The organism is Chryseobacterium sp. MHB01 (genome assembly GCF_034651565.1).
GTDB classification, from domain to species: domain Bacteria; phylum Bacteroidota; class Bacteroidia; order Flavobacteriales; family Weeksellaceae; genus Chryseobacterium; species Chryseobacterium nepalense.
Window position 1 is genome coordinate 115343 of record NZ_JAYEDA010000002.1, and the last position, 115343, is coordinate 230685.

99 protein-coding genes and 2 pseudogenes (1 of these 101 cut by a window edge) are annotated in these 115343 nt (G+C 35.6%); 26 read left to right on the forward strand and 75 right to left on the reverse strand.

All coding sequences use genetic code 11. From position 1 onward, the window contains the following. Window positions 1-65 precede the first annotated feature (65 nt). From U9K52_RS04140 to U9K52_RS04190, 11 genes are all read right to left on the reverse strand, one after another. Entirely contained in the window at window positions 66-1508 is a 1443-nt protein-coding gene (locus U9K52_RS04140) for an alpha-L-fucosidase (RefSeq protein WP_322925516.1), read from the reverse strand. A gap of 375 nt (window positions 1509-1883) precedes the next feature. Then, window positions 1884-2780: a TIGR01777 family oxidoreductase gene (locus U9K52_RS04145; RefSeq protein ID WP_248394114.1), complete on the reverse strand. Its 897-nt coding sequence runs from the start codon at window positions 2778-2780 to the stop codon at window positions 1884-1886. 416 nt (window positions 2781-3196) lie between these two features. Continuing rightward, a complete protein-coding gene (locus U9K52_RS04150) occupies window positions 3197-3682 on the reverse strand; it encodes an SRPBCC family protein (RefSeq protein ID WP_322925517.1) in 486 nt (161 codons plus the stop codon). Further along, complete coding sequence (locus U9K52_RS04155) at window positions 3675-4082, reverse strand: hypothetical protein (protein WP_322925518.1); 408 nt, start codon at window positions 4080-4082, stop codon at window positions 3675-3677. The genes U9K52_RS04150 and U9K52_RS04155 overlap by 8 nt, the downstream gene beginning before the upstream one ends. Before the next feature lie 78 nt (window positions 4083-4160). Next, window positions 4161-4565, reverse strand: a complete 405-nt coding sequence (locus tag U9K52_RS04160; RefSeq protein ID WP_263602628.1) for a hypothetical protein — start codon at window positions 4563-4565, stop codon at window positions 4161-4163. Window positions 4566-4571: 6 nt separating this feature from the next. Continuing rightward, window positions 4572-4916, reverse strand: coding sequence for a hypothetical protein (locus U9K52_RS04165; RefSeq protein ID WP_263602627.1), 345 nt, complete (start codon window positions 4914-4916; stop codon window positions 4572-4574). Window positions 4917-5038: 122 nt separating this feature from the next. Further along, window positions 5039-5542, reverse strand: coding sequence for a GbsR/MarR family transcriptional regulator (locus U9K52_RS04170; protein ID WP_066439641.1), 504 nt, complete (start codon window positions 5540-5542; stop codon window positions 5039-5041). A 153-nt stretch (window positions 5543-5695) separates the two neighbouring features. Continuing rightward, the gene (locus U9K52_RS04175) at window positions 5696-7309 is read right to left on the reverse strand and encodes a DUF4139 domain-containing protein (protein ID WP_322925519.1); all 1614 of its coding nucleotides are present in this window, start codon (window positions 7307-7309) and stop codon (window positions 5696-5698) included. Between the two features lie 6 nt (window positions 7310-7315). Next, on the reverse strand, window positions 7316-9304 hold the full coding sequence (locus U9K52_RS04180) for a VWA domain-containing protein (RefSeq protein ID WP_322925520.1): 1989 nt from the start codon (window positions 9302-9304) through the stop codon (window positions 7316-7318). Window positions 9305-9465: 161 nt separating this feature from the next. Further along, complete coding sequence (locus U9K52_RS04185) at window positions 9466-10572, reverse strand: hypothetical protein (protein ID WP_322925521.1); 1107 nt, start codon at window positions 10570-10572, stop codon at window positions 9466-9468. An 11-nt stretch (window positions 10573-10583) separates the two neighbouring features. Continuing rightward, the gene (locus tag U9K52_RS04190) at window positions 10584-11102 is read right to left on the reverse strand and encodes an RNA polymerase sigma factor (RefSeq protein WP_263602624.1); all 519 of its coding nucleotides are present in this window, start codon (window positions 11100-11102) and stop codon (window positions 10584-10586) included. Window positions 11103-11645: 543 nt separating this feature from the next. On the opposite strand from U9K52_RS04190, the gene U9K52_RS04195 reads away from it, so the two are divergent. Then, window positions 11646-12848: an aminopeptidase C gene (locus U9K52_RS04195; RefSeq protein ID WP_322925522.1), complete on the forward strand. Its 1203-nt coding sequence runs from the start codon at window positions 11646-11648 to the stop codon at window positions 12846-12848. Window positions 12849-13119: 271 nt separating this feature from the next. Here U9K52_RS04195 and U9K52_RS04200 read toward each other — a convergent pair whose 3' ends face one another. Then, window positions 13120-14181: an NADH:flavin oxidoreductase gene (locus U9K52_RS04200; protein ID WP_322925523.1), complete on the reverse strand. Its 1062-nt coding sequence runs from the start codon at window positions 14179-14181 to the stop codon at window positions 13120-13122. A gap of 338 nt (window positions 14182-14519) precedes the next feature. On the opposite strand from U9K52_RS04200, the gene U9K52_RS04205 reads away from it, so the two are divergent. Then, window positions 14520-14909: a helix-turn-helix domain-containing protein gene (locus U9K52_RS04205; RefSeq protein WP_322925524.1), complete on the forward strand. Its 390-nt coding sequence runs from the start codon at window positions 14520-14522 to the stop codon at window positions 14907-14909. Window positions 14910-14923: 14 nt separating this feature from the next. On the opposite strand, the gene U9K52_RS04210 is transcribed toward U9K52_RS04205, so the two are convergent. Both U9K52_RS04210 and U9K52_RS04215 read right to left on the reverse strand, forming a co-directional pair. Next, a complete protein-coding gene (locus tag U9K52_RS04210; protein ID WP_322925525.1) occupies window positions 14924-15853 on the reverse strand; it encodes an Mrr restriction system protein in 930 nt (309 codons plus the stop codon). 14 nt (window positions 15854-15867) lie between these two features. Beyond that, the gene (locus tag U9K52_RS04215; protein ID WP_322925526.1) at window positions 15868-18300 is read right to left on the reverse strand and encodes an alpha-ketoacid dehydrogenase subunit alpha/beta; all 2433 of its coding nucleotides are present in this window, start codon (window positions 18298-18300) and stop codon (window positions 15868-15870) included. Between the two features lie 137 nt (window positions 18301-18437). Here U9K52_RS04215 and U9K52_RS04220 point away from each other — a divergent pair, with 137 nt between their 5' ends. Continuing rightward, a complete protein-coding gene (locus U9K52_RS04220) occupies window positions 18438-18731 on the forward strand; it encodes a hypothetical protein (protein WP_248394144.1) in 294 nt (97 codons plus the stop codon). Between the two features lies 1 nt (window position 18732). Here U9K52_RS04220 and U9K52_RS04225 read toward each other — a convergent pair whose 3' ends face one another. The 5 genes from U9K52_RS04225 to queA all read right to left on the reverse strand — a co-directional run bounded on the left by U9K52_RS04225 (window position 18733) and on the right by queA (window position 24240). Beyond that, window positions 18733-19710, reverse strand: coding sequence for a polyprenyl synthetase family protein (locus U9K52_RS04225; RefSeq protein ID WP_263602618.1), 978 nt, complete (start codon window positions 19708-19710; stop codon window positions 18733-18735). A gap of 188 nt (window positions 19711-19898) precedes the next feature. Next, the gene (locus U9K52_RS04230; protein WP_322925527.1) at window positions 19899-20777 is read right to left on the reverse strand and encodes a hypothetical protein; all 879 of its coding nucleotides are present in this window, start codon (window positions 20775-20777) and stop codon (window positions 19899-19901) included. Window positions 20778-21052: 275 nt separating this feature from the next. Then, window positions 21053-21991, reverse strand: coding sequence for a sterol desaturase family protein (locus U9K52_RS04235; RefSeq protein WP_322925528.1), 939 nt, complete (start codon window positions 21989-21991; stop codon window positions 21053-21055). 75 nt (window positions 21992-22066) lie between these two features. Beyond that, entirely contained in the window at window positions 22067-23101 is a 1035-nt protein-coding gene (gene rlmN / locus U9K52_RS04240) for a 23S rRNA (adenine(2503)-C(2))-methyltransferase RlmN (protein ID WP_322925529.1), read from the reverse strand. Window positions 23102-23190: 89 nt separating this feature from the next. Further along, window positions 23191-24240, reverse strand: a complete 1050-nt coding sequence (gene queA / locus U9K52_RS04245) for a tRNA preQ1(34) S-adenosylmethionine ribosyltransferase-isomerase QueA (RefSeq protein WP_248394157.1) — start codon at window positions 24238-24240, stop codon at window positions 23191-23193. 173 nt (window positions 24241-24413) lie between these two features. Here queA and U9K52_RS04250 point away from each other — a divergent pair, with 173 nt between their 5' ends. After that, window positions 24414-25106 carry an AIM24 family protein gene (locus U9K52_RS04250; protein WP_322925530.1) on the forward strand — a complete coding sequence of 231 codons (693 nt, stop codon included), beginning with the start codon at window positions 24414-24416 and terminating at the stop codon, window positions 25104-25106. 50 nt (window positions 25107-25156) lie between these two features. On the opposite strand, the gene U9K52_RS04255 is transcribed toward U9K52_RS04250, so the two are convergent. The 16 genes from U9K52_RS04255 to U9K52_RS04330 all read right to left on the reverse strand — a co-directional run bounded on the left by U9K52_RS04255 (window position 25157) and on the right by U9K52_RS04330 (window position 41464). Then, window positions 25157-25843, reverse strand: a complete 687-nt coding sequence (locus U9K52_RS04255) for a hypothetical protein (RefSeq protein ID WP_322925531.1) — start codon at window positions 25841-25843, stop codon at window positions 25157-25159. Beyond that, window positions 25840-26328 carry a DNA-deoxyinosine glycosylase gene (locus U9K52_RS04260; protein WP_322925532.1) on the reverse strand — a complete coding sequence of 163 codons (489 nt, stop codon included), beginning with the start codon at window positions 26326-26328 and terminating at the stop codon, window positions 25840-25842. The genes U9K52_RS04255 and U9K52_RS04260 overlap by 4 nt, the downstream gene beginning before the upstream one ends. A gap of 80 nt (window positions 26329-26408) precedes the next feature. Next, entirely contained in the window at window positions 26409-28403 is a 1995-nt protein-coding gene (locus U9K52_RS04265) for a S9 family peptidase (protein ID WP_322925533.1), read from the reverse strand. Window positions 28404-28595: 192 nt separating this feature from the next. Beyond that, on the reverse strand, window positions 28596-28940 hold the full coding sequence (locus U9K52_RS04270) for a phage holin family protein (RefSeq protein WP_248394166.1): 345 nt from the start codon (window positions 28938-28940) through the stop codon (window positions 28596-28598). 74 nt (window positions 28941-29014) lie between these two features. Continuing rightward, entirely contained in the window at window positions 29015-29437 is a 423-nt protein-coding gene (locus tag U9K52_RS04275; RefSeq protein ID WP_322925534.1) for a PaaI family thioesterase, read from the reverse strand. Between the two features lie 286 nt (window positions 29438-29723). Beyond that, window positions 29724-31841 carry a DNA topoisomerase 3 gene (locus U9K52_RS04280; RefSeq protein ID WP_322925535.1) on the reverse strand — a complete coding sequence of 706 codons (2118 nt, stop codon included), beginning with the start codon at window positions 31839-31841 and terminating at the stop codon, window positions 29724-29726. A gap of 223 nt (window positions 31842-32064) precedes the next feature. Beyond that, complete coding sequence (locus U9K52_RS04285; protein WP_263602609.1) at window positions 32065-32211, reverse strand: hypothetical protein; 147 nt, start codon at window positions 32209-32211, stop codon at window positions 32065-32067. Between the two features lie 283 nt (window positions 32212-32494). After that, the gene (locus U9K52_RS04290) at window positions 32495-33370 is read right to left on the reverse strand and encodes a pirin family protein (RefSeq protein WP_322925536.1); all 876 of its coding nucleotides are present in this window, start codon (window positions 33368-33370) and stop codon (window positions 32495-32497) included. A 782-nt stretch (window positions 33371-34152) separates the two neighbouring features. Continuing rightward, on the reverse strand, window positions 34153-34737 hold the full coding sequence (locus U9K52_RS04295) for a Crp/Fnr family transcriptional regulator (protein ID WP_248394170.1): 585 nt from the start codon (window positions 34735-34737) through the stop codon (window positions 34153-34155). 9 nt (window positions 34738-34746) lie between these two features. Beyond that, the gene (locus U9K52_RS04300; RefSeq protein WP_322925537.1) at window positions 34747-35058 is read right to left on the reverse strand and encodes a hypothetical protein; all 312 of its coding nucleotides are present in this window, start codon (window positions 35056-35058) and stop codon (window positions 34747-34749) included. A 183-nt stretch (window positions 35059-35241) separates the two neighbouring features. Next, window positions 35242-36852, reverse strand: a complete 1611-nt coding sequence (locus U9K52_RS04305; protein ID WP_263602605.1) for a Na+/H+ antiporter — start codon at window positions 36850-36852, stop codon at window positions 35242-35244. A gap of 1303 nt (window positions 36853-38155) precedes the next feature. Further along, complete coding sequence (locus U9K52_RS04310) at window positions 38156-38503, reverse strand: hypothetical protein (protein WP_322925538.1); 348 nt, start codon at window positions 38501-38503, stop codon at window positions 38156-38158. A gap of 46 nt (window positions 38504-38549) precedes the next feature. Then, window positions 38550-39170, reverse strand: coding sequence for an alpha/beta hydrolase (locus U9K52_RS04315; RefSeq protein ID WP_263602603.1), 621 nt, complete (start codon window positions 39168-39170; stop codon window positions 38550-38552). Between the two features lie 3 nt (window positions 39171-39173). After that, window positions 39174-40127: a VOC family protein gene (locus tag U9K52_RS04320; RefSeq protein ID WP_322925539.1), complete on the reverse strand. Its 954-nt coding sequence runs from the start codon at window positions 40125-40127 to the stop codon at window positions 39174-39176. Between the two features lie 31 nt (window positions 40128-40158). Continuing rightward, a complete protein-coding gene (locus U9K52_RS04325) occupies window positions 40159-40452 on the reverse strand; it encodes a GNAT family N-acetyltransferase (RefSeq protein ID WP_322925540.1) in 294 nt (97 codons plus the stop codon). An 82-nt stretch (window positions 40453-40534) separates the two neighbouring features. Further along, window positions 40535-41464: a ring-cleaving dioxygenase gene (locus tag U9K52_RS04330; protein ID WP_322925541.1), complete on the reverse strand. Its 930-nt coding sequence runs from the start codon at window positions 41462-41464 to the stop codon at window positions 40535-40537. A gap of 436 nt (window positions 41465-41900) precedes the next feature. On the opposite strand from U9K52_RS04330, the gene U9K52_RS04335 reads away from it, so the two are divergent. From U9K52_RS04335 to U9K52_RS04350, 4 genes are all read left to right on the forward strand, one after another. After that, complete coding sequence (locus tag U9K52_RS04335; protein ID WP_322925542.1) at window positions 41901-42929, forward strand: methionine ABC transporter ATP-binding protein; 1029 nt, start codon at window positions 41901-41903, stop codon at window positions 42927-42929. Next, window positions 42922-43578 carry a methionine ABC transporter permease MetI gene (locus U9K52_RS04340; protein ID WP_322925543.1) on the forward strand — a complete coding sequence of 219 codons (657 nt, stop codon included), beginning with the start codon at window positions 42922-42924 and terminating at the stop codon, window positions 43576-43578. The genes U9K52_RS04335 and U9K52_RS04340 overlap by 8 nt, the downstream gene beginning before the upstream one ends. 174 nt (window positions 43579-43752) lie before the next feature. Continuing rightward, window positions 43753-44559 (forward strand): methionine ABC transporter substrate-binding lipoprotein MetQ, encoded by an 807-nt coding sequence (metQ, locus tag U9K52_RS04345; protein WP_263602598.1) that lies wholly within the window; start codon window positions 43753-43755, stop codon window positions 44557-44559. A 225-nt stretch (window positions 44560-44784) separates the two neighbouring features. After that, a complete protein-coding gene (locus tag U9K52_RS04350) occupies window positions 44785-47046 on the forward strand; it encodes a glycoside hydrolase family 3 C-terminal domain-containing protein (RefSeq protein ID WP_322925544.1) in 2262 nt (753 codons plus the stop codon). 108 nt (window positions 47047-47154) lie between these two features. Here the strand turns inward: U9K52_RS04350 and U9K52_RS04355 are convergent, their stop codons facing one another. Continuing rightward, on the reverse strand, window positions 47155-47901 hold the full coding sequence (locus U9K52_RS04355; RefSeq protein WP_322925545.1) for a metallophosphoesterase: 747 nt from the start codon (window positions 47899-47901) through the stop codon (window positions 47155-47157). A gap of 111 nt (window positions 47902-48012) precedes the next feature. After that, window positions 48013-49398 (reverse strand): MFS transporter, encoded by a 1386-nt coding sequence (locus U9K52_RS04360; protein ID WP_322925546.1) that lies wholly within the window; start codon window positions 49396-49398, stop codon window positions 48013-48015. A 143-nt stretch (window positions 49399-49541) separates the two neighbouring features. On the opposite strand from U9K52_RS04360, the gene U9K52_RS04365 reads away from it, so the two are divergent. Continuing rightward, a complete protein-coding gene (locus U9K52_RS04365) occupies window positions 49542-50012 on the forward strand; it encodes an Lrp/AsnC family transcriptional regulator (RefSeq protein ID WP_248394189.1) in 471 nt (156 codons plus the stop codon). 116 nt (window positions 50013-50128) lie between these two features. Further along, entirely contained in the window at window positions 50129-50764 is a 636-nt protein-coding gene (locus U9K52_RS04370; RefSeq protein WP_248394190.1) for a response regulator transcription factor, read from the forward strand. Here the strand turns inward: U9K52_RS04370 and U9K52_RS04375 are convergent, their stop codons facing one another. After that, entirely contained in the window at window positions 50765-53707 is a 2943-nt protein-coding gene (locus U9K52_RS04375; protein WP_322925547.1) for a HAMP domain-containing sensor histidine kinase, read from the reverse strand. It lies immediately after the preceding gene. A 1128-nt stretch (window positions 53708-54835) separates the two neighbouring features. Here U9K52_RS04375 and U9K52_RS04380 point away from each other — a divergent pair. Next, entirely contained in the window at window positions 54836-55180 is a 345-nt protein-coding gene (locus tag U9K52_RS04380; protein ID WP_322925548.1) for a hypothetical protein, read from the forward strand. A gap of 246 nt (window positions 55181-55426) precedes the next feature. Here the strand turns inward: U9K52_RS04380 and U9K52_RS04385 are convergent, their stop codons facing one another. The 5 genes from U9K52_RS04385 to U9K52_RS04405 all read right to left on the reverse strand — a co-directional run bounded on the left by U9K52_RS04385 (window position 55427) and on the right by U9K52_RS04405 (window position 59740). Beyond that, window positions 55427-55675: a hypothetical protein gene (locus U9K52_RS04385; protein WP_263602591.1), complete on the reverse strand. Its 249-nt coding sequence runs from the start codon at window positions 55673-55675 to the stop codon at window positions 55427-55429. 283 nt (window positions 55676-55958) lie between these two features. Further along, the gene (locus tag U9K52_RS04390; protein WP_263602590.1) at window positions 55959-57110 is read right to left on the reverse strand and encodes a cation:proton antiporter; all 1152 of its coding nucleotides are present in this window, start codon (window positions 57108-57110) and stop codon (window positions 55959-55961) included. Window positions 57111-57200: 90 nt separating this feature from the next. After that, the gene (locus tag U9K52_RS04395) at window positions 57201-57656 is read right to left on the reverse strand and encodes an Hsp20/alpha crystallin family protein (RefSeq protein ID WP_072884239.1); all 456 of its coding nucleotides are present in this window, start codon (window positions 57654-57656) and stop codon (window positions 57201-57203) included. A 145-nt stretch (window positions 57657-57801) separates the two neighbouring features. Beyond that, window positions 57802-58965, reverse strand: coding sequence for an NAD(P)/FAD-dependent oxidoreductase (locus tag U9K52_RS04400; protein ID WP_322925549.1), 1164 nt, complete (start codon window positions 58963-58965; stop codon window positions 57802-57804). Between the two features lie 22 nt (window positions 58966-58987). Beyond that, entirely contained in the window at window positions 58988-59740 is a 753-nt protein-coding gene (locus U9K52_RS04405) for an AraC family transcriptional regulator (RefSeq protein ID WP_322925550.1), read from the reverse strand. Between the two features lie 216 nt (window positions 59741-59956). Between U9K52_RS04405 and U9K52_RS21255 the strand changes: the two are divergent. Both U9K52_RS21255 and U9K52_RS04410 read left to right on the forward strand, forming a co-directional pair. Beyond that, window positions 59957-60205, forward strand: a pseudogene (locus tag U9K52_RS21255) (peptidase domain-containing ABC transporter); the annotation flags it as partial. 119 nt (window positions 60206-60324) lie between these two features. Continuing rightward, on the forward strand, window positions 60325-60504 hold the full coding sequence (locus U9K52_RS04410; RefSeq protein ID WP_263602587.1) for a bacteriocin-like protein: 180 nt from the start codon (window positions 60325-60327) through the stop codon (window positions 60502-60504). Between the two features lie 990 nt (window positions 60505-61494). Here the strand turns inward: U9K52_RS04410 and U9K52_RS04415 are convergent. From U9K52_RS04415 to U9K52_RS21260, 9 genes and pseudogenes are all read right to left on the reverse strand, one after another. After that, window positions 61495-61725: a hypothetical protein gene (locus U9K52_RS04415; RefSeq protein WP_322925551.1), complete on the reverse strand. Its 231-nt coding sequence runs from the start codon at window positions 61723-61725 to the stop codon at window positions 61495-61497. Between the two features lie 16 nt (window positions 61726-61741). Further along, a complete protein-coding gene (locus U9K52_RS04420; RefSeq protein WP_322925552.1) occupies window positions 61742-61972 on the reverse strand; it encodes a hypothetical protein in 231 nt (76 codons plus the stop codon). Further along, entirely contained in the window at window positions 61959-67118 is a 5160-nt protein-coding gene (locus U9K52_RS04425) for a S1 family peptidase (protein ID WP_322925553.1), read from the reverse strand. The genes U9K52_RS04420 and U9K52_RS04425 overlap by 14 nt, the downstream gene beginning before the upstream one ends. Window positions 67119-67122: 4 nt before the next feature. After that, the gene (locus U9K52_RS04430; protein ID WP_322925554.1) at window positions 67123-68304 is read right to left on the reverse strand and encodes an MBL fold metallo-hydrolase; all 1182 of its coding nucleotides are present in this window, start codon (window positions 68302-68304) and stop codon (window positions 67123-67125) included. A gap of 8 nt (window positions 68305-68312) precedes the next feature. Next, window positions 68313-70647: pseudogene (locus tag U9K52_RS04435) on the reverse strand (restriction endonuclease). 5 nt (window positions 70648-70652) lie between these two features. Further along, the gene (locus U9K52_RS04445) at window positions 70653-72962 is read right to left on the reverse strand and encodes an AAA family ATPase (RefSeq protein WP_322925557.1); all 2310 of its coding nucleotides are present in this window, start codon (window positions 72960-72962) and stop codon (window positions 70653-70655) included. Further along, window positions 72952-73647, reverse strand: a complete 696-nt coding sequence (locus U9K52_RS04450; protein ID WP_322925558.1) for an ABC-three component system middle component 1 — start codon at window positions 73645-73647, stop codon at window positions 72952-72954. The genes U9K52_RS04445 and U9K52_RS04450 overlap by 11 nt, the downstream gene beginning before the upstream one ends. Continuing rightward, on the reverse strand, window positions 73631-74956 hold the full coding sequence (locus U9K52_RS04455) for an ABC-three component system protein (protein ID WP_322925559.1): 1326 nt from the start codon (window positions 74954-74956) through the stop codon (window positions 73631-73633). Before U9K52_RS04455 ends, U9K52_RS04450 begins: the two co-directional genes overlap by 17 nt. A 174-nt stretch (window positions 74957-75130) precedes the next feature. Next, window positions 75131-75364 carry a helix-turn-helix transcriptional regulator gene (locus U9K52_RS21260; protein ID WP_323673780.1) on the reverse strand — a complete coding sequence of 78 codons (234 nt, stop codon included), beginning with the start codon at window positions 75362-75364 and terminating at the stop codon, window positions 75131-75133. 377 nt (window positions 75365-75741) lie between these two features. Between U9K52_RS21260 and U9K52_RS04460 the strand changes: the two genes are divergently transcribed. Next, the gene (locus tag U9K52_RS04460; protein WP_322925560.1) at window positions 75742-76557 is read left to right on the forward strand and encodes an RNA polymerase sigma factor; all 816 of its coding nucleotides are present in this window, start codon (window positions 75742-75744) and stop codon (window positions 76555-76557) included. Window position 76558: 1 nt separating this feature from the next. Next, the gene (locus tag U9K52_RS04465) at window positions 76559-77653 is read left to right on the forward strand and encodes a hypothetical protein (RefSeq protein WP_322925561.1); all 1095 of its coding nucleotides are present in this window, start codon (window positions 76559-76561) and stop codon (window positions 77651-77653) included. 248 nt (window positions 77654-77901) lie between these two features. On the opposite strand, the gene U9K52_RS04470 is transcribed toward U9K52_RS04465, so the two are convergent. The 10 genes from U9K52_RS04470 to U9K52_RS04515 form a co-directional block, all read right to left on the reverse strand. Continuing rightward, on the reverse strand, window positions 77902-78951 hold the full coding sequence (locus tag U9K52_RS04470) for a macro domain-containing protein (RefSeq protein WP_322925663.1): 1050 nt from the start codon (window positions 78949-78951) through the stop codon (window positions 77902-77904). 2 nt (window positions 78952-78953) lie between these two features. Continuing rightward, the gene (locus U9K52_RS04475) at window positions 78954-79589 is read right to left on the reverse strand and encodes a DUF4433 domain-containing protein (protein WP_322925562.1); all 636 of its coding nucleotides are present in this window, start codon (window positions 79587-79589) and stop codon (window positions 78954-78956) included. A gap of 537 nt (window positions 79590-80126) precedes the next feature. Further along, entirely contained in the window at window positions 80127-80765 is a 639-nt protein-coding gene (locus U9K52_RS04480; RefSeq protein ID WP_322925563.1) for a hypothetical protein, read from the reverse strand. After that, window positions 80762-81643 (reverse strand): toprim domain-containing protein, encoded by an 882-nt coding sequence (locus U9K52_RS04485; protein ID WP_322925564.1) that lies wholly within the window; start codon window positions 81641-81643, stop codon window positions 80762-80764. Before U9K52_RS04485 ends, U9K52_RS04480 begins: the two co-directional genes overlap by 4 nt. Window positions 81644-81880: 237 nt before the next feature. Next, window positions 81881-83041 carry a VapE domain-containing protein gene (locus U9K52_RS04490; protein WP_322925565.1) on the reverse strand — a complete coding sequence of 387 codons (1161 nt, stop codon included), beginning with the start codon at window positions 83039-83041 and terminating at the stop codon, window positions 81881-81883. A gap of 103 nt (window positions 83042-83144) precedes the next feature. Next, window positions 83145-83429: a helix-turn-helix transcriptional regulator gene (locus U9K52_RS04495; protein ID WP_027374281.1), complete on the reverse strand. Its 285-nt coding sequence runs from the start codon at window positions 83427-83429 to the stop codon at window positions 83145-83147. 194 nt (window positions 83430-83623) lie between these two features. Further along, window positions 83624-84763, reverse strand: a complete 1140-nt coding sequence (locus U9K52_RS04500; protein WP_322925566.1) for a site-specific integrase — start codon at window positions 84761-84763, stop codon at window positions 83624-83626. Window positions 84764-84932: 169 nt separating this feature from the next. Further along, a complete protein-coding gene (gene mnmE / locus U9K52_RS04505; RefSeq protein ID WP_322925567.1) occupies window positions 84933-86318 on the reverse strand; it encodes a tRNA uridine-5-carboxymethylaminomethyl(34) synthesis GTPase MnmE in 1386 nt (461 codons plus the stop codon). A 528-nt stretch (window positions 86319-86846) separates the two neighbouring features. After that, window positions 86847-88616 carry an aminopeptidase P family protein gene (locus U9K52_RS04510; protein ID WP_263602585.1) on the reverse strand — a complete coding sequence of 590 codons (1770 nt, stop codon included), beginning with the start codon at window positions 88614-88616 and terminating at the stop codon, window positions 86847-86849. Between the two features lie 120 nt (window positions 88617-88736). Continuing rightward, window positions 88737-89093: a winged helix-turn-helix transcriptional regulator gene (locus U9K52_RS04515; RefSeq protein WP_248394234.1), complete on the reverse strand. Its 357-nt coding sequence runs from the start codon at window positions 89091-89093 to the stop codon at window positions 88737-88739. Window positions 89094-89487: 394 nt separating this feature from the next. Between U9K52_RS04515 and U9K52_RS04520 the strand changes: the two genes are divergently transcribed. After that, on the forward strand, window positions 89488-90222 hold the full coding sequence (locus tag U9K52_RS04520) for an SDR family NAD(P)-dependent oxidoreductase (RefSeq protein ID WP_263602584.1): 735 nt from the start codon (window positions 89488-89490) through the stop codon (window positions 90220-90222). Window positions 90223-90357: 135 nt separating this feature from the next. Here U9K52_RS04520 and U9K52_RS04525 read toward each other — a convergent pair whose 3' ends face one another. Both U9K52_RS04525 and U9K52_RS04530 read right to left on the reverse strand, forming a co-directional pair. Beyond that, entirely contained in the window at window positions 90358-91563 is a 1206-nt protein-coding gene (locus tag U9K52_RS04525) for a hypothetical protein (protein ID WP_322925568.1), read from the reverse strand. Between the two features lie 84 nt (window positions 91564-91647). Then, the gene (locus tag U9K52_RS04530; protein ID WP_322925569.1) at window positions 91648-92487 is read right to left on the reverse strand and encodes a GLPGLI family protein; all 840 of its coding nucleotides are present in this window, start codon (window positions 92485-92487) and stop codon (window positions 91648-91650) included. Between the two features lie 185 nt (window positions 92488-92672). On the opposite strand from U9K52_RS04530, the gene U9K52_RS04535 reads away from it, so the two are divergent. From U9K52_RS04535 to U9K52_RS04560, 6 genes are all read left to right on the forward strand, one after another. Continuing rightward, window positions 92673-93110, forward strand: a complete 438-nt coding sequence (locus U9K52_RS04535) for a DUF6526 family protein (protein WP_248394242.1) — start codon at window positions 92673-92675, stop codon at window positions 93108-93110. A 204-nt stretch (window positions 93111-93314) separates the two neighbouring features. Beyond that, window positions 93315-94418: a hypothetical protein gene (locus U9K52_RS04540; RefSeq protein WP_322925570.1), complete on the forward strand. Its 1104-nt coding sequence runs from the start codon at window positions 93315-93317 to the stop codon at window positions 94416-94418. A gap of 162 nt (window positions 94419-94580) precedes the next feature. Next, window positions 94581-96206: an L-glutamate gamma-semialdehyde dehydrogenase gene (gene pruA, locus U9K52_RS04545; protein ID WP_322925571.1), complete on the forward strand. Its 1626-nt coding sequence runs from the start codon at window positions 94581-94583 to the stop codon at window positions 96204-96206. A 168-nt stretch (window positions 96207-96374) separates the two neighbouring features. Then, window positions 96375-96587 carry a cytochrome C551 gene (locus tag U9K52_RS04550; protein ID WP_248394248.1) on the forward strand — a complete coding sequence of 71 codons (213 nt, stop codon included), beginning with the start codon at window positions 96375-96377 and terminating at the stop codon, window positions 96585-96587. Window positions 96588-96846: 259 nt separating this feature from the next. Next, entirely contained in the window at window positions 96847-97050 is a 204-nt protein-coding gene (locus tag U9K52_RS04555) for a hypothetical protein (protein ID WP_248394250.1), read from the forward strand. A 192-nt stretch (window positions 97051-97242) separates the two neighbouring features. Next, window positions 97243-98403: a thioredoxin family protein gene (locus U9K52_RS04560; RefSeq protein ID WP_248394252.1), complete on the forward strand. Its 1161-nt coding sequence runs from the start codon at window positions 97243-97245 to the stop codon at window positions 98401-98403. A 70-nt stretch (window positions 98404-98473) separates the two neighbouring features. Here U9K52_RS04560 and U9K52_RS04565 read toward each other — a convergent pair whose 3' ends face one another. Beyond that, complete coding sequence (locus U9K52_RS04565) at window positions 98474-99496, reverse strand: 3-oxoacyl-ACP synthase III family protein (protein WP_248394254.1); 1023 nt, start codon at window positions 99494-99496, stop codon at window positions 98474-98476. Between the two features lie 72 nt (window positions 99497-99568). On the opposite strand from U9K52_RS04565, the gene U9K52_RS04570 reads away from it, so the two are divergent. The 4 genes from U9K52_RS04570 to U9K52_RS04585 all read left to right on the forward strand — a co-directional run bounded on the left by U9K52_RS04570 (window position 99569) and on the right by U9K52_RS04585 (window position 103166). Continuing rightward, window positions 99569-100468, forward strand: coding sequence for a CorA family divalent cation transporter (locus U9K52_RS04570; RefSeq protein ID WP_248394256.1), 900 nt, complete (start codon window positions 99569-99571; stop codon window positions 100466-100468). Window positions 100469-100579: 111 nt separating this feature from the next. After that, window positions 100580-102166 carry a patatin-like phospholipase family protein gene (locus U9K52_RS04575; RefSeq protein WP_322925572.1) on the forward strand — a complete coding sequence of 529 codons (1587 nt, stop codon included), beginning with the start codon at window positions 100580-100582 and terminating at the stop codon, window positions 102164-102166. A gap of 88 nt (window positions 102167-102254) precedes the next feature. Then, window positions 102255-102752 carry a DUF2199 domain-containing protein gene (locus U9K52_RS04580; protein ID WP_322925573.1) on the forward strand — a complete coding sequence of 166 codons (498 nt, stop codon included), beginning with the start codon at window positions 102255-102257 and terminating at the stop codon, window positions 102750-102752. 39 nt (window positions 102753-102791) lie between these two features. Then, window positions 102792-103166, forward strand: coding sequence for a hypothetical protein (locus U9K52_RS04585; RefSeq protein ID WP_322925574.1), 375 nt, complete (start codon window positions 102792-102794; stop codon window positions 103164-103166). Window positions 103167-103326: 160 nt separating this feature from the next. On the opposite strand, the gene U9K52_RS04590 is transcribed toward U9K52_RS04585, so the two are convergent. From U9K52_RS04590 to U9K52_RS04635, 10 genes are all read right to left on the reverse strand, one after another. Further along, entirely contained in the window at window positions 103327-103875 is a 549-nt protein-coding gene (locus U9K52_RS04590; RefSeq protein ID WP_263602576.1) for a DNA-3-methyladenine glycosylase I, read from the reverse strand. 455 nt (window positions 103876-104330) lie between these two features. After that, entirely contained in the window at window positions 104331-105908 is a 1578-nt protein-coding gene (locus tag U9K52_RS04595) for a DHA2 family efflux MFS transporter permease subunit (RefSeq protein WP_263602575.1), read from the reverse strand. A 564-nt stretch (window positions 105909-106472) separates the two neighbouring features. Further along, on the reverse strand, window positions 106473-107576 hold the full coding sequence (locus U9K52_RS04600; protein ID WP_322925575.1) for an HlyD family secretion protein: 1104 nt from the start codon (window positions 107574-107576) through the stop codon (window positions 106473-106475). Between the two features lie 19 nt (window positions 107577-107595). After that, entirely contained in the window at window positions 107596-108909 is a 1314-nt protein-coding gene (locus U9K52_RS04605; RefSeq protein WP_263602573.1) for a TolC family protein, read from the reverse strand. After that, complete coding sequence (locus U9K52_RS04610) at window positions 108893-109519, reverse strand: TetR/AcrR family transcriptional regulator (RefSeq protein WP_248394272.1); 627 nt, start codon at window positions 109517-109519, stop codon at window positions 108893-108895. The genes U9K52_RS04605 and U9K52_RS04610 overlap by 17 nt, the downstream gene beginning before the upstream one ends. A gap of 611 nt (window positions 109520-110130) precedes the next feature. Then, window positions 110131-110958 carry an RteC domain-containing protein gene (locus tag U9K52_RS04615; RefSeq protein WP_066434328.1) on the reverse strand — a complete coding sequence of 276 codons (828 nt, stop codon included), beginning with the start codon at window positions 110956-110958 and terminating at the stop codon, window positions 110131-110133. Window positions 110959-111109: 151 nt separating this feature from the next. Next, on the reverse strand, window positions 111110-111331 hold the full coding sequence (locus tag U9K52_RS04620; RefSeq protein WP_066434334.1) for a heavy-metal-associated domain-containing protein: 222 nt from the start codon (window positions 111329-111331) through the stop codon (window positions 111110-111112). 122 nt (window positions 111332-111453) lie between these two features. Further along, complete coding sequence (locus U9K52_RS04625; RefSeq protein WP_219071571.1) at window positions 111454-112308, reverse strand: heavy metal-binding domain-containing protein; 855 nt, start codon at window positions 112306-112308, stop codon at window positions 111454-111456. A gap of 182 nt (window positions 112309-112490) precedes the next feature. Then, window positions 112491-113687, reverse strand: a complete 1197-nt coding sequence (locus U9K52_RS04630; RefSeq protein ID WP_066434337.1) for an MFS transporter — start codon at window positions 113685-113687, stop codon at window positions 112491-112493. Between the two features lie 163 nt (window positions 113688-113850). Continuing rightward, window positions 113851-115343: the 3' portion of a multicopper oxidase family protein gene (locus tag U9K52_RS04635; RefSeq protein WP_066434340.1), read on the reverse strand. The gene runs 808 nt beyond the window's last position; only the last 1493 of its 2301 coding nucleotides appear in the window; the start codon falls outside the window, past its right edge — the gene reads right to left on this strand; its stop codon occupies window positions 113851-113853.

The following is a 115343-nucleotide window of genomic DNA, read 5'->3' on the forward strand; positions in this document are numbered from 1 at the left end:
AAAATTGAACTCATCTTTTGTGACTTTTGCGGTTATATAAAACGTTTAAACAGACTTAATTCTAACTATTGTGTAATTTGAATTACAGTTGAATATTTCAATTGATTTCTTTCTTCCGGCAAATCAACGTTAATTACATTTCCTGATTTTTTCCATTGAATTTTATTTTTTAATCCTAAAACTTTCAGTGATTTTGGTTTAAAATTCTCCGGAATGGTAAAATCTAATGTTGATGGAGATTTATAATTTGTTTTTTCGTCCAGGTGAAAAATATTCATTGTTTTTCCGTCTTTGCTTTGGGTGTAGTAAAAGTTTCCGTCGTGATAAGGCGCTACACTTCTTGTCGCAAAAACGGCAGACTGGTTTTGATCCATCCAGCCGGAAATCTCTTTTAATCTTTCGTAAACAATTGGATCATAATCTCCGGTTGGCCCGGGAGCAATATTCATCAGGTAATTTCCTCCTCGTGAAATAATTTTCACCAATGTTTCAATAATTTTCTGCGAAGATTTGTAGTTATCGTTCGGGACATACGAAAAAGAATCTCCCATCGTAATGCAGCTTTCCCACGGAATAGAGAGCGATTTTTCCGGAACTGCCTGTTCGGGTGTTACATAATTTTCCCATTTTCCGGGAACCGTACGGTCTACGATGATGATTCCGGGTTGATTTTTCCGGGCCATTGTCCCTATTTTATCCATATCAATATCCTGTTCGACTTTGATGGTTCGTTGCCATTCGACGTTGGGATCAATAGTATTGAATGGGCGCACCCAGCCTCCGTCCAGCCAGAGAATATCAATTTTTCCGTAATTGGAAGTAATTTCATTCAACTGATTAAAAGTAAAATTCTTAAAACTGTTCCATTTCTCAGGATATTTTTTCGGATCATAATTCACATTACGGTCTTTTGGCGGAAAGTAGGACCACCAATAATCGTCGGAATGCCAGTCGGGTTTTGAAAAATAGGCCCCGATCTTAAATCCTTCTTTGCGGAAAGTATTGAAAATCTCTTTGGTAACGTCTGCTTTCGGATTTTTGGAAAAAGGTGTTTTCGGAGAGGTTATTTTGTAATCCGACTGTTGTGTATCGAACATGGCGAAGCCATCATGATGTTTTGTTGTGAACACCACATATTTCATTCCTGCTTTTTTTACAGCATCCGCCCATTTTTGCGGATTAAACTGTACCGGGTTGAAAGTAGTCTGGAGGTTTTCGTAGTTTTTCAGGTATTCATAGTATGATGTTCCGTGTTCGGGTTTTCTTTGGGTCCAGGATTCATCTTCCGGGCAAAGGCTCCAGCTTTCGACAATTCCCCACTGGCTGTATGTTCCCCAATGCATGAACAGTCCGAATTTCAGATCCTGCCAGTTTTCAAGATTTTTCTCAACCAAAGGATCGTCCGGTTTCTGATATCCTTCTGAAACATTGTGTGCCTGTGATAAAAATATCGATGAGGTGAGTAAAGCGGAGAGAAATACGGTTTTCGTTTTTAGCCTGATGAACATGAAGTTTTCGTTTTTTGCTAAATTAATATTTAGCAAGAAAATTTTAACAAAAAAGATATAAAAGTTTGAAATTTTCCTTTTGCTGAATTAATCACGTATCAACTAAAATAGTTTTCTGTTTTAGTTTAATCCGACGGTTTAGACTGAAATAATTTTCTGTTTTTATCTAATCCGGCAGTTTAAACTTAAATAATTTTGTGTTTTAGTTTAATCCGATAGTTTAGACTTAAATAGTTTTGTGTTTTTGTTTAATCCGACAGTTTAGACTGAAAGAGTTTTCTGTTTTTGTCTAATCCGGCAGTTTAAACTTAAATGTAATACTATTAGGATTCCATCTGATCATTTATTTTAACATGGGAATCTTGAAAATGTAAATTAATATATTAAATTCTCAAATGCTTTTTCAACCTGAGGATATTTGAATTCAAAACCATTCAATATTAGTTTTTCGGGATAGACATTTCTGCTTTTCAGTAATAATTCGGTTTGTGTTTTTAGAAATACGGACGCTATTTCCAATTGCCAGACCGGCGCGTTTAAACCGAACGGCACCTTCATTGCTTTTCTTAATTTCATCATGAATTCTTCGTTGGATAATGGTTCCGGAGCGGTTATGTTGATTGGACCGGAAAGATTTTCATGCTCCAAAATAAATTCAACAGCTTTGCAAAAATCATCAATGTGAACCCAGCTTACGTTCTGGTCTCCTCTTCCCTGTTTCCCGCCCAGCCCGAGTTTTGTTAACATTTTTAATTTAGGAAAAGCGCCTCCATAATTTCCTAAGACAATAGAAGTTCGTAAAGCAACTTTTCGTACATTTTCTGTTTTTACTTTAAAAAATTCGCTTTCCCAGCTTCTGCAGATATTCATTGAAAAATCATCACCGATTACTCCGTTTTCCTCTGTATTTAAATGTGTTTCTGAATGAATATAAATTGTTGCTGAACTTGCATTCAGCCAGACTTTAGGCTTACTGATACATTCATTAACTGCCTGCTGAAGAACTTTTGTACTTTCTATCCTGGATGAATAAATTTCCTTTTTGTTTTTGTCTGTGTAACGGCAATCGACTGATTTTCCTGCAAGGTTGATGATGACATCAGCATTTTCAAGGATCCTTTTCCATTCGCCCAACGTTTTTGCATCCCAATAGATTTCATTTTTATGCTTTTGATTCCGTGTTAAAACATACACCTGATGACCTTTTCCGGTAAAGTAATTTTTAAGGTTTTTGCCGAGAAACCCCGTTCCGGCTGCAATGATTATTTTCATTTTATGGTTGGTTTTTGATGGTAATTTGTTTATTGTTTAACAGGATTTATCCTGTTTTCTTCCAAGATGCTACTTAACTACGCCAGATTCTGACAACTTTTAATATTATACAGATCATTAGTAGCGTAGTAATTATGCATTCTATAATTACAATTGTGATAAAATAACCTGGTAAAATTTTTATAATATTTTGCTGGAATAATAAAAAAGCCGAGATAAAAAATAGATTTAAAATGTATCTGAAAAATAATTTCATTTGAGATTTTTCAAAAATCATATTAATAACAATCAAGACAACTGTTGGAAAAACAATTGATGAAATTATAAGTAAGAAAGTAACCAAACCTAAATCAATGGGATATCCAATCATATCATCATTTTAAGCTAAATATTGTTTTGAGTTTATATTTCCACTACTAACTGTTTTGACGCTCGCTTCGCTCGCGCTCAGATCGTTTCTCTGCAGTTGATTTAATCAATTGATTTCTTTTCAAAAGAAATTTCTTCATATAGTTTTTAAGAAAAATCCTGTCAAATATCTTCCCGATAAATCCGAAAGGTGATTGAAATTCGAAAATATCGATCATGATTGTGTTTTTACCTTCCTGCCTGAAAATATGCTGATGTTTCAAAGATTTAAAAGCACCTTTTTGCATAACGTCTGTGAAATAAAAAGGCTTTTCCATACTTGTAATTTTAACCGTTAATGTCTGATAAATTCCCAGATGTTTTGCTTTCCATGTTACCGTTTCTCCTTCTTCGATGAGTCCGAAAGTTCTACCTGCGATGGCTTTTTCGTTTGTTTCTGAGACTGATTTCTGATGGAAATCAATATTTCTTGACAAATCAAAAATCTTCTGAATGTCAGATTTTATAACAGTTTTCAATTGAATTTCAGGCATAATCTGCTATTTTACCATTTTCTTTATCATAAAAACTGATAACAAGGGACTGAATCATAAGAACAGGCGATAGTACGACCCAGGATACAAGAATCCATTCAAGAAAACCATAATGAAAGTCTATTTCAATATACCAGCAAATAATAAAAATTAAGAATGTGACAACCACATATGTTGAAACCAAAATATATAACTTTCTTGAATCTTTTTTTGCGTATTCTTTAGACAAAAACTTGATCATATTTAAAGAATATTGAATAAAAGCAATGAGAAAGAATTCTACAAAGATGCTGATGTATAAAAATTCCTTATGCATCACGGCTGTTGCAATAATTGTGGCAAGAAACAGGATAAGTAATGTCTGCTGAATCCTGAGATCATAGGTGAATAAAGTTTTCATGGATATTAATTTTAAAGGTTTAAAAAATCTCCTCTTGTTCTTTTGTTTTGCATTTTGAATGTAAAATACATCCAGATTTTAAAGATGAATGTTTTCATTTTTAGTGATTTTATTTTTGTTCATAGCGTGTTTGCGGCCTTTTAGGAAGAGAAGGAGATTAAGGAGCATCATGATTCCGAGGTAAATAGAAAATTTACCGATCTTCTCGCTCATATTTACCACCAGGCTTTCCACTGTTTCTATTCTGTAAAACTCAATGATGCATAAGGCAAAACCAACATTCAGAAGGTAAAATCCGATTTTGAAAAGGGAATTCGTGGCCATGGCGATATCTTCTTTCTGGTGAAAAATATCAATCATAAAAGTCTTTGAGTTTTTGAACAGAAATTGTGAAACAAAAACAGTAAGTGCAATTACAATAGGCAAATAGATCATGTACGCTGAAAAATTGTACGTTGCTGTGGTAAGGATTGTTGCTGTCATAATAGTTTATTTTATGGTTAAATTTTTTCTTAGAAGATAAAGGGTAAAAATATTGATGTAGTGTAATACACAAAGAATCAGCATAATATTCCCGATGCGTATTGCTGTTATTGAAAATACCTGCTCCAGGGAGGAAATCCTGTCCCAGCTTGTAAGACTGATGGCAATATATCCGAGGTTAATCAGATAATAACAGCCTAAAAGTATCCTGTTGATCGTAAGGCAAAGATGCTTGTCGTAAATGAGGTATTCCAGATAGAATTTGCCTGCCTGATAGCATCTTCTTCCCACATCAATGGTAATGAATGAAGCGGCTGCGAGAAAAATCAGATATGAGACAACATTAAACATTTCGTAGTTTTTATATTTTCAATAATTTTTGAAAGTTAATTTTAAATAAAAAAGGAATAACTCCTTTTTATCTTTCTTTAAGATTCTTCACACCATATTGCCAGCGTTCAGAATGACATATTTTACTTCAACAAATTCGTGATTTTCCCAACCAGCCAATGATCATCACTTTTTATCGCGAGATCCATGATATTGTTGATTTTACCTGTTACTGAGCTGAAGTCTTCCATTAATTTTATGAATTCTTTTGCTTCTTCAGAATCTTTATCTTCAATATTTTTTAATTCTTCCAGAAAAGAAATCACCGGTTCTATTTCTCTTTTTCTTCTTTCTTTCGTGATCTGTTTGAATAAAAACCATACATCTTTTTCAGCAACAAAATATTCTTTACGGTCACCTTTTATGAATTCCTTTCTAACAATTCCCCAGTCCATCAAAGCACGGAGATTCATATTGGCATTTCCTCTTGAAATTTCAAGCTGCTCCATCACCTCATCGGTAGAAAGCGGTTTCCCGGTTGCCAAAAGCAAGGCATGAACCTGCGCCATTGTCCGGTTGATTCCCCAATTGGTAGCAAATGTTCCCCAGGTCTGAATGTATTTTTCTTTTGCTTCTGAAAGTTTCATCTTATTCATTTCTTTTACAAATGTAATTATATTTATTGAATTTTCAATAATTTTTGAAAATTAATTTAAATAAAAAACAGACATCCCTTAAGAATGCCTGTCAGCACTAATTTTAATTTCACTTTTATTATGAAATATTTATATGATATTCTGTCAAAGTCCTAAGATCACTTTATTTTTTAATGAATTTACCTTAAATGAAAACTCTGTTTTCTTTGTTTCATTGGCATTTAAAACCATATCCCAAATCAGTTCTCCTGTCTCTTCATTGTAAGATGCACCCCCTTTATTTACGAGCGTTATAATGATCTGCTTATCCTGCGATACCGGAATTCTATCTATAATTCTGAGTTTTATCTTTTCACTTTTGTTATTTCGAATCGTAAACTGGTAGGCAAACTGCTGTTCCTTGTTGGACGAAGAGATACTCTTTTCCATTGTTTTATCCTTAATAACTTCTCTTTTCACACTGATCCTTTTATCATCGCCAAGTGTGAGCAGAAGCTTACTGTCGGTACTTTCTGCATTGAGCATTGTCTTTCCTACATTGGTATTTTCGAAAATGATATTTGCTTCAGCATTAATAAGATTATATTTATCAAGATTATCAAGTTCTGCAATCAGGTAAACGGTTCTGTCTACTTTCGGAACGGTGTAATAAGTATAAGTTGCAGGAATTTCCGTACGATCAAGGTTAATACTGTTGTCCTGATTATTGGACAAAATAGTGTAAAGATCTTTCAGGTCGTAGGCTACATTCAGTTGATTTCTGGAAATACTGGAACCTACAACCGCAACTTCCGCAATACTGACTTCCTTTACAGCAGACTGTGACCGTACGGAAGCATAATTTTCAACACGATCTGTCTGCACTCCCGGAGTGACAGCCGCCACAGGCTCCTGATAGAATAAACTCCATGAAGATAAGGAAGGAATCTGCTTTCTCACGTTTGGGTATCCGGAAACCAGGTGAAGTTCGACGTTTTTCCAATCCAGTCCGGAATTTTGTCTTACCATCGCCTTGTACAGCAACTGGGCTTTAGAATTTATATCCGGAATAACAACGTCATAATAAGGCCTCCAAAACGCTTCACGAATACCATATTTAATATCCAGATTGACATCTTCCGAACCATCGCTGGAAATCTGCAGCACCAATTTTCCCTTAGGATATTTTTCTAATTCCTGATTATTGAGATCAAACTTGGTACGCAATTTATCCAGTTTCTCTGCCAAAAGAGCAGATGATGTTTCAGCTTTATCAAGCTCAATACTTAGTTCGGTTCTCTTTTTCTGATAGTAATCAATCAGTTTTTGCAATTCTTTGGAATAAGAAGCGGAACCGGAATTAATCGTCTGATTTTTATCTAAAATAACAATACTGTTTGCTAATGCAGTTCTTTGGAAATCAAGATCTTTAATTTTTTTCTCTAAAAGAGAGATGCTGTCCAAGACAACTTTATGTTGAGGATTCTTCTTATCCAGTTCTACTTTATAAAAATTTTCATCTGTAGTAAAACGGTAGGTTAATACTGAAACTTTAGATTTAGAGCCTATTTTTATACTGCTTTCATCAATGTTTTGTGCAATATTGGTGATCACAACTTCAGAACTTCCTTTCGGAATTTTAAATGAAGCATTGCTGTAAAGCTCCGCAGACTGTTCGTACAATGTGACCGACTTTAATTTTGCTTCTGCAAAGACAGGTTTCTGCCCCAGAATAATGATTGAGAAATTGCATAAAGCAATGATGATGAGTTTCTTCATATTTTTTTAACGTTTAGCTATTTTTATCTTTTTATAATTCCGGATCATTTCTATAAATCCGCTTCTGTAACCGTCTTTATCCTGTCCTTTATTTTCCTTCGCCAATTTTTCGATGGCATCTAAATCTCTTATGGTAATGAATTCAGAATCTCTTAAAACTAACCCGAACCAGGCTACCGAAGAAGCAAATCTGAAATCTGTACCGGACTGCTGAGCCGAAGAATTCTTTATTATATGAACAATTTCAGAACTTTTTGATCCCTGAGGTTTTTTATATCTGAATTTTACGGTGCCCAGCTCATTACCAAAATTTGCTTTGACTGAATTTAAAGTATATTTAGTTTTATTTTGTTTCGGTAAAAATTTAGAATTAACGTTGGCAGGAATTATTTCGTACAAAGCAGTTACGGTATGCCCGCTTCCTAATTCGCCGGCATCGATTTTATCGTTTATAAAATCTTCATTTCTCAGTTTTCTGTTTTCGTATCCTATCAATCTGTATGATTTGACGAATTTAGGATTAAACTCAATCTGAATTTTTACATCTTTCGCAATAGTATAGATATTTCCGGCAAATTCTCTTCCTAAAAACTTATTGGCTTCCTGAAGATTATCGATGTAAGCATAGTTTCCGTTTCCTTTATCTGCAAGAGTTTCCATTTTGTTGTCTTTATAATTTCCCATCCCATACCCCAGACAGGTAAGAAAAACGCCGGATTTTCTTTTTTCTTCAATCAGGCTCTCAAGGTCTGCCTCCGAAGAAATACCTACATTAAAATCTCCGTCCGTTGCCAAAATCACCCGATTGTTTCCGCCTTTTATAAAACTTTTCTGTGCGAGTTTGTAAGCAAGCTCAATTCCTGCGCCGCCTGCTGTGCTTCCACCCGCCTGAAGTCTTTCCAGAGCTTCTGTAATTTTTCTTTTCTCTGCCACTGAAGTCGAAGGCAATACCACACCTGCACTTCCGGCATATACCACTATTGCCACTTTGTCTACTGGTCTCAGCTGATCCAATAATATCTTTAAAGAGGATATCAGCAGCGGCAGTTTGTTTTCGTAAGCCATAGAACCTGAAGTATCAATCAGGAATACCATATTGGACGGCGAAAGATTATTCATCGGGATGTTTTTTCCTTTCAGGCCGATTTTAAGCAATTGATGATCAGGATTCCACGGACTTTTCCCTATTTCCGTATTAATAGAAAAAGGCTGATTATTTTTGGGCTGAGGATAATCATATTTAAAATAATTGATCATTTCCTCCACTCTCACTGCATTTTTGTCGACCCCGCCGTATTCTATCATTCTTCTTACATTGGAATACGAAGCATTATCGGTATCGATAGAAAAAGTTGAAAGCGGTTGGTTTTTCGTTAACTCAAATGGATTTTCAACTAAAGCATTGTAATCTTCATCATTATAATCAATATAATTTTTTGAAACTTTTTTTACTGTTTTTTTATCAAACTCACCATTGTCATATACTTTTCCCAGGTTAGGTCTGAATGAAGATTCAACTTCCATAGCCACGATTGCTTTCGGTTTTGGGCAGCCATTATATTCCGGCATTCCAGGGACGGTAGGACATGCATCATCTTTATCCAGAATTCCGTCGCCATCGGTATCCGGCCAGGGACAGCCGTTATTTTCTGTCGGCCCGGCAACCGTAGGACAAGCATCGTCTTTATCGATTACTTCATCTCCATCGGTATCAGGAAAAGGACAACCCTTATTTTCCAACGGCCCCGAAATATCTTTACACTGATCATCTTTATCCGGAATACCATCTTGATCCAGATCCGGCCACGGACAGCCTTTATTTTCCTCCGGTCCGGCAATTTCAGGACATTTATCTTTCCTGTTGCTAATGCCGTCCTGATCTTTATCTTTTTTAATGCTTATTTTCCCCGAATCTTTCTCCTGATCTGTTGCTGTTTTGGTTTTACAAGCCATCAATAAGCCTAAAGCAAGTATTGTAGTTCCTATTCTTTTCATGTTTATCATTTAAATTGTAACTTCTTTATTGTACTTTATATGAAGATTCAGTTTTATTAAAAAGTTGCAGTAAAAAATCCAAAAAAAGAAAAGGAAATCTTTGAGGAAATTTCCTTTCTCTGATGTATGATAAAATGGTTATTGGTTTTCAATATTTTAGGTTATTTTCCAGGAGCTTTTTCCTGAAGCATTTTTTTTAGTCTTTGTTTTTCCGATTTAGAAATATCTTTTGTGATGACTACGATTAAGCCATTCTTTGCTTTGCCGCCAAACAAGCCGTCGGCTTTTTCTTTACTGATTACAGAAATATTGTCAATTTTTACAGGATCCAGTTTTTTTAGGGTTTCTACATCAGACACAGTTCCGTTGATAACAACCAGCGGTTCGGCTCCCGGCAGAGTATTTGACAGATATCCCACTGAAATATCCAATCTCCCTGATCCTGCCGCTCCCGAAATAGAATTTATGCTGAGGCCCGGCGCAAATCCATTCAGAGAAGTTACAGCCTGTTTTTCACCCAGTAAAGTTCTTTTCCCACCATTTAATGCAAGAGGCGTATACTCTTTTGTGGAAGATTTTTTATAAAGTATTTCCGGTTCCTTCTGTTTTTCCAGACGACCGAATCTTACATCCGGATAATCATAATCTGCGGTATCTGCAATGGTGCTGAGCTCAGAAATTTTCTTGTTGGAAGCCATTGCATTCATTGAAGCTTTTTCTTTTTTTATTCCCATTGCAATAACTTCTTCTATATTATGCCGTTTTATACTGTCCATAATCGCATTTTCTTCAGCAATCTTCGATATCTCCTTATCAGAAAAAGGCGGAGATGTAACTTCGTAAGCCGGAGGCGTTAATGAAGGGGTATAAATTTTTGGTGTTTCGTTTCGGGCTAATTTTACAGCAGCAGATGGTATAATTGTTTTTTGAATATTGGCTTTTACAACACTGTCTGTCTTTTGGATATGTTCAGAAATCTGGGGAGCGTAGGTTTTTTGAATTTTACTGTTGTCTGCAATAACCGGCTGGCTAATCTTCGCAGTATCCGCTGTTGAGGTAAAATAAAAAATTCCGGAAGCCATGACCAGACTGGCGGCAATTCCATAAGGAAGCCATGCAGGGATTTTTCTTTGTTTTTTTTCTTCTTTTTGATCCAGCTTTTCTTCTACTCTGCTCCAAACCTTATCAAACCCCGGAAAAGTTACAGGTTCTTCTAAAGACTGAGAAGCCTCGTTGAAAGTTTTATCGATATCGTGATTATTTTCCATTGTTGTAAAGTTTAAACATTTTGATTCACCAGAAGTTCCTGAAGCTTTTTTCTTGCAAAATTGAGCTGAGATTTTGACGTTCCCTCACTTATGGAGAGCATAGCCGCTATTTCCTTGTGAGGATAGCCCTCAATGGCAAAAAGATTAAATATCGCTCTGCAGCCTTCCGGAAGAAAGTTGAGGAGATGCAGAATATCTTTTTCAAAAGACACACTTTCACCTGATGCATCAGAACTGATGACATGATTTTCTTCCAGTGAAATATGCAGACACTTCGCTGTTCTGAGCTTTTGAAGGCATTCGTTAACCGTTATTTTTTTGGCCCAGGCTTCAAAAATATCAGGATTGTGAAGCTGGTCTATTTTGGTAAAAATCTTATAAAATGTATCTGCCAGTGCTTCTTCGATATCTTCATCATTTTTAAGATATCTTCTGCAAACCGAATATAATTTCCCTGCCATTTTTTCATAGACTTTCCGCTGCGCATTGCGGTCGTTCCGCTGACATTGTAATAGTAACTCTCGTTCCATAATCAGGCTTTATATATATATACAGATGCAGAAAGTTTCAAAAAGGTTGGAAACATGATAAACTTTTTTTGAAAAGTAATGAAATGTAATGAGGGCGACAAATGAAAGCACAAAGTAAACGGAGAACTTATTACAATTTTCCCGCTGATCACAAAGATTTACACAGAATTCCTTATGTAAAAGCTGATACAAATTTATGATGTGGGAAGGCATTTAAAATAAATTATAATCTCTCAATTTGATTATTGTTACCACGGATTTTCGCGAATTTGCACAGATTTATGAATGTTTATAATGATAAAATATACCAGGTATTGTTGAAAGTTGTAATGGAATACTCTACCTTAGCCGTGATTGAGCGGTCTGTCTGAGCTCTTTTTCTGTTTTCGGCGGCGGCGGCAAAGCCGCCGCCGCCGAAAACAGAAAAAAGCGAGTAGCGAAAGCGCGAAAAAGCTTCAAAAAATTCAACATTGCATTTAACCTTTAAAGCTGTAACAAATCTTTATTATGAACGACTATTCGTATAAATAATCTTTTATAGTAATGAAAAATACCAAATTTATATCATTACTTTTTGTTTTGTCTGCAGGAAGTATGATGTTTGCTCAGGATGACTTAATCAACAAGTTAAAAAACAACCAGTCTCAAAATGCCAATTTCCAGTTTACCACGCTGAAAGACGTTGGGGCGACTTCGGTAAAAAACCAGGGTTCTTCGGGAACATGCTGGAGCTATTCAGGAAATTCTTTCCTGGAGTCTGAAATGCAGAGAATGGGTAAAAAGCCTGTTGATCTTGCAGAAATCTTCACCGCAAGAAATTCTTACCACGACAAAGCAAAATTATATGTATTAAACAACGGCGCAATAAGCTGGGGCGACGGCGGAGAGCTGCATGATGTCATCAACATGTACAAAAAATACGGAGCTGTTCCGCAGGACGTTTACACCGGGCTTAGACAGGGACAGACGCTAAATAATTTCTCTGAAATGCAGGGTAAACTGAAACCTGTTCTTGACAGTCTTGTACAGGCATCATCTAAAGGAAAGCTATCTGATAACTGGATGTCTTCCGTAGATGCTATTCTGGATCAGTACTTAGGAAAAGTTCCTTCCAATTTTACGTATGAAGGAAAATCTTACACGCCACAGACTTTTGCCAAAGAAGTGGTAGGCATCAATCCTGAAGATTATGTTGAAATTTCTTCATACAAGGATTATCCTTACTTCCAGAAATTTGTTGTTCCGATTCCGGACAACTGGAGCCATGACTCTGACTGGAATGTTCCGATGAAAGATCTAACGGCAATTATTGATAATGCAGTAAACAAAGGCTATTCCGTAGGTTGGGCAACGGATGTTTCCGAACCGTATTTTTCTTATAAAAACGGGGTGGCGTATGTTCCGGATATGAATCTTGACCAGATCAATAATGAGAACAAGGGAACTTTATTTACCGAACCTAAAAAAGATAAAACCATTACGGAAGATATGCGTCAGCAGGCTCTGAATAACCTTTCCACAACCGATGACCACGGGATGCATATCGTAGGGCTTGCAAAAGACCAGAGCGGAAAAGAATATTATATGGTAAAAAATTCCTGGGGTGTAACAAATGATTTTGAAGGATATATTTACGTGACAAGACCATATGTGGAGTACAAATCTACCGCAATCCTTGTTCACAAAGATGCACTTCCGAAAAGCATCAGAAAACAGCTGAAGCCCACTAAAAGTATCGGTTTGTAAACGATCATTTTTTGTCAGGATAATCTGACATTTTAGATATTTAAATCTGTTAAAAAACCACTTTCTTATCCGGAAAGTGGTTTTGCTTTTGAAAAAAACCGCCTTTGAAATATCCTCAGGCGGTTTTGGAAAAAAATTTAAATAGGTAATCAAGATATGGTAAAATCATCAACAGTGAATTTTACTTCGTTAGTGAATAGCAATTGCCCGTTCAGAAAAGTTGTAAAAATCAAACGGGCAGCGAAGCAGACCCACTATTGACAATTAAACTTTAGTATAATACGCCGAGGCTTTCTGCTGAAAAGTCAAGAAGTGCTTCGGTATTTTGTTCTTTTACTTTTTTAGCCCATTCCGGATCCTGAAGCAATGCACGTCCAACGGCAACCAAATCGAAATCTCCTCTTTCCAGTCTTTTCGTTAGTTCCGTTAAATCTGCTTTTTCCGTTCCCTGTCCTCCGAAGGCAGCCATAAAATCGCCTTCCAGTCCTACAGATCCTACGGTAATGGTTGGCTGACCGGTAATTTTCTTCGCCCAGCCTGCAAAGTTGAGGTCGGAACCTTCAAATTCCGGTTCCCAGAATCGTCTTTGTGAACAGTGGAAAATATCGACTCCCGCATCTTTTAACGGCAACAGCCATTCTTCCATTTCTTCAGGAGTGTGGGCTAATTTTACCGAATAATCCTGTTGTTTCCATTGGGAAAGGCGAATGATAATCGTGAAATCTTCGCCCACCGCAGCTCTTATGGCTTTTACAACATCCACTGCAAAACGGCTTCTTTCTTTAATGGTTTTTCCGCCATATTCATCGGTTCTGGTATTGGTTCCTTCCCAGAAAAACTGGTCAATCAGATAGCCGTGAGCGCCATGAATTTCCAATACATCAAATCCAAGATCTTTAGCCGATTTTGCAGATGCTGCAAATTGAGCAATCGTATCCTGAATATCTTCCAATGTCATTGTTGAAGCTTTTTCCATATCCTCCAAAGGATAATCCGGTGTACTTCTGGTATCACCAACGTGCCAGATCTGAGGTCCCATTTTTCCGCCGTTATGGTGTACAGCATCAATTACGTTTTTCCATCCGTTTAAGGCTTCTGTTCCGTAGAAATCAGGGATATTCTGCATATTTTTCGAAGCCGGACGGTTGATTACCGTTCCTTCAGAAAGGATTAATCCCACTTCTGCAGCTGCTCTTCTGGCGTAGTAATCAGCGATCTGCTGTGTGGGTACGCCGTTGTCCGATTGTGCTCTTGTCATCGGAGCCATGACAATTCTATTTTTTAGTTCTAAATTTTTGTACTTGAAAGGTGTAAATAATGATTCTGTGCTCATTTTAGATTTACTTTTTTATATTTGTTACACAAAGTAACTAATAATAGTTCACATTTGTATCTTAAGAAGAAAAAAAGTAGTAACTTTGTGGTAACTTACATTAGTAACTTTGAAGTAACGTTAAGGCTCTAATCTAAGTTATTTTTTACCACAAAAGGAACAAAAGACATTATTTTAAGTTGTTTATAAAAACGCGGATAACAACACATAAGTTTAAAAATCTTGTGCTCTCATTTAAGTAGAGCGGCTTTGTAAAACTAAAAAGGTAATCAGGTAAAAATTCTTGTGAACTTCGTGTTTACAAAAAGATTAATAAGTCAAATTAGAAATAAAACCTTATGAAAAAGAACGAATTAATGCAGTACAGCTGTCCTCTTGGTAAAGCGATGTCTGCTTTGGGAAGCAAGTGGAAACCGATTATTGTTCTGGTAATAAAAGACCGGAAACTGCGGTTCGGGGAACTTGCGGTGCGCATTAATGTTATTTCCAGAAAAGTGCTTACCGACCAGCTTCGGGAAATGGAATCGGACGGACTGGTGATTCGTGAAGAGTTTAAAGAAATTCCGCCGAGGGTTGAATATTCTTTGACGGAGAAAGGCTTAGCATTGCTTCCTATTTTGTACCAGCTTGAGGAATGGGAAACGAAATATCATGTGTACGATCCGGAGAAAGAGAGGGATTGTAAGACTCTTTTAGAAAATAAGAAAACCAAAAAGGCTGTTTTTTAACAGCCTCATAAATATTAATCATTACTCCCTAAAAAATATATTGAATGTAATGGTAACATATTTTTATCTTCGTCTTCCATTTTAGTATAAAACTCCTGCCATAATTCTATAAAGATATTTATATCTAATAATCTTATATGTCTATGGCTTTCTCTCGCTGAACGTTCTGACTCAGATGTGAACACTCCAGAAGTTACAAATAAACCAATGTCTCCGTCTTTATTTAGTAGTCCTGTTAAACTTCTTATATCGTCAACAGGAACAGATGAATCTGGTCTATGCTTAACTTGAACTTTTAATCTTGGAGTTGTTGCTCCTAAAGGGTCATTATATGCAATAATATCCAATCCCCCATCTTTTCCTTTTGGAGAAATAAATGGAGTATGATAACCCATAGCCCTTAAAAGAGCTGCAACCATATCTTGAAACTCATACGCATTCTTACTTCGGATATATTCTTTTATTCCAGCAATAGCTTGTTCTTCGAGTAAATCTAGATTAGCTTTTTGAGTTTGAGTTTGATTCTCTTCTAACTCATTAGGTTCATTTTCTAAACTATTATTTTTTAAAGACTTATTATCTTTTTTATCCGCAGCCCATGATCTATAAAGTTTGGAAGCTGTTTCTAACATTTTAGCAGGACCTAAAGAAATTGATTTTTCACCTTCTTCTGTCAAATACCAAATACCTTTATTTTTCCTAAGAAAACCAGCCTTTATAGCATCAATCGTGTAAAAATGTAGTATAGATTCCCAACGAACATAGCCTGTTTTTTCATATACTTCTTTTTCCCAGCTTGTTAAATTATTCTTTTCCCTTATTCTGTCAATTACTTGTTTTCCTAACATTTGTCCTCCTTCATTTTTAAGAATTTCAAATGTAGCAAATAGATTTTTAGCTGCAGATTGCTTTGATGGTGCAAGCTTTTCTAAATCATTGTTCATAATCAAATCAGGGACTAAAATATCGCAGGATATTTTTGAGGATTTGTTTCATTAAACATGGCGTAGATTTTCTCCACCATATCGTCTGCAGATGGCTTAGAGAAATAATCTCCGTCACTTGCATATGCCGGTCTGTGATCATTGGCAGAGATTGTCAACGGATCAGAATCCAGGAATCTGAAGGCTTTCTGTTTTTCTAAAATCTGCTGTAAAATAAACGCTGAAGTTCCGCCTTCCACATCTTCGTCGATTACCACCAATCGGTTGGTTTTCTTCACCGATTCAGCAATTTCGTGGGTTAAATCGAAAGGAATCAATGACTGAACGTCAATTACTTCCGCAGAAATTCCCAATTTTTCAAGCTCATCCGCTGCTTCCATAACAATTCTCCACGTAGAACCGTATGTTACTAACGTCACATCATTTCCTTCTTTGGTAACTTCAATTTTCCCTACAGGAACAGTGAATTCTCCTAAGTTATCCGGTTGTTTTTCTTTTAATCGGTATCCGTTCAGACATTCAACAATTACAGCAGGATCATCGCTCTGAAGCATGGTATTATAGAATCCGGCAGCTTTTGTAAGGTTTCTAGGAACTAAAACTAAAATTCCTTTGGAAAGATTAAGAATACCCGCCATCGGAGAGCCTGAATGCCAAACCCCTTCCAGCCTGTGGCCTCTTGTTCTGATGATTACCGGAGCTTTCTGACCACCTTTTGTTCTGTACTGAACGGTAGCAAGATCATCGCTCATTCCCTGTAAACAGTACAAAATATAATCTAAATACTGAATCTCAGCGATTGGTCTGAGACCTCTCATCGCCATACCGATTCCCTGTCCGAGAATCGTAGCTTCACGGATTCCCGTATCTGCTACACGAACTTCACCGTATTTTTCCTGCATTCCTTCGAGTCCCTGGTTTACGTCACCGATATTTCCGGCATCTTCACCAAATACTAAAGTTTCAGGATATTTTTCAAAAATCTTGTCAAAATTATTTCGTACCACTACTCTTCCGTCAACGTCTTCGGAGTTTTCAGAGTAAACAGGTTTAATTTCTTTTACATTTTCCGCTTTCCACTGAGACTGAGAATATAAGTGAGACGAATAATTGTCTTTTTCCACCTCAAAAATCTCATTGTATTTCTGCATCAGCTGATTTCTTTCTGCAGAATTAGTTCCTCTTGTTGCCAGTAAAGATTTTCTCACCAAATGGAAAACATCTTTTTTCGCTTTGGAAACCAATTTATTAAACTGACTAATATAGTTTTCAATTTCAGAATTTTGTCCTTTCAGGTTTTCAACAAAAGGTAACACCGAATGAATTAAATCCGTAATGGTTTTCTGGTAATTTTCCCAGGCTGCCTTCTGCCCGGCTTTTACCGTTTTTTTGGCTTCTTCATCAATAGCATCCAATTCTTCAGCCGTTGCCAGAACTTCTTCTTTTCCATCGATTTCGATTGAATAATTCAAAATCCATTCTTTGAATTTCACCAAACCGTCGAATTGAGATTCCCAGGCAAGACGCTCTTCGTTCTTATATCTTTCGTGAGATCCTGAAGTGGAGTGTCCCTGAGGCTGTGTCACTTCTATAACGTGTACTACCACGGGAATGCTTTCCATCCTTGCAAACTGTTCTGCTCTGGCATAGGCATCCAGCAATGAAGGATAATCCCATGCTTTCACCTGAATGATTTCACATCCCTGGAATTCACCTTCTTTTCTCTGGAAACCGCTCAGCATTTCAGCAATATCTGCTTTTGCTCTCTGCTTCATGGTAGGAACGGAAATCCCGTATCCGTCGTCCCAGATTGAAACAATCATCGGAACCTGAAGTGCACAAGCAGCATTCAGCGTTTCCCAAAAATGGCCTTCTGCCGTAGAAGCATCACCAATTGTACCGAAAGCAATCTCGTTCCCGTCTTTTGAGAATTTCTCAGAACCTTCAAATTTTACTGATTTATATATTTTGGAAGCCTGCGCCAATCCTAATAATCTTGGCATTTGTCCGGCAGTGGGAGAAATATCGGATGAAATATTTTTCTGAGCTGTTAAATCTTTCCAGCTCCCATCTTCATTAAGACTTCGTGTAGCAAAATGCCCGTTCATCTGTCTTCCTGCAGAGGCTGGCTCTCTTTCAACGCTGGTATCTGCATACAGCTGTGCAAAGAAACTTTCAACAGTCAGCGCATCAACAGCCAGAGCAAAGGTCTGATCTCTGTAGTATCCTGAACGGAAGTCTCCATCTTTGAAAACTTTCGCCATTGCAAGCTGAGGAAGCTCTTTTCCATCCCCAAAAATACCAAATTTAGCTTTTCCCGTAAGAACTTCTCTTCTGCCCAGATATGACATTTCACGAGAAATCCTTCCTAACTTATAGTCTTCAAGTATCTGATTTTTAAAGTCTTGAAAGGAAATTTGCTGTGTTTCAATATAGGTTGTCTGCATAGCCCGATAAAAAATTTTATAATTCTTGAAGTATTTTGCTAATATACACTTTTTAAATTAATTTTAATTTTTAATAATCTTTTTTAAATATTTGATAATAAAAAAAATTGTATTTATATTAGAAAAAAATTGTAAAGATGGAGAAGAAATCCACCCATATTCTGAATGCTTCGAGTAATCTGCTGGGCTTTTCACTGGTGATCATCACGTCTCTGAAGATTACTAAAATGAGCCCCAGCACTCATTTGGACGAATTTGCGGGTGTAGCCTGCCTGTTTTTCGCATTCAGTTGTTTCTTTTCGTTTCTTGCGATAAGATCTACGCATGAAAAGCGTGGACACAGATTTGAAACTATTGCGGATTATTTATTTTTAACAGCTTTATTTTGCATAGTTTTAGCCGTTATTATTGTAACGATGAAAATAATTTAATTTAAAATTTTCGCTCAATTACGTAATCCAGCATAATATGTAAAGATTTTCTGGCTTCGGAATCGGGAAATTCGTTAAGGATATCTTTGGCTTTTTGTTGAAAATCTTTCATTACTGAAATGGCATAATCCAGCCCACCGGAACTTTTTACAAAGCTGATCAGCTCTTTTACACGTTTCTGATCATTATTGTACCGTTTAATAGTATTAAAATAGTACTTTTTGTCTTTTTCGTTGGCGTTTCTCAGGGTAAAAATCAATGGCAATGTCATCTTCTGCTCCTTGATATCGATTCCTACGGGTTTTCCGATGACATTAGAAGTCAGATAATCAAACAGATCATCTTTAATCTGAAAAGCCATTCCGGTATAAGTTCCGAAATCCATCATTTTTTTTGCCAAATCTGCATCAGCATTATTCGACAAAACTCCGATTTCACAACAGGCTGCAATAAGGGTGGCGGTTTTCTGACGGATAATTTCGTAGTACACTTCTTCTGTAATATCCAGTTTCCTGGCTTTTTCTAATTGGAGAAGTTCTCCCTCAGACATTTCACGGATTGTTCTGGAAATAACTCCCAGTAAATCGTAATCTTTGTGATCCGTTGAAAGTAAAACCGATTTTGACAAAAGGTAATCTCCTACTAAAACAGCGATTTTATTTTTCCACAACGCATTGATCGAAAAAAAGTTGCGTCGCTTAAAACTTTCATCCACCACATCATCGTGTACCAGCGTTGCAGTATGAATGAGCTCAATCATGGAAGCACCACGGTAGGTCTTTTCATTAACGTCTCCCACAAGCTTGGCACAAAGAAAAACGAACATCGGCCGCATCTGCTTCCCTTTTGTAGTAACAATAAAACGTGTGACTTTATCTAATAAAGGTACTTTACTCTGCATGGATTCATAAAACTTCTGCTCGAAAAGTTTCATTTCCTCATTGATCGGTCGCTTGATTTCTTCTACAGTGTTCGCCACAATCTTTGATGATGGATAAATTATTAATTACCACAAAGATAATTTTTTTCAGTCAATTTTAAGGTAATTTAATACGAATATCATTTTTTTAGTTTTAACGCAAAGTCGCAGAGAATTATATAATTATTTGAATATTTTTACGTGCGCAAAGGCGCTTAGCTCAGCAAGTGATACAAACGTTTAAATTATTAATCTTTGAGCTTGTCAGTTGGAATAAAATACAGACTCTGCTTTGCGGTTCCCAAAGGTGAATGAAATTCTTCTCCGGAAATATAAATGCCGGTTTCATCTACAGCAATGCCTTCAATCTGTCCTATTGACAGTGCGCTTCCTAAATAATATCTATCCAGAGTTCCGTTGAAAAAAATCCCCGGTTCTGTTTCCCTGAAAATATTCAAAAAAACTTCCGTTTTCTTTGTATAGCCGATGAGGTATAACTTTTTATTGTAATAAGAAGCATCCGTAACTAAAAAATTTATTTTAAAAGATTCTGTTTGCTGCGCCTGCTGTTTTCCTGAAATTTCAGGATCAATGCTGTAATGCACGGTGGATTTCGTGCCCCAATCTTTCGTAAAAAGGTGAATTTTCCCGTTGAGATAAATCATTGCTTCAGCATCAAAATCCGTTGAAGAATACTTCGGGATAAAGTCTTTTTGTTCCGGATATTCAAATGAGATCAACCGAACCGAATCATTTGTGAAAGAATTGTTTCCAGATGATACTTTATAAATTTCAAGGTCTCTTCTCGTCCCTCGGTTATTTCCGAAATCGCCGATGTAAAAATTACTTCCGTCATGAGTTAAAGCTTCCCAGTCTTTATTTTTAGCATTAATCGGTAGGATATTGATGATTGATCCTGTTGTTCTATCCAGTTCAAAAATTTCCGGTGAATTTCCACTATCGTTAAATGTGTACAATTTCCCGTTCATTAAGCTTAACCCTGATGTTTCTTCAATCTTTTCATCCAGATAAGCAATTCTGAATTTTCTGATCTTTAATGTTTCAGATTGTTGGGAAGAATACAACGTAGAAATCAGAATGGCTAAAACAGGAAATAATTTTTTCATTTTGTAAAAATATTATAAATGACAGTAATTGAAATCTTTTTAGCGCAATGGACACAATTTTTTTAATAATTGTATTTAATTTTCGTTCGCAAAGGCGTTAATACTCAGCAAATGATAGAAAAGTCTAATATTAATATAATTTGTGTTTTGTTCTAATTAATGTTATACAGAAAAGTGTATAAATATCAAATAATTAAGCCAATAAAAAAAAGACGGACCAAGCCGCCTGAATTGATTATATAGAGATATTGAAAATTATTTAGAACGGAGAAAACTTACGCTGTTTTTTTATGTGATTCCGGGTTTTTCTTATTCTTCTTTGTCCAGTAATCTTTCTGATATTGACGTACTGTTTTTCCGGTTCCGTCATGTCGCCATCCGGGAGAATTAAAAATATAATTAATTCTGTCCGATAATTTTAACCCCGGTTGTTTAATGTCTTTCCATATTTTTCGCCATTCATATAAAAGAACTGTATCAGGCTTATTGTCGGGCATTTTAGGATAAATACCATATTTTACGGGCACGTTGGGATCTTCTTTTTCAAAAGTTCCGAAGATTTTATCCCAGATAATAAGACACATTCCCATATTTCTGTCCAGATATTTAATATTACAGGCATGATGCACCCGGTGATGAGAAGGTGTAACGAGAATATATTCCAGAATACCCATACTTTTTACGGTCTGTGTATGCACCCAGGTTCCGTACACCTGGCCTATCGCATATGCCACCATAATATGCCACGGATTAAAACCTAAAAAAGCGAGCGGTGAAAAATAAAGATACCGGTACAGCGGCTGTAGAACCGGACTCCTAAAACCGGTTGTCAGATTAAAGAATTCCGAGCTATGATGGGTAATATGTACCGCCCAAAACGCCCTGGAATGATGATCTACATAATGAAGGACATAATAAGCGAAATCCGTAATAATGAAGCAAAGCAATCCGTACCACACTGTATATTCCCATGAAAAAAGCCTGTGGTTGAAGAAAAAAAACATTACTCCCATGGCAAAAGCTTTCATCAGAAGATCCAACCCAAAATTGAGTAGCGCAAGATAAATATTTGTTGCAAGATCTTTTCCGTTATAAAGCCTGGCTTCGGCAACATGACTGTAAATCATTTCTGCCAGAATGATTGTTGCATGTACCGGGATCGACCATGCATAAATATTTTCAAGACCATCTTTACCAAAAAAGTAATCTACCATTGTCACTTTTATTTGGTACAAAGGTAAGATTTTAAGAAAACGTTAAGAATATTTCCTGATTTTTTTAATGAAATTTTAATCAGCTGTTTTGTTGGCTAATTGTCCGCAAGCTGCATCAATATCTCCTCCCCGGCTTTTTCTTACTACACAAACAATTCCTGCATTTTCAAGCTGACGGATATAATTTTCTTCTGCCTGCTTATTACATTGATCATATTTCCCGTCTCCAATTGGGTTGTATTGGATTAAATTAACTTTTGAAGGAACCTGTTTACAGTATTTAATAAGCGCTTTAATATCTTCATCTCCGTCATTGATCCCTTTCCATACGCAGTATTCGAAAGTAATGACAGAACCTGTTTTCTGATACCAGTATTGAAGCGCTTCCATAATTTCCGTTAAAGGAAATTTTTCGGAAAAGGGCATGATCTCATTACGTTTTGATTCGATAGCAGAGTGAAGTGATAAGGCGAGCTTTACTCTCAAATCGTCATCAGCAAGCATTTTGATCATCTTGGGAATTCCTGATGTAGAAACGGTAATTCTTCTCGGCGACATCCCTAAACCTTCCGGTTGTGTGATCTTCCTGATGGCTTCCACTACATTTTTATAGTTCATCATCGGCTCTCCCATTCCCATAAAAACAATATTGGAAAGTGGCCTGTTAAAATACATTTTGCTCTGGCTGTCGATTAAAGCAACCTGATCTACAATTTCCGCCACTTCCAGATTTCTCATTCTTTTGAGTCTAGCTGTTGCACAGAATTCACAGTTTAATGAGCATCCTACCTGAGAAGAGACACAAGCTGTAGTTCTTGTTTCGGTAGGTATCAAAACAGACTCTACCAATAAACCATCATGTAATTTCACTCCGTTTTTGATGGTTCCGTCGGTACTTTTCTGGAGCTGATCAACAGAAACCGGATTGATGGTATATTCTTCGGAAATTCTTTCACGAAGAGACTTTGAAAGATTCGTCATCTCATCAATCGAATGAAGGTTTTTGCTCCACAGCCAATCGTACACCTGTTTCGCTCGGAAAGGCTTTTCTCCTAAAGACGTAAAATACTCTTTAAGCTGGTCGAGTGATAAAGTTCTGATATCTTTCATTATGTTGTTGGATGTTGGATGTCAGAAGATGGAAGAAAAATTGGGCGCCGAATTGCAAACTTCCAGCACCCAACTTCCAGCTTCCGTTCTTATAAAATTAGCATCGCATCTCCGTACGAGTAGAATTTGTATTTCTCTTTTACAGCTTCTTCATACGCGTGCATTACGAAATCTCTTCCTGCAAACGCTGCAATCATCATGATTAACGTAGATTTCGGTGTGTGGAAATTCGTGATCATACAGTTGGCAACCCCGAATTCATGAGGAGGATAAATAAATTTATTTGTCCATCCGTGAAATGCGGAAATTTTCTTATTTGAAGATACTGAAGTTTCCAGTGTTCTCATTGTTGTAGTTCCTACAGCACACACTCTCTTATTAGCTTCAACGGCATTGTTGATGATCTGGGCATTTTTTTCATCGATGAAAATCTCTTCAGATTCCATTTTGTGTTTGGAAAGATCTTCCACTTCGATCGGGTTAAATGTTCCTAATCCAACATGCAGGGTAACTTCTGCGAAATCAATCCCTTTGATTTCCAGTCTTTTCATCAGATGTTTTGAGAAGTGAAGCCCAGCCGTAGGTGCAGCAACCGCTCCTTCCACTTTTGCGTAGATTGTCTGGTATCTTTCTGCATCTTCCGGTTCTACGTCTCTTTTAATATATTTTGGAAGCGGTGTTTCTCCAAGCTCCTTTAATTTAGCTCTGAATTCTTCGTAAGAACCGTCGAACAAGAATCTTAATGTTCTCCCTCTTGAAGTTGTGTTATCGATAACTTCCGCTACCAGAGATTCGTCTTCCGTGAAGAATAATTTATTTCCAATTCTGATTTTTCTTGCAGGATCTACCAATACATCCCAAACGCGGGTTTCTTTATCAAGTTCTCTCAAAAGGAAAACTTCGATTTTTGCTCCTGTCTTTTCTTTATTTCCATAAAGACGTGCCGGGAAAACCTTGGTATTGTTAAAGATGAAAAGATCTCCTTCATCAAAATAATCAACCACATCCTTGAACAATTTGTGCTCAATAGTTTCGGTTTTTCTGTCCAAAACCATTAGCCTTGCTTCGTCTCTGTGCTCGGATGGGTGTTCTGCTAATAATTCTGCAGGAAGATCAAAATTAAAATCTGATGTTTTCATTTTTTAAATTACGGTTTAAAAATTATCAAATTACAAGATGTAATTTTCGGACTGCAAATATACCACATTCGGTACCCCTTTGTCAAGTATTATTTACAATCAGGCAAAAAACCGTGATTTTACGGCGAATATTACGTCTGAAAATTTGTATTTTGCAGTTTAAATGTACACTTATGAGCAAATATTCAATTGAATCTTTCGTCAACGAAACAAAAGAAAAACCCGAAAACAGAGATTACTTCGAACTTGAAAAGCCAGCGCTTCTGGAAATTAACTTGAACAATCAGGCAGTATGGACAAAGACCGGAAGTATGGTAAGTTATATAGGAAACATCAATTTTGAAAGACAGGGAATGCTTTCGGGCGGTTTGGGAAATCTGCTGAAAAAAGCAATCAGCGGTGAAGGAGCAAGACTGATGAAAGCCGAAGGAACCGGAAAATTATATGTGGCCGATGAAGGAAAGAAGGTACGCATTCTTTACCTTAACAATGAAGCTGTTTGTGTAAATGGAAACGACGTATTAGCTCACGAACAAAGCGTAAAAAGTGATATTACGATGCTGAAAAGCATTGCAGGCGTTATGTCCGGCGGACTTTTCCAGGTAAGACTATCCGGAACGGGACACATTGCAGTTACTACGCACGGTGAGCCATTGACTTTGCTGGTAACTCCTGATGCACCTGTTTTTACAGATCCTAATGCAACGGTAGCATGGTCAGGAAACCTAACTCCTGAATTAAAGACCAATGTTTCTTTTAAAAGTCTTATCGGAAGAGGGAGCGGTGAAGAATTCCAGATGAAATTTTCAGGAAACGGATGGGTTTTAATACAGCCGTATGAGGAAGTGTATAGGATTGAGAAATAGTAAAATACCCATAAAAACAGTAAAGTTTGCAAATTGCTCACTTTGCTGTTTTAGTTTTGAAATTTTAGTTGATTAGGATTAATTTTTATATCAAAATTTTGAGGCTCAATACTTTCTAATGACAATACAATTTCAAGATTTTCAGATTTTGCTGATGCTGATTTTACTATATAATTTTTTTCAAATTTAACTTTATTATAGATTTCATAATAATCGAATAAAAACTGTAATCCAATATATGATAAATCGTCCTGAAAGTCTGCAAAAATAACTTCTGCTGAAACTCTCGGCTTTTTCATCTTTCCATTTGTATATTCGTTGATTAAATATCGTGATAAGCCGTCATTTTGTTTTCCAACAAACTCAGATCTAAAGAACCTTCTTTTTGACTCATCTTCAAATTGTTTTTTAGCAGAAGGAATTCTTTTTGAATATTTATAGTCAAGATTCAGCTTACTTAAAGGAAACGTAGTGTTCGTTACATGAAAATAATGTTGTAAATTATTTTTTAAGTCAATTATAGTTGCTGTCATTATATCTTTACTTTCAGCTCTGAAATTAATCTTATAAGAGTAATCTTTTGAATTTACAATACTCAGAAATTCAAAATTTTCTGTTCGCTTTTCTTTTTTTTGTTTTGATTGGAATTTATATTTAACAAAATAATCAAAATGATATTCCTGGGAAAAAGCATTAGCGAAGCTTAAAATAAGCAATAATGGGATGAGTTTTTTCATAGATATTGTTTTACCTTCTTCCATTCTTCTAGTTTCTTCTCAAAAGACACGGTGTGGAGAGGACTGGTAGAAGGCAGTAAAAATACCGGAATTTTATAATTCTTGCCTAAAATTTTCTGTACATTTTTATATGATTTTCCGCCGTTGCAAAATATGGCTTTAATATTAGAATGATCTTCCAGCAATTCACCGATCTCATTGGCTTCTTCGTTTTTAATTTCCGAATCCAGGCTTCCTTTTCTTTCGCAGGAATCGATGACATCCCAAAGCGCAATATGATTTTTCTTTAAGATCTGAATTCTTTGGTCGTAATCTTCCGTAAATTCTTCATTCAGCAATTCAAAAATGATCTTCCAGAATTTATTTTGCGGATGACCGTAATACTGTTGCTTTTCCAGGGATTTAACACCCGGAATTGAGCCTAAAATTATAATTTCAGAATGATCATCAATAATTGGAGAAAAAGAGAAGATTCTGTTTTGCATAATTGGATTTTATATTTTGGCTAAAGCCTTTTCATTTTCAAAAAACAAAAAGCGGGCTAAAGCCCGCTCCTATTGATATTTTATAATGTTTCTTTCAGCCAGTCGAAGAATTCTCTCTGCCAAACGAGACCATTCTGAGGGTGAAGCACCCAATGGTTTTCATTCGGGAAATATACCAGTTTGGATTTTAACCCTCTCAGCTGTGCTGCCTGGAAAGCTTCCTGACCCTGCTCGTAAGGAACCCTGTAGTCGATTCCACCCTGAACGATCATAATCGGCTTGTTCCATTTATCCACAAAATTGCTTGGATTAAATTCTGTGTACGCTTTAGGAAGTGGCTTTTCCCAAGGCGAACCGAGATCCCAGTTGGCAAACCAAAGCTCTTCCGTGGTAAGATACCAGGATTTCATATCAAACAATCCATCATGGGCAATAAACGTTTTGAATCTGTTTTCGTGGATTCCGGCTAACATGAATACACTGTATCCACCGTAACTTGCTCCAACAGCTGCTACTCTTTCACCATCCACGTAAGGCAATGTTTTAGCAAAGTCTGTTGCGGCAAGATAATCTCTCATCGGCTGACCGCCCCAGTCTTTGGAAATTTCTTCATTCCATTTTGTTCCCCAGCCCGGCATTCCTCTTCTGTTTGGTGCCACAACAATATATCCGTTGGCAGCCATTAAGGCGAAATTCCATCTTGTACTAAAGAATTGTGTTAAAGCCGACTGTGGCCCACCTTGGCAATACACCAGTGTAGGATATTTTTTATTAGGATCGAAATTTGGAGGGTAATGGAACCATACGCCCATTTCTTTGCCATCCGAAGTTTTCACCATTTTAAGTTCAGATTTTCCCTGAGAGAGGCTTGCGTACGTGTCTTTATTGACTTCGGTTACCTGCTGCATTTCTCCGTTTTTGATATTCACCGAAAACAGGTCTGTTGCATGGTTGATGTCTGTTTTTCCTATCAATAAAGTTTTTTTCTGATCAGCAAAGATTTCATTCACATCAAAATCACCTTTTGTGATCTGCTGAACTTTGGCGTTTTTCGGATCTAGTGAAAACAGCTGTTTTGTTCCCCTGAATGCCGCCGTAAAATAAATTGTTTTTGAATCTGCACTCCAGAAGACATCTCCGGAAACGCTTTCGTCCCATCCTGCAGTAAGATTTGTTACTTTAGCCGTTTTCCAGTCCATGATTTTCACATCATTTTTGTCCGCTTCATAACCGTCTCTGGCCATACTCTGCCAAATTAACGACTTTCCGTCCGGACTGAATTTAGGATTCACATCATAGCCTTTATTAGATTCCGTCAGATTTTTGGTGGTTCCTGTTGCAATATCATAAGCGAAGATATCAGTATTTGTGCTGGTGGAATACTCTTTTCCGCTCTTAGGCTTTGTTACATAGAGAAGCTGTGAGGAATCCGGGCTCCAGATAAAATCTTCAGCTCCTCCGAATGGTCTTTGTGGAGAATCCCACATCTTTCCTTCCAGAAGATCTTTTGCAGCATCTGCTTTATCCGAAACATTTACTACAAAAATATGGTTGTATTTTCCTTCGTTGAAATAATCCCAGTGTCTGTGGTTGAGGTCGGTATAAACCTGTGCCGTGGTTTTCGGGGTGTCGGAATATTTATCTTTCCCCATTACTTTTTCCACGAGAACCTGTCTGCTGAATGCTATTTTTTTGCCGTCGGGAGAAATGACAATATTATCCGCTTCACCTATTGTATAAAATTCCGTCCAGGTTTTTGCATTGTCTTTAGAAACAAAAATCTTGTCACCTTCCTGGGCATAAATTCCGTTTTTATCCCATTGAATAAGGGCTTTTTTGCCTAAATCCATTTTTGCGGACTGGTTATTCAGAACATTCAGGAAATAGCTTTCGTTTTTGGTTTTTTCTGTTTTAAGATCCACCTGTCCCACTTTATAAATAAGCGAAGAATGATCTGGTGAAACTGCCTGTACCCCAACTTTCTTTAAAGTCCAGAGGATTTCCGGCGTCATTACTTTCTGTGCATTCATTAAGAGCGGCGCTGCCAAAGCCAGCAGACTGTACTTAAATTTCATATTGTTGATCAAATTTTTTGATTATGATATAAAGCTCATAATCCTGTTTATTTCAAAGTTTTCAAAGTTACTTATTTTTACCATACAGCAAGAGAATATTCAGAGATAAAATTTAAGCAAAATTGTGTATTGTCTACATAAAAAAGAGTGAACCGAAGCCCACTCATTATCAACCTTTGAAATGTTTATGATTTAATCTCTGTCTGAAAACATGGAGTTTGCCAGAGAAGTTATCAGGGAGAGAAGAATACTGAAAATCAGTGCCCACCAGAAACCGTCGACGACCATACTGTCTATAAAATAATCTGCAATAAGAATGATGATCGCGTTTATAACAAGGGCAAATAAACCTAAAGTAATAATTGTTAAAGGTAATCCCAAAAGATTAAGGATCGGTTTTACAATCAGGTTTAAAATTCCCAATACAATGGAAAAGATAATGGCCCCACCGAATCCGGAAAAATGTACTCCCGGTAAAATCATGGTAAGCAGGTAGGCAACAATTGCCGTTACCAGCAGACGAATAATTAAGTTCATATTTTTATTTTTTTTAGTTCAGTCACTTATTCAGAAATTGTTATATTAAATATAACATAAATTTCCGAAAAGATTTACTTTATTTTCATCATGGTTACCAAAGAAGTGGCAACATGGCTTTCCGAATCATTGTTTTCATCAACAGTATAGATTTCCGTACGGATGACACTGATCTTTGCTCCGCCCTTGATGACATACGATTTTGAGACGAGTGCATCGCCGATTGCCGGACGCAGATAATTCACCTTCAATTCTACGGTTACTACATAGCAATCTTCTTCATAATGACTTACCGCGGCGTATCCTGAAGAAACATCCACTAAAGAAGCAATCATTGCTCCGTTGAACATTCCGGCTTTCCTGGTCATCAGATCCATTTTAGGGATTTTCATAGAGATAAAATCGGTTTCAACTTCCACGAGTTCTGCTTTATAGAATTTCAATGTTTCGGAACGGTGAAAGCTGTCGGTGATGAGCTGTTTTTTTTCGGGTGTCATGTAATGATTTTAAAATGTAAATGTAAAGACAAATTTCAAAAACAATGCAAATATGGTTCTGACCTTAAATTAATTTAACAGATCGATTGAAATAAGTTTTGGCCAAAGCCATTTTGAGGTTTTTATTATTGGAAAGCAAACTAAAGTCCGCCCCTATTGATATCTTTTGAAATTATTATTTTGAACAGATGCTTCGACGAGCTCAGCATGACATTGCGAATACTAACAGTTTTATTAAACATGATTTTGCAGTGTCATTATGTGTGCAAGCAGGCATTTTACTTCATTAATTTAAAACGATCTGAAAATTATCATCCAAAGACAAAACACCTTCTGTCAGGCTTTCAGGATGTGCCGTAAAACCTTTTAGTTTTGAAGTTTTCCCTTTTAGAACGAGATCCATCAGCTGCTTGTCTGATATTTTTTTACCAAAAATTTCAAACGAAACTTTAAAGCCGCAGTTTTTGAAATCTGAACACCCTACCGCTGTCTTTCCTTTCATAAGATGATGTTCTTTGCATTTGGGGCATTTTGTTTCTTCCCAGGACTGCAGTTCTTTTTTTACGGCTGGTTCACGTTTCTTTTTTTCTTTCACTACCTTCTCTTCTTCCAGATTGATTACTTTTCCTTTTCCGTAGACTACCTTTTCGGTAAGCTCAGTAACCATCTGAATCAATTCTTCCTTGAAATGATTGGCTTCATACTCTCCTTTTTCAATTTTCCGGAGTTTAAGTTCCCATTCACCGGTAAGTTCCGGGCTTTTAAGGAGCTCATCTTCAATAGTATCAATCAGCTGAATTCCCGTTTGGGTAGCGATGAGGTTTTTCCTTTTCTTTTCAATATACTTTCGTTTGAAAAGAGTTTCGATAATGTTAGCGCGGGTTGATGGCCTCCCGATCCCATTATTTTTGAGCAATTCTCGGAGCTCATCATCTTCCACCTGTTTTCCGGCTGTTTCCATGGCACGAAGAAGCGTTGCCTCGGTGTAAGGTTTTGGCGGCGAAGTTTTACCCTGATGGATCATCGGATCATGAGGTCCGATTTCTCCTACGGTAAATTCCGGAATGGTCTGTTCTTCCTCTTTATCTTTTTCTTTCTCCGACTCGTCTTTCGGTTCTTTTGCATAAACGGCTCTCCATCCCGGTTCGAGAATCTGCTTTCCGCTGGTTTTGAAAGGAATGGTTCCCACTTTCCCCTCTACCAAAGTATTAGAGATTTTACATTCGGGATAGAAGACGGAAATAAAACGTTTCGCAATTAAATCATACACCAGTTTTTCCTCCCTGCTCAGATTTTGGGAAGGTGGAACTTCGGTAGGAATAATGGCGTGGTGATCTGTGACTTTTGTATCATCAAAAACCGTTTTGGATTTCGGAATCGGGGCTTCCAGCAAAGGTGCCACAAGTTCCTGATAAAAGTACATTTTTCTCAGAATTCCTTCTATTTTCGGATATAAACTTTCAGATAAATAGGTCGTATCTACACGAGGATAGGTCACATGCTTTTTTTCGTAAAGACTTTGAATATAATTCAGCGTATTTTCTGCGGAATAACCATATTTTCTGTTAGCTTCCACCTGAAGTCCGGTAAGGTCAAACAGCCTCGGATTCTTTTCTTTACCTTCTTTAATTTCGAAAGAAATGATCTCGAAAGGGTTTTCTTTTAGATATTCCAGACCTTTTTCGGCCCGTTCTAACGTTTTTAAACGGTCGATGGCGGCATTGAAAACAACATCTCTGTATCGGGTTTTCAGTTCCCAGTATTCTTCTACGGTAAAGGCATCAATTTCCTTTTGGCGCTGAACCAGCATCGCCAATGTTGGCGTCTGAACCCTTCCGATAGAAAGCACGGCTTTATTTCCCCCGAATTTTTTGGTAAAAAGCCTGGTTGCATTGATGCCTAAAAGCCAGTCGCCGATAGCCCTTGCATTTCCTGCGAGATATAAATTTTTGTAATCTTCGGCAGGTTTTAAGCTTGCAAAACCTTCTTTGATGGCTTCTTCGGTTAGGGACGAGATCCACAAACGCTGAATCGGTTTGTTGCATTTTGCTTTCTGCAGTACCCATCTCTGGATGAGTTCTCCCTCCTGTCCGGCATCCCCGCAGTTGATGACCTCATCACATTCGGATACTAATCTTTCAATCACTTTAAACTGGTTTTCAACGCCTTTATTCGGAATTAATTTGATCCCGAAATTGTGAGGAATGATGGGCAGCAGAAAAAGATTCCAAGATTTGTACTGCGGACCGTAATCGTGAGGTTCTTTGAGGGTGCAGAGATGCCCGAAAGTCCATGTCACACAATAGCCGTTTCCTTCCATATATCCCTGTTTGGGAGTGGTGGCCCCCAATACTTTGGCGATATCTCTGGCAACACTAGGTTTTTCGGCAATACAAAGTTTCATGAATTTTTCGGAGTTTTGAAGAGGGGCAAAAATCGGGATTTTTTTTGGATTTTGCTAATTTGTTGATGGCGGATGATGAAGCGTTGTTTGTTGATGGTTGAGCGTGTGGGTGATATCTTTTGCAATTAAGCTCATTGGTAAGAAAAGTGTTTCCTATATCGTGTATTATAAATAATGTTGGGAATTCCGGATGTATTAATGCAGGAAGTATTTCTGCGGGCGTTCATATTGCATTTGCAGTAATCACCATATGGTTTACAGTAGCAAGAATATTATTTACAGGGACTTCAATTACAATTGCAGGAGCAAGAATATTATTTACAGGAGTAAGAATATTATTTGCAGGAACTGAAATATAGTTTGCAGGCATAAAAATATAATCTGAAGTAAACAGAAGTATATTTGCAGTGTGTATAGTATTGGAGAATATAGATTAAACTTCTTGTTAAAAGAATTTTTTTTCGCAAAGTTGAAATTATAATCCAGCATATTTAAGGAGCAAATAATTAATCAACGAGTTGATTCGATGAAGCTTATTATTTAACTGCATAAGAAATTTAGACTATTAAGATTAATTAATTCAAAAATAGCTCCCTTAAAAAAGAGAGCTCACCAACAATACTTATGAACCAGGTTCATGAATTTAATTTATATTACATGGTCATCGGAACGTCCATGAGAAGAATTTCCGTGTTTTCGGATGTCGCTTTGATGTGAAGCTCATTAATATTCCAAACTCCGAAGCCATCTCTTTCTTCCAGCTTTTGACCTTCGATTTCTGCACTTCCTTTAATGATAAAAGCATAAACACCGTTTCCTTTTTTCTTAACCTGATAATCGGTTTCGGTATTGGTTTCAAAGTTCCCCAAATGAAACCATGCATCCTGATGAATCCACACTCCTTCGTCATCGGCATTTGGAGAAAGGATTTGCTGGAATTTATTTCTGCTTTTCGTTTTGTCTAATGTAATCTGGTCATATCTCGGGGTAACGTTTCTTTTATTCGGATATACCCAGATCTGGAGAAATTTCACCAGCTGATCCTTATTTTTATTGAATTCACTGTGCATAATTCCGGTTCCCGCACTCATTACCTGGATATCACCACTTCTGATGATGGCTGAATTTCCCATGCTGTCTTTATGTTCCAGATCGCCTTCCAGTGGAATACTGATGATCTCCATATTGTCGTGAGGATGTGTTCCGAAGCCTCTTCCCGCCTCCACTTTATCATCATTTAAAACTCTTAATACCCCAAAATGCATTCTTTCCGGATTGTGGTAATTGGCAAAACTAAAAGTGTGATTGCTCACCAGCCAGCCATGGTCTGCTTTCCCTCTGGTATCTGCTTTATGAATAACGGAATTGTCTTTGATCTTTGAGTCTGGATTGGGAAGATGGTTGTAGCCAATCGGTTCCAACGGTTCGATCTCATCGATCTCATTTTTCATGGTATTGCCCAATGATGCTGATGCCACGAACATTCCCGTTCCCAATAATCCTTTTTTTAAAAAATCTTTTCTGTCCATATCTGGTGTGTATTTATTTGTTTTGATAGGACAAAGTTAGGTTGACGGGTTTTGCTGTGCATTTAACTAGTTTAATAAATGTGATTATTTTCTTTTGTCTTGAAACAAAAGAAACAAAAATTCAAGACTAGAACCTGAATGCTAAAAAATATTTTTATTCTCTAAAAATCCCAAAACTCGTGCGAGTTCACTATTGGTTCTTCGGTTTATTATTGCTGTCGCACTCAGACAGTGGGATTTTCTTTACGTTCATTAAATTATTTTTCTTTACGCTTCAGGTTCCTAGGTCGATTGATAGTGTGATATTTGGAGATTCTTCGCGGCTTCGCGCTCAGAATGACAGAGTGTATTACATGAATTTGTCATTCTGAAAGAATCTTAACCTGCATTTGATTATTTTCTTTTGTCTTGAAATCGAAGATTCGACGTAGTCAAACAAAAAGAAACAGAAATTCAAGACTGGAACCTGAATACTAAAAAATATTTTTATTCTCTAAAAATCCCAAAACTTGCGCGAGTTCACTATTGGTTCTTCGGTTCGACCTTTCTGTCGCGCTTCGGACAGTAGAATTTTCTTTACGTTCGCAAAAGTAATTTTCTTTACGCTTCAGTTTCCCAGGTCGGTTTTAAGGGGTTCTTCGACTGCTTCGCGCTCAGAATGACTGTGTGTCAAACCATTAACCATGAAAATAATTGGGTGATAAAACCACCCCATCAAAAATTCTGCAAATTTTTGCCACCCCTCCTTAGGAGGGGAATTGTGCGGATCTTGATTTTGAAAATTATTTTTGCTTGGAAGCGAGGCGTTTTCGGATGGTGCTTACAAATTCTTTGGAAACGCCTAGATAGGAAGCAATATAGTATTGTGCCACTCTTTGCGGAATGGACGGATAAACTTTTATAAATTCCAGGTACCGGTCTGAAGCACTTTTGGAAATAGTATTGACCAGACGGTGCTGGAGCGTGGAAAGATTTCTTTGCACAAGCATTCTGAAAACCCTTTCAAATTTTGGGATTTCGGATAATAGTTTTTCTTTAGCTGCCGGATTCAGCATATAAATTTCCGAATCCTCCAGGGTTTCTATGTATAAATTAGATGGTTTCTGATCCTGAAAGGAAGCAATATCACTGATCCACCAGTCTTCTATGGCAAACAGGATGGTCACTTCAAAGCCATTGTCATCAAGATAATATACTCTTACACACCCTTTCTGGATGTATCCCTCAAATTGACAGATTTCTCCTTCACGAAGCAGGATTGTCTTTTTGGGAAAGGTCTGCAGGGTAAGCAAACCGGTGAAAAATTGTTCTTCTTTAGGCTCAAGGTTAATGAATCTTGTTACGTTTCCGATGATGTTTTCAGACATAGTTGCAGTTTATGGCTGCAAATTAGGAAAAAGTGTGTAAACTTCGTTCTTTAATAATCCGCTTCCTCCACCATAATGCTCAATAACTTTTACATTTTTATCCAGATTTTCACAAAAGGTTTTGATGTCTTTCTCAAATTGTTCTTCCAGTCCGGAACTCAAAAGAACAATATCTACATTCGTATTTCTGATGGTATTATAGCATGTATTCTCATCCATTTGGATGGTTGCTTTCCAGCCTTCATTGTTTTCAATGACTCTTTTCAGGGTATCAAGGATCTCCTGATTTTTACCGATGACTAAGAAGTGTAAGGTATTCATTTTTGATTGTTTATTTTATGTTGGTTTGAACACTAAGGGACTAAGATTCTTTTTAATACTTTCTATTTTAAGGTTCACAAAGCCGTTCACTTATAAGAGCACACGGAGATCTGCTACAATATTGTCAGACTGAAGTTATAGGATCTTCTTAATCTAAACCTTAACCTCAACCTTCGATTTACTCTACAAATGCTTGCTTCCCGTGATCTTTAATTCATTTAAATCCAGCTGTGATTCTGCTTTCCGGATTTCATCATCACTGTATAGCTTTTCTCTTTTCATAGTAAACAGCTCTTTCCGTTGCAGCGCAAAAATATCCAGCATGATTTCATGATATTCTCTAAGATCATTCTGCCTGTTGGTGCACATTTCAATGGAACTTAAATGGTTCTTATGGAGCTTAATGTCATTTTCTATGGTATTTTTAAAGTTTTCAACAAGATTGTTTCGATTAATATTCTTTTGATATTTTTCCTGAAGTGTGTTAAGCGCCAGTTTATCAAGCCTGATCTGAATTCCCGCCTGTTGCTCATGGGAGGGCTGAATGATATCTATTTCTTCAATTCTAATCAGCCTGATAATTAAAGGAAGCGTAAGCCCCTGAAACACCAGTGTCACAAAAATGACAACAAATGTGATGAAAAGAATCAGATTTCTCATGGGAAATTCCGCCTGTCCATTCATCATTACCGGAATTGAAAGTGCTGTTGCCAGCGAAACAACGCCACGCATTCCTGCCCAACCGATGATCAGTGGATTTTTCCATCCCGGCGTCGGATCTTTTCGTATATTTTTACTGAGCCATCTCGGGATATGGGCTACGGGATAGATCCATAGCATTCTTACCACAATAACAATAGCACTGATGATAAGACCGTATTTTATGCCTTCCGCTAAAGAGGTTTCTCCCAATCCGTGGATAATATCCGGCAGTTCAAGACCTATCAGAACAAACACCAATGCATTCATCACGAAAATAAGGGTATTCCAGACTCCCAGCATGTTGACTCTGGTTGTTCCGGTTTTAAATATTTCATGGGCACGGAACGACATGAATAATCCGCCGCTCACCACCGCCATAACACCTGAAAAATGAAAATGTTCTGCAGAAAGAAATAAAATATAGGGCGTAATTACCGTTAGCGCCGCATCAATAGCAGGAGTTGTAGGCAGAAACCGATGAATGGCATAGAAAACATGCGCCCCGGCAATTCCTACCACTACGCCCATTCCTGCTACAAGAAAAAACTGCCCGGTCGCTTCCTGCATAGAAAATACACCCGTCATAACCGCAGCGAGGGCAAACCTGAAAACAATAAGTGACGAAGCATCATTAATAAGACTTTCTCCTTCCAATATGGCGATGGTGCGTTTGGGAACTTTCAGCCCTTTTAAAACAGTAGTTGCCGCAACGGCATCCGGAGGAGAAACAATACCGCCCAATAAGAAACCCAATGCCAGGGTAAAACCCGGAATTAAAGCCTGTGAAGCAAATGCCACAACCAGGGATGTTAAAAAAACCAAACCGAAAGCTAACAGTCCGATCGTTCTTTTCCATTTCCAGAAGTCGTTCCATGAAGTGTACCAGGCTGCTTCATACAGAAGCGGCGGAAGGAAAATCAGGAATATGATTTCCGGATCCAGCCTTAGCACAGGAACGCCGGGAATAAAGCTGATGCCCAATCCTGCCAATACCAGAAATATGGGATAGGCAATTTTTATACGTTGCGCCAGCATCACGAGTAGCATGACGATTAGGAGTAGGCCTAGTATAAGGAGTAGTTGTTCGTGCATGGTTTTTATTTTTCTATATATTAATTTCTTTTGTCTTAAAACAAAAGAAACAAAAGTTCAAGACTGGAACCTTACGCTAAAAATTTCTTTTACTCTCTAAAAATTCTAAAACTTGCGCGAGTTCACTATTGGTTCTTCGGTTCTATATTTCGTCGCGCTTCGAACAGTAGAATTTTCTTTACGTTCGCAAAATTAATTTTCTTTACGCTTCAGCTTCCTCGGTCGTTTTTATATTATTGTGAATAAAGATCCTTCGACTGCTTCGCGTTCAGGATGACAGAGTGTATTATGTGACTGTGTCATCCTGAAAGAATCTCACTTCTTTTAATTACATTTCTTTTGTCTTGAAACAAAAGAAACAAAAGTTCAAGACTGGAACCTTACGCTAAAAATTTCTTTTACTCTCTAAAAATTCTAAAACTTGCGCGAGTTCACTATTGGTTCTTCGGTTTTATATTTTTGTCGCGCTTCGGACAGTAGAATTTTCTTTACGTTCGCAAAAGTAATTTTCTTTACGCTTCAGCTTCCTAAGTCATTTCTAAAAGAACCTTCATTGCTTTGCTTACAGTTTCACAGATTGTATTATCTAACTGTCTCATTCTGGAAGAATCTCAACTTCTTTTAATTACATTTTCTTTTGTCTTGAAACAAAGAATTATTATCTGTTATTTTTTCTTTTGTCTTAAAACAAAAGAAACAAAAGTTCAAGACTGGAACCTTACGCTAAAAATTCCTTTTGCTCTCTAAAAATTCTAAAACTTGCGCGAGTTCACTATTGGTTCTTCGGTTCTATATTTTTGTCGCGCTTCGGACAGTAGAATTTTCTTTACGTTCGCAAAAGTAATTTTCTTTACGCTTCAGTTTCCTCGGTCGTTTTTATATTATTGTGAATAAAAATCTTTCGACTGGTTCGCGTTCAGGATGACAGAGTGTATTATGTGACTGTGTCATCCTGAAAGAATCTCAACTTCTTTTAATTACATTTCTTTTGTCTTGAAACAAAAGAAACAAAAGTTCAAGACTGGAACCTTACGCTAAAAATTCTAAAACTTGCGCGAGTTCACTATTGGTTCTTCGGTTTTATATTTTTGTCGCGCTTCGGACAGTAGAATTTTCTTTACGTTCGCAAAAGTAATTTTCTTTACGCTTCAGTTTCCTAAGTCATTTCTAAAAGAACCTTCATTGCTTTGCTTACAGTTTCACAGATTGTATTATCTAACTGTCTCATTCTGGAAGAATCTCAACATATTTTAAACAATTTTTCTTTTATCCTCTATCCGTCTATTATCTTACGGTCTTTTTCTTACAAATGTATGAATAATGACGTTCTTTCCTTCTTTTCCAGGTTTCTGGTTTTATGACCTTTTCCTACTGTGTCTTCTACCAGGAGAATTTCGCCGGTCTGAAACCGACGAAGCTCTCCGAGTGAGGTTTCTATTTCAACACCTCCATTCAAAAGCACAATGAATTGCTTCTGCGGGGCATGATGGAAATCGTAATTGTAATCTGCGGAAACTTTTCTGAACTGTAATTTTTTAACTTCAAAATTCTCGGATAAATATCCTATTTCACCTTGGTCAATTAAAGGAATTTCAAGATCTTCAAAATAAGATTCGCCTTCTTCATCACTAAATATTCTTGTGATTTTCATGATGTTTCAATTTAAAATAAAAGAGTATAATAACTTTATCTATTATTTAAACAAAAATCAATGAATTTGCAAGTTCAATTTCTTCCTGATTGATAGAATGTCCGAAATTCTGATAGACTTTTTCGGTAACATCAGCATTCATTTCCCGGAGAATATTAGCCGTTGCATATACCCTTTCTACCGGTACATGAAAATCCGGATTGCTGGTTCCGAGGAAAATGGGAGTTTGTGCAAAATCTCCTTTGTAATTTTCCCTGTTGATCTTTTCACCAATTACTCCACCGATAATGGCTGCCGCCCCTCCGAATTTCTGTGCATTTCTTGCTAAAAACTCCAGCGTAAGACAGGCTCCCTGTGAAAATCCGAAGAAGTAGATATTTTCCGGTTCTATACCCTCAGCTAAAGCTTTTTCTACGGTTTTGCCTATGTTTTCAATGGCTGAAGAGAGCCACGGCTCATTCTGTTCCACCGGAGCGATGAAGGAAAACGGATACCAGCTTCCTTTTGTGGCCTGAGGAGCCAGCAATGCATAATCTTTCACATTCAAATATTGCGATAAACTCAAAATATCCTGTGCGCTTCCACCTCTTCCATGAATCATGATCAACACTTTTTCTGCTTCGTTCAATGGTTTTCCTGCTGTTTTTATATCTAAAATATGAGCCATGACTTATCTGTATTTTTCTGTTGGATAATTAAATTTCGGAAGAACTTCTACTAAATGTTCTCTTTTTTCTTCAAACTGCAGAGGAAGGTTTAAATGTTCACCTAATGAAGCGAGTTCCTCATCCACATCAAATCCCGGACCTGAAGTAGCAATTTCAAACAAAACACCACCCGGTTCTTTGAAATATACTGAAGTGAAATATTTACGGTCTTTCACTTCAGTATGTTCCAATCCGAATTTATTGAGTTTTTCAATCATCTCAAGCTGTGTTTGTGCATCTGGCGTAGCGAAGGCAACGTGATGAACCGTTCCTCTTCCGGCAAGTCCTTTCAAAGCATTCGGGGTGCATACAAGATCTACATATTTTCCCGGGGCATCTTCCGCGGCGTATCTGAACCTGTCTGAACTTTCCGCAATAAGCTGATGATTCATCTGGGTTGTGAGCAGCGCTGCAGTTCTTTCATAAGCATCCAGCCATATTTCCACATGGTGAATTCCTTTAATGGCAAAATCTTTTGGGATAAAATGATTGTTGTATCGTTTACGATCATCCTTATCATTAAAAACCAATTCCAGTCCGAGTCCATCAAAATCTTCAAGATAAATAAATACTTCACCTGAGAATCTTTGCTGAGGCTGCTTGAAAGGGATATTAAACTGATTCAGGCGATTCATCCAGTAATCCAGTGCATCCATGGATATGGAAAACGCTGTTGTATTCAGCATACCTTTTCCGTGCCTTCCATTTACCAGTCCCTTTCCGTAGGGAAAAGTCGTCATAATCGTTCCCGGAGTTCCGAATTCGTCCCCGAAATAAAAATGGTATACATCGGAATAATCAAAATTAACCGTTGTTTTAACCAGCCGAAGTCCTAATACTCCGGTATAAAAGTCTATATTTTCCTGTGTGTCGCCTGTGATGGCTGTAACGTGATGAAGTCCTGTGATCAGTTTCATGGTTGTTGAGATTAAGGTTAAGGTTAAATAATTATTCTTCTTTTAGCCAGACATCGTTGTACAATTCCTGATTTCTTTTGAACTGGGCATGAACATACGGACACAACGGTACGATTTTAAGATCATTTTCTCTTGCATACGAAACCAGCTTATCCAATAATATTTTGGCAAAACCTTTTCCGGCATATTCTTCGCTGACTTCAGTGTGATAAACGGTCAATTTGTTTCCCATTACTGAAATATCCATTTTTCCGACTTTGTTATCGTCTGAAAAAAGCTGTATTTCACCTCTTACGTTTCCTAAAACTACTTTCGTTGTTTCCATAATGTTTGTTGGTTGTTGGTTAATTGCTTATTGCTTATTGCTAATTGCTAAATTACTGCGTTTGCTGAAAATGGCTGATGACCTATGATAACTTCGGCAATGCCTCTTCTATTTTTTCACGTAAACCCTCGTGCTGTTTAGGAAGTTTTAAGCTTGTTCCCAACTCGTTCAAAGGTTCATCTACTGTGAATCCCGGATTATCGGTAGCAATTTCGAATAAAACACCACCTGGTTCACGGAAATACAGTGAATAAAAATAATCTCTGTCGATTTTCGGAGTGATATTCAAACCTGCGGAAAGGACTTTTTCACGGAATTCCATCAACACATTATCATCTTTCACTCTGAAAGCAACATGGTGATTGGTTCCTGCCGCATTCCTTCCCAATAACAATTTATCATTTTCAATAATATTAACCCGGTTGGCAGTTTCAACTGCATCTGTAGCAAAACGGTATCTTTCACCTTCCTGTTTCTGGAGATCATATCCGAAGATATCCGTTAAAACTTTTATGGTGGGTTCTGCTTTTTTTAATGAAAGCGTTATATTGTGAAATCCTTTCAAAGCATTTTCTTCTTTGATGTCTTCTGTTGTCCAGACTTTTCTTTCGTCTGTGGAAGATTCGATAAACTGCAGCTGTAAACCATCCGGATCTTTAAATGAAATCAGTTTTTCACCGAATATTTCTCCCTCTTCCGCATTTACATTAAACTGTTGCAGTCTGTTTTTCCAGAAATCAATACTTCCTTTGGGAATTGAATAGCCGATGTGCGTGGCCAATCCCGCTCCGTTTGTTCCTTTTCCTATTCCTTCCCACGGGAAGAAGGTCAGAATAGTTCCGGGTGTTCCTTCTTCATTTCCGAAATAAAAGTGGTAGGTTCCGGGATCATCAAAATTGACGGTTTTTTTTACCAGTCTTACTCCCAGTACCTGAGTGTAAAAATCTAAATTTCTTTTGGCGTTGTCTGCAATCGCAGTGATATGGTGCAGCCCTAAAATTCTATTGTTCATGTTGTTTAATTTTATATGACAAATGTATGAGCTTATAAAATCCTGCACATTTAACTAGTTTAATAAATGATATTATCGGCATTCGGATTTATACAATTATTTTTAAATAAATATCGAATTGTTTAAAGTTAATAATAACAAAAAAAATAATTATCTAAAAATCAGAAGATTATAATTAATTTTATAAAAAGTCTACATTTTTAGTGGACTAATAAAGATTTATACTTTATATTTGCAACCGTAATCAGAAGATAAAAACAATGAATACCGGTTTGAAAAATATTTTCATCATCAAGCATACCATCAGAATAATGATGAAGTATTGCTGTATGCCTGAAATAGAGCATTGTGGTGACTGACCTTACTTTTATATGACATATTTTAAAGGCTTTACCACGTTGTAGAGCCTTTTTTTGTTTAATGAAGCATAGTAATTATGATAGAGATAAAAAATATATCAAAAACCTTCCATCAGAAAAATCAGTCTTTTAAGGCACTGGACCAAATCAGCCTGAATATACAAAAAGGCGATATTGTAGGAATTATAGGGTTTTCCGGTGCGGGGAAAAGCACGCTGATCAGAACGGTAAATCTGCTTGAAAAACCGGATAAAGGTGAAATCATCATTAACGGAAAAGATTTTACCCGGTTAAAATCCAGGGAGCTGGCAAAGGAAAGAAAAAAAATAGGAATGATTTTCCAGCATTTCAACCTTCTTTCATCAAGAACTGTTTCTGAAAATATTGCTTTACCGCTGGAACTTGATGGCGTAAAAAAAGAAGCAATCAGTAAAAAAGTTAATGAGCTTCTAAGTATTGTAGGACTTGAAGATAAGGCCAATGATTATCCTAAAAGCCTTTCGGGAGGTCAGAAACAAAGAGTAGCTATTGCCAGAGCACTTGCCAATGACCCTTATCTCCTGCTCTGTGATGAAGCGACCAGTGCACTGGATCCCGCAACAACATGGTCAATCCTGCAGCTGCTAAGAGATATTAATCAGAGGCTCGGCATTACCATTCTCTTGATTACCCACGAAATGGAAGTCATACGGACGATTTGCGACCATGTCGCTGTTATAGACAAAGGAAAACTTATTACCAAAGGAACTTTAGGTGAAATTATTACACAAAAAGATCATCCCATCATCAAAAAATTTTTAAACTCAGGTGTTATGAATATACCGCAGGAACTCAGTAAAAAACTGCAGAAAGAACCGCAGGACGGGCTTTTTCCCCTTATAGAAGTAGAAGTGAATGAAGATATTTCTGTTGAAGCACTTCTTTCCATTGTATACGATAAATATAAGATTCCTTATAAAGTTTTAAAGGCAGACGTAGAATATCTGGGAGACACAAATTTTGGTAGACTTCTTCTACAACTCCAGGGTGATGAAGAAGAAAATCAGCAGGCCATTTATTATTTAAACCAGAATAAAATCCAAAACAGAGTAAGAGGTTATGCTTAGTGACACGATAATTACGCTCCTTTCAAAAGGAGTTTGGGAGACGGTTTTCATGACATTTGTTTCAGGATTTTTTGGGTTTGTTTTGGGACTGCCGGTTGGGATTTTATTATTTCTGACTAGAAAAGGACAGCTTTTGGAAAACAGGATTTATAACAGAATCTTATCGGTGCTCGTCAATATCTTCCGTTCAATCCCCTTTATTATTCTGATTGTCTGGATGATTCCTTTCACCAGAAGTCTGGTAGGAACATCTATTGGTGTTAATGCAGCATTGGTTCCGTTGAGTATCGGGGCAGCACCATTTATTGCAAGACTGGTTGAAAACAGCTTGCTGGAAGTTCCTGCCGGATTAATAGAAACCGCCAGAGCATTGGGAGCAAGCCCGTTTCAGATCATCAGGAAAATTCTCCTCCCGGAAGCACTGCCTTCTTTAATCAACAACGCAACAATCACTTTGATAACGTTAGTGGGTTATTCTGCAATGGGTGGAGCGGTGGGAGCTGGAGGACTCGGACAGATCGGCTATCAGTACGGCTATATCGGCTATGATGCGGTCATTATGAACCTTGTACTTACCTTATTGGTAGCGATTGTATTTATCATCCAATTTTCTGGTGACCGACTGGCTAAACGGTTTGATCATCGATAAAAGGATAATAATTGTCCTTCAAATTTAAGATAATATAATGTGAATGTGAAATAGTGTGGTGGCATTGCAAAACTTTGTCACTGATGGTAAAAGGCGAATTTCCGGGGCATCCTGAGATTAATACCGTTCCGTGATTTTCGCTTTCTTACCATTTAAAAAAGAAAATAATTTACAATGAAAAAAATAAAGATTTTAGGACTGATAACTGTTGGATTATTACTGTCAGCCTGCAATTCCGGGAAAGACAATCCCAATTCGATTAAAGTAGGTATTACCTCCGGACCGGAACAGGAAATTGCGGAAACTGCCAGAAAAGTGGCCAAAGAAAAATACAACCTTGATGTGGAGCTGGTTGCCTTCAACGATTATGTCATTCCCAATGAAGCCCTGAACAACGGGGATATCGACGCCAATGCTTTTCAGCATGTCCCGTATCTGAGTGAGCAGTCCAAACAGAGAGGGTATAAACTTGCCGTAGTGGGAAATACATTTGTCTACCCGATCGTTGCCTATTCCAAAAAAATAAAAAACATCAGCGAGCTGCAGAATGGAAGTACGGTTGTTATTCCGAACGATCCAACCAACGGCGGCCGCTCTTTATTGCTGTTACAAAAAAATGGTTTGCTAAAACTGAGAGACGGAATCGGTTTATTACCAAAAGTCACTGATATTACTGATAATCCGAAGCAGTTGAAAATTATCGAAATTGAAGCACCACAGCTACCGAGAGTATTGGATGATAAGGAAGTTGTACTGGCGATCATTAACAATAATTTTGCAGCACAGGCCGGACTGGATGCAGAAAAGCAGGGAATTTTAAAGGAAGATAAAAATTCGCCTTATGTGAATGTGATTGTTTCACGAGAGGATAATAAAAATTCTGAAAAAGTGAAGAAGTTTGTAAAAGCTTACGAATCTGATGAGGTAGAAAAAAAAGCAGAAGAAATTTTTAAAGGTGGTGCCGTTAAAGGCTGGAACTAAATATGATAAAAGTTTAATATTAATGCATTTCACAGAAATTAGTTATTGCTAAGAGATTTTTGTTATTTATATATTTTTGCGGCATCATTCTATACAACGGAATGATGCTTTTTTGTTTTCTTTAAGTGAATGGTGAGAAATAACCAATTTCACGAAATTACATTTTCTCAATTTGAGATAATAAAAAAAATTCCTATTTTTGTTTTTAATCTAAAAAGGCTTTTTATGTTAAAGAAAACCGCCATTGTAAGTTTATTTACTTTTATTTCTGCTTCGTATATGGCTCAAAATAATACCATTCCCGTTTATTTAGACGAATCGAAACCTGTTGAACAGCGTATTCAGGATGCTCTGTCCAAAATGACGCTTGAAGAAAAAATTGCGATGCTTCATGCACAGTCCAAGTTCAGCTCTCCCGGAGTACCAAGACTGGGAATTCCTGAATTCTGGACAACCGACGGCCCTCACGGCGTGCGTTCTGAAGTAAAATGGGACGAATGGGATCAGGCCGGCTGGACCAATGATTCAATCATCGCCTACCCTGCCTTAACAGCACTTTCCGCAACGTGGAACAAAAACATGTCGTGGAATTACGGTAAAGCATTGGGTGAAGAAGCCCGCTATAGAAAAAAAGACATTCTTTTGGGACCTGGTGTCAACATTTACAGAACGCCACTCAACGGAAGAAATTTCGAGTATATGGGAGAAGATCCTTTTTTAACCTCAAAAATGGTGGTGCCTTATATTAAAGGTGTGCAGTCGAACGGTGTAGCAACTTCCGTGAAGCATTACGCCCTGAACAATCAGGAAATGTTCCGTCATACCAGCAATGTGATCATAGATGACAGGACATTATATGAAATTTATCTACCCCCTTTTAAAGCAGCTGTAACCGAAGGAGACTCCTGGACAATTATGGGAGCTTATGATATGTACAAAGGACAGTACGCCAGCCAAAACCAATATCTTCTGAATGACATCCTTAAAAAAGAATGGAATTATAAAGGTGTGGTTGTTTCAGACTGGGGTGCGGTAAACAATACCGAACAGGCGATTCACAACGGCCTTGACCTGGAGTTTGGAAGCTGGACCAACGGTTTATCGGACGGGCATTCCAATGCTTATGATAATTATTATCTGGCCCAGCCTTATTTAAAATTGATTAAAGAAGGAAAAGTTGGAACAAAAGAGCTTGACGATAAAGTGACCAGACTTTTACGTCTTGCCTATAAAACCACCATGAACAGGAATAAACCTTTCGGGAATATTGCTTCTGAAGAACATAAAGCCGTTGCTAAAGAAATCGGTGAAGAGGGAATTGTATTGCTTAAAAATCAGGGAAATGTTCTTCCGATTGACATCAATAAAGCTAAAAAAATTGCCGTTATTGGTGAAAATGCCATCAAGATAATGACCGTAGGAGGAGGTTCATCTTCCCTGAAAGTAAAATATGAAACGCTTCCTTTGGAAGGAATTAAAGCGAGATTCGGGAAACAGACAGATGTGCAGTATGCAAGAGGCTATGTAGGAGATATCGGCGGTGAATACAACGGGGTAAAGTCCGGACAAAACCTGAAGGAAGACAGGTCTCCAGAAGCTCTTCTGGAAGAAGCTGTAGCACTGGCAAAATCTTCTGATTACGTAATTTTCGTTGGTGGACTGAATAAAGCTGATTTCCAGGACAGTGAAGGAAATGACAGAAAAAGCTACGGACTGCCATACAATCAGGATCAAGTGATTTCTGCGCTGGCAAAAGCCAATAAAAATCTTGCCGTAGTTCTGGTTTCCGGAAATGCCGTGGCAATGCCGTGGGTAAAGGATGTTCCGACAATTGTTCAGGCGTGGTATCTTGGTTCTGAAGCCGGAAATTCTTTAGCCGCAGTTTTAGCTGGTGATGCGAACCCTTCCGGAAAACTGCCGTTTACATTTCCTGTAAAACTGGAAGATAATGCAGCACATCAGATGGGAGAATATCCGGGGAATAAGGAAGAATTGGCTGCAGGAAAAGGAAAAGACCAGAAAAACCCGATCAATATCAAATACAACGAAGGTATTCTGGTAGGATACAGATGGCACGATACGAAAAAGATCAAACCTTTATTCAGTTTCGGACATGGCTTAAGCTACACGACTTTTGAATTCGGAAAAGCAAAAGCGGATAAAAAAACAATGGCACAGGATGACAAAATTACTTTCACGGTAACGGTTAAAAATACAGGAAAAAAAGCGGGTGCCGAAGTGGCACAGTTGTACATCAGCGATCTGAAATCATCTGTTCAGCGTCCTGCTAAAGAACTGAAAGGTTTTGAAAAGGTATTCCTGAACCCGGGAGAGGAAAAAGAAGTAACCTTTACCATCGACAAAACAGCATTAAGCTTCTTCGATGCCGATAAACACGACTGGGTAGCAGAACCGGGAGATTTTGAGGCTTTAATCGGTAATGCTTCCGATGCTATTAAAACCAAAGTGAAGTTTACTTTAAAGTAGTTTTACCTTATTTATATTTCTAAAACGTGAATGCCCGGAATTTATCCGGGCATTTTTATTATTTAATAGTATCAAATGAGATTATCAAAGATACTTTTAATTAAAATTTTAAGCTTCTATAATCAGTTCCTTCTCGTATCCGTTGTACTTTTCCGTGATATAACCGTGTGGATTACAAATAACCTCGGTTTCTCCTATTTTATACCTGCAGGGCGTATGAATATGCCCATGGATCCAGTATAAAGGTTGATATTCCAGAATTAAACGCTCAAGATCCGAAGCATAGGCAGAAGTTAGAGGCTTCTTTTTAAAATGTTCGGGCACCGATTGAAGGCTTGGAGCATGGTGGGTAATGACTATATTTTGTAATTTTTTAGAATTTTCCAGACTTTCTTTCAGCCATGCTTTTGAAAACTGATGGATTTTATAAATATCAATTGATCTTATTTTTGAATAAGAAGGATCTCGACGGATCATTTTATAGTCGTTCATTCCGTTCTGACACAGAAAACCGTAATATCTGGGATCTCCGAATACTGAAAAATCTGTCCATAAAGTTGCTCCGTGAAAACGAATACCTTCAATATCAATACTTTCATCTTCCAAGACAAAAATATTGGATTTCGCGGCCGCTTCTTTTATTTTATTTAAAGTTTTAGGATGGGATCCTTTGTAATATTCATGATTTCCGAGCACGTAGATTACAGGCCTGTCACGAATGTAGCTTTTAATCCAATCAATTCCTTTGGTTCCCAGATTTACATCTCCCGCCAGTATTACTACATCGCAATTATCAAAAGATAAATCGGTTACTCCAAATTCCTGATGCAGATCACTGATGATTTGTATTTTCATTCTGCTAAAATAAAAAAGAACCGGCATTTTTTGCACCGATTCTTTACTTTATTAAATGTAATCATCAAGATTTTAATGAAGAATCTAAATCATAATGGCTCATTCAGAAAGCTATTCTACAATCATTTCAACCTCTTCTATTTTTATATTTCTGAAAATAAAATATAACAATACTCCCAATGCAGATAAAGCGTATATCATCAGAATAATTAAACTCAAGTTTCCCACTGCCCATTCTGAAGGAAAAATCTGGCTCATTAAAGTCATGAATGACAGTCCGATCCCCGCACCTAAGAAATAACTTGTAGACCCCACACTTGAGGCTACTCCATAATCTGAAGACGCAATATCCTGAACCCCTAACACTGACTGGGCGGTAAAACAGAATGTCATGCCTATCCCCGAAATACAGGCTGCGCCCATTAAAACCAAAGGCAAAGGATGTCCGGCAAACACTGAAATCAGCAGCAATAAAGCGCCTGCTAACATAAAGCTCCATCCGAAAATAGCCATCTGAGCAGAATCCAGCCTTTTTGAAATATGCGGCAAAACAAATTTGGCAACCAGCGCAGACATGATACTAAATGGAACCAGCATTAATCCTGCCGAAGCAGCACTATGATTCATATCTTTCTGGAGCATCAGTGAAATAAGGAACAAAAAGCCTATGAAAAACGCTCCCAACGCAACAAAACTAAGTCCGGATACTTTTAATGATCTGTGTTTCATCAATGATAAATCAATCAACGGCTGTGATGCTGATCTTAAACGGTAAAATAAGATTGTTAATAATGAAAACGCCATTAAAAAAGAGGAAACAACAGTTACGGTCTGTTCTTGAATATGAATAAGTTCATGTGTTCCGTAGGTAAGACTCAGAAGTCCCAACACCAATAAAATTCCAGATAAAGTGTCTGTTTTTTTTGATTTTTCAATAATAGTATCTTTAGGAAGATAGTAATAAGCAAGTATAAGCGTTACCGCCAAAACCGGAACATTAATAAGGAAAACCCAGTGCCAGCTGAGATAAGTACTGATAATTCCGCCTAATGAAAGTCCGCTTCCGGAACCTATGGCAGCAAATGAACTGAAGATCCCCACCGCGCGGTTTCTTTCCTGATCCCCCGTAAACGTATTGGTAACGACAGACATCGCAGAAGGCATGATGAATGCAGCACCCAACCCCTGCAAAGCCCGAAAAACAGCCAGCATTTCAAAACCGGATGATAATCCTGCGCCTAAGGAAGTCAGCATAAAAATTAATGAACCCAGAAGAAAAATTCTCTTTCGTCCGATTTGATCAGATAGTTTTCCGCCGATAATGAGAAATCCTCCGAAAAACAGCACATACAATGTTTGAAGCCATTGTACGGTTTCGGTACCGATACCGAACTGTTCCTGGATAGAAGGAATTGAGAGATTAACAATAGCGATATCCAGAGCTTCTACAAATGTTCCTGCCGATGCTACCATCAAGATGATCTTTTTTCTGTCCATATAGTTCATTTATGCTGCAAAATTACTATTTGTAGGACATACATTAAAATTTAAACACAAATTAAGAACAAATATTAAAAAATAAATATATCTAAAGAACAATTATTCTTATATTTAATTTTTAATGATATAAAACAGAACATATGGCAACAGAAAATTATATTCCGGACGAAAAAGATTTTGCAATCCTGAGAATTCTTCAGAAAGACGCCAAACTGAGTGTTCGGGATATTGCAGGAAAAATCAACCTGAGTCCTACCCCGACTCACGAGCGCATTAAAAGAATGGAAAAATCAGGCATCATTAAAGAATATACAACCGTTGTAGACCGTAAAAAAGTGAATAAAGGCATGATGGTGATCTGCATGATCGCCCTTAATATTCATAATAAAAAAACAGCAGGAAAATTTATAGAAGAGGTTGGTAAACTGAAAGAAGTTGTTGAGTTTTATAATATCAGCGGAGATTTTGATTTTATGCTGAAGATTCTGGCTCCAAATATGGATGAATTTCATGAATTTTTCGTGAATAAGCTCTCGGAAATTGAAGGCATCGGACAAACAAAAAGCATTTTTGTGATGAATAGTATTAAAGAAAGTGTACAGATTCTTTAATCATTCTGAAGAATAAATATTATTATCCAAAAATTCTCTACACAAATCCCAAGATATACACGATTTAGAAAAAATATTAATATATTTGAATTGTAAACATGATGAAAACTGCATCAATGGAGACCAACAAAAGAAAAGTTTTAATTATTGACGATCATAGTATTGTGAGGCAGGGCGTTTATCTGCTCATCAGAAAGCATTTCACCAATACCGAGATATTTGAAGCTTCTACATTAAATGACGGTAAATCGATCATTAAAAAGGAGAATATAAACTTCATTATACTTGATATTAATTTTCCTGAAGGCAACAGTTTAAATTTTGTTGAAAATCTTTCCATTGAATACGGCGACAGCATCAAAATACTCATTTTTTCCGCTCTTGAAGAAACAATTTTTGCTTTTAATTTTATTAAAGCCGGTGCACATGGTTTTTTAAGCAAACTTTCTGAACAGGAAGAAATCGTTAGGGCTTTCAGCAAGTTTTTTGAGACAGGTAAATACTTAAGTGACGAACTTAAAGAAAGACTGCTTGATAATATGATCCGGAAAAGCAATGCATCTCCTATTGAAATGCTGTCCATCCGCGAGCTTGAAATTGCAAGACTTCTTGTTGCCGGATTATCCAATAATGAGATTGCTTCCAAACTTTATATTCACAAATCTACTGTAAGCACCTATAAAACAAGGATTTTCGAAAAACTGGGAGTCAACAACATTCCTGCTCTTCTCAACCTTTTCAATCTGAACTGATTAACCGGTAAATGTTAAAATCATTTTTGTTCCTTCCCCTTTTTTACTTTCAATATTAAAGGATACATCAATAAACGGTAAAAGTTCTTTTACGATCTTCATTCCTAATCTGGAACCCGAGAAATCTTCAGCCTGCTTTAGTTTTGAAATCTCTTCTTCCGACATTCCCAACCCTGTATCTTCAATTACCAGGTGATAACGGCACTCGTTGGTAATACCATAAATATAGATAAAACCCTGGTCTGTATATTTAATGGCGTTATCAAGTATATTATGAATGATAATACTCAGAACATCCGGATTACTTATCAGAACATCATTTTTGCCTATATTATTCTGTATTTGTATAGACTTAAATTCAGCAGTATTCGCAAACAGCCGCATCCTTTGGAAAACGAAATCACGCAGCATGATATTTTCCCTGGTTTTATGATTATCGTAAATAAAAATTTTATTGTAATTAATGGTGGAATCTATAAATTCAAGTATCTGCGCGGAAGATTCTTTGATAGAACCGATCACTTTTTTTTCATAGCAGTCATCATCAGTATTATCCATAAGAATCTCGGTACTCATATTGATAAATTTGAGAGGGCTTTTGATATCATGGCTTATTGCTGCCACAAGTTTTTTTTGCCTGTAAAGCTGAGCGTAAAGTTCTTCCCGGGTTTTAGACAATGAACCTATGGTTTCTTTCAGTTCTCTGGTACGTTCATCAATTTTAGTATTAAGAATGAGAGACTCTTTTTCTATTTGTTTCAGCCTTATTTTGTAAAACGAGTAAAAAATCAAAAGCAATAGTACAATTGCGGATAATCTGAATAAGACAGTTTCCCAAAAGGCAGGCTTTACAAAGACATGTAATGTTTTGTAATTATAATCGGAAGAAAAATCTTTCAGTTTTCTTACATGAATCTCATGATTTCCGTTAGTAAGTGAGTTAATGCTTATTACCCTGCTATCGGACAATGGCTGCCACTTGTTATCATCAATTCGATATTCGATGTAGTCATTCCCCTGATTACCAAAATTCGTGTAGTCGACGAAAATTTTCACGTAACCGAAATTATTTTCAAGATTTAAAATACCGGAAATATTTTTTTCTTTTTCGTTGATGGCAATTCTGTCTAAGTAATAATCTTTACCAGGCGTAACAGGAAAAGCATTTCTTGCATTAATATATACCATTCCATTCATAGAAGGAAATATGATAGAGCCATTATGCATCAATCCGTTGATATTTGCACCACCGTTGAACTCCAAAGTCAGCAGACCGTCTGTACGGCTGTATTTATGAATATATACAGCGGTATTTCCATGGAGATAATAGTTTAGAAAGTTCTCTTTTTTAACCTGAAACAGGCCTTTATTTGATGAAAGCCAGTAATATCCTATTCCGTCGTCAATTACGCTATGTACCGCTGAAAGTACACTATTTTTTTGTGGTGGTTCGTATATTTTTCCGTCTTTATAAAGATAAAGGCCTTTTCCATAGGTTTGTATCCAGAAAAAATTATCGCCATTGTTGTTAATGCTTCTGAAAGTTATATTTTTGATAAGTGTTTTTCGTGTGCTTTTCTTTTCATTGAAAAGGTAAAGTCCGTTGTGTGCGGCAAGAAGCAATTCATCATTATTGACTTGTGTGATTCCTCTTACCGGAACATTGATCGCATAAAATTTTTCTTTTATAATTTTTTGGCTTTCAATGATTATGTAACCTATAAGGTCTTTATCTAATTTAAGAGAAACCCATATTTTATTTCCTATCGTACTGCTTATACCCCGAACTACCGTATTTTTACCGAAATTCCGGATCGTTTTAGCTTGACCCTGAGCGTAAAGAATGAGACTATGTTCGCTTTTCAGGAGAAATTCGGTTTTATTTTTAAGCGGAAGAATACCGTACGGATCTTTATTCGGAAAAGGAAAAGTTTTCACATATCCGTTGCAATTAAAGATATCGCCATCACCTGTAATCACCTCCTTATTATTATATGGAGTTATAGCATGAAAAATCGTTTTATCAGGAGTGTTATAGGCATTGATAAAATTTTCTCTAACTACTAAAAAGCCTTGTGAAACTGTTCCCAGGATAAGCGTTCTGGTACTATGATCATAATACATACATGTGATCGCAACGTTTTTAACCGTTTTACTGTCGCAGATCTCAGTTGATAATATCGTATTATTCTTATGTTCAATCACATAAACTTTGTTATCATTCCTTATCAGAAGCTGTTTATTAGCTGTATTGATGAAGAACTCAAAATCTTCTTTTTCTGTAATTCCTGTCTGACATTCTTTTATTTCTCCTGTTTTCTCTATTTTTTCGATTAAAGAAGGCTTCCTCATATAAAATAACTGGTCTCCCAGAATGAAAAACCGAAAGTAAGTATAACCATTCAAATCTCTAATGAATCGGCTTTTGCCGTCCTTTTGGTAAAAAAGTCTGTAATTGTCGATATAATAAAACTCCTTTTTTGTAATAAAAAAATAATATTTCCCTTTTTTTATTTTTTCAGACGTTTCTTTTAATATTTTCCAGAGGCTCTCTGCACCATGAGGTTTCAATTGCTTAAAAGAAGATGAATTCGTATCAGAGATTACCGAAAATCCCCTGCGGCTGATCAAAGCCGGAATATCTCCCGAATTGTAGAATGTAAACAGCCAGTCGTCATCCGCAGAGCCTTCTATCAGTAGAGTTCTGTTTTCAACCGATGGTAAATTCACATCATATGTCAGAAAATTCTTTCCGTCAAACCGTGCGATACCGTTATCAGTAGAGAGCCATATAAAGCCATATTTATCTTTTACAATTGATTTTATGGTATTTTGGGGAAGCTTACATTCATCAGCATTGTACCATTTTTCAAAATAATTATCCTGTTGTGCGGAGATCCGAACGAATACGAGAACAAGGAACAGTACGCAAAGATATTTCATATTGTGTTATAATAAGACAGTTAATATTTTGTAATACTAATACTACAACAAGTCATACAAATACTTATTAAAATTTAAAATAGTATTACATCTTCTATCTTTTCATAAAAATAACTTTGTGTTTGTAGTTTTACAGTTAACAATAATAGATGACAACTGTAAAATGTATATCAAAAATACATTTTTTTATGACATTTCACATATTATTTTACCATAATATGCAATTAGTAAAACAATTTAATGAATCAGATATAAAAAATTAAAAAACATAAACCTTGAAAAGCCTAAAAAGCAAATAATGAGAAAAAATTCGGATTCCTGATCATCACATGGCCTGTTGGGCAATTAGATTACTGATAGGCCATTGTTGAAACGGAATAAGAAAAATAAAATCCGGAAGGATTTTGAAGATGACACCTAAAACCAATGAAAATATTATATGATTTAAGAAGAAACATTTTGATTTTTACCGTTTCCCTATCAAAACTCTACGGCAATCACCAGAATGATTCTTTAAAATCTCAGAGAAAGAAAGTACGATATAAAAAAAGAAAGGATAAATAATAGAAATTTATTGCTGCGAGAAATAAGAAAACATTTCCTTATAAGATTCTAAAACACATAATGATTAATTAAGTATTCAGATATTGCAGAGACTTTTACTCTGCATTTCTGAAACTTAGATGAAAAAACACAAATTCAAACACATGCATTTTAAGATGAAGATAAAATTATTCCCATACATTAAAAGTTTTCTTAAAGGTTTGAGCACACGTGAGATTCCAGACGATTTCAAAGTAAAGGAATTCATTGCGGAACGATAAATTGGATGATCTTACGTTCGTTCCGCAGCTCATAACATATTTATGGTTTACATCATTGTTTTGAAAACTTTCTATAAAGTATAATCATAACATTCTCAATTGAAACAAACATTAAATGAACCCTAACTATTTTCTTTAACAGCTAACAGAATATCCACAGTGATTAACTAAAATTAAATTGTAAGTATTGAGTTCATTTAGAAAACAAAAAAGAGTTTAAAACTTTAAAAATCACGATAACGAAATGGCTTATAATTTCCTGTACGGCCTGTATAAGAAGCCTTAGCAATATATTAAAAACTTTATGGAAAGATCTGTACCTAATTATAAAAAAATCTTCGAAGATATTATCAGCAAAAAATGTCCTGAAAAATATACTTTGTGCAAACATATACTGAATAAACGCGAAATATCAGCAATGGATGTTCTGCGGCTGAATGATATTATTTTTGATAAAAAAACAGCATCTGATGTTACTAATCAAAAGCACAAAAGCTACGACAGCTGCACCATTACTGAAATTCTGAATTATCAAAAGGAAAATAATCTCAGTAATGTAGCAGTATCCAGACATTTTAATTTAAGCCGGAGTACAGTAAGTAAGTGGAGAAAGACATTCTCTTTACCACAGAATAATAATTTTTTGTAATTCCATTCTATCGAATTACACTGAAAAATATAATAACCGCCTTTTCAGAGCAGTTTCTTTACTGTAAAATGTTTCCAAGTACAATCAGAGTTTCAGCGATGTACACTAGAGATAGTAGAGATATAAAATACCAATATGTATTTTACCCGGAAATAAATTTTGGTTGATAGTTTTGATTTTTCCTGCTGCTCTGGAAGGCTTTACTCATATTATCACAAATTTCTTAAAAAATCGATTGTACAAATGCTAAAGAGATAGTTTCTCATACCAAAGACGGAATCTTTTCGTATACCATTCTACTTTATTTTCATTGAAAAAAACATATAATAGCGTTTTCTCTCCATACCATGTTTTTTTAAGCTGAAATATCAAAATATCATCATTGTCAAGTACTCTTGTATAAGATTCCAATGTCGCCAACACATCTTCTTTCTTCATATGCTGAAGATTGGGAATAAAATTGTTTTCCTCACTTTGCTTAGATTTCTTTTTCATTTCAGGTTATGTTTTTATATTAATCACAATATATATATCAAAAAATTACGGTTATGTTCAAGAAATCTCCAATTAAGAACATTTATTTACAACGACAAAGTTGTTATAAAAAATTTATATTCCCTATTTAATGATACTGTAGCAAGAATCTATATATATATAAAGTTATTGAAGTTGTAAAAAAAAGATTGTAAAACTTTATAGGCTTTACATACATATTTAACTTACAACATGTAATATTAGTACTATTAAGATTATTTGATTACTTACATATTATTTTTTCCTAGTTTCGATTCGCTACATTATAGAGTATGGCAATCCAGATCGTGGAGAGCAAAAGTGAAAGACAGGTAATTCCAAGGCCGGATTTATAAAGGCTGTACTCTATAATTCCTGATTTATATGCTACAGACAATGCCAGAATTCCAAACTCTCCCGTTTGTGAAAGTAAGGCTCCGCCATACCAGCTTTCCCTCCACCCGAATTTCAACAAACGGAACGTTATTGCAGACATGACACTGTTACTGGCTAACACAAAAAAAGTCCCCAGAAGAATTATGCTAAAATTGGAAAAAAGGTAAGGAATATCAAGCCTTAATCCTATCGACACAAAAAAGAATGTAACGAAAAATACTTTAAAAGGAGCCAATGAATGCTCCAGCCAGCTGAATGTTGTTACCCTTCCTACTACAACACCAGCCATAAAACTTCCAAAAGCACTGCTTATTCCCGCTACCTCAGCCAATAATCCGGAAATAAGACATATAAATAATCCGAAAAATACCTGCAGATCATGATCTTTTTCAATTGAGGCGAAGAATTTCGGGAGTTTTATTTCCCGGAAAGTCCTGATTCTTTTAAGGATGAGGAAAATAACACCACACAATACAACCGGAAAAATGATAGTAAAGCTATGAAAATCCTGTTTATTCCAAGCTTTCAACAAAGTAAGTACAGGAGCTAGAAGCAGATCCTGAAATATGAGTATATTTAAAATCATAATACCGAAAGTTGTTTTTAAAGTCTGATGTTTGTTTAAAAACTCACTGACCACCGCGGTACTGTTGAAAATGAATAAAATAGCAATAAGCAAAATACTGTTCATGGAAAGACCTGCAAAATATCCCACCAGAAATGCACAGCCTATACTCAGAAGAATTTTAATAAGCTGTGCAACTATTGGTTTTATAAGCAGGCTTCTGTTGTCCGGTACATTGATTTCCATTCCCAGGAAAAACATAAGCAGCAAAATTCCTATTTCTCCTATCGTTTCCGTTTGCTCAGGATCTGTGAAAACTCCTGAAATGTGTGGCCCGAGAATAATTCCTACCAATATATAAGCAATAAGATAAGGCTGATTAAATTTTTTCAGAACAAACATAATTCCCAATGTGGTAAGGCACAAAATTGAGATCGACCAAAGTAATCCGTTCATAGCTTATTGTTTTAGAGTACAAATAAAACAGGTACGACAAAAATTGGTTTTCCTTTTGGAAAACCAATGTATAAACTGATTAATAACTAATTATTGAACCTCTATAAGGCGAGGCGCCTGTTTTTTGGCTTTTTCCGATTTCGGAATGGTAAGTTTCAGAACACCGTTTTCGTATTTTGCTTCAATGTGTTCTTCATCAACCACATTTTCAGCCAGTTCAATACTTCTTCGGAATGACTGATAGCTGAACTCTCTTCGGATATAGTTCTCATCTTTTTCTTCTTTCTGATTTTTTCGTGAAGAAGAAATCGTGAGTACATTTCCTTCCAGCGTAATTTCAAAATCCTGTTTCTCCATTCCCGGAGCAGCCACTTCCACTTCAAAATTTTCGGTATTTTCACGAATGTTCACCGAAGGAAGTGTAGTCAGTGTTGACGAAAAATTGTTGTTGCCCCAGTTAAAAAGTTCGCGGCTAAAAAAGTCATCGAACAGTGTACGTGGATTTGCAGGGAGCAAACTGCCATTGTTTCTCTTAACGATTGACATAATTTACGAGTTTTTAAAGGTTAAACAATATACTTAATGATCGTAACCTATTCATTACAAACAATATACCATCGAAAAATTCTGAAATTTTGTCATTTTTAAACTGAAAAATTGACAGTCAGTATGAAAAAATTTCACCCTGAAATCACTTAAAGCTGCCAAAGAAGTCCAGCATTGATTGTAAAGCTGTTTCAGAATGCATGATTTCTCCATTTTTAACAGATTCTTCTGCAGCTGAAGAAGCCCTTTTTCTCATTTCCGATTCATAGCCGGCAATAGCTTCCTTTATTGTCGAATAGTTTTCAGATGTTAAACATTCACTCAGGTGCAACGCATCTTTCATCGCCATATTCGCTCCTTCTCCCGCAAATGGAGGCATAACATGCGCCGCATCGCCAATAATGGTGACATTTTCTAAAGATTTCCAGTACTGATCAAACGGCATACAGTAAATAGGACGAGGAATAAACGGTATTTCCGCACTTTCAAACAATTCAAGCCAGATGCTGTTCCATTCTGGATACATCTTTTTATACCATTGGATAATTTCAGACTTATCGGAATAGTTCAATCCGCTTGTGGATGCCCAGTCTTCATCGGCTTTAAAACCGGCATAAAAACCGATTGCCCCTTTTTCTTTCTGTCCCATCAGGAGGTTTTTTTGATTTCCGAAAGCCATAATTTTTCCGGCTCTCAAAATTGTATTAATTTCAGGAGCATTCACATCAGCATCCGGAATATTTCCCTCCAACATTACAATTCCCGTATAAAAAGGCTTGATTTCCGTTATATAAGGACGAATTTTTGAATTTGCCCCGTCACATCCGATCACGATATCTGCATATACTGCAGGCTGATTTTTAAAATGCAACATCCAGCCTTCATTTTCTTTCTCCATCGACAGAAAATGACTGTTCCACACTATTGTATTTTCATTTAAAGAATTCAGCAGAATTTTTCTTAAAGTCCCGCGGTCAATTTCCGGCCGGAAGTGTTCTTCTTCGAAATTTTCATCAGATTTAGCATCATGATCGCTGAACCAAACCTTTCCATCTTCATCCATGATCTTAGTTTTATCTGCACCGGTCATAAAGTTTTCTTTAAATACTTCCAGCAAACCTGCAGCATGGATAGCAGCCAGTCCTGAATTCTGATGCATATCAAGTAGGGAACCCTGAACACGGGAATTTTTATCAAAATCCCTTTCGTATACTTTTACCTGTACTCCTTTCATCTGTAAAAGTCTTGCCAGAGTCAGTCCTCCGGGGCCGCCGCCGATAATGGCAACGGATTTGTTTTTTATCAGCATAGTTTTAAATTATGCTGCAAAGTTATTTCTTAGGAAAAACTAAAAATTGTAAAAATCGGTCATTATCATTTTTAAAAAGTTCTTTTGGCGAAACACCAGAAAGTTTTTTAACGTCTTTTATAAAATGTGACTGATCCGAAAAATTAAGCTGGGGAAAAAGAATCCCGTCTTTGATGTATTCCAATGACTTTTGAAAACGAAGTATTTTGCAGTACATTTTTAAGGTAACGCCCAAATATTTTGTGAAATACCGGTTAATCTGCCTTTCACTCCAGTGTATGGTTTGTGATAATTCTTTAATGCTGATCTCACCGTTCGCCTCAAAAATCAGCCGGAATAAATTTCGTTTTCGTTCATCAATTGAATTACTGAGATGTTTTTTTATTGCATGGGAGGCTTTGTCACAAAAATTTTCAAAATTATTAAGATCCTCTTCCCTAAACCCCCAGAAATTTTCAGGCAGTTCTTTTCCGTTGTTGATAAGTTCAGCAATCGATTCATTGAGAATATATTCCAGCGCCAACGGATTAAAACTGATGGAAAAAAACATGGCAATATTCTGCTGCGGCATTGTTTTAGGTTTTGTCTCAAGGCCCATCAATACTGTGAAAAACCGTCCGTCTGTTGTCCGGCACAGGAGAAGATCAATTCTGCCGTTAGGAATGATGATCCCTTCTTTGCACTCAGAAATATTGCTTAATGAAGAAAATCCATATACAAAATCAGCAAGCTTTTCGGCTGGCTTTTTAAAATGATATTGGAGTGGCAGATGCATTTTTAATTGAAAGAATAAATATAATGTGATATCGAAACATACAATAAATTTATTTATGATTATTCTTTAAAAGTAAGTAAAATCATCAAATAAAAATATGGTAATACAAGATCCACAATAAATTATAAAATCCAACTATTTTCTGATACAGTATTTAAAGAAGTTTTTATTAATGGTGGCTTGTGTACTATCCGGTGTACAAAAGCGGTACATGATCCGGAATACATTTTCTTTGACGAAGCCACCTCAGCTTTAGACGCCAATATGAAAAAGTAATTATAGAAACCCTGGAACAGTTTTTTAAAGGTAAACCGCTATTGTAATTGCTCACAGATTATCAACCGTAAAACATGCCGATAAAATTATTGTTTTAGATAAAGAAAAAATCGTGGAAGAAGGAATGATGCAGAATTGGTAGCTTTAAAAGGAGAATATTATAGACTCGTTAAAAATCAACTGGATTAGGCAATTAAATGTAAAATAATTCATCAATGTCAGAATTACTTTTTATATTTGAATCTAATTAAAAGCGTTATCCGAAAAGCTACAAGAGAGTAGGAAAAAACCAAAAAAAAATAATTTTCATGAAAAATTTAAAAAAACTATCAAGAGAGAATTTAAGGACAATTAAAGGAGGAGCTATGTGTCTTGGTTGTGGGTGTGCTACCAATGGTGCTAAAAGTTTATGGAATGGTGCTTGTGTAGTATGTGAAAATAATATTGTTGTATTATGCCCAATTGAGCCATGCGAGCTCTGCGGGTAGTAAAACAATTATTTAGGGTAAGTGGGTAATCAAAAAAGATTACCCTCTTAATAAAATTAAAGTGAGTTTTGGATAATTTTATCAGGATGTTTTAAAGCTTAAAAAACTCATAGATTCTGTCGCTTCAGATCAGCTGCTTTCTTTTCCTGTTAAAGAAGCTTCTCATTTTAAACGGAGTGAACTTCAGGGTGATTACAATAGTTTTGCAAAGCTTTTCAGGATGCGAGTTTGTTTACACGTTTGCAACCTTATGCTCCTGAAAATATTACTACCAATCTGAGCATATCAGAATCCAGAAGCAGGATTGCTACTTAAAGCAACAAAAAAACTTGAATTTGCAAAGGCAGAACTTTCTCGAAAAAGCATCAGCGGTCGCAGGAATATTTAATAAGGTGTGGAATTATTGAAGGAAAAGTAAAGAACATCTCACTCATTCCTGATGATAAATACTTACAACATGTTACGTGGTTTTAAAAGACCAAATTACAAATATTTCGTACAGAAGGAACACCTCTTCATCAATATGCAATTCTGAAATCATTACCATTACGATTCGCTTCATCAGAATATACGCACCACCGAAGTGTGAAAATTTTATAATTACCTGATAATCAAATAAAATAAAGAGAAATAAATCACAGAAAAGCTAAATTATTTCCCGATACAGTATCTAAAGAAGTCTTTATTGATGGTGGTTTACACAATACGAGGTGTACAAAAGTGGTACACAATTAAGATGCTGCAACATCTTTTTTTTCTACTTTTCCGCACGAATCTCGTCACATTAAATTACTATAAACCAATATTTTATGTTTTTTCTAGATAAATTAAAAAAAACAATTGTACTACTTCCGTACACCTCCAATCCTATAAATTACTTTAAATCAGGTAAATAACATTTCCCGAAGCGACTGTGACAATTGATACATCTCGCCTGTACACCTCAATTTTCATCTATTTCTAGGACGAAGTAATTTACAATTCTAACAATCATTTCTTCAGCCATTTTTGCATATTTCCCTGAAGCCTCATACCTTCATTAATAGTAGAAACATCGACTCTTACATTAGGTGTATACTTTACTCTAATAATATGCCGAACAGTTGCCCATTGTGCATTAGCTACTACATCCGAATCACCAGAGTTTATTCTCTTATTATAATCTTCTAGAGCAAGGTAAAAATTATGCTCCATTTCAAATCTTGTTTTGGGTGGTATCATATCTGTAAATTTACAATTAGTGTCTTGGAAAATTAGATGACATCGCTAAAGTTCGTACCATTTCCGTAATTGTATTAAGATCAAATCTTTTATTGGGAGAACTTCGAACCTTTAATAGGTCATCAGTACTTCTTTCTGTTCCTCTCGCAAAAGTCATTTTTCCTGACTTTACAGCTTCAACTAGAATATTTAATTCTCTTTCAAAATCCTGTCGGGAATCTCTGTTCTCTTTTCTACTGTTGAACATAATTAATAATATTAAAAATTTCATCTATATTATCACGGCTTACTCTGCTATGTATCGCCACATTTAAGGCGTGACGTAAGTATTCGTTATATCTTCCGACAATTAGATCTTCCGGAAAACTTCTCCACAAATATCGATCTGACCTCTTTACTTCTTCTTTTGTTAAAGGAAAACAATACTGATCAATAAGTTCATCGAGCTCAATGCAAAATTGCTCATTCAAAAATAGACGCAAGTTGAGTTCATCTAAAACATCATAAATATAAGTCAAGTGAGAATCATCACTAAAATACACTTCACCTGCTAAAACGAGAGTATTAGGTATGCTGTACTCTATAAAATCATATAAATCTGTGAAACCAATTCTGTTAAGTTCAATTGAGATATCTCTTAAATTCTTTTTAATCGTTAAATGCTTTATATTTCCGATTTCTCGCAAAATGTCTACATTTTGTGATAAGAAATCCCGAATAATTACAGGTGAATCTTTGGAAACGTTTTTCAGAATATAACTTGACAATTCAGTAGACGGCGTAGGTATATTGGAAAGACAGGACTCGAACAGACACCTTACTGTAAAATCAGTAAGTTTACATAGACCTTGCAGGACTTCCATTGCATTATCTCTAACTTCACTATTAGGAAGATTTAGATGCCAAATAATAAAGTCTGCTATTTGGTCATCAGCACTTTTAAATTCCGTATGTTCATTGATCCATTTATATTTTTCCTGCACATCTATAGTCGGCCTTACGATATAGTTAAAATGATCTGAAACAATTTGATACAATTCGATAACCTGCTCATCCCTAAGTCTTCCCTGTAAAAAGACCATTAATTCCTTACAAACATTCCAGTATTCGTCGTCGAAATTTAAAATATTTGCTCTAAGATTTTCTAGGATAGATTCCTGGTTTTCAAAAAGCTTTATAATATTTTTTTTTGCTAAATCTGTGCTGGAAGACCAGTTATTGAACCAAATGCTTCTTTTATCGTTTTCAAAAATATTAAGACCCTCCCTAATTTTTTCAACTTTATTATATGAATTATCACCTTCCAAAGACTCATTGAATACATCATAGACATTCTTCTCTTTTATCGAAGAATCTTGAGCCAAAGCTTCCGGATCATAGTCAGCTGCCCATCTTATATTATGATGTATTAATAGAGCCCTCAACTTAAGAATTATGGTGGACGATAAATGTTTCCCCAGAGAACCAAGGATCTCTCGTTTGCAATCACCATCCATTTCGTCCCTTCCAATTAGTTGTGCTACAGATTCGCACACTTCATCGAGATTTCCATCCTGTAAAATTTCTACTCGGTTTAAAGCTTTTGCGATTTGTTCACCATAATAAGAGATATATCTGGATGTATCATCATTAATCGCAAAAATTTTACAAAGTCCAAGTATCAAATACGGATTGCAGTTAACTGTTTTTGAAATTAGTAAAACGCCGCGGGCCTCATTGATATTTCTTGCGCCCAAACAGTAGCCATCACCTAAACGGGGTGCATCAAAATCTGATGATTCAGCGTTATAATTTAAAATAGCCGGCAGAGGTAAGACTTCGAACTTATAGTAATTCAAACCTTTCTGTAAATGTTGATTCAGTATTAGGGAGCTTATAAATTCTTCCTTATTATTTCTGACATACCTTTGGAAAGTCATTTCTCCTGAAGCTTGATCTAAGATAGAGGCATACATGGTTAGAACATTTTCAGGAGCTGATTTATAATTATCTAAAACAGTATTAATAAGCATCAATTGAGATTCCTTATACCACGTTGGTCCCATCGATGTATCAAGCATTTCTTGGAATACCTTTTCAGATTCATCTTGTAAACGAAGTAAACTGTAAATTTCAGTAATCTTTAGAAGGTCGGCTGTTCTCTCCCATCTGTTTTGAACACCATTAAGCACATGCTTTTTCCAAATCTCCACAAAAGGCATAACAAGATTATCTTCGACTTTTAACAATAATAAAGCGCGTATTATTTTACATAAAGATTCTCTAAACCCCTCAGAGTATAATCCTAATTGGTAATTGGTATTGTCCTCTAAGCTTTTCAAAAATATAGTTAGATTTTCGGGATCAAATTCATATACTAAAGGAATTAACTTTTTAAAAACTTCGGGCATCAATTTTTCAGGTAATTGATAAGCTCTATCCCAATAGCTTCTACGATCGAAATTAAAATTAAAAGTGTTGATTATTTTTCTAAGAGTCAATTTTAGGTAACTTTCCTTTGAGGATAACAGTTCAGCAGATTTAAAGAGGTAAGCCTGCCCTTCGAAATAACAAATTTCTGATATGAGATCGACCAGATCCTGCTCCCAGGATTGATGATTCCATTGCTTTTGTTTAATGCTAAAATTCTCTGAATCATCTTTAAATCCTAAAGAGTTATTGTGCAGACATAGATTAGCGAAATTTACCATATTGACATCAACGCCGTTCTCAAATCGTAGATTGAAATCTTTAGTTTCTAAAAAATAATCATCAATTACACTTTGTAAAAGCTCAGGTTTAGTGGTAACTTTCAAAAGAGCTAAAATTAAAATCCTCTTTGTCTGATCAACTTTAACGTATCCATAATTTTCTATCAAAAATTCCGTACTAGCAGCCAATTTTTTTTGATTATCATCAGTATTGAAATCCGCTAAATTATATCCATCTAATTCATCATTATAGATTAATAGAGATGTTGCAAAAATTCCTGCCCAACTATCATCAACCGTAATAACACCATCATCAATTACTGCATTAATATTCAGAGAAGCATCGTAGTACCTTAACAAATATGCGTTGTTCCAGGCACTTGAATGATCTATTACATATTTGAGAAGTGGTGAATCATTAAAGCCTATTTTTGTTATTCCTGAAGTTGGATTAATTCTAAATAAATTTAAATATTCCCAGACCTCATTTTGTCCATTGTCAAAATCTTTTCCACTGCCTAATATGATTGTTCTGGCTTTTGAAATAAATAATGACGCTGGAACTCCCTCTTTACTATTCATTCCGGTATGAAGCTCTTTTCGGTATTCTCTTTCAATTGCACTTTCTAAAATACCAGCTTCATCAAGTGCATCATTTTCATAAAAATGCTGTAGGAATAATGTAGCGTCATTAATATTAACAAGCAATATATTTCGCCTTACCAAGTATTTTAAAGCATGAGTATATTTTTCCTGAGCAATCAGTGCCAGAGCCATCTCGAAAGCATATTCTACCCAAACGCTGTTGTATCTGAAATCAATTCTCTGCAGCAATAGTAGTAGCCTAATCAACTGTGTCGTCTGTTTAAGCTGGATAGATACTTCCAGAACTCTCTTTATATCATCAACAATAAGATCAGGCTCAACATGATGAGTTGCTAATTTATCTGCCCATATCTGATTGCAATTTACAATGGCCTTATCAGGATTACTTGAAAAGGTATTATGATAAATTAAATTAGTGATTGAATAGATTGTATCAGGAAAGCTTTCACAGAATTGTACAATAATATCATGACATTCTGTAGCTAGAAGTGGTAACTTTTTTAAAATATAGTCCTTAAATGAATTATGATATAATTCCAATCTGCCATTTTTAATAAGATGAGAAATCTTAGCAATAACCGAATAATAATGTCTCCTAATATCTTCAGGAAGAATTTTAACAAAATCTTCTTCATCTACAGCTTGTCTCAATTGTGATAGTATCAAACATATCCACAACTTGTTGCTATCCTCATAAATACCTTCCCAAATTACATTATAATAATTTTCAATATCTCCACTAATAGAAGGGATGTTTTCTACCCAATCCCTAAGCTCTTCCTCATCTTCTGAAATTTCAGACCTTAATATATAATTTATTAAGTAATTTAAATACAGAGGATGACCTTCCGATTTAATAGCAATTTTTTGAATACTTTCAAAATCCACTTTTCCCTGAAATTTACTTTCACAATAAAATTCGCAGAGGCTTATTTCCAGCGGAGTTACAACAATGGTTTGATCTTCATTAATTAAATTTCTAATATTGATGGGTAAAATATTTTTAGAAGTGCAGGAAAGCACGCATCTTAAATTCTTAGGTAGGACGATTGGAATAATTTCTAAAAATTCTTTAAGATTTTCGATCTCGTCAAGCCCGTCAATAAAAAATAATCCTAATTTATCTTCCCTTTCCAAATATTCACCCAAATCCTCAAAATTAGAAGATAATGATTCCATCCTTTTATCAATTGACTCTCCGCTTTTTGGTGGTAACTCACCCGTCAATTCAATCGAAATAGATTCTTCCACCCAATTAAGAAAGTTTTCTCTTGATATTCTTAAACTTTTAGGCTTAGAATCATTTGGGATTTTTGTAAAATATTTTCCTAGAATTAGACAATTTTCATCAGGAGTGTAAGATGCTATATTTGTAGTTTTACCTGTTCCCGGATTCCCTTCTAATAGAATCCAGTTATTATCGTTTTTAATAACACGATCTAACCTGTCAACAACCTGGTCATTGGCGACCATATTTTCTATGTCTTTTTTAAGCTGAGTAGGAATTTCATTTAGTACTTCCTCCCTTAGTATCTTAATTTGAAATTTCGAGAGCAGATCAGAAATTTTATTAATAGAAACCGCGCCAATTTTATTATCAAGCTGTTTTAGACTTATACCAATCACTCTTCCGGAAGACATGATGGGAGCACCAGAAAGACCACTATAATCATAATCAGATTCAATATTGGAGCAGTTTAAAGTAAAATCATATTTTTCACCTTTAATCAACTGATTAATGGTTCCGAAAATTCTTAAACCCTGATTATCCCCTTTGTAAGGAAAACCAAATGAATTCCAATTGTTATTGATCTGAATAGAGGTTTCAGTCAGAGGCAGATAAAAGGAATTTTTATTAGCAACTTGAAGAAGACAAATATCATTTTCCATATCAGTATGCAAAATAGAAGCATTATAAACTTCTCCATCAGTTGTACGAAAAAAAATAGAATCTTCATCAATTTCTGAATCTAAGAAAATATGATATGCAGTCATTATCGTATCAATAGTGATAAAAAAACCTGTTCCATATTCTTTTTTATAGATTATTTGCACAACCGAAGATTCGACAAGTGCCGGGCTAACAATTCTATTCATAGATTTAAAATGTAATTGAGATTGGTTTTTTAGTTTTATTTTGTATTATTCTGTAATTATATTTTTTTTGCAGGTCTTCATTTAAAAATCCTTCCAGTACATCTAACTCATAATTGAAATATAATTTCCTGGTAAAAGTTGTTTTCCTACTTATAATCCTTGCAATAGTTTCCAAATCCGGATGATTATGCGATAAACCGTTTGTACTGATTATATAATTTTCTGAATCTATAAAATTCAGCAATTCTGGACTTGTATTGTTTTTACAACCATGGTGTGAAATTTTGATAAGATCAAATTTAATGGGAAATTCCTCGGCCTTGTAATGTTTCTGAAGATTTTCAAGGATGAGGGATGGATGGCTGTCTGCTAAAAATAAAAATTTTAAATCTGCATATTCCAAAACGAAAGCGATAGAGCTACCATTTGTCGGCGAATCATCTTCCGAAAAGGGATCTTTCAACAAATTCTCTATACTTATTTCTGTTGATGCATTGATATTCTTTTTCTTAAGTCTTTTTTTACCTTTCTCCTGTGAAAGAATATACTCAAAAATATCTTCGTTGAAGTTTGTTAATTCTTCGTCAGAAGAATAGCCTTTAGTAAATAATTCTCTTTTCCAGTACTTCTTTAAATCGAGAAGCTTTTCATTATTGGGAGACAAGATTCTAAAAGTTAAATCATCGTCATAAATCACATTGCTGGTATCAAAAGATATATGGTTATTTCTTAAAAAGCTATCTCTACTTTCAAAACTGTTTTTTCTCAAAAGAGAAGCCAATGTTGAGCCTTGTACAGCTGAAATATCGCTATCTATAATTCCGTCTTTCTCATCTTTTAATTCATAATTAATCATCATTGAATGTGCCGGTTTTCCTGGGAAGGTTATTCCATCCTCAATAGATTTCAGATGTTTGTAGGAATTATGCCAAATATTTTCAATTTCTATAATTGAATTGTTATTATTCTCTTCTATTAATTTGATAATCCCCGAGATATGATCGTTGTCTACATGAGTAACAATTAAGTGATTGATTTTTTTTTTAAGCAAATTCAGTTCTCGTAAGATTGGCTTTAAAAATTCTTTATAGGTGTTAACATAACCACCATCAATTAAAATATTATCTTGATCAGTTTCTAAAAGAAAACTATCACCGTTATTAGCAGGAAAAATTGTAATTTTCATAAATTTATCTAAAATGGAACCATTGACCAATCTTCTTCACTATCGTTAGTAATGGAATTAAATAGTCTATTAATATCCAATACTTCATTTTTTAAGTTATCTTCAAAACCTTGAATCTTTGTGTCGCTAACGTTATTTTTCTGTTTATTACCATCAACTTGGGATAAAGTATCAAATTCATACTCTTCAATAACTTCTGAAACGTCCAAACCAATGTCAGCATTAATCTTCGCGGCCTCTTTCTTCCTTTCACTTATGATATCCTCTAACTCTTCAATGTCTTCAGTTTGATCAATTCCAAAGGCATCTGTCATATATTTATCACTTACTTCCTCCCAAGATTTATTAATATTATTCTGAATATTGTAGTAAAGATCAGTGTTGTTTTCTTTAGCCTCTTTGATCACGTCAAACAACACTTTATTCTCCTTCATGAGATTAGAAAAAGATTTTATTAGGTAGTGAGAAGGAATATTTTTTGAAAGAATTTCAAGTAAACCTGGGAGATTATTAATTAGTGAGATTAAGTTATTTTCAGCTACGTATTTTAAGATTTCGGCCAAATTATCTCTATCATCCCAACTTAAATAACCTATATCTAAATCATTTATTCGTTCTAGTAATTCAACTTCAATTTCATTTTTGTTGAATAAACGAATAAGAGTAGTTATAATATTTAAATGAGAATCACCATTAAACCCCTTTAGAAATTTTTTCTTTTCTACAAAAATCTCATACAATTTCTTTCTACTATTTTTTTTAGAAAAGTTTATTCTTTTTTCACCTTTAACTATTGTAGTTCCGATTCTATATTTAAATTGTTCAAAAAATAATGATGAATGAAGTAGTTGTAAATACTCTTCATGTGAAGTTTGAAAATATTCATAGATAAAGTCTTCTATTGAAGGATTAAAAAAACTATATCTGACAGTATTTTTATCGATCGTTCTAATGATAAAACCACCAACTAATTCGCTTAATGCAGAATTATATTCATTTCCCTTTCTTTGATAATTGTTATTCTCGACCTCGTAGTTTATTCTACTATTGAATGCTTCTTTTAATCTTTCATCAGTAATGTAATAAATACCACCTCCTAATGAAAACATAGTTAATAAAAGTAATCTAGAAATTTGAGTAATTTGAATAGTAAAAGGCTTTTCCCATATTTTTTTTGGATCATTTAATATTTCTAAAATTAACTTTTCTGAATATTCTGAATCAACTATATTATTTTTATTCGTAATTCCTTGAATTAATCTAGGATTATAATACTTATGTTTAATAACTTTCCAATGGAAATCATTTTGAAAATAAATTAACTTTTGCTCATCTTGTAAATCTGACAAATAAATATGATTATACAGAATTCTCGCTTTGTCCCAATCTGAGTAATTTTCAACTCTAACTTCATAATTTGAAATATCAATATTAGAATTTTGAATTTTATCAGAAATATTTTTTGCCTGATTTAAAACAGTTGTTCTACAAGTCAATATCAACCGCTTAAATTTATCACTTTTGATTCTTTCTATGAGATTTACAATAGCAGAATCTGCATTTCTAGAACTATATAAATCTAAGGTAATAGCTCCTAAGAAATCATCAATAAAATACTTGTTTTTTTCCATGCAAAAATGCATCCTCTGCTTCTGTTATTTCTCTTACATATATTAATTCAAAACCCTCTGCCAATAATTGGTAAGTCAGCATATTAGCTAAAGTTGATTTACCAATTCCAGGAGCGCCGGTTATTAATATAAAATGATTAGTATTTAAAATATCAACAGCATTATTATGAGTCTTGTTTGGTACATACAACGTAATTTCTTTTACTATTTTTTCCTTGTAAAATTCTGATCTCCCTTTAACTCCATTTTTGAGGATTTTTTTAATTATATCAACAGATGATAACCAAAGTTTAAAATGTCTTTCTAAAACTTCAGGATAATCTCCAAGCCATTTATTTAAGTCTTCTTTTCCGATTATGTCAGATGTAGATTTTATAAAAGGTGTAAAAATATTTTTAATATCCTCTTTATCTTGCGGAGATAATGGTAATGACGTACAAAAAATATATCTTTTAGGTTCTAATGATACTACTTTATGAATTTCTTTATTCTTTAACTCTAATTTTAATTTAGAAATACCAGAACTTAAATAATGTTTAACTTGAACAACTATTTCGTTTTCATCATTTATAGTAGAATATCTCAAATCAATTCCTCTGTCGGGACCTGGTTTGAAAGATTGAAATTCGATATTTAGTTTCTTTGACAGCAAATCTCTGGTCAATTCCTCTAAATCTCTATCATTTAGGGTCGAAAAATCGTAATTAGCCATTATGATTAATTTTGATGCATTTTCAAATTAATTCTTTTTTGCGTCAACCCATAATTTTTGAATTTATATCTAATGAATGCTGAAGCCATATCTTCGTGAGTAGAAATCACTAACTGGTTTGAATAAAATTCATTTCTTAATAATTCGATAAACCCAACCAGATTGATCTCATCCATTGTTTGAACAGGGTCATCAATTAAGATAATTTTATTTTGGGAGTATTTTTTGTGTAGTGCTAAAGTAAAAGAAATTATTAAGGCAGAAAGCTGGCCAGAACTCATTGAAAAAACAGCATCAAAGGTTTTAGAGGGGTTAGTTTGAAATCGGATAACACTTCTATTCGAATAAATAAATAATCCAAGCCCACCTTGAAAATCCTGCATAATTCTTCCTGAGTATATATGGAATATTATTTCAATATCTTCTATAACTTTTGATTGGTAGTCATTTAAAGATTTTTTATAAATATTATTCAAATGCTTTAAATTATTTTCTAATTGTTTTGCGTTATCAAACTTACTTTCCTTGTTATTTAGCTCTTGTTTATTTCTTTCAAGAGTTTCGTTTTGTAGTATTGAATATTTGTACTTTAAATATTTTTCCTTTAGGAGAATATTTTCTATTTGTGAAGCTTTTAATAAATTAAGGTTATTATCAAAATATTGAGAAAACAGTTCCTTGAAGTATGTTTCAATATTTCCTAAATCTATTTCAAATTTTAGTGAAGACAATTCGGGAATAACAGTGTTATCAATATCAACCGAACTATCGCTCGCTGAAGTCTCATTCAAATATTCATTATAATTGAAACCTACACTTTCAAAATCTTTCTTAATGGCATAAAAAAAAGATTCTTCCATTGATAAGAATTGGTTTACAAAATTTATGTCAAAGTTATCATCTTGAATTTTTTGATTAAGGGTTTCTATAATAACTAAAATGACTTCTTCCTTGAACTTTGTCAATTCATCATTAAAGATTTTACTTTTCGCTGATGTTATTTCTTCTAAAGCTAAAGATTGAATTTCAATATTTTCTAACAACTCATTAATATTAGACCAATCATATCCACATAAAAAACAGGTTCCATCTAATTTTATTTTTTCTTCATCCTTTAATCTCTTTATGTTGCTTATTAGCTTATTTCTGGACTCCTCAATTTTAGAGTAAACATTTTCTAACTCATCTAATTCATTATAACTTTTCTCGAGAGACGAATATCCCTCTTCAAAATCAAATATCAAATCTTCTTCTAGAAAATCAAAATTTTCCAATTCAAAAACATTCTCTTTAAAATCCTCACGTGAAAATTCCTCTAAAAAAGCAATTGTTTCGTTTATGTTGTGGAATTCTTTTTTTTGATTTTGCAAAGATTCTTTATTTGGAAGAAAATAATAATACAATAAAAAATTTTCCGTTTTCTCTTTTTCTCTGATTAATTTATCAATTTTTTCATTTTGGATATACTTTTCAAACTGCTCTTTGTTTACAACTAATTTCTTTAACTTAGAAATAACACCTTCTTCATTAAATAAATTTTCATAAGTAAAGCCTTGGTAGTTGAATTCTTGTAAATCCCAAGGAATATCTTTATCTGTAAAGAGTTTTATATATTCGGTATTATCAAATTCATTTGCTAAAATAGTTTCAATTTTTTGTATTGATTCTTTTAATGTATCAATCTCATATTTTTTTTCAGAGTTACATAACTCACTGACTTTATTTTTTAGTTTATCTATTTTGAAAATTCTATTTTCAAATTCTTCGACGTTAAATAAATGAGATATATGTTGCTTTCTATGTTTATCCTGATTTTTTAGTAAAAACAAGCTATCCTCCTGTTCAATATAATTCAAGAACTGAAAGTTTTGTTTATAGTTATGCCCGAGAACTTGATTTAAATATTCTTCCTCATTTTCAATCAAGGCTCCTTCTTCTAACTCGAAATCAGTTTTTTCATAGAGTTTATATAAACTGAAATTCACAGAATTTGTCAGTTCTTCTCTTTTTGCTATTCTCTGTAAAATATATGTAGAATCTTCTTTTGAAAATTCTATAGTTATAGATATATCGCCATCTGCATAATCACACAAAAAAGGATGTTCAGAAAAACTTTCTCTACCATCAATCAATCTACTTTTTAAATCATCAAATCGTCGAATTTTTCCAGTAAAAAGTAGTTCTATTGCATCATAAATAGATGTTTTTCCAAAACCGTTTGGACCATCAAATACAATTAAATCTGAAGTTTCAAAGTCAATAATAGTATTTTGAAAAACTTTAAAGTTTTGTATTCTTATTTTCTTAATTTTCATCTGGACTCAATGTGTTTAATAGTAAATCATATATAGTATTTGATTCCATTTCATCAACGCTTTCCATATTTCTATGGAAAAAGTTTTGTTCAATAAATCTGTTTAGCTGTCCATAAGAACCAGATTCTATTTTTTGTGTATTATTATCTGTTAATGCTTCTAATCCATTCTTTTGGATAATATTTAGTTTTATAAACGGAATTTTATGAGCTAAGCGATAAAGAAGAGACTCATAATCATTATTATTGATACTCTCTTTATGGATTTTAAAAATAGCTTCATCTAAAATTTTATCTTCTATAAAATCCTTAATAGTATTCTCCTCTGCTTCGATTGCCCTAGTTAGATTTTCATGCTCAATTTCTCTGTATAAGATTACTTGTTTTTTGAATAAATATGGATTTTCTTCAATTTCCAACACCAAGCTTTGAATATTATCAAAATCTTCAACTTTATGTAAAATCAATAGACTTACGTTCTTATCAAACCATTCATTGTTAATTCTGTTTCTAGCTTGTTCAAAATAATTTGACTGGTTTTCGATAACATGATTTAGATTATCGGTTTCTATTATTAACCAATAGGTTCTTTTATTAATATCTTCGAAAACGTGTAGAGAACCTATTTCCAATTCACTATTGATAAACCCTAATTGAGAAAATAAGTTGTTAATTGTTGTTATCATTTAGTTTTTGTTTTGCTTGTTCTAATTCAATTAATGCAACATTTTTCCACTTCGTAATTTTATTATAATTAGGAGATGTTGAATTATTTAAAATATCTATATCTGATTGATTTATTCTGGTTGATTTATTAGCTTCTTCTTCAATAGAAGATACATTGCAGCCCTCAGTAATTATATAATCGCTATTAAAAGGTACTTCTACCAATGTTTCTAATGCGGTGTTAAGTATTTCAACAGATATGTTTTGTCTACTTCTGGGAGTATTTGAAACTATAATAGTTGAAGGGAAGTATTTTTTACTTTCGGTATCGATCCATCCAATTTTGTCAACTACTGTTTCATCAGGATTTCTAATTTCATGTAGTATATTTAAAAATGCTTTCTGAATTTCCTCTTTGATAATTGAGTTATCTTTGTACTGCTGCAAATTTGAATATTTAATCATCCTTTGTGGAGTTATTTTTTGTATAAATTCTTCAAAATTTATCTCATCTAAACTACTTAGATAAACAAAATATTTTGAAAGTTTTTCCCGCTCTTCAGAAGAAATTTCATCTTCAAACTCTAAACAGAATTCTTGATAATAATTGTTCAAATCATTTAATATTCTTTTAAAATAAAATTTCTTATCAAATAAAGAATCATGTTGATTAGCTTTTATCTTTTCAACAAAATTATTTAGTGGAATTGTAAAATAATATGCTCCCTCATTTATTGATAGTCCATCGCGAGTATGATTACATGCGTGAACTGCTAAAATCTGACCTGTAATAATTTCATCTAGTTCACCGCAGAGATTTAATATATAATTATCGTTATTTACAAATTCTTTTTTTTCAAATTTTGAAAGACATAATTTTATCTTTTCATTAATTAGATTTTGCAAATCTTTAATTTTGCAATAAGAACTTCCATTGTACTCATAGATTTTTAGATTTGAATGTATAGATTCTAAATCCGTTTTAGTTCTTTCATTTTCAGTTGCTAAATGAAAATACGCATCCTCTTCACAAGGATATTCCGATTTCCTTTTTTCTAATTTTTCAAAAGCTTCTTGATAAGAAGAATACAAATTACTTTTCATTGCTTTTACTTGATGGAGAGAAATCGGTACTATATTATCATTTTCATCATATCTGATAATTGCAAAATCTTCAAGTGAATCAAGTTGTAGATCTATTCCATCAACATGGTCTTTTTCGCTTATTAGTTTTAAAACATGGTAAAGAGCTACTTTACCTTGGTATATAAATCCACTCCAAGTATCAGCCGCAGAATGAATGTCGTTTGGATCTATTAATTGTCTCATATCTCTATTTCTTAATCGCATCTAAAAACCTTTAAATATAAGAATTAGGCAAAAGGAAAAAAAAGGAAATCCATAAATTAGATAACTTTTTAATTATCAATAAATTCCCGCTTTAGCCCAGTGCGTCTATAGCTCTGATAATTTTACAAAAAAACACCAACTAATGTCGGTGTTTTATTCATTTATAAGGTTAAAGAACTGCTCGAGGGTTATTTTTCTTGCTTTGCAAATTTTGTAAAGTGTTTCAACTGGAATTCTGTATGTATTATCGCTCTTAATTTTTCGTACAGTACTTTCTTCAATATCGTGACTTTTAGCAAACGAGTTCTGAGACTTATTTTCTTTAAGCCAAGGAATCAACCAATTTTTAGTTATATACGAACAGACTTTCTCGTTTATGTCAATCATATAACAAAAGAAATATTTTGCCAGTAAAATATTACGGTCGTTCGACCGTAATTAAATTATTTTTATTATATTTGGAATAAATTATTTATAAAAGTAATTTTGCGATAGTTCAAAGAAATATAGAAGCTATTGCTTAGATTCTCGACTGGAAAACTGGCACTTTTCAAAAAGCAACGAGAGGATAAGTAAATGTGCCCACGACTTCGGCGTGGGCTCACTTATCGTTGCTTGGTATGCCAGTACCACCGGTCGGTAAGTTGAGTTCCACGCCTTTCTTTTAGGCTAAATGTAGTGAGTGAGTATTTCAATGATGTAGAGAATTCATCTAATTAATCGAAGCAGTTCTTCAAGAGATAGTCAAATCTAATGCACTGCTTATGAAAAGAACAACCTCTCTGCCTCGAAAGCTCAACGAGCATCAGTTATATGAACTGCTGAAAAAAGGTAATCCCACGTCATTAGAACATATTCATTTACGATACAAAAGACTCCTTTTCTGGATCGGAAAACAAATGCTTGAGGATGATTTTGTTGTGGAAACTCTTGTACAGGATACATTTCTCAAACTCTGGTTACATCGTGATTCGATTGAAACTCCAAATCATATTCTTGGCTTTTTACGATTTGTTCTGAAAAGAGACTGCATAACTTATTTCAATACTCCAAAAAATAAATTCGCACGGTTAACGGCTTCACTTGAAAGTTTTGAAAATTATCAGGATTATCTTATCGGATATGATCCTCTGCAAGACAAAGAACATCTACTTCAGCAGGAATCCGATCAAAAAGATTTTGATGAAGTCAATAAGGTCTTAAAGGTAATAAATCCCAAAAGAAAGCATCTGATTGAGCTATGCCTTCAGTATGGCTTTAGATACAAACCTATTGCAGAAGCAATGGGAAGCAGTGTCAAAGATATCAGCAATGAGGTAAGTAACGCTATTGATGATTTAAGAAACATCTTAAAGGAAAATGGTAATGACAAGCCACCTATTAAATGGAAGAGAAATGAGGCTCATCAAGATGAACTCAGCAGTCGACAAATTGACATTATTAACAGAAGATTTGAACAGAAATCTTCATTTGCAGTCATTGCACGGGAACTCAATCTTTCTGAAAAGGAAGTTCATCGGGAGTTTCTTTATGCCTATCAATTTTTACAGAATCGAAACAAGTCTGAAATACATATTTGATATGGAAAAATCCACAATGACACTCACCCGAAAAATTCAGTTGCTGATAGATGTTCCATCGGATCAAAAGAATGAAATGTGGGAAAAACTTTATCGGTATCAGAACCGCTGTTTCCGAGCGGCAAACTTAATCGCTTCCCATCTGTATGTACAGGAAATGATCAAGGATTTCTTTTACCTCACCGAAGAAATCCAATACAAGTTAGCTGATGAAAAAAAAGATCAGATGGGAATGTTTGACCGTTCAAAAACTGGCACTACAGCACGAATGGTGTTTGACCGATTCAAAGGGGAAATCCCGACAGATATTCTGGGAAGTCTGAACCATACAATTCAATCAACCTTCTCAAAAAACAAAGCAGATTACTGGCAGGGAACTAAATCACTGAGAAATTTTAAAAAAGACATTCCGATTCCGCTTCCGGTTAAATGCATCAGCAAAATGAGATATGATAAAGAAACGAAAGCGTTTTGTTTCAATATGTTTGCAATTCCTGTCAAAACATACTTAGGAAAAGATTATACTGATAAGCGAGTGATAATGGAACGCCTGCTAAAAGGAGAAATAAAGCTATGCACCTCACAGATCCAACTGAAAGACAGGAAAATATTCTGGCTTGCAGTTTTTGAATTTGAAAAGGAAGAACATCTTTTAAAACCCGAAATTATTGCGGAAGCATCCTTGTCTCTGGAACATCCAATAGTTGCAAAAGCCAACAATGTGCGAATCAATATTGGCTCAAAAGAAGAGTTTTTGTATCGCAGGCTTGCAATTCAGGCAAGTCAAAAAAGAATTCAAGAAGGTATCGCTTACACCCGTTCTGGAAAAGGAGCAAAGCGCAAACAAAAGGCATTGTACAAAACAGAGAATCTGGAAAGTCGTTATGTAAGTCATCGGCTTCACCTGTATAGTCGGAAGCTTATTGATTTCTGTATCAAACAACAGGCAGGCACATTGATTCTTAAAAATCAAGAGGACAAAATTGGAATTGCAAAGGAAAAGGAGTTTGTACTTCGTAACTGGAGTTATTATGAATTGCAGACCAAAATAAAATACAAGGCTCAAAAAGCCGGAATTGAATTGATCATTGGATAGAAAAAAACATGAGGGTGCTTGTACACCCGCAGGGTGAGGTTTTAAATGCTCACTAAATACTCAAAAGTATATACAACGGCGTGGGCTTTCTTATTCAAAACATTTTCAGAATCAAGAACAACAGTCTTCTATTATTTTCCAATTTAGGAAAAAAGGAAATATAAAAGATATTACAACAAAAAAGGAGAAAAAAAAATTTCTCCCTTATACCTGTATTTCGCACTATACTATGTTAGCTGAAGTTGCTTTTATGCGAAAATTTGCTCTTTGTAATTCTTCAAATAAATATAAGCTTCTTCCACTAAAGTTTTTTTAAATAATTGACTTTTTCTACTATTCCATTTTTTAATTGATGACATCACTTCATCAAGTGAAGAGGTAGGATTTTGGAAAAGAATATAATCAACAGTTGCTAATACTTCTAATGATAGTTCAGAACTAAAATTAGAAATAAACTTAATCAAACTTTTTAACCTTAATAATTCCTCAGTACTCAAATTATTGTTTACATACTTTTTTATTTCATCCCATTTTTCGTAATTTAAATAAAGCGGTTCAAAAGGTTTTACACTTCCTTGTTCCATCCCTTTTAAATAAACTCCATTAAGACTGTATAAAACCTTTTCCACACCTATTGCATATGGTCCATAATGATAAGGTTTAAAATCCAAATTTAATTTTTGTCCTTTCCTTTGTAGAAAATAAGCCAGCTTATTTGCAGCAAATAAACTACTGTATTCTCCTATGCTTTCAAAGGCAAACAAAGAATATAATAGTGTTGCTCTAGAAGGAGTTAGTTTTGTTACTTTTTTTGTTTCTTGTTTTTGAAGAATTTCCTTAATACTTTCATTTGGTTCAAAAAGAATTATTTCTGTATTTAAATCTTCCAAAGATTTAAATATCATTTTTTTTACTACACTCCAATCAAGTCCCCCATTTCCGCAACCTAGGGGAGGTATAGCAATACTATCAATTTTCTCTTTGATAATTAACTCTCTCAAAGATATTAAACCTTTTTCAATATATTCATATTTTGACGGGTGACGCCAATGAACTTTTGTCGGAAAATTGATAATCAATTTTTTTCCTAGTTGTAAGTTTGCATCCCAAACTGACAACAGTTTACCAGGCATCAATTCTTTATTTTTACATGCCTCAATATACTTTTTAGTATTATTCGGAAAAGCTTCTTTAAACTGCAAGGCTATTCCTTTACCCATAACTCCTACAGTGTTAACTGTATTCACTAAGGCGGTAACATTTGCAGTTAATAAATCTCCTTTCTCAGTTTTAATCATGCTCAAAAGTAATAAATTTTATTAGTATTGACTTTAATTTCTAGATCATTCTCTTTCAGAATTTTTTCAACATGTCTTTTAGCTGCATCATCATAAACATTTATTGATTCAATAATATGAATTGGAACCTCATCCTTCACTAAAAGTTCTGCTTGATAACGCCTAGCACGATCAAAATCCTCAGATTTGGAAAAATTATTTTGATGAATACTTTGCCAATCAATTTTATCAATTTTAGAAAGAGAATTATAGTGAGTTGTTGCGGCGTCATTAGCTTGTCCATCAGTAAAAAACCACTTTTTATTAAGTGAAATTAATTCCGATATTCTGAATCTCATTACTAAAATTTCAGAAGGATCTCTTTTAGGAACAACAGGATGCCTATAACCCGTTTGAATATTAAAGAGCATAATTGATTTAGATGTAAAATAAAAGGGTACGTAATCACCAATCATTCCATAATGTTCAATTCTTACCTTAGTTTCACTCCTTACGTCAATTATTTCAGGATTTCCAATATTTACATAGTTAGAATTAGCTTTAGAGCTTTTTTTACATACAATTCCAGTTTCTAATATTATTGGCAGGTTTTCGATATGTATAATTCTATAGCAATATTCTTTATTTTTATTAATCATTTTTAACTACACTTTGTTTACAATTACAGCTATCATTCCAATTTACGTATTGCGTTAATGTTAATATGGTTTAATCTATCTTCGTAAAACTGTTTCAACAACTAATATAGAATTTATTTTGATGCTTTGATTATTAATTAATTAAATTTTTCTTGAGTTTTTTCGATTTGACGTTTGTATTAATTTTCATGAAGGTAGACATAATTAAATAAACTTTAATGCACTGAAAAACTTTGAAAATGCAATTTCAAGAAAATTGACAGTAAAAAATTAATTTTCGGCACATTTTTTTTCTTCACTATCATCTCCTTAATCTATCTAAAATTTGTGTATTTTCAACCTTAAAAAATAAAGATTTCCAAAACAAAAAAAAGAGTTCCGAAGTTTTTTGACCCTTTTCGCAGAAAAGGCAAGAGAGTCTTTGGAGGTACAAAATGAAAATTTTGTATATACAAAGACACATCTTGCTATAGAGTTTTCATAAGTCAGAAATTTTATTTAGTCTACCTTAATTTAGACCAGTCGGAGTAGTTGATTTTAATCTAGTTTCGGTCTTTTAATTTTTGGAAGATTAGATAACGAAGAATTACCATTAAAGTGTGAAACATCAAGCGTATTCATATTTTTTTCAAGAGTAGCTTGCCAATTTAAAATAGGTCTTCCAATTGAATTTTTCCAATCTGCTTGCTCCCATTTTTGAAATTTTTGAATCAATAAATCATCCAGCTTTTCTGAATAGTCCTTCAAAGTTTTTGCAAAATCCATAAACTGTTTTAAGTTCGGATATTTTGAAAATGAACTTTTGGTATTAATTTCCGATTCCACAATGGTTTTTAATCCATCAATCGGCTTATCTATTATTTCATAGATTTTTGGTGTTACTTTTGGCATTGGGTTTCCATTTAAAATAAAACGATTTGGAAAACCCGGATTTCTATTGTAATCTAAAAGTCCTAAAAGTTTGAGCTTATTTTTAGCAGTAATGACCGTTTGCCTGGAAAGACCAAGTTCTCTTGCCATTTGATAGTCTGATAGAACTATTTCTTTTCGTGGATCTTCATATTTGTAGAGGATAAAAATAAAAACAGCTATAGTATTTGCGCCGATTTTATTTTTTGAATTTAAATCAAACATTTTCTCAAATAAGTTCACATCAAAAGTTTTTGAATTTCTCATCTCTTAAATGCAGATTTATATTGTTTTTGAACTTCTTCGGTTTTCTTACTAAGATATTCATTCAAGTCCTTAAAATTATAATAGAGAGCTCGACAGTCTTTTACATTTTGTAATCCATCACTGACGATTTCTAAAGCACGATTTCCGGCTTGGTCATTATCAAAATAAAGCTCAATATTTATATATTGTTCCAGTGAATTTTTTATATTTTGAATCATCGAAACAGAATTCAAGATAAGATAATCGGAAGGTTGCTTTTCCAATTCATTTTCGAGAGTTTTAAAAGAAAGAAAATCGAAAAAGCCCTCAAAAACCCTAAGTGAATCAGAACCGTTTTTGATTGTTGAAATATCTTTTTTACCCAGGCATATTTTTGAATATTTATTGCGGATTTCGTAACCGCCTGAATCATTTTTGAAACCAATTCCGAAATAGTTTTTATTGTTATTCTGATAATGGATTTGCTTTAAAAATTCGGTTTGATTTTGTACTTTTCTTTCTCTCAAATATTCCAGGAGTGCCGGATGCTGGACATTTTTAATTTCAATTATCTCGTAAGTTTTCGGAAGATTCTCAAATTTCTGATAAGGAACATTTTGCTTTTGAAAAGAAGAAAAATTGTGATTCTCTGCCCAAACTAAAACTTCACTTACTGAAGCATTCAGATATTTCCTCATAAAATCGATATTATTACCGCCGATTCCTTCTGAAAAGAGGTACCAATAGTTTAGGCTTTTATTAATTTTAAAAGAGGCCTGGGATTCGCTGGCAAAGGGGTTAAGATACCAGGCTTCTTTTTCATTTTGTTTCGTGGGAAGGTGTCCGAGAGAAAGGAGGACTTCTTCCAACGATATGGTGTTGAATTGTCTGCAGTTCATAGAATTTTATTTTTGTGTTTTTTTATAAAGTTTTTTTTAATTCGCCTACCTTATTACCTATGCCTTTATTCATCGAGGTTTCTACGGATTTTACTTCCTACCTTTTATTACCTGGTTACCTTCATTTAATTCAGGTAATTAGGTAAGTTTACTTTTATTCAGTTACCTTATCGTAAACTTTTTGTTAATGATGGTTTCCGCAATTTTCAGGTAAGTGGTAAGTAATTTTAAATTATTTCATTCGTCAATTTTCCTTCGGATCAAATATCCATAGACTTGTCTTTTGGGATGTTTTATTCTTTCATAGTTCATTGCGGTCAAGGCTTTACCAATTTTTATAATGTTCAGCCGTACACCGATCGTATTGTTCATAGCAAGCATAATGTCCGAAGGGGTCAGAAATTCACTTTGCAGTTTTGATTTTTCAAAATGACTAAGGATAATTTCCTGTTCCAGGGATACTTGTTTGAATTTTTCATTCCGTTTTTCATTTTCCTGGATATCTTCAGCCGTGAGTTCCGGATTGTAATTTTTCCTTTTAAAAGCATTATAGTATGCTTGTGACCAAACTTTTTCAATATTGATTTCCTTTGAATAATTGAAATCAATCTCCAAAACTTCAAAAATCTGCCAACGTACACTTCCGGTTTCATCGGTTAAAAAATCCGACCGGTTGGTAGAGCCACAAAATGAAGCTGTCCGGTGCATCAATGACGATTTGCGATCGTAAGGCAAACGTGCATTGACGGTATTTTTTGAAATGAAAGACTTGAGAATATTGACATCCGTTTTAGACATTACCGAAAGCTCATCAATATTGACCAGAAGGCTTTTGCATAAGGAAATTAAGCCATCTTTATCAACACCAATGTCTTCTGTATAATATTTTTCAAGATTTGCAGGAATGAGAAATCGCAGAAAACTCGTCTTTCCACTATTTTGCTTTGTATTGAACAGAACAAAACACTGTTTGTTGATGTAGCCAGGTTTCAATGCACAAATTACAGTCCTGGTTATCCATTTTTCGAAATATTTTTGGAAGGATTTATCATCTGTCGTCTTTACATAACTGCAAAGCTTACAGATATGGTTTTCGTTGTCCCAATTTTCCAAGTTTTCGAAATATTCCCGAATCGGATTGTACTGCTGGATCAAATGACTTCTGACCAGAATCTCCAATTTATTAATCGGAATATCAATTCCGGATCTAACGAGTTCTATAAATAAAGAATTCAAATTGAGAGCTGACCATTTTTTATCCGAAACAAGTTTAATCTCAAGCTCAAGAGAGATTGTATTGAATCTTATTGAATATTTCGAATTCAAGTAATTAATCGCTCTGTCGAATATGGTTTTCGTTTCTGTCTCGATTTGATACAGAATTTTATTTTCTTCCATAAAACATTTTTTGATTTTGGAAGGAGTCACAAATAATTTTTATATTTGCTCTTTACTTCCAGTAAAACAAACATTTAAACCTAACTATGGCAGTAGTTAGGTTTTATTTTTTGCGTAAAGAAAATTCTATTGCTTCCTGTTGGATCTCGTCATTTGATTTATGACTGTTTTTCAGCAGCCATTCGTCAATTTTTTTCCGTTCAAAGAATAGAATTTTTCCGGAAGGTTTTGAGAATGGGATAGAGTTGGTATGAACCAATTTGTAGATATAGGATTTCTTGAACCCTGTGTAATCTGAAAGCTCTTCTACATTTAGAATTGCTTTTAGTCCGAAAATATGCTTTTCAATTCGGTTGAGCTTATGAATGATGATTTCATTATTTTCCATCTGTTTCTTTTAATTGATTTAACGAAACAAAAGTCAACAATAAAAACCATAAATAAAAGACTATCAACAGCTTGTGGGCTAAATAAGAATATTCTGGATCGATTTTATTTGTCAAAAGATTAAAAAAGATTAAGCTGGAATCAACTGAATTCTAAAGCGATTTTCATTGAGTTTAAAAATAGAAAACGGAATTTTCATAACTCGATATTTAATTCCGGAATAATCTCAGCAGCTTCTTTCATTTTGCTATCCACAATTTTAGCATAAATCTGCGTTGTTCTTAATTCCCGGTGTCCCAGTCTTTTAGAAACCGTGTAAATGTCTGCACCGTTTTCCAACAACAGAACGGCGTTCGTATGTCTCGCTGAATGAAAAGTAATATGCTTAGGAACTGCAGCTCGATTACACCAACGAATAATTTCAGTATTGTAGGTCATTCCATACTTCAAACCTTTGAAAACTCTTTCTTGGGGATCTTGTCTTTCGCCCAACAATTCCCTAGCTTGTTTTGAGATATAGAGATATTCTACGCCATCTGTTTTTTCCTGTCTGAAATTGACTCTAGAAACATCACCTTCATCACGAACTTCTTTCCAGGTCAAAGTATTAATATCCGACCAACGTAAACCTGATAAACACGAAAAAAGAAAAGCTTTTTTCAAAACCGGGTATTTGCATTCCGCTTTTGCTAAACGTTGCAATTCATCAAAAATGAGATACTCCCTTTGGCTTTCAGCTTGTTCAAAGGATTTGACTTTTGAAGCATAATTAATCGTCAAATATCCATTATCGAAAGCACTCCTTAGGGCAGCTTTAAACTTGTTGAAATATGAATATTTTGAGTTCTGAGAAAGTGGCAGTTCACTTTTTGTGAGAGCATCTTTTTCAAAATATCGGTGAACTTTCTTGACGAAGCTTTCATCAATTTCATCGAAAGTCATATTTTTTGGAACAATCTTTTTGAGATGTTGTAGAGTCGATAACCAATTACCGTAATTATTAGAAGTATCTTGTTTTTGTTTTTCCTCTGTCAACTCCTCAAAGTATGTTAAAAAAGTCCTTTTACTTTTTACAGTATCTTTCAAATCGTAGCGACCTTGAACATATTCAGCTTTTTTGATTGCCAAAATACTTTCGGCAAGAGCCATAGTTTCTTTATTCTCTTTTTTTTCCTTAGCCGACTTTGGATCGGGGTGCAAATACAGTTTCAAATACTCAAAATTCCGTAGGTGAACTCTTCTTCCTTGTGCATTAGTAGAAGAGCCTTTGTAATACTCAATGAAAAGACTAATCCTTCCATCAGCTAAATTTTTCTGTTTTAAAGTAATATTCATATCTTTTATTTGAGGTGTACATTTGTACACCTTTGTGCTACTTTTTGTAGTTCGAGGTGTACAACAGGTTTACAAATATAAGAATAAACTCCAAAAAGAGAAAATAAAATTTATATAAATATCTGATAATCAAATAAAAGAAAGAAAAAGAAATCAAAGAAAAGCTAAATTATTTCCCGATACAAAACTTAGAAAAAATATTCCCCAGCACTTCATCATTCGTTACCTCACCGGAAATTTCGCCGAGATGCTCCAGAGCGTTTCTTAACTCGTAGGCAAGAAGCTCGGTAGAGATCCTGAAAGTGATGGCTTCGTTGACTTTATGTATGGCGTTCAGGGATTTCTGCAACGCTTCGAAGTGTCGCTGGTTGGTAATCACCACATTATTTTCAGAAGCCTTTAACTGCTCAACGTATGAAGACAGCTCGTTTTTCAGATCCTGGATGTTCTGGTTTTCTACTGCAGAAATGGTAATAAAATCGAACTCGTGAGCAATCTCTTTTCTGAAAACATCTTCTGCTTTTTCATATTGAGTCGGAACGACTTCATCAATTTTTGTAGCGCAGATGATCAGCTTCAGGTCGTCTCTCAGCAAAGACTTGATCATTTCAATATCTTCTGAGAAATCTTCTGTTCCAGCGTCTGTAAGATAAACAAGAATATTCGCGTTTTCTACCTTTTCTTTTGCTTTTTTAACGCCGATGGCTTCAATTTCGTCGACCGTTTCCCGAAGTCCCGCAGTATCAATAAGACGGAATGCATGGCCTTTAATGTGCAGGATTTCCTCAATCGTATCCCGGGTTGTTCCGGCAATATTGCTGACAATGGCGCGCTCTTCCTTCAATAAAGCATTCAGAAGCGTAGATTTTCCTGCATTGGGTTTCCCGATGATAGCAACTGCAGTTCCATTTTTAATGGCATTTCCGTACTGGAAGCTTTCAATCAGAGAATGAAGTTTCACTTCAATTTTATTCAGCAGCTGCGTCAGTGCTGTCCGGTCTGCAAACTCCACATCTTCTTCTGCGAAGTCCAGTTCCAGTTCGATGAGGGAAACAAAATTAAGAAGATCGGTTCGCAACAGGGAAATTTCATTCGTTATTCCACCTTTCAGCTGACTGATTGCCACTTTTCTCGAAGCTTCATTTTCAGAAGCAATAACGTCGGCAATAGCTTCGGCCTGAGACAGGTCAATTCTCCCATTCATAAAGGCACGCAGGGTAAATTCCCCGGCTTTGGCCATTCTTGCGCCATTTTTAATCAGCGTTTCCAGAATACGTTTACCAATGTGCGGAGATCCGTGGAAAGCGATTTCCACTGAGTTTTCCGTTGTAAAACTTTTGGGTGCCAGAAAAATAGAAAGCATCACCTCATCAATCGTTTCCTCACCCTCCATAAAATACCCGTAATGGATCGTATGCGATTTTTGTTTTGACAGATTTTTCCCCGGAAAACTCTTCTGAACGACTGGTATAGCATCATTTCCGGAAACCCGGATGATTCCCAAAGCTCCTACTCCGTTGGCCGTAGCCAGTGCACAAATGGTATCGTTATTCATGGTGCAAATTTACGTTTTTTCACCGCAAACAAAAATATCCTTTATCTATTGAGATCATTCACGAAACTCAAACCCTAAAATTCTATAACTATCACACGCTCTATCCCTCAAACCGAATCAGGAGCTTTTCCGGCTTTCCGCACTCGCTATTTTTTATTTTTCGGTTGCGGCGGCGGAGCCGCCGCAACCGAAAAATAAAAAATGAGCTCAGACAATTGCTCCAATCCGGGCTATAGTGGAAGACATTACTTGAATCGGCACGATAATTCAACATCCCGTTTTTAATAGTTTACCAATAAAAAAACCACTTCAGGGACTGAAGTGATTACTGCTTTGAATTTACTAAGTTATATGAAGATGAATGATGTTTCATTTTCTGTTACAAAGATAAAGCAGATCATTTTCCGAATCCTCAGGATAAACCCTAAAAAAAATACCGTAAAAATACGGTTGCATATAATTAACCCCGCCCGGCAGTTCCTGCCGGGCGGGGTTAATATTCTTATACTTCTGAAATCAATACTACTATTAAAGCGGACTTACCAATTCATTGAACCACTCTTTCACCTCTCCTTCCAGATGAGGTCCTAATTTTTCAGTGCAGGTTTGATGATAGGCATTAAGCCATGTAATTTCCTCTTCAGAAAGAATTTCTTTTACAATCGTATCTTTAAAGAACGGACAGAACGTTAACGTTTCAAACTCGTAGAAAGTTCCCGAATCTGTTGTTTCAGATTCCCTTACTGCGATCAGATTTTCGTGACGGATGCCGTACTCCCCTTCCACATAGTAGCCAGGTTCATTAGAGCATACCATTCCCGGTAACAGTTCCTGCGGATTCATATCTTTTCGGATATTCTGGGGACCTTCGTGAACGTTCATAAAACTTCCCACTCCATGCCCCGTTCCGTGGTTAAAATCTTTTCCATGCATCCACAACGGAAGTCTTGCTATCGCATCAAGCTGAACACCTTTCGTTCCTTTAGGAAATTTCACCATCGAAAGACGGATCATTCCCTGCAAAACAAGCGTTGAATTTCTTTTAAACTCATCGGAAACAGCTCCCAATGCGAAAGTTCTTGTAATATCAGTAGTTCCTTCAAGATATTGGCCTCCGGAATCCACCAGAATGCTCGCATCATTGGTTACCTCTTTGCTGCCTTCACTCTTTGCAGAATAGTGCATGATGGCGCCGTTATCTTTATATCCTACAATACTTCCGAAACTTTCTCCTACAAAATTTTCTCCTTCAGCACGGAAGCCACGCAGCTTTTCCCCGATAGAATATTCCGTCATCGGCTCTTTTCCTGCATTATGGTTAAGCCAGTACAGAAATTTCACCATGGCAACACCATCTCTTACCATTACTTTTCTGAAGCCTTCAAGTTCCGTGTCGTTTTTCTGGGCTTTCATTAAATTACCCGGAACCGGAGCCTTGATCATGTTATTTTCAGATTTTAATGCTTCAAAAATAGACTGGTTGCTGTTTGGGGAAACCAATACTTTTTCATCTTTAAATTCTTTCAGACAATTATAAAATTCTTCATAAGGCATCATTTTCACCCAGGCTTCATCCATCTGTTTTCTGGCTTCCACTTCAAGCTTTTCAAGATCGGTGAACAATTTTGCATCATTTTTCGTAATAACGATATATCCAAGGAAAACCGGATTGCTTTGCACATCGCTTCCTCTTAGATTCAGGGTCCAGGCCACATCGTCAAGACTTGAAATAACATGTACCGTTGCTTCCATTGATTCCATTTTTTGTCGGATGGCTGCAATTTTTTCAACAACCGATTTTCCGGCTCTTTCAACAGGATGAACAAAGATCGGGTTTTTAGAAGGCGTACCCCTTTCTTTCCAGACATTGTCCAATAACGGAAGATCCACTAACATAATATTTTTAGCATTCAACTTTTCTGTAAGCAGTTCCCAATTGGCATGGGATGTTGCCAATGCATTGACCCCTACCCTTCCTTCTGCAGGAATTTCAGAAATAATCCAGTCGATATAGTTCGGTGTTCCTTCCATTCCCTCTTTGAAAAGATCAATTCCTGATCCTTCCAACTCTATTGCAGCTTGGGTAAAATATCTTCCGTCCGTCCACAATCCTGCTTTATCTTTGGTAACCACCACGAAACCAGCAGATCCCAAAAAACCTGACAGCCAGGCCCTTTCCTGCCATTCTTCAGGTAAATATTCACTCATATGCGGATCTGCAGAATATACGATAAATGCATCAACATTATTTTCCTGCATTTCTCCGCGAAGTGCAGCTATTTTTTCCTTTGAAGTCATTTCTTGAATAATTTTTAAAGATGTGAAGTTACGAATTTAAAGGTTATCTGGCAGGATTAACTCTCAAATAAATACCATCTTAATAATTTAGGTAACCTTAAGTAAGGTCATCACCTTTTTTCACTTTCCAACGATTACTTTCCTGTGTTCAGTTCCCCAATCAGCCAATGTATCGATAATTTTTTTTAAAGTCAAACCGTACTCTGTCAGCTGATATTGTACAGTTACAGGTTGCGTATCAAGTACTGTCCGTTTTACGAGTTGATTCATTTCCAATTCTTTCAGTTCTTTACTGAGCATTTTATTGGAAATACCTTTCACATCGTTCAAAATATCAGAAAAACGCCGTTTGTTGTAATAGCACACTGACGAAATTATTGAGATTTTCCATTTGCCATTCAACACGTCCATTGCGTCATGAACAGCCATAATCTGTTTTTTGTTGGTGTCGTTATCCGAACATTTTATTTCCTCCATAAGTTACCTTGTTACTCAAAAGTTACTGTTACTTTTAGTTACAAAGTTACTAAAATAAATTTATTCGTTCTAAATTTGCATCGTTAAAGAAATCGATTTCAAAACAAATAAATTCAAAAGTCTTAGAACCTATTTAAATTTGATTAAATGCTACAAAATCATCATTTATTTTTTTGACGCAAAGATTTTATTTGAAGATTTAGTCATTTAAGTGAGCAAAGAAGAATTAACAGGTTAATTGGATGAAGCTGTATTTCAAGCTTCGTAAAGCAAATTTTATTTGCCTTTGCTTTCTAAAAGAAATAGGTAAAGTTGAATTAAAACTTTGCGTTATAAAAACTTAAAAACAGGCTCTTGGAGTAAAAATTAATTTTCATCATTTAAAATTTAAAAAATGAATTTCACAGATAAAAATGTAATCATTACCGGCGGAAGTGCAGGAATTGGATTAGCGACCGCAAAAAAGTTTATTGCCAAAGAAGCAAACGTTCTGGTAACAGGGAGAAATACTGACAGTTTAGATAAAGCATCAGTAACAATTAACAGTCCGAAATTTAAAACCTTAGCTTCTGATATTTCTAAATTGGCAGACATTGCAGCATTGGAGCAGAAAGTTTCAGAAAGCGGAAACAAAATTGATGTGCTTGTTTTAAACGCAGGAATCGCAAAACAATTTTCAATAGAAGAAACAACAGAAGAAGTGTTTGATGATCTGTTCAACATCAATGTGAAAGGACTGTTCTTCACATTGCAAAAATTAATTCCTCATTTAGCAGAAGGAGCTTCTGTTATTCTTATTTCGTCCGGAGTTTCAGTGAGCGGATATGCACAAATGGGAGCTTACGCTGCAACAAAAAGTGCAGTTGACGCCATCGCACGTACCGCAGCCATAGAATTGGCAGACCGAAAAATTAGGGTAAATACCGTTGCTCCCGGATTAACGGATACTCCCATGAATCAACAGACGCCGGAAGATATTAAAAATGCTATCGCTGCAGCGGTTCCGCTGAAACGAATCGGGGAAGCGGAAGAAATAGCAAATGCTATTGTTTTCTTTGCTTCAAGCGAGGCTTCTTATATTTCAGGTTCATACCTGTCGGTTGATGGAGGAGTAACGATCCGCAGATAATATTTTAAAATTTATTTCGCTTTTGCGTTCGGCGTTGTTAAGTCTTTGATATGAAACTTAACAACGTTTTTTTCAATAAATTTTAATTCACAAAAAGTTTATTGCGATGCACGATTTCCAGATTGTTGTTTTGCTTTATTTATTTTCTGTAGATAATTGATGATTTCTTGTTTTCATATAATTCCAGATCAGATACAGCATAAATAGACCGATCCAAACACTCAGGACGACGATCATAAAAATAATCTGTATTGACGGATGAAGATAATTAGGTTTATAAAACAGGCGTTCAAGTGTAATAAATCTTTCTTTCAACCTAGCCCGATCAAAAGTATTCCGAATCTCATTGAGAGGTTCCCGGTTGTGATCACGGAAATAAAAGACATCATGACTCAAATCTTTGGGAACGATCTGTGATTCTATCTTATACTTCTTAAACAAAGTGTCCAGACGCTGGAACGAATGAAGTATTGAATCCTGATTATATTTGTAAAGCAATTTATATCTCGCTACGGCATTTTGATATTGTTGTGTAGTTTCAGAAACGTTATGGATTGGGCTATATAAAATCTTATTTTCCAAAAAGATACAGATATCTTCATCATACTCCGGGTCGACCTCATTACCTTTGAATACAATCTCCGTACTGTCTCCGATCGCTTTTTTAGAAATAATTCTTTTTGAAAACTCTTTAGGTTCAAGTCCCAGATCAGCCATTCCTGAAATTACTTTAGAACTTATATTTTTATAATCAGAACTTAGTATTTTCAACGTGTCTATACTGTAATAGCTTGTTTCAACGGAATAATTTTCTCGATTGTCCGGCTCATAATAAATGGTATCTTTTTCCGCGATCACCGGATAAGGTTTAGGATATAAAATATTTTCCGGATTGAATAATTTATCAGAACTATAGGAAGTATAATTGTACAAAAATGGGTATAATACATTCAGCAAAGTTTTGTCTTTATTAAAATCCTTTTCAGGAAGCTCCTGCCTCATTTTGGCATTTAACCCAAAACTGTAGCTTATGAAAAAAGTCAGCGAGAGAAAGGAAATCAGTAATAAAGAAGCGCCAATTTTTACAGTATTAGCGACATTATATTTCTTTTTGGAATGATTCCTCAATAACAAAACAAGAAAGCAAAACAGAAATAAACTGGTAATAAAAAAGTGGGAAATAGAAACATCATCGTAGAATTTGAATCTGTAAAACTCTGTATATATATCGATTTTATTGATCCCATCAAACTTGAAATATCCATAGATAAAATAGCCCAAATGTATTACGCTTAAAACAATAACAGATTTGATTAGAAATTTTTTTAATTGTTTGTCCATAATTGCAATAATATATTCTTTAAAATACGGATTTTTTTTAAATAAAACGTAATTAATCAAATCCTGAGATAATTCCAAAAATGTTTAATAAAGCTCTATGGAATTATTGTTTTCCTTAAAACTCTCCTGTATTTTCTTAGTTTTCATTTTTTCATATTCAGCATCTGAGTATGAAGTCCCATCAGGTGAAGTTGAAGTAAAACTGGTAATTCCGTATCTTCGCTTAAGCTCTCTCATTCTGTTCATCGGATCTCTGATGTAATCTTCAACGGCTTTTTTATATTGGATTTCCGTCACAGGAATATAGGCGGACAAATTAAGTTTTATATGTCTGAACTTTTCAATTCCTTTTAATTCCCAGATATGTTGTTTTTTTGTGTCTTCGATCTTGACGATCAATCCCGGAAGTCCGCCAAATTTATATGGCCCTTCCGAAATAGGAATTTCATTAGTAAACCAAGCGTTATACTTTCTGCCTTTATATTCTACCGTTGCCAGTTGGCATTTCTTACCTTGTATCAGGGCAGTTTCTGTTTCGATGTGCCAATTGAAGGTAATGTGCTGAATGATTTTAAATCGATCAGTGTTCACAGACAGGTAAGATATTACTTCATTGGATCGCCAGTCCTTTTGAATTATGCCACGAACTTTTTCTTGTGGAAAGGTATTTAATGAAACAGGCCTGTTTGAGGGCATTCCATCTGAATTCATGTTCTGCGCGATTGCTGAATCTCTTTTTACTTTTGCCAGGCTGAAGTAAGTGGATCCGTTTTTATCGATAAACAGCCCCATTAGTTCGGTTTCTGTTTTCTCTAAATGTAATGAGTCGGGCTTAAAGGTGTACTGATAAGTAAAATTATATTTTTGACTAAAACTCAACAGTGAAATCAAAATAGTGAATATAAATATTATTTTCCTGATCATTTTATACAGATATTTAAAGTGTTAATATACTTAAATATAGTAATATACATCAGAATTAATTTCAGATTTCACTAAAGCACTTATTGAACAACATATTAACTCTTAATTCACTATTCCCTTAGTCTCAAAATTAAGTTCAGATCAGAAATTAAAGATTTTGGAAAGATTATTGCAATATACGTGAAATGGAAAGTCAGAATTATAAAAATCACGTACGATTTTATGCTCCTCATCATTTCGTTTTTCTTCCGCTATTAATCATTTTAGAAGGAATCGGAATATATAAGATTTTCAGTGACGAACAAAATCAACTTTCATGGATTTTGTTTTCTGTAATTATTTTTCTGATTTTTTATTTAGCCATTATGGTCCGCCAGCATTATGCATTGGTTCTTCAGAATCGTATTGTGAGGCTTGAATTCAGGCAGAGATACTTTGAAATTTTTGGATTGAGATCTGATGACGTTGAGGAAAAACTTACATTCGGGCAAATTGCTGCATTACGTTTTGCTTACGATGATGAATTTAAGATATTTCTTGAAAAAGCACTAAAAGAAAAAATAAAAGGTGATGAGATTAAAAAATCCATAACAAAATGGAGACCTGATCACCAAAGAGTCTGAAATAATAAACACTAAAATAATATTATCATGAAAAAATGGAGCTTTTACAGTTTTGCGATATTAACATTACTGACACTTACAAGCTGCGAAGCAGTAGAAACAATCTTCAAAGCAGGAATGTGGTGGGGAATCATATTAGTAGTTGGCGTAATAGCTATTATCTTATGGCTATTTTCAAGGGGTAGGAACTCTTAACCAGATTTTATGGAAAATTCAGACTTAGAAATCATTTCCCATCTGAAGCCTGCAAAGATTGTCAAAATTATGAAAGATCCGGTGGCATCTGCAAAGGCGGTACATCTTATTTATACCTCCGATGCAGAGACAGCCGGTATTACACGAAAAAAAAACGGAAAAAAATATTCCTATTATAAAGACGGCGAAAAAATCAGGGATAAAGATGAAATTTCAAGAATCAACAAGCTGGTAATCCCTCCGGCTTGGGAAAACGTATGGATCTGCGCGCTTGATAACGGTCATCTTCAGGCCACAGGATTTGATGTAAAGAAAAGAAAACAGTATCGCTATCATCCTTTATGGAGCGCCCTTCGAAACCATACAAAGTTTTACAGGATGCTGCAGTTTGGGTATGCATTGCCCGATATCCGGCTTCAGGTAGAAAAAGATTTAGCATTAAGAAATTTCGACAAAAGAAAGATTCTCGCATTAATTGTGAGCCTGATGCAAAAAACCAATATCAGGATCGGAAATAATGCTTACGAAAAACTGTACGGTTCTTTTGGACTCACCACCTTGAAAGGAAAACATGTAAAAGTCCAGGGACAGAAAATTTCCTTTCATTTTAAAGGAAAAAAAGGCGTCATGCATGATATCGATCTTAAAAGCAGACGACTTTCAAAATTAATTCAGAAATGCAAAGATATTCCTGGTAAAGAATTATTCCAATATATTGATGATGAAGGCAACCGCCATACTGTAGATTCCGGTATGGTCAATAATTATATTAAAGAAATAAGTGGTGAGGATTTTACAGCAAAGGATTTCAGAACTTGGTCGGGAACGGTAAGTGCATTAATCGCATTTAAAGAGATTGGATACGCAGAAACCCACACAGAATATAAGAAAAAAGTAAAAGAAGCACTTGAAATGGTTGCTTCACATCTCGGAAATACAAGTACTGTCTGTCGGAAATATTATGTTCATCCATTAGTTATTAATTTATACGAAAATAATACCATCAAAAAATACCTTGATGAACTCGAACAAATTGAAAAGAATGATGGTAAAGCCGGACTTACCCATGAAGAAAAGCTGGTTTTAAAAATTCTGGAAAACGAAAAGATGTGATGGTGAATGGTGAATTGTCAATCCGTAGCGCTTGTCAATATTAATCATGCCTGAAAAATTCACCATTCACTTGCAAAGCAAAATTGACCATTCACATATTATAATCCACCCGAATAAATGTTGTAAATTTGTATCATTAGCAAATAAAAAATATACAACTATATGTCTAAAGCAATTTCGCAAGTACCATTTGCGGTAAATGAACCGGTAAATTCTTACGCACCGGGAACTCCGGAAGTAAAAAGCCTTATCGCTCAATATAAAAAAATGTGGGCTGAAAAGATAGAAATCCCAATGATCATCAATGGTAAAGAAGTAAAAACCGACGATAAGGTTCAGCTTCAGTCACCTCAGGATCATGCCCATGACTTTGGATTTTATCACAGAGGAACCATGCAGCATGTTGACGATGCAATTAATGCAGCACTGGCTGCAAAAAAACAATGGAACGAACTGGGCTGGGAACATCGTGCAGCAATTTTCTTAAAAGCTGCTGATCTTTTAGCAGGACCTTACAGAGACGTTATCAACGCTGCAACCATGATCGGGCAGTCTAAGAATGTTCATCAGGCTGAAATTGATGCTGCTTGCGAATTTATCGACTTTTTAAGATTTAACGTAGAGTTCATGACAGAAATGTATTCTGAGCAGCCGGTTTCCGATGCAGGAATCTGGAACAGAGTAGAATACAGACCATTAGAAGGATTTTGTTTTGCGGTAACTCCTTTTAACTTTACAGCTATTTCAGGAAATTTACCAACGTGTATGGCAATGCTTGGAAACGTAGTTGTTTGGAAACCGTCTGATAAACAGATCTATTCCGCAAAAGTAATCATGGATGTTTTAACTGAAGCAGGCCTTCCTGCCGGAGTAATTAACATGATTTTCACAGACGGAAAAGAAACCGCAGAAAAAGTATTGGCGCACAGAGATTTTGCAGGACTTCACTTTACAGGTTCTACCAAAGTTTTCCAGGGAATGTGGAAAATGATCGGGGACAATATTCATAATTACAGAACATACCCAAGAATCGTTGGTGAGACCGGCGGAAAAGACTTTGTCATTGCTCACCCTTCAGCGAATATTGAAGCTGTAGCAACGGCTTTGGTAAGAGGAGCTTTCGAATATCAGGGACAAAAATGTTCCGCAGCATCCAGGGCTTATATTCCTCAGTCACTTTGGGCTGATGTGAAAAAAGTAATGGAAAATCAAATCAATTCTATTAAAATTGGTTCTCCTGAAGATCCTTCCAACTTTGTAAATGCGGTAATTGATAAAAATTCTTTTGAAAAATGTAAAGGATATATTGACAGAGCCAATTCTTCAAACGAAGCAAACGTAGTGATCGGAGGAACATGTGATAATGCTAAAGGATGGTTTGTACATCCTACAGTGATCGAAACGACAAACCCTCAATACGAAAGTATGGTGGAAGAAATCTTCGGACCTATCTTATCCGTGTTTGTTTATGAAGATGCCAAATGGGCTGAAACACTGGAGCTTGTTGACTCTTCTTCTCCTTATTCATTAACCGGTTCTGTTTTTGCACAAGACAGATATGCGATTAATGAAGCATTTAAAGCATTGGAAAATGCTTCCGGAAACTTCTATATCAACGACAAACCAACCGGTGCTGTTGTTGGCCAGCAGCCTTTTGGTGGCGGCAGAGCTTCAGGAACAAATGATAAAGCAGGTTCGAAAATGAACTTATTGAGATGGACATCCGTAAGATCAGTAAAAGAAACCTTCGTTTCTCCAAAAGATTACAAATATCCGTATTTAGGATAGATTATGAGTAATGAGTAATGCATAATTGCATCATCAATAGATACAGCTTCGGATATATTCCGGAGCTTTTTTATTAATTAATATTAATTTTTTTATTAAAATACAATTCATTCTGATTTCGGAATAATTATTGCTAGCTCTAATTCCAATACCAAAAAATAAAGTATTATGAAAAAATTAATGTTAATCGCAGCACTAGGAGTAATAGCAGTAAGTTGCGGAACAAAGGAATCTTCAATGTCAAACAGCAGTACCGATTCAACAGCAGTAGACAATACCACACAGAGTATGACTCCTGCTACAACGGATACGATGTCTACTACGACAACCACTCCTGACAGCTCAGCAATGAAAATGGATTCAGCAACTACTGTTAAATAATAATAGTTTAACTTGCAATGAACAGTCCTCAGATAATTCTGGGGATTTCTTGTTTAAATTTAAAGCCATTTTTGTGACACCTTTTTCAATTTAACATTAAGATTTAAGAAGAATTCGAATTTGAAATTTCAAAGGTCTATAATCAAACTATCTTTTATCTTTTATCTTTGATCTTTTATCTTTGATCTTTGATCTTTTATCTTTTATCTTTTATCTTTAATAACTATATTTGATTATACTTAACATTAAAAATATTTCTATGACAAAATTATTTACAGCAGCAGTTTTTGCAATACTGTTTTTAGGAAGCTGCGCACAAAAAAAAGAAGACCGGGAGGAATTCAAAGAAGAAAGAAACAAAGAATATATGAGAAACAGCATGGGTGAAAGTGCCGCTGCAAATTCCGAAATGGATTCTGCAAACACTGTAAAAACGAAATCGGATTCATCATCTACAAAATAATATATCCGCAGAAAATTCTGCGGATTTTTCATTAAAAAAATTTACTGTAATAAACCTATTTTAATAGTAAGATCACTTAAAAAACTTAACCTTAACCAAAGAAAATAATCCAAGAAATGCTGTAACAATTTTTATGTATTACAGACTGATTTGTTAACATAATTATTACATTTGCAATCAATAAAAAGTATTATGAAAAAATTAACAATATTCTCAGCTCTTTTCATAGGAGCACTGGCTTTTGCACAGGGAATCAAATTTGAAGACTCCAACTTCAGCACCATTCTCGCAAAAGCGAAAAAAGAAAATAAACTGATATTTATCGATGCGTATGCTTCATGGTGTGGCCCTTGTAAGCTTATGGTGAAAAATGTTTTTCCACAGAAAAGCGTAGGCGACTATTACAACTCCCATTTTGTGAATGCAAAAATCGATATGGAAAAAGGGGAAGGAATAGAACTTGCCAAAAAATACAATGTAAAAGCATTTCCTACCTATCTTTTCGTAGACGGAAACGGTGAAGTAGTACACAGAACACTGGGATATGTTGAAGAGAATGATTTCATCCAGTTTGCAAAAGATGCAGGAGATCCCAATAAAAGACTGATTGCTTTAAAACAGAAATTCGAAAACGGAGAAAAAGATCCCGAATTCCTGAAAAATCTTGCCGGACTTACCATGTACAATGATGCTGAATTTGCAGCAAGAGTACTGGACCGGTATTTCAGCGAAAAGCCCGAGTTTGACAGAGATGACGTACAAATGCTGCTTTCTGCAACGCAAAGTACGGAAAGTCCATTATACAAAACGTTTGTAGCTAAAAAAGCGGAGATTACCAAAATTCTTCCTGCAGAAAGATATGAAGCTTTTGATAAAAATATAAAAGTAAATACCGCCATCAGAAAAGCGTATAACGCTGATACAAAAAAATGGAACGACAACTCATTCATGGCAGAAACCCAGAAGTTTTTAACAAAAGACGAAGCCGAACGAATCCTGAAAAGAGCAAAAGCCAGCAGAGCTCTTAAAGATAAGGATATTGACACCTACGAAAAAACAACTATTGAACTGTACAAAGATCCATCAGCTTCTTCATCAGAAGAACTGAATTCTATTGCCTGGAATTTCTTTGAAAATGTAACCAATAAGACATCCCTTGCAAAAGCAGTGACTTGGGCGCAGGAATCCGTAAAGAAAAATGAAAATTATGCCAATACTGATACCTTAGCCAATCTTTATAATAAGATCGGAGACAAGAAAAATGCAAGGCTTTGGGCTGAAAAGTCTATCGAGCTCGCAAAAAAATCAGGTGAAGATTATACTGACACTGAAAAATTACTGAACAGTCTTTAATAAATTTAAACATATAAAAACGGCGCGGAAAATAAATTTTCCGCGCCGTTTTTTATACTTCCATTTCTTCTTAATATTCAAACAAAACACTTCCCCACGTAAAGCCGCTTCCGAAAGCAGAAAGAAGTACCAAATCACCTCTTTTGATCTTTCCTTCTTCAATCGCTTCGCTTAAAGCAATAGGAATTGAGGCCGCAGTAGTATTTCCGTATTTCTGGATATTATTATGGATCTTCTCATCCGGAAGTCCGAATTTCTGCTGTACAAACTGAGCAATTCTCAGATTAGCCTGGTGCGGAATAAACATGTCCAGATCATCAATTGTCTTTCCGGCTTTGTCAAGTGCTTCCTGCATGGTTTCAGGAAATCTTGTTACCGCATGTTTAAAAACAAAATTTCCGTTCATGATCGGATACACTTCCTTATTGGTAACATTTTCCGGTTCCTTTCTCATTCTGTCGCTCCACCCGAATTTCGATCCCGGAAACTGTGTGCAGAGTTCATCGGCAAATTTCCCTTCAGAATGCATATTCACGGCTAAAATATCACCAGCATTTTCATCTTCCGATGCAGAAAGTACAACCGCTCCTGCTCCATCACCGAAAATTACGGAAACTCCTCTTCCTTCATCCGAAAAATCAAGTCCGAAAGAGTGTATTTCGGCTCCTACCACCAGAATATTTTTATAATTTCCCGCTTTAATAAAAGCATTGGCAACACTCATTGCATATACAAATCCGGAACACTGATTTCTTACATCCAACGCTCCGATGGTATCACACCCCAGCATTTCCTGCAGCAAAACACCACATCCAGGAAAATAATAATCCGGAGAAAGCGTGGCAAAAACAATATAGTCAATATCTTTTGAAGTAAGCCCTGCATTAGCGATCGCCTTTTCAGAGGCTTTGAAACCAAGATAAGCAGTGGTTTCCTGGGAATCATTTCTGTTTTCTCTGTGTCTCCTTTCTTTTATGCCGGTTCTTTCTGTAATCCATTCATCATTGGTCGTCATTAATTTTGCTAGATCATCATTCGTAACAATGTTATCCGGAACATGGAATCCGATTCCCTTTATTGTACTTTTAATCATATAGTTTTTAATTTTGGTAAAGATAAAACTTATTTAACACATAGTTTTTCAAAATATTACTATTTTTACTATATGCCAATTGAGACTATTTACAGAGACTCCCAGTGCGAATGGGTAGATGTGGAAGCTCCGTCTGCGGAGGACCTGAAATTTTTACATGAAAGATATGAGATCAACAACCTCCTGCTTGAAGATACACAGGACCCTAATCACCTCCCAAAATACGAAGAAGATGGCGACGTGAAATTTTTCCTGTTGCGGGAAAGTACAGAACTGGAACGTAAAAATCTCAACACCATCAGTGACATCAGCACCAAAATCGGGATTTTCCTGCTCGGCAGGACGATCATAACGGTTCACCGTCTTAAAACCAAAAGTCTTTCCGAAACAAGGAAACAACTTTCCGCACTTACAGCAGAAGCTACTTCGGATCAGATTGCACTGAAAATTGCACTGCTTATCATGAAAAGTTTTGATGATGAATCCGTAAGCCTGTTTGAAACCATGGATAATATCGAAAGTGAAATTTTCCTTAAAAATACCAATCATACGAATCAGATTAAAAGATTATACAAACTCAAAAGAAAATCGGGTCTTAATTCCAGGGTTCTCACCATTTCAGCCGATGCTATTGATAAATTTAAGCTCTTAGACCTTCAGGATTCGGAAACATATGATTTGAAAGATAAACATAAAGATGTGGTGGCAGATTTTGAGCATCTCAATATTCAGATTACCAACCTGATCTCTATGTTTCTGGCTCTGTCTGACCAGAAAGCCAACCAGGTCATGAAAGTACTGGCCATTTATTCGGTTTATTTTTTACCCATCACATTTATTGCAGGGGTTTACGGAATGAACTTTGACAATATGCCCGAACTCCACACCAAGCACGGCTATTTTTTCACACTCGGACTGATGGCTTTGGTGGTGATCTGTACCTTCATCTATGCAAGAAGAAAGCAGTGGTAATTTACAGTTGTAGTTATCGTGAAAATACGTAGCGAAGATATTTCGATTATTACTAATTTTAACATCATCTGCGAAAGTAGCATACTTTAAACCAACCCAATCACAAACACCATGAAACCTGAAATCCTGAAAAAAATATTGGAAGAAGATCTTCTTTCAGAAGAATCCAAAAAAAAGCTGGCTGCATTGCACGACCGTATTTCGGCTAAGGAATTCTCTGATATTTTAGATGCCGGGGGAAATCAATATGTAGAATTTGTACAGGAAGGAGGCGGTGTCTGGGGAAGTGCTCTCGTAGGTTATCTTTATGGACTTGAAATCTTCGGAATCCGTTTTCTTAAAATTGCAGGTACAAGCGCAGGAGCCATCAACACAATACTGATTGCCGCATGCAAAACTAAGGAAGATGCCAAAAGCGAAGACATTAAAAATATTCTGTTCAACTGGAACTTTGCCGATTTTATGGATGGGAAACCCTATGTAAGAAAAACGATTCATGCGATGCTGAACAATAAAAATTTCCTGAAGATCAATGCCTTTCTTGCTATAGGAACTCTTCTCTTTTTCGGGATACTGGCATTTGTATTTCCAACAGACAAAATATGGCAAACAAAAATCCTTTTTTCAATTCCCATGTTTTTAGTGATTATGGGTGTTTTATTTTTATTAAAACTTTATTCTGATCTGAAAAAAAGGAATTCGGGACTGAATCCCGGAAATACTTTTTTAACGGCCATGAAAGACGCATTAAATAAATTTGATATTAAAACAGTGGCTGATCTTAATGAAAAGTTTGTCAAAACAGGAAAAAATCTTAACCTCAGCTACCGTTACGGAAATGAAATGCAGTATTATAACAAAGCACTGGAAAGCATTGAGGAGATCAGGATTAATAATCAGGAGCATATCGATAAGATCCGGTATAAAATTTTCTATGACAGTACGGTAAACAATGAATACTATAAAAAAGATCCTTTTTATCTCCTGAAATCGGAATATATTGTGATCACTACCGACATTAACGCTAAAATAAAGGTGGAACTTCCTACAATGGCTAATCTATACTGGTCTGAAGAGGAACTGAAGCACATCAGTCCGGCAGAGTTTGTACGGGCTTCCATGTCGGTCCCTTTCTTTTTTGAGCCGATGCAGAAAGCAATCAATAAAAATGATGATTCTGTAAAATATGCCTGGAAATTCTGGATGAATACTACCCCGGAAAATATTAATCCTGCCGGTGTTTTCATTGATGGCGGAAGTATTTCCAATTTCCCGATTGACCTTTTCCATTCCTCAGATATTTTTTATCCGAGAATGCCTTTATTCGGAGTACAGCTTACCAGCGATTCTGATCTTCTTTCAGAAAAAGGAAAAACGGCAGCAGAGGTACTGAAATCTCCCCTCACCTATTCCGGAAATATCATCAGCACTTTAAAAGGGTTTAATGATAAAACATTTCTTACCAAACATACGTTCTATCATCTGTTCAGCATCCAGACCGTGAACTGCGGAAGCAGCAGCTGGCTGAATTTCTTTATGAAAAAGGAGGAAAAAGAAGAGCTTTTTAACCGCGGTTTTCAGGCTGCCCTCGATTTTCTAAGCAATTTCGACTGGAACACCTACAAATGCGAACGCATGATGCTTTCCATGAAAGAAAAAAAGATTCTGAAAGAAGAGGATACAAAAACGGTGGGGTAAAATAATAGAAATAAATTGAGAAGAATTCCGTTGCTATTAGTTTGATCTAAAAGACCGCTAAAATGGAATCTCAAATAAAATAAAAATCATGAAATACATTTGTCAATGCTGTGGCGAAGAAAAGGAGGACTGGCCTGCCATAGCGTATTCAGCACCTTATCCTTATTTTAATTTATCTGATGATGAAGTAGCAAATTCAGAATTATCTGCAGATTTATGTATCATCAGATATTCCGATGAGACCTGTTATTTTATAAGAGCAGTACTTGTTCAGGAGGTAAATGAAAACTGCCAGGATCTTGAGTACGGAGTATGGGTTTCCTTAAGTGAGAAAAGCTATAATGAATATGCTGAGAATTATCATAATGAAGAATTTGAAAGCGGCTTTTTTGGCTGGCTTTCCAATAATCTGCCGGATTATTCATTTGAGGAACCCATTCCAACAGATGTTATTGTAAATAATAAAATAGGACGACCGTTTGTATACCCGCATGAAAGTCATAATCATCCTTTTGTAAATGATTTCTATCTTGGAATTTCAAAAGAAGAAGCTGAAAAGAGAATTGATTTTGTATTAAATCAGTGATAAAATTAAAGTAATTTTGTGTTCATAAAATTCCCGATAATGCTTAATAAAACAGACCTTAGAGAAAACTTATCAATTCCAGCATCAGACGATACAGGCCCAATTGAAGTATTTCAGAATCAAATCTTACGCCCTGTCCTGAAATTACAGAATGAAATTTTTCTTATGCTGTTTCAGGATTATGCGGGGTCCAAAATACCAGATTTTAATTCTTTAACAACAGATAAGAAAATAAATTTCATTGAACAGAGTCTCCGGAAGGATCACGCATTGAGAAATATTTTCATCGGAATGACCATCGGAATGTTTACTGCTGATGAGATGAAAACCTATATTTCAGACAAGAATGTTTTTAACAAAAGAATTATGAAGATGCTCACCGAGCGGCTGAAAAGTCAAATGAAATTGATGTAACGTCAGTTCGAGTGTTTTTCGCAGCGCAGCGGAGAAAAATGTATCGAGAACCTCGGATTGGTGCTTTAATTTCTCGATATGCTTTTTTCAAAAGCTACTCGAAACGACGTTACGCAAACATTTATTTAAACCATTAAGGTTTTATGAAGAAGTTAAATTCTCATTCCAGCCACTTCGGATTTTGCTGTAGTACTTTTTCATAAACCGGACATTCTTCCGTGTGAGAACCTTTTAAATATCCGATACTCATCAAAAATTCATTCACAATTTCACCACCTGTAAATTTGAAGGTTTTCTTGAAAAGCTTCATCCATTCCGGCAGTGTTTTCGGGTGATGATATTCCAGCCAATTTTCAAATGAACCAAATTCTTTTTGCAATTCGATAATGGTTTTTGCGTTTTCTATCGCGGCATTGACCTTTAATTTATTTCGGATAATTCCGGGGTCATTCAAGAGTTTTTCACGGTCTTCTTCTGTATATGCCGCTACTTTTTGAATATTAAAATTATCATACGCCTTCCTGAAGCCTTCTTCTTTTTTCAGGATCGTTTCCCAGCTCAGTCCTGCCTGGTTAATTTCCATCACCAGTCTTCCGAACAATTCATTGTCATCATGAATCGGGAAACCGTAATGGTTGTCGTGATATTTTTTATGCAGTTCCTTCCTGCTTTCGGGCTGCATTCTGTCTATGGCTGCGCAATAACTCATTTACAAATAATTTCGTTTGGTTAAAATTCTATTTACTCTGTAAATATACAACCTGACTGTGACAGATGCATGTCAGGAGACGTTATTTATTACTTCAAACCTTTCAACACAAATTGGAATACGCTTAAGATATATTGTTATACGCCTAACTGTTATATTTATACGCTTTAATATTATAGATATACGCATAAGATATATAGAGATGCGTTTTAGATTAATATATATACATATAAGGTATATAATTATACACATAAGACGTCAAATCATATGTCTTAAATATATAAATACCTATCCGGAACGTGAACAGAGGTATCTGCCGGAGATCTTTCGGGGTGAAATAAGCTTCCGTACTGTAAACAATGCAGAGGATCTCATTATAACCGACAATATACCGCTGCAAAACCCGGCCGGATATGAAAAAACCTCCGCGAAGGAGGTTTTTATAAGGTATGTACTTAATGCATGGCTTCACTCAGATCAATCTTCTGTTTGCTTTTTCTTTCTTTAATGAAAAGAATAAATGGAATACAGATTAGGAAAATCACACCCAGATAGAGGAATACATCCATATAGGAAAGGACCGTAGCCTGTTTTGTTACTGAAAGATCAAGCATTTTGTAGGCGGCATTCATGGCGGCATCAGGCGTCATTCCTTTTGCCATGAAACTTCCTTTTAAAGCCTGGAGTCGTTGCTGAACAGCAAAATCATTTTCATCAAGATGCGAAATCAGGTTCAGTCTGTATTTTTGTCCGGCATTGGCAATGAAAGTCGTTATCGCTGCAATCCCGAATGATCCTCCGAGCTGCCTCATCATCCCGGTAAAAGCTGCTCCCTGCCCGATTTCCTGTCCTTTCAGTGTACTTAGAGAGAGCGATGTAATCGGGATAAATAATAATCCCAGACCGGCTCCTCTTACGATCAGCATCCAGAAAAAGGCGTCTTTACTTGTATCTGGCGTTAATATTTTGTATCCCCAGAAACTGTAGACAAAGAAGATGAATAATCCTAAAGAAACCAAAATCTGCTGTTTCGCCCCTTTCGATAATAACCTTCCGATGATCGGCATCATAAAAGCGGTGGTAAGTGCTGCAGGAATCATTAATGCTCCTGATTGAAGTGCCGTCCAGCCCAAAATACTTTGTGTATACAACGGAACGATAAAGGTAGAGCCATATAAACCGAATCCTAGTACAAAGGACATGACTGTACCGATCCTTAGGTTGCTGTTTTTCAAAACCCTTAATTCTACAATAGGATATTTGAAGGTAAGTTCCCGCCAGAGGAATAGTATAAACCCTAAAACTGCTGATACGGTAAAGAGTACAATCCATCCGCTTGCAAACCAGTCTTCTTCATGCCCTCTTTCCAAAATATACTGTAACGACCCAACGGTAACAGCCAAGAGAGCGATCCCGATCCAGTCGACATCCGAAACTTTTCTTTTTTCGGCATATTTCGGACTTCTTACAAACTGAAGCGTCATTAATGTTGCAGCAATCCCGATTGGAATATTGATATAAAAAATATAAGGCCAGCTGAAGTTATCTACAATATACCCTCCAAGCGGTGGTCCCAGTGTAGGACCGATAATTACTCCCAGACCGTAAATGGCCTGTGCCATACTTCTTTTTTCGATGGGATAAGATTCCGTGATGATGGTTTGTGAAGTTACCAGCAAAGCGCCTCCTCCAATTCCCTGCATCAGCCTGAAGAATACCAGTTCCCAAATGTTGGTGGCATTTCCGCACAGGAATGAGAATACGGTAAATATAATAATGGATGCCGCAAAGTAATTTCTTCGTCCGAACTGCTGCGAAAGCCAGCTCGTCATCGGTACAATGATCACGTTCCCGATCGCATATGCCGTAATGACCCATCCTACCTCAGAAAGTGTGGCTCCGAGGTTACCCTTCATCTCATTGAGGGCTACATTTACAATCGTGGAGTCCACAATTTCAAGCAAAGCACAAAGAATAGCTGTAATCGTGATGATTACTCTTCGGGCTCCATATTCTACTAATGAATCTTGCATGTTTGTTTTAATAGTATTAAAAAAGAGATTATGAGATCCAGAAACTTTATTGAAATCAGAACAAGTTTTAACGAACTAACTTTATTCTTTATTATTAATTTCCGGTTTAATGAAAAAAAATCATCCTTCATTAAACATAATTCTGAATCCCAAAAAATCTTAATTTAAAAAGTGAATTGTCAATAATCTTCTTCATTGTTGTCTGGTGTACAGCTTCATTTCAGCATTCATGTTGATCTTCGTCTTCATACAGTGCCACTTCATTATCAGCCTGATTTACATTTCCACATAAGGCTGATTTTCATCTGCAAACTTCGTCAACAGTATGATCAAGCTTCTTCATTACCTCTTCATTACCGACTTTTCCTCGTATATTGACAATTCTCTTATATTATTTTTCGAAAAGTGAATTGTCAATTGCCTGTCGTCATTATCGCCTTCGCCTTAATTTCTGCATCATAGTCGATCACCTCTACATATACTTTCTTCATTGTGATCGGCAGCGTCTTCATTTCCTCTGCATATTGGCTGCTTCTGCAATTATTGACAATCCACTTTATATTTTTATTTCAGTGAAACTTCTGCTTTTACGTTCATTCCCGTTCTTAATCTTTTAGCAACCTCTTTATCAAGATTTACAAAATCAATTTTTACAGGAAGCCTCTGCACCACTTTTACGAAGTTACCGCTTGCATTATCCGGAGGAAGGATAGAGAATGTAGCACCGGTGGCTGGAGAGAAAGAGCTTACAACCCCATCAAATTCCCTGTCCGGGAAGGCATCAATTTCAATTTTCACTTTCTGCCCTTCTACCATTTTATCAACCTGGGTTTCTTTGAAGTTGGCCACTACCCATTTCTGATCATTTTTAACCAAAGCAAACAACTGTGATCCGGCCTGTAAATACTGTCCGGCCTGAATAGGAACTTTACCTACATATCCGTTTTCAGGAGCTACAATTACCGTATAGGAGAGGTTTAATCTGGCATTTTCCACATCCACTTCTCTTTGTTTGGCAACAGAACCTGCCACACTGATCTGCTGGGAGCTTGCCGCTGTCTGGGAAGAAGCGATATTGGTTTGCTGTGCAATCTGGTTTCTCTGATCGATGAGTACCTGTAACTGTTTGTCGGCAGTTTGTTTTGCTGCCAAAGCCTGCTCGTATTGCTGTTCTGTAATAGAATGGTCTTTTACAAGATTCGCGTATCTTTTTAGATCCTGGGTAGTTTTCCAGACGTTTACTTTTGCAGCTTCAATCTGTGCATTGGCTGTAGTAACCGCGGCCTGAGAAGAGCCAATATTTTTAGAGGTGGCTGTAGTGGATGCCTGCGCATTTGAAATATTACTTTTTGCCGTAGCCAAAGCTGCTTCTGCCTGTTCAAGCGCCATTTTCTGATCTCTGTTATCCAAAATAACCAGAGTATCCCCTTTTTTTACGAACTGGTTATCCTTTACTTTTACTTCCGCTACATATCCAGAAATTTTTGAGATTACGGGAGCCATGTTGGAAGCAATCTGTGCATCATCTGTCTCTTCGTGCACCTGTCCGTATGAATAAGTTCTGTATCCATAGATTCCGCCGCCGATTAAAACAACTGCTAAGATAATAGGGAATACTAAACTTTTTTTCTTTTTAGTTTCGGTTACTTGTGTAGTATTATTTTCCATTTTCGGTATCGCTCTTAATTTATTTTGTTGTTAAAGTTCCTGTAGTTTGTAATAGTTTTCTGTAAGCCAGTGCCGCATCTGCCTTTGCATTGATAACGCCTACATTGGCTGCAATCTGGGCTGCATCAGCATCAAGAAGTTCGGTCATCGTGGCAAGACCGTTGTCGTATTTATTTTTTGTTATTCTGTAGTTTTCATTCGCCTGTTCAGCAGATTTTTCAAATACCGCGATTCTTTTTTTGGAATAATCTGTGTTCTGATATTCTCTGTTGACATCCAGTTTGATGTTATCATTCAATAACTCATTGGTGGCTGTAAGCTGCATTTCTCTTGCTCTGGACTGTTTCAGTGAAGAGTTTTCTTTCCAGAGATTTGATAAATTATAGGAAATCCCGACTCCGACATTCACTGCATTATAAATCGTTAAAAACTTAGGAATATCCGCCGCAACATATCCGCCTGTAAAAGCAATAGAAGGAAGGTTTTCCGCTTTTGCCGCCTTCGTTCCCAATGCTGCAGCCTGTCTCTGCTTATCCAGCGCCTGAAGATCTTTACGGTTTTCTCTTGCCGTGTTGATATAATAATCTACTGTTCTTATGTCCTCTCCTTCTTCAATATAGTTTTCATCCACTTCAATTTCCGTTGTTTCCGGAATACCGAGCAAAAGATCCATGTTGATATTGGCGATATTGTAATTATTCTTGGCTTCAAGGAGCTGCAGTTCTATGTTTGAGGTCTGAAGATTGGCTTTTAACCTGTCATTTCTTGCGATAAGGCCATTGTTTTCCATTTTAAGGAAAGTTTCATCCCTTTTTTGAGAGGCAGAAAGATTTTCTTCTAATACTTTAATCGACTGATTGGCCTTGAAAAGATTATTGTAAGCCTGTGCAACATTGTAGGCAATGGCTACTTTATCATTTTCAGTGCTTAATTTTGACGCTTCCACCAGATATTTTGCAGATTCGATACCATATTTTATTCTTCCGCCATTGTAGATAGGAACGCTGAGGTTGGCAGATCCGTAAGCCACCTGATGTACTTCAGGACCACCATCTCCGGAAACTCCCGGAAGTTTGATGTTGATATTAGGTTTTAGCGGAAGGTACATATAGCTTCCGGAAACTTTCAGCTCCGGTAACTGTCTGTTTTTTGCTTCCAGAAGGTCTGCCGTGGCCTCTTCGATCTTAGCGGCATCAATCTTCAGATTTTTGCTGTTCTGAATACCCAACTGCACAGCTTCATCAAGAGTGAGTGTTCTTTTCTCCTGTGCATTTGCCTGTGCAATTCCTATGAATAATGCCAGTGCAACAACTGAGTTATTTATTTTCTTCATACCCTAGAAGGTCTTTTAATAAGTATTTTATATGTGTATTAAGCTCTGTGTAATATGTATCGTCAAAAATTTCTTCTTCATCCGTATTATTCAGGAATTCTTTGTACATTTCCTTTGCATTGGATGCATAAAATAAAGTCCCGCTTACGGTGGAATGGAGAAGATAAATTGGCGGATTTTTTGTAAAAATTCCTTTCTTCAGCCCGCTTTCCAATATTTTTGAATACATGGAAATAAATCCCATTTTTGTCTGTTTCAGGAAATCCACAATATGAGGATTCTGCGTATGCAGCTGCTCTCTCTGCATGATTCTATAGAAACATTTCTGATGTCTTACTTTTCCTGCAAACTGGTCTACAATCTTTTCTATTTTCTCCCAATCATTAATATCGGTTCTTTCCAGAATATCTTTTGAAAAAAACTGTCCTTCATTCATCCTGTATTCCACAAGTTTTTCGTACAGCTTTTCTTTTGAACCGAAATAATAAGAGATCATCGAAATATTCACATTGGCTGCTTTGGCAATCTCCCGGATGGAAGTTCCCTCGAATCCTTTTTCAGCGAAAAGCTTCTCGGCAGCAAACAGTATATTTTCTTCTTTTGAAATCATTCTTATGTTCTCATTTTGATGGTGCAAATGTACGACCGTTTTTTAATAAATCAAACGATTGATTGATTTTTATGTTAAATTTAATTTATTTTTAATATTGGTTAATCTAATATGTTGAATTTAGACTTGTTTAGGATAAATAAATAGTCCGTCTCACAATAGTGAAACGGACTATTTTATCCTTTTACCGACCTCAGATCTGAGGCCAATTCTTTTTATTTGTCTTTTTTAAAGAGCATTATTAGCAATATTATTATCCATATTGTTAATATGAAATATCTGAAATAGTCAATATATTTTGTTGATTCATCGATAACAATAGAATTATTTAAAATTAAAAATATAATTAACAGTAGAGAAAAAACTACAATAATTATCATGATCATCTTAAACCATTTATTATTCTTATCTATTTCATTATGCTTTTTCTTTTTTATTAAAAAAGATTAATTTAGTCAAAACTGACTAATAAAGAGTAGTTTACAAGAACCGAAAGAGTTATCGGTAACGATTTAGTAATGGTGCTTACTACACTTGCTTTCATTCAATTACCTTGTAAATCATTACTGCAAATGTATAAAAAATAAAGGTAAAGCAGTGAAACTTTACCTTTATTTTTCGTCTTGCTCGTCCATCCTTTTGATAAGTGCATCCCGAAGACTATCGAGGAACTTTGTTCGGTTTATCTTCCTGCCTTTCAGTTCCAAATAGGAATGGTAGAAATCCCCTAAGTCAATATTAAATATATTTTCAAAAGTCTTGGCGATGATTTTTATATCTGCATTACCATTGTCAATTGAACCCTGCGAATGCAGCGAATAAATCAACTCAATGAGTGAAGTTTTACTACCTGTCCAGTTTAGGGGAGGCGTTTCAAGTAGCTTTCTCTGATTGTTATTGCTCAACTGGTCTTCGAGGTAAACCTGTATCAAGTCGTTGGCAATAATCTTAGCTACCTTGTAATCGTGCGAGGTTGCAAAATTATGGTCTGCTTCAAAATAATAGGTGTCTAAACTCAACTTTATATCGTGCTTGCCACGTAAAAAGAATTTATAGTCCAGATGAGTGCTGTTGGTTCTGTAATACTTGTAAAATTCCAAATTAGCATCGAAATACCTCTTGATTTTGGAAAGCTCAACATTCAGATATTTCTTGATGATTTTATCGCCGCCTCGTGGTCTTTTTGTTTCAATCTTGTAAATGGCATTGAAGTAGATGAGCTTCGATACTAATTGAGGCTTTAGCTGTTTGAAAAAAAGTATTTCGGCTTCATCATCTTTAAATCCATTCTTCTTAATGTATTTTTTTATCTCCTCAAGTTTCTGCAAGACTAATATAATTGCATTTTCATACGATATCAATGAATTACTTGGCTCATAGGTCAATTCGTTAATTCTATCGTCTAATTCGTTTATTATAGTTTGGTAATAATTTGTCATCGAAAGCGAAATTTAAAGTATGAAACCAATTAAAAAGCACAAAATGAGGCAGCAATTGCAGATAGCCCACAATAAATTGCCTCATTTTAGTATGTATTGATTGAGTATAAGAGAGCCCTATCCTTAATTAAAACTGGATAGGGCTAAGAGATTAAACCACTAATGGTTCTGCTTTAAAGCCTTTTTTCTTAACGATGGCAACTATTTCATCTTGTGTTATACCCTCTGATTTTACGGTTAAAATTTTGTCATTGTTGGCTGTATCTACATTCCATTCGCAGATACCGTCGGTACTGTCCAAATCCGCTTTTACCTTTGATACACAACCGCCACAATTAAGATTGGTCTTGAACTGAAATTCTGTATTTTCCATATTTTTTTAAACTTATTTACTATTGTTTTGAACTGTCGCAAAATTCAACATAATCCCGAAGTCTGCTATTGTGATATTCCGGGTTTAATTTGTGACTTTTACTGTTTTCCTGTTACAGACTATTAATGGTTGTGCGTGTGGTGGCTGTGGTCTTCTACCGATTTTTCGCCTTCTGATACGGTAATAGTAAAATCTGCCGTATGTACCACATTGTTTATTTTGAACTGTGCCCACAATCTATAAAGCCCTGCTTTTTTGATAAGCGTTTCGGCATAGATTGGGAAATTCTCTTTTGATACCGGGTGTATATGTAGAAAATCCTTATTAGTTTTACTTATCATTACGATATGGGCAGTCGCTCCGAGATAATTCTGCATATCCTTTTCCTCTAATTTCTTGCCGTCCTTTTCTACCGAAAATTGCAAGCCCTGATTTCTGTTTGTTTTAAAGTCTTCGCCGTTAAGCAGCGTTACCGTAAAACCATCTACGGTTGAAACCAATTTTGTCTTTAAATCGGCTGTTTGTGTTGCTGCCGTACCTTTTACCTCAATGGTTTGCTTATTGACCTCTCCCTCGGCTCCGTTCGGTTTGTAGTCGGTAAATAACAGGTATTTACCTGCTGTAGGGAATGTTTCTGAAACCTTATAAGAACCGTCTGCCTGTTCTTCGGGGTGGATATGGTCAAACCAGGTCAGTTCTTCATTCACTACCAAAAGGTGCATTTTCATTTCGTGCACTACTTCCAACGGTACATTTTTACCGTGTTCACTAATGGCGATGGATAGATTAGTTGGTTTACCTGCTTCCACATTTTGCGGGTCGGCAGCCACTTTTACTTCATACTGGCTTTTCTCTTTATTAACAGGGCTCAAAGCCATACCACATTTAGGGCATTTATCGCCTTTGTTTCCTTTTACTTCCGGGTGCATCGGACAAGCGTATGCGCTGTCGTGATTTGCGTGCTGATGTGCATTCATATCCTCTGATTTTTTATTATTACTTTCTGAATTGTTGCAGGCAGATAACGCTGCCAGTGAAACAACCGTGCTTAGTAATATGGTTTTAAATTATTCATTTATTTATCTCTCTTATTACAATACAAATTTCCGCATTAAATGGGTTGTATCTATTGTGATATTCTTTGTTTGATTTACGATTTTTACTGATTGCTAACGCTGTTCTTTTGGCTCATTACAATCCTGATAACCGCTATCAATGTGATGATAAGCATCGGTATCAGTACAATGTTTACGCCATTCCAACCCCAGTAATTAAACAGGCTGCCTGCAAAGAAGCTAGCAATACTGATTACTGCAAAAACCGTGAAATCGTGGAAAGCCTGCGTTTTTTCTTTCTCTTCGGGACGGTACACTTTGGTAAGCAATGACGAACCGCCGATAAACAGGAAGTTCCAACCTAAGCCCACGATGAACAATGCGGAAACGAAATGCGCAAAGCCTGTTCCCATCAGGGCAATGATGATGTACAGGAACAAAATCGCCAAACCGGAAATAATGATACGGTAAACGCCGAATTTCTGAATAAGCATACCTGTAAAGAATGACGGCAGGAACATACCTAATACGTGCCACTGGATAACCGTTGCGGAGCTGTCGGACGAATGCCCTACGCTGTGCATTGCTATCGGGGTAACAGTCATAGACATTCCCATTACGGCAAATGCGGTAGATGATGCCAGTATTGCAAGTATGGTATCTTTATTCTTAATGATTTCTTTTAACGGGCGACCTTTCTTTACCGCTTCATTGGTTTGTACCGCAGATGTTCTTTGCAGCTTTAAAAAGGAAACAACACCCAAAGCGACCACGCTTAACAGGATAATAGAAAAGTAGGGATAAGCGTAAGGAACCGCCCCTAAATGCTGCGTAAACCTCGCTAAGTTGGGTCCTGCGAATGCTGCAACAATGCCACCTGCAATAACAAAAGAAATTGCCTTGCTTTTCGCATAGTCGGGAATGGCATCAGCCGCCGCAAAACGATAGTATTGCGAAAAGCCTTGATAAGTACCAATGAGCATATTACCCACTGAAAACAGCCAAAAGGAATTTTGGATAATACCGTACCACGAAACCAAACCCGACAAAACACCTATCAGTGTACCTATCATAAAGGCATTGCGCTGACCTAATTTTCTAATAATGAGGGATGCGGGTATCATCATACCTGCCGTACCTACGGTAATCATTGCCAATGGTAAGGTCGCCAGATTTTTATCGGGAGCCATTTGTAAGCCTACCACACCCGAAAGTGTAATGACCAATATGGATGCAGTCTGGAACAACGCCTGCGAGGTAAACAGTAGATACACGTTGTTCCATTTTATTTTTGCTGTCATAATCTTAAAATTTATGATGCAAAATTGGCAATTTGTTTCGGGCTGCCTATTGTGATATTTCTTGTTTGATTTGTGAGGTTTACTGATTTAGTCTGGTATTGTAAATGCAAAAAGGTTATAGCATAACCGCTACAACCTTTGTCTATTTTATGAATGAAATCCTTTAGTAATTGAGCGAAAGTCCTGCACCAAAGCCCATATCACTATCATAGTGCGCCCTGATACCGATATGCCTCGTCAAAATGTACCGCAGGTCTGCCATATATTCCAAATCGGTATTGACCATAAACCCGGCTCTTAACCGTCTGGAGATAGGTATATCCTCCCGCATCAATGATACCCTGAAAATACCGTCGTGGTAAACTTCTGCCTGTACGTTGACCAACATCGGCAAGGTGTACATTACCCCTAAGCTCACAGCAGCTCGGTTGTCTTTTTTATTAACCTGTCCGAAGAGGTTTTTCTCGTGCTCGTCCATTCCCATTCTGCGGTATCGCCAATCGAAACCGACAAAAGGCATCAGCCATTGCATTTTACCAATGTAACGTCCCAAATGCGTTTCCACTTCATAGCCGTGCATATCATTATAGCCTAAACGCCATTCCGTACCCAAACTGTAACGGGCGTTCATCAACATTGCTTCTCCGTCAATACCATTGGTCGCAAAATCACTTTGAGCCATCAAATGTGGCATATTGCTTTCACGCTGCAACATTTTATATGCTTTTTCCTTATTGGGTAAATACGGATTTTTGTAATCATCCACAGCGAAAACCCTATTCATACCTGCCATCATATGATACAGGATATGACAATGGAAAAACCAATCACCCTCGGTATTCGCAAGGAACTCTATCGTATCGGTTTCCATCGGCATAATGTCGATGATGTTTTTCATCGGTGCATTTTCGCCGTGCTCATTCAGCACCCTGAAATCAAAACCGTGCAGGTGTATCGGGTGGCGCATCATTGAGTTATTATAAATCGTAATCCTCAATACTTCGCCTTTTTTAACAGGTATCTTATCTGTTTCTGCCAAAACCTTGTTATCCATACTCCAAACGTAACGGTTCATATTTCCCGTTAAGGTAAATTTCAGTTCCTTAACCGGGGCATCAGCCGGAAGCGTGGTATTATGCGGCGATTTCAACATTGCGTAATTGAGCGTTTTAATGTCGCTCAACGCATTAGCATTATAACGGTTGGGGTCTTCGTCGCTATTCATCTTATGGTCGCCGTGATGCTCCATAGACGGTGCTGTACCCTTGTTTTTTTTGCTCTTTTCCTCGCCTGTAATCTCCGGGTACATCACTACGTTCATATCCATTTGGTTCAGGCTCATATTCATTCCCATATCTTCCAGGTCGCCGTTCATCTTCATCATATCGTTCATCATTTGCATACCCTCAAAATATTTCAGGCGTGGCATTTCCCCGACCAATTGTTTTGTACCGTTGCCAATAAAATAGCTTGTGGATTGGGTACGGTCTTCGGTGGTTGCCATAAATTCAAAGGCTTTGCCGTCCTCGGGAATGGTAACAACCACATCGTAAGTTTCCGATACAGCAATAATCAGCCTGTCCACTTCCACAGGCTCCACATCGTTGCCATCACTCGCCACTACGGTAATTTTACCGCCTGCATAGCGCAGCCAAA

Bases quoted from the DNA above. Each gene is read 5' to 3' on its own strand.
- U9K52_RS04140 (WP_322925516.1), bottom strand. From the start codon at position 1,508: ATGTTCATCAGGCTAAAAACGAAAACCGTATTTCTCTCCGCTTTACTC.
- U9K52_RS04145 (WP_248394114.1), bottom strand. From the start codon at position 2,780: ATGAAAATAATCATTGCAGCCGGAACGGGGTTTCTCGGCAAAAACCTT.
- U9K52_RS04150 (WP_322925517.1), bottom strand. From the start codon at position 3,682: ATGCCTGAAATTCAATTGAAAACTGTTATAAAATCTGACATTCAGAAG.
- U9K52_RS04155 (WP_322925518.1), bottom strand. From the start codon at position 4,082: ATGAAAACTTTATTCACCTATGATCTCAGGATTCAGCAGACATTACTT.
- U9K52_RS04160 (WP_263602628.1), bottom strand. From the start codon at position 4,565: ATGACAGCAACAATCCTTACCACAGCAACGTACAATTTTTCAGCGTAC.
- U9K52_RS04165 (WP_263602627.1), bottom strand. From the start codon at position 4,916: ATGTTTAATGTTGTCTCATATCTGATTTTTCTCGCAGCCGCTTCATTC.
- U9K52_RS04170 (WP_066439641.1), bottom strand. From the start codon at position 5,542: ATGAAACTTTCAGAAGCAAAAGAAAAATACATTCAGACCTGGGGAACA.
- U9K52_RS04175 (WP_322925519.1), bottom strand. From the start codon at position 7,309: ATGAAGAAACTCATCATCATTGCTTTATGCAATTTCTCAATCATTATT.
- U9K52_RS04180 (WP_322925520.1), bottom strand. From the start codon at position 9,304: ATGAAAAGAATAGGAACTACAATACTTGCTTTAGGCTTATTGATGGCT.
- U9K52_RS04185 (WP_322925521.1), bottom strand. From the start codon at position 10,572: ATGGAAAATAATCACGATATCGATAAAACTTTCAACGAGGCTTCTCAG.
- U9K52_RS04190 (WP_263602624.1), bottom strand. From the start codon at position 11,102: ATGGAACGAGAGTTACTATTACAATGTCAGCGGAACGACCGCAATGCG.
- U9K52_RS04195 (WP_322925522.1), top strand. From the start codon at position 11,646: ATGAAAAATACCAAATTTATATCATTACTTTTTGTTTTGTCTGCAGGA.
- U9K52_RS04200 (WP_322925523.1), bottom strand. From the start codon at position 14,181: ATGAGCACAGAATCATTATTTACACCTTTCAAGTACAAAAATTTAGAA.
- U9K52_RS04205 (WP_322925524.1), top strand. From the start codon at position 14,520: ATGAAAAAGAACGAATTAATGCAGTACAGCTGTCCTCTTGGTAAAGCG.
- U9K52_RS04210 (WP_322925525.1), bottom strand. From the start codon at position 15,853: ATGAACAATGATTTAGAAAAGCTTGCACCATCAAAGCAATCTGCAGCT.
- U9K52_RS04215 (WP_322925526.1), bottom strand. From the start codon at position 18,300: ATGCAGACAACCTATATTGAAACACAGCAAATTTCCTTTCAAGACTTT.
- U9K52_RS04220 (WP_248394144.1), top strand. From the start codon at position 18,438: ATGGAGAAGAAATCCACCCATATTCTGAATGCTTCGAGTAATCTGCTG.
- U9K52_RS04230 (WP_322925527.1), bottom strand. From the start codon at position 20,777: ATGAAAAAATTATTTCCTGTTTTAGCCATTCTGATTTCTACGTTGTAT.
- U9K52_RS04235 (WP_322925528.1), bottom strand. From the start codon at position 21,991: ATGGTAGATTACTTTTTTGGTAAAGATGGTCTTGAAAATATTTATGCA.
- rlmN (WP_322925529.1), bottom strand. From the start codon at position 23,101: ATGAAAGATATCAGAACTTTATCACTCGACCAGCTTAAAGAGTATTTT.
- queA (WP_248394157.1), bottom strand. From the start codon at position 24,240: ATGAAAACATCAGATTTTAATTTTGATCTTCCTGCAGAATTATTAGCA.
- U9K52_RS04250 (WP_322925530.1), top strand. From the start codon at position 24,414: ATGAGCAAATATTCAATTGAATCTTTCGTCAACGAAACAAAAGAAAAA.
- U9K52_RS04255 (WP_322925531.1), bottom strand. From the start codon at position 25,843: ATGAAAAAACTCATCCCATTATTGCTTATTTTAAGCTTCGCTAATGCT.
- U9K52_RS04260 (WP_322925532.1), bottom strand. From the start codon at position 26,328: ATGCAAAACAGAATCTTCTCTTTTTCTCCAATTATTGATGATCATTCT.
- U9K52_RS04265 (WP_322925533.1), bottom strand. From the start codon at position 28,403: ATGAAATTTAAGTACAGTCTGCTGGCTTTGGCAGCGCCGCTCTTAATG.
- U9K52_RS04270 (WP_248394166.1), bottom strand. From the start codon at position 28,940: ATGAACTTAATTATTCGTCTGCTGGTAACGGCAATTGTTGCCTACCTG.
- U9K52_RS04275 (WP_322925534.1), bottom strand. From the start codon at position 29,437: ATGACACCCGAAAAAAAACAGCTCATCACCGACAGCTTTCACCGTTCC.
- U9K52_RS04280 (WP_322925535.1), bottom strand. From the start codon at position 31,841: ATGAAACTTTGTATTGCCGAAAAACCTAGTGTTGCCAGAGATATCGCC.
- U9K52_RS04285 (WP_263602609.1), bottom strand. From the start codon at position 32,211: ATGCCTGCAAACTATATTTCAGTTCCTGCAAATAATATTCTTACTCCT.
- U9K52_RS04290 (WP_322925536.1), bottom strand. From the start codon at position 33,370: ATGGACAGAAAAGATTTTTTAAAAAAAGGATTATTGGGAACGGGAATG.
- U9K52_RS04295 (WP_248394170.1), bottom strand. From the start codon at position 34,737: ATGTCTGAAAACATCATCGGAAACGTAACAAGATTCATTAACCTTGAG.
- U9K52_RS04300 (WP_322925537.1), bottom strand. From the start codon at position 35,058: ATGAATACCTTACACTTCTTAGTCATCGGTAAAAATCAGGAGATCCTT.
- U9K52_RS04305 (WP_263602605.1), bottom strand. From the start codon at position 36,852: ATGCACGAACAACTACTCCTTATACTAGGCCTACTCCTAATCGTCATG.
- U9K52_RS04310 (WP_322925538.1), bottom strand. From the start codon at position 38,503: ATGAAAATCACAAGAATATTTAGTGATGAAGAAGGCGAATCTTATTTT.
- U9K52_RS04315 (WP_263602603.1), bottom strand. From the start codon at position 39,170: ATGGCTCATATTTTAGATATAAAAACAGCAGGAAAACCATTGAACGAA.
- U9K52_RS04320 (WP_322925539.1), bottom strand. From the start codon at position 40,127: ATGAAACTGATCACAGGACTTCATCACGTTACAGCCATCACAGGCGAC.
- U9K52_RS04325 (WP_322925540.1), bottom strand. From the start codon at position 40,452: ATGGAAACAACGAAAGTAGTTTTAGGAAACGTAAGAGGTGAAATACAG.
- U9K52_RS04330 (WP_322925541.1), bottom strand. From the start codon at position 41,464: ATGAACAATAGAATTTTAGGGCTGCACCATATCACTGCGATTGCAGAC.
- U9K52_RS04335 (WP_322925542.1), top strand. From the start codon at position 41,901: ATGATAGAGATAAAAAATATATCAAAAACCTTCCATCAGAAAAATCAG.
- U9K52_RS04340 (WP_322925543.1), top strand. From the start codon at position 42,922: ATGCTTAGTGACACGATAATTACGCTCCTTTCAAAAGGAGTTTGGGAG.
- metQ (WP_263602598.1), top strand. From the start codon at position 43,753: ATGAAAAAAATAAAGATTTTAGGACTGATAACTGTTGGATTATTACTG.
- U9K52_RS04350 (WP_322925544.1), top strand. From the start codon at position 44,785: ATGTTAAAGAAAACCGCCATTGTAAGTTTATTTACTTTTATTTCTGCT.
- U9K52_RS04355 (WP_322925545.1), bottom strand. From the start codon at position 47,901: ATGAAAATACAAATCATCAGTGATCTGCATCAGGAATTTGGAGTAACC.
- U9K52_RS04360 (WP_322925546.1), bottom strand. From the start codon at position 49,398: ATGGACAGAAAAAAGATCATCTTGATGGTAGCATCGGCAGGAACATTT.
- U9K52_RS04365 (WP_248394189.1), top strand. From the start codon at position 49,542: ATGGCAACAGAAAATTATATTCCGGACGAAAAAGATTTTGCAATCCTG.
- U9K52_RS04370 (WP_248394190.1), top strand. From the start codon at position 50,129: ATGGAGACCAACAAAAGAAAAGTTTTAATTATTGACGATCATAGTATT.
- U9K52_RS04375 (WP_322925547.1), bottom strand. From the start codon at position 53,707: ATGAAATATCTTTGCGTACTGTTCCTTGTTCTCGTATTCGTTCGGATC.
- U9K52_RS04380 (WP_322925548.1), top strand. From the start codon at position 54,836: ATGGAAAGATCTGTACCTAATTATAAAAAAATCTTCGAAGATATTATC.
- U9K52_RS04385 (WP_263602591.1), bottom strand. From the start codon at position 55,675: ATGAAAAAGAAATCTAAGCAAAGTGAGGAAAACAATTTTATTCCCAAT.
- U9K52_RS04390 (WP_263602590.1), bottom strand. From the start codon at position 57,110: ATGAACGGATTACTTTGGTCGATCTCAATTTTGTGCCTTACCACATTG.
- U9K52_RS04395 (WP_072884239.1), bottom strand. From the start codon at position 57,656: ATGTCAATCGTTAAGAGAAACAATGGCAGTTTGCTCCCTGCAAATCCA.
- U9K52_RS04400 (WP_322925549.1), bottom strand. From the start codon at position 58,965: ATGCTGATAAAAAACAAATCCGTTGCCATTATCGGCGGCGGCCCCGGA.
- U9K52_RS04405 (WP_322925550.1), bottom strand. From the start codon at position 59,740: ATGCATCTGCCACTCCAATATCATTTTAAAAAGCCAGCCGAAAAGCTT.
- U9K52_RS04410 (WP_263602587.1), top strand. From the start codon at position 60,325: ATGAAAAATTTAAAAAAACTATCAAGAGAGAATTTAAGGACAATTAAA.
- U9K52_RS04415 (WP_322925551.1), bottom strand. From the start codon at position 61,725: ATGATACCACCCAAAACAAGATTTGAAATGGAGCATAATTTTTACCTT.
- U9K52_RS04420 (WP_322925552.1), bottom strand. From the start codon at position 61,972: ATGTTCAACAGTAGAAAAGAGAACAGAGATTCCCGACAGGATTTTGAA.
- U9K52_RS04425 (WP_322925553.1), bottom strand. From the start codon at position 67,118: ATGAATAGAATTGTTAGCCCGGCACTTGTCGAATCTTCGGTTGTGCAA.
- U9K52_RS04430 (WP_322925554.1), bottom strand. From the start codon at position 68,304: ATGAAAATTACAATTTTTCCTGCTAATAACGGTGATAGTTTTCTTTTA.
- U9K52_RS04445 (WP_322925557.1), bottom strand. From the start codon at position 72,962: ATGAAAATTAAGAAAATAAGAATACAAAACTTTAAAGTTTTTCAAAAT.
- U9K52_RS04450 (WP_322925558.1), bottom strand. From the start codon at position 73,647: ATGATAACAACAATTAACAACTTATTTTCTCAATTAGGGTTTATCAAT.
- U9K52_RS04455 (WP_322925559.1), bottom strand. From the start codon at position 74,956: ATGAGACAATTAATAGATCCAAACGACATTCATTCTGCGGCTGATACT.
- U9K52_RS21260 (WP_323673780.1), bottom strand. From the start codon at position 75,364: ATGATTGACATAAACGAGAAAGTCTGTTCGTATATAACTAAAAATTGG.
- U9K52_RS04460 (WP_322925560.1), top strand. From the start codon at position 75,742: ATGAAAAGAACAACCTCTCTGCCTCGAAAGCTCAACGAGCATCAGTTA.
- U9K52_RS04465 (WP_322925561.1), top strand. From the start codon at position 76,559: ATGGAAAAATCCACAATGACACTCACCCGAAAAATTCAGTTGCTGATA.
- U9K52_RS04470 (WP_322925663.1), bottom strand. From the start codon at position 78,951: ATGATTAAAACTGAGAAAGGAGATTTATTAACTGCAAATGTTACCGCC.
- U9K52_RS04475 (WP_322925562.1), bottom strand. From the start codon at position 79,589: ATGATTAATAAAAATAAAGAATATTGCTATAGAATTATACATATCGAA.
- U9K52_RS04480 (WP_322925563.1), bottom strand. From the start codon at position 80,765: ATGAGAAATTCAAAAACTTTTGATGTGAACTTATTTGAGAAAATGTTT.
- U9K52_RS04485 (WP_322925564.1), bottom strand. From the start codon at position 81,643: ATGAACTGCAGACAATTCAACACCATATCGTTGGAAGAAGTCCTCCTT.
- U9K52_RS04490 (WP_322925565.1), bottom strand. From the start codon at position 83,041: ATGGAAGAAAATAAAATTCTGTATCAAATCGAGACAGAAACGAAAACC.
- U9K52_RS04495 (WP_027374281.1), bottom strand. From the start codon at position 83,429: ATGGAAAATAATGAAATCATCATTCATAAGCTCAACCGAATTGAAAAG.
- U9K52_RS04500 (WP_322925566.1), bottom strand. From the start codon at position 84,763: ATGAATATTACTTTAAAACAGAAAAATTTAGCTGATGGAAGGATTAGT.
- mnmE (WP_322925567.1), bottom strand. From the start codon at position 86,318: ATGAATAACGATACCATTTGTGCACTGGCTACGGCCAACGGAGTAGGA.
- U9K52_RS04510 (WP_263602585.1), bottom strand. From the start codon at position 88,616: ATGACTTCAAAGGAAAAAATAGCTGCACTTCGCGGAGAAATGCAGGAA.
- U9K52_RS04515 (WP_248394234.1), bottom strand. From the start codon at position 89,093: ATGGAGGAAATAAAATGTTCGGATAACGACACCAACAAAAAACAGATT.
- U9K52_RS04520 (WP_263602584.1), top strand. From the start codon at position 89,488: ATGAATTTCACAGATAAAAATGTAATCATTACCGGCGGAAGTGCAGGA.
- U9K52_RS04525 (WP_322925568.1), bottom strand. From the start codon at position 91,563: ATGGACAAACAATTAAAAAAATTTCTAATCAAATCTGTTATTGTTTTA.
- U9K52_RS04530 (WP_322925569.1), bottom strand. From the start codon at position 92,487: ATGATCAGGAAAATAATATTTATATTCACTATTTTGATTTCACTGTTG.
- U9K52_RS04535 (WP_248394242.1), top strand. From the start codon at position 92,673: ATGGAAAGTCAGAATTATAAAAATCACGTACGATTTTATGCTCCTCAT.
- U9K52_RS04540 (WP_322925570.1), top strand. From the start codon at position 93,315: ATGGAAAATTCAGACTTAGAAATCATTTCCCATCTGAAGCCTGCAAAG.
- pruA (WP_322925571.1), top strand. From the start codon at position 94,581: ATGTCTAAAGCAATTTCGCAAGTACCATTTGCGGTAAATGAACCGGTA.
- U9K52_RS04550 (WP_248394248.1), top strand. From the start codon at position 96,375: ATGAAAAAATTAATGTTAATCGCAGCACTAGGAGTAATAGCAGTAAGT.
- U9K52_RS04555 (WP_248394250.1), top strand. From the start codon at position 96,847: ATGACAAAATTATTTACAGCAGCAGTTTTTGCAATACTGTTTTTAGGA.
- U9K52_RS04560 (WP_248394252.1), top strand. From the start codon at position 97,243: ATGAAAAAATTAACAATATTCTCAGCTCTTTTCATAGGAGCACTGGCT.
- U9K52_RS04565 (WP_248394254.1), bottom strand. From the start codon at position 99,496: ATGATTAAAAGTACAATAAAGGGAATCGGATTCCATGTTCCGGATAAC.
- U9K52_RS04570 (WP_248394256.1), top strand. From the start codon at position 99,569: ATGCCAATTGAGACTATTTACAGAGACTCCCAGTGCGAATGGGTAGAT.
- U9K52_RS04575 (WP_322925572.1), top strand. From the start codon at position 100,580: ATGAAACCTGAAATCCTGAAAAAAATATTGGAAGAAGATCTTCTTTCA.
- U9K52_RS04580 (WP_322925573.1), top strand. From the start codon at position 102,255: ATGAAATACATTTGTCAATGCTGTGGCGAAGAAAAGGAGGACTGGCCT.
- U9K52_RS04585 (WP_322925574.1), top strand. From the start codon at position 102,792: ATGCTTAATAAAACAGACCTTAGAGAAAACTTATCAATTCCAGCATCA.
- U9K52_RS04590 (WP_263602576.1), bottom strand. From the start codon at position 103,875: ATGAGTTATTGCGCAGCCATAGACAGAATGCAGCCCGAAAGCAGGAAG.
- U9K52_RS04595 (WP_263602575.1), bottom strand. From the start codon at position 105,908: ATGCAAGATTCATTAGTAGAATATGGAGCCCGAAGAGTAATCATCACG.
- U9K52_RS04600 (WP_322925575.1), bottom strand. From the start codon at position 107,576: ATGGAAAATAATACTACACAAGTAACCGAAACTAAAAAGAAAAAAAGT.
- U9K52_RS04605 (WP_263602573.1), bottom strand. From the start codon at position 108,909: ATGAAGAAAATAAATAACTCAGTTGTTGCACTGGCATTATTCATAGGA.
- U9K52_RS04610 (WP_248394272.1), bottom strand. From the start codon at position 109,519: ATGATTTCAAAAGAAGAAAATATACTGTTTGCTGCCGAGAAGCTTTTC.
- U9K52_RS04615 (WP_066434328.1), bottom strand. From the start codon at position 110,958: ATGACAAATTATTACCAAACTATAATAAACGAATTAGACGATAGAATT.
- U9K52_RS04620 (WP_066434334.1), bottom strand. From the start codon at position 111,331: ATGGAAAATACAGAATTTCAGTTCAAGACCAATCTTAATTGTGGCGGT.
- U9K52_RS04625 (WP_219071571.1), bottom strand. From the start codon at position 112,308: ATGAATGCACATCAGCACGCAAATCACGACAGCGCATACGCTTGTCCG.
- U9K52_RS04630 (WP_066434337.1), bottom strand. From the start codon at position 113,687: ATGACAGCAAAAATAAAATGGAACAACGTGTATCTACTGTTTACCTCG.